The sequence below is a fragment of the Pedobacter agri genome (assembly GCF_032678665.1).
Classification (GTDB): domain Bacteria; phylum Bacteroidota; class Bacteroidia; order Sphingobacteriales; family Sphingobacteriaceae; genus Pedobacter; species Pedobacter agri_A.
The window spans coordinates 56,745-172,087 of the sequence record NZ_JAVTSH010000001.1 but is presented as its reverse complement, the minus strand read 5'-3'; the positions used below and the strand labels follow the sequence as shown (position 1 = coordinate 172,087).

111 protein-coding genes and 2 tRNA genes (1 of these 113 only partly in view) are annotated in these 115,343 nt (G+C 37.4%); 67 read left to right on the top strand and 46 right to left on the bottom strand.

What is annotated here, in order from left to right; all coding sequences use genetic code 11:
* Nucleotides 1-17 precede the first annotated feature (17 nt).
* On the top strand, nucleotides 18-377 hold the full coding sequence (locus R2Q70_RS00870) for a DUF2809 domain-containing protein (RefSeq protein WP_316805803.1): 360 nt from the start codon (nucleotides 18-20) through the stop codon (nucleotides 375-377).
* Nucleotides 378-519: 142 nt separating this feature from the next.
* On the opposite strand, the gene R2Q70_RS00865 is transcribed toward R2Q70_RS00870, so the two are convergent.
* From R2Q70_RS00865 to ileS, 4 genes are all read right to left on the bottom strand, one after another.
* A complete protein-coding gene (locus R2Q70_RS00865; RefSeq protein WP_316805802.1) occupies nucleotides 520-1,041 on the bottom strand; it encodes a DUF4269 domain-containing protein in 522 nt (173 codons plus the stop codon).
* 535 nt (nucleotides 1,042-1,576) lie between these two features.
* Nucleotides 1,577-2,179 carry a lipoprotein signal peptidase gene (locus R2Q70_RS00860; RefSeq protein ID WP_116169218.1) on the bottom strand — a complete coding sequence of 201 codons (603 nt, stop codon included), beginning with the start codon at nucleotides 2,177-2,179 and terminating at the stop codon, nucleotides 1,577-1,579.
* Nucleotides 2,179-2,562: a TraR/DksA family transcriptional regulator gene (locus tag R2Q70_RS00855; protein WP_010600357.1), complete on the bottom strand. Its 384-nt coding sequence runs from the start codon at nucleotides 2,560-2,562 to the stop codon at nucleotides 2,179-2,181. The genes R2Q70_RS00860 and R2Q70_RS00855 overlap by 1 nt, the downstream gene beginning before the upstream one ends.
* A 30-nt stretch (nucleotides 2,563-2,592) precedes the next feature.
* Nucleotides 2,593-6,003, bottom strand: coding sequence for an isoleucine--tRNA ligase (gene ileS, locus R2Q70_RS00850; RefSeq protein WP_316805801.1), 3,411 nt, complete (start codon nucleotides 6,001-6,003; stop codon nucleotides 2,593-2,595).
* A 268-nt stretch (nucleotides 6,004-6,271) separates the two neighbouring features.
* Between ileS and R2Q70_RS00845 the strand changes: the two genes are divergently transcribed.
* The gene (locus R2Q70_RS00845) at nucleotides 6,272-6,544 is read left to right on the top strand and encodes an isoleucyl-tRNA synthetase (RefSeq protein ID WP_316805800.1); all 273 of its coding nucleotides are present in this window, start codon (nucleotides 6,272-6,274) and stop codon (nucleotides 6,542-6,544) included.
* A gap of 198 nt (nucleotides 6,545-6,742) precedes the next feature.
* Here R2Q70_RS00845 and R2Q70_RS00840 read toward each other — a convergent pair whose 3' ends face one another.
* A complete protein-coding gene (locus R2Q70_RS00840; protein WP_316805799.1) occupies nucleotides 6,743-7,366 on the bottom strand; it encodes a hypothetical protein in 624 nt (207 codons plus the stop codon).
* A 65-nt stretch (nucleotides 7,367-7,431) separates the two neighbouring features.
* On the bottom strand, nucleotides 7,432-9,783 hold the full coding sequence (locus tag R2Q70_RS00835) for an efflux RND transporter permease subunit (RefSeq protein ID WP_316805798.1): 2,352 nt from the start codon (nucleotides 9,781-9,783) through the stop codon (nucleotides 7,432-7,434).
* A gap of 122 nt (nucleotides 9,784-9,905) precedes the next feature.
* Between R2Q70_RS00835 and recO the strand changes: the two genes are divergently transcribed.
* The 3 genes from recO (at nucleotide 9,906) to R2Q70_RS00820 (ending at nucleotide 10,893) form a co-directional block, all read left to right on the top strand.
* A complete protein-coding gene (gene recO, locus R2Q70_RS00830) occupies nucleotides 9,906-10,631 on the top strand; it encodes a DNA repair protein RecO (RefSeq protein WP_316805797.1) in 726 nt (241 codons plus the stop codon).
* A gap of 63 nt (nucleotides 10,632-10,694) precedes the next feature.
* A tRNA-Val gene (locus R2Q70_RS00825) sits at nucleotides 10,695-10,769 on the top strand.
* A gap of 49 nt (nucleotides 10,770-10,818) precedes the next feature.
* A tRNA-Val gene (locus R2Q70_RS00820) sits at nucleotides 10,819-10,893 on the top strand.
* Between the two features lie 150 nt (nucleotides 10,894-11,043).
* On the opposite strand, the gene R2Q70_RS00815 is transcribed toward R2Q70_RS00820, so the two are convergent.
* Entirely contained in the window at nucleotides 11,044-11,547 is a 504-nt protein-coding gene (locus tag R2Q70_RS00815; protein WP_316805796.1) for a cupin domain-containing protein, read from the bottom strand.
* A gap of 125 nt (nucleotides 11,548-11,672) precedes the next feature.
* Between R2Q70_RS00815 and R2Q70_RS00810 the strand changes: the two genes are divergently transcribed.
* The 3 genes from R2Q70_RS00810 (at nucleotide 11,673) to R2Q70_RS00800 (ending at nucleotide 14,217) form a co-directional block, all read left to right on the top strand.
* Entirely contained in the window at nucleotides 11,673-12,584 is a 912-nt protein-coding gene (locus R2Q70_RS00810; RefSeq protein WP_316805795.1) for a hypothetical protein, read from the top strand.
* A gap of 37 nt (nucleotides 12,585-12,621) precedes the next feature.
* Complete coding sequence (locus R2Q70_RS00805) at nucleotides 12,622-13,248, top strand: class I SAM-dependent methyltransferase (RefSeq protein WP_316805794.1); 627 nt, start codon at nucleotides 12,622-12,624, stop codon at nucleotides 13,246-13,248.
* Nucleotides 13,249-13,320: 72 nt separating this feature from the next.
* Nucleotides 13,321-14,217: an NAD(P)/FAD-dependent oxidoreductase gene (locus tag R2Q70_RS00800; RefSeq protein ID WP_316805793.1), complete on the top strand. Its 897-nt coding sequence runs from the start codon at nucleotides 13,321-13,323 to the stop codon at nucleotides 14,215-14,217.
* Between the two features lie 14 nt (nucleotides 14,218-14,231).
* Here the strand turns inward: R2Q70_RS00800 and R2Q70_RS00795 are convergent, their stop codons facing one another.
* Together R2Q70_RS00795 and R2Q70_RS00790 are read right to left on the bottom strand one after the other, a co-directional pair.
* Entirely contained in the window at nucleotides 14,232-14,396 is a 165-nt protein-coding gene (locus R2Q70_RS00795; protein ID WP_316805792.1) for a hypothetical protein, read from the bottom strand.
* A gap of 207 nt (nucleotides 14,397-14,603) precedes the next feature.
* Nucleotides 14,604-16,055 carry an amino acid permease gene (locus tag R2Q70_RS00790; RefSeq protein WP_316805791.1) on the bottom strand — a complete coding sequence of 484 codons (1,452 nt, stop codon included), beginning with the start codon at nucleotides 16,053-16,055 and terminating at the stop codon, nucleotides 14,604-14,606.
* 408 nt (nucleotides 16,056-16,463) lie between these two features.
* On the opposite strand from R2Q70_RS00790, the gene R2Q70_RS00785 reads away from it, so the two are divergent.
* The 4 genes from R2Q70_RS00785 (at nucleotide 16,464) to R2Q70_RS00770 (ending at nucleotide 21,768) form a co-directional block, all read left to right on the top strand.
* On the top strand, nucleotides 16,464-16,799 hold the full coding sequence (locus tag R2Q70_RS00785; protein WP_116169228.1) for a PadR family transcriptional regulator: 336 nt from the start codon (nucleotides 16,464-16,466) through the stop codon (nucleotides 16,797-16,799).
* A gap of 13 nt (nucleotides 16,800-16,812) precedes the next feature.
* On the top strand, nucleotides 16,813-18,567 hold the full coding sequence (locus R2Q70_RS00780; protein WP_316805790.1) for a PspC domain-containing protein: 1,755 nt from the start codon (nucleotides 16,813-16,815) through the stop codon (nucleotides 18,565-18,567).
* Nucleotides 18,568-18,685: 118 nt separating this feature from the next.
* Nucleotides 18,686-21,136, top strand: coding sequence for an outer membrane beta-barrel family protein (locus tag R2Q70_RS00775; protein ID WP_316805789.1), 2,451 nt, complete (start codon nucleotides 18,686-18,688; stop codon nucleotides 21,134-21,136).
* 266 nt (nucleotides 21,137-21,402) lie between these two features.
* On the top strand, nucleotides 21,403-21,768 hold the full coding sequence (locus R2Q70_RS00770; RefSeq protein ID WP_316805788.1) for a hypothetical protein: 366 nt from the start codon (nucleotides 21,403-21,405) through the stop codon (nucleotides 21,766-21,768).
* Nucleotides 21,769-21,827: 59 nt separating this feature from the next.
* Here R2Q70_RS00770 and R2Q70_RS00765 read toward each other — a convergent pair whose 3' ends face one another.
* The gene (locus R2Q70_RS00765) at nucleotides 21,828-22,511 is read right to left on the bottom strand and encodes a hypothetical protein (protein WP_316805787.1); all 684 of its coding nucleotides are present in this window, start codon (nucleotides 22,509-22,511) and stop codon (nucleotides 21,828-21,830) included.
* A 133-nt stretch (nucleotides 22,512-22,644) separates the two neighbouring features.
* Between R2Q70_RS00765 and R2Q70_RS00760 the strand changes: the two genes are divergently transcribed.
* Genes R2Q70_RS00760 through R2Q70_RS00745 form a run of 4 tightly spaced genes read left to right on the top strand, consistent with a single transcriptional unit; the run spans nucleotide 22,645 to nucleotide 27,493 of the window.
* Nucleotides 22,645-23,304 (top strand): GDSL-type esterase/lipase family protein, encoded by a 660-nt coding sequence (locus R2Q70_RS00760; protein WP_316805786.1) that lies wholly within the window; start codon nucleotides 22,645-22,647, stop codon nucleotides 23,302-23,304.
* Nucleotides 23,305-23,360: 56 nt separating this feature from the next.
* On the top strand, nucleotides 23,361-25,685 hold the full coding sequence (locus R2Q70_RS00755) for a TonB-dependent receptor (protein WP_316805785.1): 2,325 nt from the start codon (nucleotides 23,361-23,363) through the stop codon (nucleotides 25,683-25,685).
* 4 nt (nucleotides 25,686-25,689) lie between these two features.
* A complete protein-coding gene (locus R2Q70_RS00750) occupies nucleotides 25,690-26,493 on the top strand; it encodes a DUF4249 domain-containing protein (RefSeq protein WP_316805784.1) in 804 nt (267 codons plus the stop codon).
* A 40-nt stretch (nucleotides 26,494-26,533) separates the two neighbouring features.
* The gene (locus tag R2Q70_RS00745; protein WP_316805783.1) at nucleotides 26,534-27,493 is read left to right on the top strand and encodes a D-glycerate dehydrogenase; all 960 of its coding nucleotides are present in this window, start codon (nucleotides 26,534-26,536) and stop codon (nucleotides 27,491-27,493) included.
* A gap of 576 nt (nucleotides 27,494-28,069) precedes the next feature.
* Here the strand turns inward: R2Q70_RS00745 and R2Q70_RS00740 are convergent.
* The 6 genes from R2Q70_RS00740 to mutL form a co-directional block, all read right to left on the bottom strand.
* Nucleotides 28,070-30,796 (bottom strand): carboxypeptidase regulatory-like domain-containing protein, encoded by a 2,727-nt coding sequence (locus R2Q70_RS00740; RefSeq protein ID WP_316805782.1) that lies wholly within the window; start codon nucleotides 30,794-30,796, stop codon nucleotides 28,070-28,072.
* Between the two features lie 172 nt (nucleotides 30,797-30,968).
* Nucleotides 30,969-31,601, bottom strand: a complete 633-nt coding sequence (locus R2Q70_RS00735) for an NAD(P)H-dependent oxidoreductase (protein WP_316805781.1) — start codon at nucleotides 31,599-31,601, stop codon at nucleotides 30,969-30,971.
* 172 nt (nucleotides 31,602-31,773) lie between these two features.
* Complete coding sequence (locus tag R2Q70_RS00730; protein ID WP_316805780.1) at nucleotides 31,774-32,880, bottom strand: endonuclease/exonuclease/phosphatase family protein; 1,107 nt, start codon at nucleotides 32,878-32,880, stop codon at nucleotides 31,774-31,776.
* Nucleotides 32,880-33,734, bottom strand: a complete 855-nt coding sequence (locus R2Q70_RS00725) for a rhomboid family intramembrane serine protease (protein ID WP_316805779.1) — start codon at nucleotides 33,732-33,734, stop codon at nucleotides 32,880-32,882. The genes R2Q70_RS00730 and R2Q70_RS00725 overlap by 1 nt, the downstream gene beginning before the upstream one ends.
* Nucleotides 33,727-34,440 (bottom strand): rhomboid family intramembrane serine protease, encoded by a 714-nt coding sequence (locus tag R2Q70_RS00720; protein WP_316805778.1) that lies wholly within the window; start codon nucleotides 34,438-34,440, stop codon nucleotides 33,727-33,729. Before R2Q70_RS00720 ends, R2Q70_RS00725 begins: the two co-directional genes overlap by 8 nt.
* Nucleotides 34,441-34,557: 117 nt before the next feature.
* Nucleotides 34,558-36,393 carry a DNA mismatch repair endonuclease MutL gene (mutL, locus tag R2Q70_RS00715; RefSeq protein ID WP_316805777.1) on the bottom strand — a complete coding sequence of 612 codons (1,836 nt, stop codon included), beginning with the start codon at nucleotides 36,391-36,393 and terminating at the stop codon, nucleotides 34,558-34,560.
* 328 nt (nucleotides 36,394-36,721) lie between these two features.
* On the opposite strand from mutL, the gene R2Q70_RS00710 reads away from it, so the two are divergent.
* The gene (locus R2Q70_RS00710) at nucleotides 36,722-38,356 is read left to right on the top strand and encodes an amidohydrolase (protein WP_316805776.1); all 1,635 of its coding nucleotides are present in this window, start codon (nucleotides 36,722-36,724) and stop codon (nucleotides 38,354-38,356) included.
* Nucleotides 38,343-40,160, top strand: coding sequence for a serine hydrolase domain-containing protein (locus tag R2Q70_RS00705; protein ID WP_316805775.1), 1,818 nt, complete (start codon nucleotides 38,343-38,345; stop codon nucleotides 40,158-40,160). Before R2Q70_RS00710 ends, R2Q70_RS00705 begins: the two co-directional genes overlap by 14 nt.
* Nucleotides 40,161-40,206: 46 nt before the next feature.
* Here R2Q70_RS00705 and R2Q70_RS00700 read toward each other — a convergent pair whose 3' ends face one another.
* From R2Q70_RS00700 to R2Q70_RS00680, 5 genes are all read right to left on the bottom strand, one after another.
* Nucleotides 40,207-40,809, bottom strand: a complete 603-nt coding sequence (locus R2Q70_RS00700; RefSeq protein ID WP_316805774.1) for a hypothetical protein — start codon at nucleotides 40,807-40,809, stop codon at nucleotides 40,207-40,209.
* Between the two features lie 90 nt (nucleotides 40,810-40,899).
* On the bottom strand, nucleotides 40,900-41,619 hold the full coding sequence (locus R2Q70_RS00695) for a sterol desaturase family protein (RefSeq protein ID WP_316805773.1): 720 nt from the start codon (nucleotides 41,617-41,619) through the stop codon (nucleotides 40,900-40,902).
* A gap of 67 nt (nucleotides 41,620-41,686) precedes the next feature.
* Nucleotides 41,687-42,280, bottom strand: coding sequence for a Crp/Fnr family transcriptional regulator (locus R2Q70_RS00690; protein ID WP_316805772.1), 594 nt, complete (start codon nucleotides 42,278-42,280; stop codon nucleotides 41,687-41,689).
* Nucleotides 42,281-42,292: 12 nt separating this feature from the next.
* Entirely contained in the window at nucleotides 42,293-43,135 is an 843-nt protein-coding gene (locus R2Q70_RS00685; RefSeq protein ID WP_316805771.1) for a DUF6929 family protein, read from the bottom strand.
* A 120-nt stretch (nucleotides 43,136-43,255) separates the two neighbouring features.
* The gene (locus R2Q70_RS00680; RefSeq protein ID WP_316805770.1) at nucleotides 43,256-44,218 is read right to left on the bottom strand and encodes an isopenicillin N synthase family dioxygenase; all 963 of its coding nucleotides are present in this window, start codon (nucleotides 44,216-44,218) and stop codon (nucleotides 43,256-43,258) included.
* Between the two features lie 247 nt (nucleotides 44,219-44,465).
* On the opposite strand from R2Q70_RS00680, the gene msrA reads away from it, so the two are divergent.
* The 5 genes from msrA (at nucleotide 44,466) to R2Q70_RS00655 (ending at nucleotide 50,074) form a co-directional block, all read left to right on the top strand.
* The gene (gene msrA / locus R2Q70_RS00675) at nucleotides 44,466-45,065 is read left to right on the top strand and encodes a peptide-methionine (S)-S-oxide reductase MsrA (RefSeq protein WP_316805769.1); all 600 of its coding nucleotides are present in this window, start codon (nucleotides 44,466-44,468) and stop codon (nucleotides 45,063-45,065) included.
* Between the two features lie 470 nt (nucleotides 45,066-45,535).
* A complete protein-coding gene (gene cysS, locus R2Q70_RS00670; protein WP_316805768.1) occupies nucleotides 45,536-46,996 on the top strand; it encodes a cysteine--tRNA ligase in 1,461 nt (486 codons plus the stop codon).
* A gap of 102 nt (nucleotides 46,997-47,098) precedes the next feature.
* Nucleotides 47,099-48,079 (top strand): M28 family peptidase, encoded by a 981-nt coding sequence (locus R2Q70_RS00665; protein WP_316805767.1) that lies wholly within the window; start codon nucleotides 47,099-47,101, stop codon nucleotides 48,077-48,079.
* 80 nt (nucleotides 48,080-48,159) lie between these two features.
* Nucleotides 48,160-49,017 (top strand): nuclear transport factor 2 family protein, encoded by an 858-nt coding sequence (locus R2Q70_RS00660; protein WP_316805766.1) that lies wholly within the window; start codon nucleotides 48,160-48,162, stop codon nucleotides 49,015-49,017.
* A gap of 172 nt (nucleotides 49,018-49,189) precedes the next feature.
* On the top strand, nucleotides 49,190-50,074 hold the full coding sequence (locus tag R2Q70_RS00655; RefSeq protein WP_316805765.1) for a glycerophosphodiester phosphodiesterase family protein: 885 nt from the start codon (nucleotides 49,190-49,192) through the stop codon (nucleotides 50,072-50,074).
* Between the two features lie 63 nt (nucleotides 50,075-50,137).
* On the opposite strand, the gene R2Q70_RS00650 is transcribed toward R2Q70_RS00655, so the two are convergent.
* From R2Q70_RS00650 to R2Q70_RS00605, 10 genes are all read right to left on the bottom strand, one after another.
* Nucleotides 50,138-50,338 (bottom strand): hypothetical protein, encoded by a 201-nt coding sequence (locus R2Q70_RS00650; protein WP_147302501.1) that lies wholly within the window; start codon nucleotides 50,336-50,338, stop codon nucleotides 50,138-50,140.
* 119 nt (nucleotides 50,339-50,457) lie between these two features.
* Complete coding sequence (locus tag R2Q70_RS00645) at nucleotides 50,458-50,979, bottom strand: hypothetical protein (protein WP_316805764.1); 522 nt, start codon at nucleotides 50,977-50,979, stop codon at nucleotides 50,458-50,460.
* Nucleotides 50,980-51,729: 750 nt separating this feature from the next.
* Nucleotides 51,730-52,317, bottom strand: coding sequence for a class I SAM-dependent methyltransferase (locus R2Q70_RS00640; protein ID WP_316805763.1), 588 nt, complete (start codon nucleotides 52,315-52,317; stop codon nucleotides 51,730-51,732).
* Between the two features lie 4 nt (nucleotides 52,318-52,321).
* Nucleotides 52,322-52,810 carry a DinB family protein gene (locus R2Q70_RS00635; protein ID WP_316805762.1) on the bottom strand — a complete coding sequence of 163 codons (489 nt, stop codon included), beginning with the start codon at nucleotides 52,808-52,810 and terminating at the stop codon, nucleotides 52,322-52,324.
* Nucleotides 52,811-53,209: 399 nt separating this feature from the next.
* A complete protein-coding gene (locus R2Q70_RS00630; RefSeq protein ID WP_316805761.1) occupies nucleotides 53,210-53,788 on the bottom strand; it encodes a YdeI/OmpD-associated family protein in 579 nt (192 codons plus the stop codon).
* Between the two features lie 6 nt (nucleotides 53,789-53,794).
* Complete coding sequence (locus R2Q70_RS00625) at nucleotides 53,795-54,247, bottom strand: DUF1569 domain-containing protein (RefSeq protein ID WP_316805760.1); 453 nt, start codon at nucleotides 54,245-54,247, stop codon at nucleotides 53,795-53,797.
* Between the two features lie 73 nt (nucleotides 54,248-54,320).
* Entirely contained in the window at nucleotides 54,321-55,010 is a 690-nt protein-coding gene (locus tag R2Q70_RS00620) for a YafY family protein (RefSeq protein WP_316805759.1), read from the bottom strand.
* A gap of 53 nt (nucleotides 55,011-55,063) precedes the next feature.
* Nucleotides 55,064-56,026, bottom strand: coding sequence for a MoxR family ATPase (locus R2Q70_RS00615; protein ID WP_316805758.1), 963 nt, complete (start codon nucleotides 56,024-56,026; stop codon nucleotides 55,064-55,066).
* Between the two features lie 5 nt (nucleotides 56,027-56,031).
* Nucleotides 56,032-57,399, bottom strand: a complete 1,368-nt coding sequence (locus R2Q70_RS00610; RefSeq protein ID WP_316805757.1) for a peptidylprolyl isomerase — start codon at nucleotides 57,397-57,399, stop codon at nucleotides 56,032-56,034.
* Between the two features lie 50 nt (nucleotides 57,400-57,449).
* Complete coding sequence (locus tag R2Q70_RS00605) at nucleotides 57,450-58,019, bottom strand: hypothetical protein (RefSeq protein WP_316805756.1); 570 nt, start codon at nucleotides 58,017-58,019, stop codon at nucleotides 57,450-57,452.
* 122 nt (nucleotides 58,020-58,141) lie between these two features.
* On the opposite strand from R2Q70_RS00605, the gene R2Q70_RS00600 reads away from it, so the two are divergent.
* Nucleotides 58,142-58,795: a hypothetical protein gene (locus R2Q70_RS00600; protein ID WP_316805755.1), complete on the top strand. Its 654-nt coding sequence runs from the start codon at nucleotides 58,142-58,144 to the stop codon at nucleotides 58,793-58,795.
* A 95-nt stretch (nucleotides 58,796-58,890) separates the two neighbouring features.
* On the top strand, nucleotides 58,891-59,466 hold the full coding sequence (locus R2Q70_RS00595; protein ID WP_316805754.1) for a non-canonical purine NTP diphosphatase: 576 nt from the start codon (nucleotides 58,891-58,893) through the stop codon (nucleotides 59,464-59,466).
* Nucleotides 59,467-59,538: 72 nt separating this feature from the next.
* Here the strand turns inward: R2Q70_RS00595 and R2Q70_RS00590 are convergent, their stop codons facing one another.
* Nucleotides 59,539-61,860 carry an OstA-like protein gene (locus tag R2Q70_RS00590; protein WP_316805753.1) on the bottom strand — a complete coding sequence of 774 codons (2,322 nt, stop codon included), beginning with the start codon at nucleotides 61,858-61,860 and terminating at the stop codon, nucleotides 59,539-59,541.
* 65 nt (nucleotides 61,861-61,925) lie between these two features.
* On the opposite strand from R2Q70_RS00590, the gene tilS reads away from it, so the two are divergent.
* The 5 genes from tilS to R2Q70_RS00565 all read left to right on the top strand — a co-directional run bounded on the left by tilS (nucleotide 61,926) and on the right by R2Q70_RS00565 (nucleotide 66,463).
* Entirely contained in the window at nucleotides 61,926-63,257 is a 1,332-nt protein-coding gene (gene tilS, locus R2Q70_RS00585; protein WP_316805752.1) for a tRNA lysidine(34) synthetase TilS, read from the top strand.
* Nucleotides 63,258-63,746, top strand: a complete 489-nt coding sequence (locus R2Q70_RS00580) for a hypothetical protein (protein WP_029280011.1) — start codon at nucleotides 63,258-63,260, stop codon at nucleotides 63,744-63,746. It begins immediately after the preceding gene.
* A gap of 132 nt (nucleotides 63,747-63,878) precedes the next feature.
* A complete protein-coding gene (locus R2Q70_RS00575) occupies nucleotides 63,879-64,343 on the top strand; it encodes a hypothetical protein (protein WP_316805751.1) in 465 nt (154 codons plus the stop codon).
* A gap of 347 nt (nucleotides 64,344-64,690) precedes the next feature.
* On the top strand, nucleotides 64,691-65,833 hold the full coding sequence (gene bshA, locus R2Q70_RS00570) for an N-acetyl-alpha-D-glucosaminyl L-malate synthase BshA (protein ID WP_316805750.1): 1,143 nt from the start codon (nucleotides 64,691-64,693) through the stop codon (nucleotides 65,831-65,833).
* A gap of 183 nt (nucleotides 65,834-66,016) precedes the next feature.
* Nucleotides 66,017-66,463 (top strand): KTSC domain-containing protein, encoded by a 447-nt coding sequence (locus tag R2Q70_RS00565; RefSeq protein ID WP_316805749.1) that lies wholly within the window; start codon nucleotides 66,017-66,019, stop codon nucleotides 66,461-66,463.
* A gap of 149 nt (nucleotides 66,464-66,612) precedes the next feature.
* Here the strand turns inward: R2Q70_RS00565 and R2Q70_RS00560 are convergent, their stop codons facing one another.
* The 3 genes from R2Q70_RS00560 to R2Q70_RS00550 all read right to left on the bottom strand — a co-directional run bounded on the left by R2Q70_RS00560 (nucleotide 66,613) and on the right by R2Q70_RS00550 (nucleotide 70,415).
* Nucleotides 66,613-66,906, bottom strand: coding sequence for a GIY-YIG nuclease family protein (locus tag R2Q70_RS00560; RefSeq protein ID WP_316805748.1), 294 nt, complete (start codon nucleotides 66,904-66,906; stop codon nucleotides 66,613-66,615).
* 768 nt (nucleotides 66,907-67,674) lie between these two features.
* On the bottom strand, nucleotides 67,675-68,784 hold the full coding sequence (locus R2Q70_RS00555; RefSeq protein WP_316805747.1) for a lactonase family protein: 1,110 nt from the start codon (nucleotides 68,782-68,784) through the stop codon (nucleotides 67,675-67,677).
* Between the two features lie 113 nt (nucleotides 68,785-68,897).
* Nucleotides 68,898-70,415, bottom strand: a complete 1,518-nt coding sequence (locus R2Q70_RS00550) for a pseudouridine synthase (RefSeq protein ID WP_316805746.1) — start codon at nucleotides 70,413-70,415, stop codon at nucleotides 68,898-68,900.
* A gap of 265 nt (nucleotides 70,416-70,680) precedes the next feature.
* Here R2Q70_RS00550 and R2Q70_RS00545 point away from each other — a divergent pair, with 265 nt between their 5' ends.
* Nucleotides 70,681-71,463: a lytic transglycosylase domain-containing protein gene (locus R2Q70_RS00545; RefSeq protein WP_316805745.1), complete on the top strand. Its 783-nt coding sequence runs from the start codon at nucleotides 70,681-70,683 to the stop codon at nucleotides 71,461-71,463.
* A gap of 299 nt (nucleotides 71,464-71,762) precedes the next feature.
* Complete coding sequence (locus R2Q70_RS00540) at nucleotides 71,763-72,806, top strand: ferredoxin--NADP reductase (protein ID WP_316805744.1); 1,044 nt, start codon at nucleotides 71,763-71,765, stop codon at nucleotides 72,804-72,806.
* Nucleotides 72,807-72,847: 41 nt separating this feature from the next.
* Here the strand turns inward: R2Q70_RS00540 and R2Q70_RS21865 are convergent, their stop codons facing one another.
* The 4 genes from R2Q70_RS21865 to R2Q70_RS00525 form a co-directional block, all read right to left on the bottom strand.
* Nucleotides 72,848-73,015 (bottom strand): hypothetical protein, encoded by a 168-nt coding sequence (locus R2Q70_RS21865; RefSeq protein WP_410478351.1) that lies wholly within the window; start codon nucleotides 73,013-73,015, stop codon nucleotides 72,848-72,850.
* Between the two features lie 11 nt (nucleotides 73,016-73,026).
* Nucleotides 73,027-73,245: a PIN domain-containing protein gene (locus R2Q70_RS00535; protein ID WP_316805743.1), complete on the bottom strand. Its 219-nt coding sequence runs from the start codon at nucleotides 73,243-73,245 to the stop codon at nucleotides 73,027-73,029.
* Between the two features lie 11 nt (nucleotides 73,246-73,256).
* Nucleotides 73,257-73,505, bottom strand: a complete 249-nt coding sequence (locus R2Q70_RS00530; protein ID WP_316805742.1) for a DUF6364 family protein — start codon at nucleotides 73,503-73,505, stop codon at nucleotides 73,257-73,259.
* Nucleotides 73,506-73,646: 141 nt separating this feature from the next.
* The gene (locus tag R2Q70_RS00525) at nucleotides 73,647-74,018 is read right to left on the bottom strand and encodes a hypothetical protein (protein WP_316805741.1); all 372 of its coding nucleotides are present in this window, start codon (nucleotides 74,016-74,018) and stop codon (nucleotides 73,647-73,649) included.
* A 274-nt stretch (nucleotides 74,019-74,292) separates the two neighbouring features.
* On the opposite strand from R2Q70_RS00525, the gene R2Q70_RS00520 reads away from it, so the two are divergent.
* The 6 genes from R2Q70_RS00520 (at nucleotide 74,293) to R2Q70_RS00495 (ending at nucleotide 83,766) form a co-directional block, all read left to right on the top strand.
* The gene (locus tag R2Q70_RS00520; protein ID WP_316805740.1) at nucleotides 74,293-75,252 is read left to right on the top strand and encodes a hypothetical protein; all 960 of its coding nucleotides are present in this window, start codon (nucleotides 74,293-74,295) and stop codon (nucleotides 75,250-75,252) included.
* A 112-nt stretch (nucleotides 75,253-75,364) separates the two neighbouring features.
* Entirely contained in the window at nucleotides 75,365-78,292 is a 2,928-nt protein-coding gene (gene uvrA / locus R2Q70_RS00515) for an excinuclease ABC subunit UvrA (RefSeq protein WP_316805739.1), read from the top strand.
* 66 nt (nucleotides 78,293-78,358) lie between these two features.
* Nucleotides 78,359-79,126 (top strand): TatD family hydrolase, encoded by a 768-nt coding sequence (locus R2Q70_RS00510; RefSeq protein ID WP_316805738.1) that lies wholly within the window; start codon nucleotides 78,359-78,361, stop codon nucleotides 79,124-79,126.
* 528 nt (nucleotides 79,127-79,654) lie between these two features.
* Nucleotides 79,655-80,674 (top strand): type I asparaginase, encoded by a 1,020-nt coding sequence (locus R2Q70_RS00505; protein ID WP_316805737.1) that lies wholly within the window; start codon nucleotides 79,655-79,657, stop codon nucleotides 80,672-80,674.
* A gap of 505 nt (nucleotides 80,675-81,179) precedes the next feature.
* On the top strand, nucleotides 81,180-82,592 hold the full coding sequence (locus R2Q70_RS00500) for an MBL fold metallo-hydrolase (RefSeq protein ID WP_316805736.1): 1,413 nt from the start codon (nucleotides 81,180-81,182) through the stop codon (nucleotides 82,590-82,592).
* A 262-nt stretch (nucleotides 82,593-82,854) separates the two neighbouring features.
* Entirely contained in the window at nucleotides 82,855-83,766 is a 912-nt protein-coding gene (locus R2Q70_RS00495; protein WP_410478350.1) for a YpdA family putative bacillithiol disulfide reductase, read from the top strand.
* Nucleotides 83,767-83,812: 46 nt separating this feature from the next.
* Here the strand turns inward: R2Q70_RS00495 and R2Q70_RS00490 are convergent, their stop codons facing one another.
* Together R2Q70_RS00490 and R2Q70_RS00485 are read right to left on the bottom strand one after the other, a co-directional pair.
* On the bottom strand, nucleotides 83,813-84,364 hold the full coding sequence (locus tag R2Q70_RS00490) for a hypothetical protein (protein ID WP_316805734.1): 552 nt from the start codon (nucleotides 84,362-84,364) through the stop codon (nucleotides 83,813-83,815).
* Entirely contained in the window at nucleotides 84,365-85,360 is a 996-nt protein-coding gene (locus tag R2Q70_RS00485) for an alpha/beta hydrolase (protein ID WP_316805733.1), read from the bottom strand. It abuts the gene before it with no gap.
* A gap of 303 nt (nucleotides 85,361-85,663) precedes the next feature.
* Here R2Q70_RS00485 and R2Q70_RS00480 point away from each other — a divergent pair, with 303 nt between their 5' ends.
* The 3 genes from R2Q70_RS00480 to R2Q70_RS00470 all read left to right on the top strand — a co-directional run bounded on the left by R2Q70_RS00480 (nucleotide 85,664) and on the right by R2Q70_RS00470 (nucleotide 89,594).
* Complete coding sequence (locus R2Q70_RS00480; protein WP_316806259.1) at nucleotides 85,664-86,635, top strand: polyprenyl synthetase family protein; 972 nt, start codon at nucleotides 85,664-85,666, stop codon at nucleotides 86,633-86,635.
* Nucleotides 86,635-87,681 carry a TerC family protein gene (locus R2Q70_RS00475; RefSeq protein ID WP_316805732.1) on the top strand — a complete coding sequence of 349 codons (1,047 nt, stop codon included), beginning with the start codon at nucleotides 86,635-86,637 and terminating at the stop codon, nucleotides 87,679-87,681. The genes R2Q70_RS00480 and R2Q70_RS00475 overlap by 1 nt, the downstream gene beginning before the upstream one ends.
* 464 nt (nucleotides 87,682-88,145) lie before the next feature.
* On the top strand, nucleotides 88,146-89,594 hold the full coding sequence (locus R2Q70_RS00470; protein ID WP_316805731.1) for a M20/M25/M40 family metallo-hydrolase: 1,449 nt from the start codon (nucleotides 88,146-88,148) through the stop codon (nucleotides 89,592-89,594).
* A gap of 140 nt (nucleotides 89,595-89,734) precedes the next feature.
* Here R2Q70_RS00470 and R2Q70_RS00465 read toward each other — a convergent pair whose 3' ends face one another.
* Complete coding sequence (locus R2Q70_RS00465; protein ID WP_316805730.1) at nucleotides 89,735-90,163, bottom strand: CBS domain-containing protein; 429 nt, start codon at nucleotides 90,161-90,163, stop codon at nucleotides 89,735-89,737.
* Between the two features lie 317 nt (nucleotides 90,164-90,480).
* On the opposite strand from R2Q70_RS00465, the gene ahcY reads away from it, so the two are divergent.
* The 8 genes from ahcY to R2Q70_RS00425 all read left to right on the top strand — a co-directional run bounded on the left by ahcY (nucleotide 90,481) and on the right by R2Q70_RS00425 (nucleotide 99,843).
* Nucleotides 90,481-91,797, top strand: a complete 1,317-nt coding sequence (gene ahcY, locus R2Q70_RS00460; protein WP_316805729.1) for an adenosylhomocysteinase — start codon at nucleotides 90,481-90,483, stop codon at nucleotides 91,795-91,797.
* Nucleotides 91,798-92,119: 322 nt separating this feature from the next.
* Entirely contained in the window at nucleotides 92,120-92,455 is a 336-nt protein-coding gene (locus R2Q70_RS00455) for a DUF6370 family protein (protein ID WP_316805728.1), read from the top strand.
* 165 nt (nucleotides 92,456-92,620) lie between these two features.
* Complete coding sequence (locus R2Q70_RS00450) at nucleotides 92,621-95,434, top strand: TonB-dependent receptor (RefSeq protein WP_316805727.1); 2,814 nt, start codon at nucleotides 92,621-92,623, stop codon at nucleotides 95,432-95,434.
* 464 nt (nucleotides 95,435-95,898) lie between these two features.
* Nucleotides 95,899-96,312 (top strand): 30S ribosomal protein S12, encoded by a 414-nt coding sequence (gene rpsL, locus R2Q70_RS00445; RefSeq protein ID WP_010599925.1) that lies wholly within the window; start codon nucleotides 95,899-95,901, stop codon nucleotides 96,310-96,312.
* A gap of 17 nt (nucleotides 96,313-96,329) precedes the next feature.
* Entirely contained in the window at nucleotides 96,330-96,797 is a 468-nt protein-coding gene (gene rpsG, locus R2Q70_RS00440; protein WP_029278632.1) for a 30S ribosomal protein S7, read from the top strand.
* Between the two features lie 133 nt (nucleotides 96,798-96,930).
* The gene (fusA, locus tag R2Q70_RS00435) at nucleotides 96,931-99,045 is read left to right on the top strand and encodes an elongation factor G (RefSeq protein ID WP_010599923.1); all 2,115 of its coding nucleotides are present in this window, start codon (nucleotides 96,931-96,933) and stop codon (nucleotides 99,043-99,045) included.
* A gap of 146 nt (nucleotides 99,046-99,191) precedes the next feature.
* Nucleotides 99,192-99,497, top strand: coding sequence for a 30S ribosomal protein S10 (gene rpsJ, locus R2Q70_RS00430; protein WP_008244591.1), 306 nt, complete (start codon nucleotides 99,192-99,194; stop codon nucleotides 99,495-99,497).
* Nucleotides 99,498-99,597: 100 nt separating this feature from the next.
* On the top strand, nucleotides 99,598-99,843 hold the full coding sequence (locus tag R2Q70_RS00425) for a hypothetical protein (protein ID WP_316805726.1): 246 nt from the start codon (nucleotides 99,598-99,600) through the stop codon (nucleotides 99,841-99,843).
* A gap of 2 nt (nucleotides 99,844-99,845) precedes the next feature.
* Here the strand turns inward: R2Q70_RS00425 and R2Q70_RS00420 are convergent, their stop codons facing one another.
* Nucleotides 99,846-100,505, bottom strand: a complete 660-nt coding sequence (locus R2Q70_RS00420) for a response regulator transcription factor (protein WP_316805725.1) — start codon at nucleotides 100,503-100,505, stop codon at nucleotides 99,846-99,848.
* 352 nt (nucleotides 100,506-100,857) lie between these two features.
* Between R2Q70_RS00420 and R2Q70_RS00415 the strand changes: the two genes are divergently transcribed.
* A complete protein-coding gene (locus R2Q70_RS00415) occupies nucleotides 100,858-101,136 on the top strand; it encodes a hypothetical protein (protein ID WP_316805724.1) in 279 nt (92 codons plus the stop codon).
* Nucleotides 101,137-101,397: 261 nt separating this feature from the next.
* Here R2Q70_RS00415 and R2Q70_RS00410 read toward each other — a convergent pair whose 3' ends face one another.
* Together R2Q70_RS00410 and R2Q70_RS00405 are read right to left on the bottom strand one after the other, a co-directional pair.
* Nucleotides 101,398-101,592 carry a hypothetical protein gene (locus R2Q70_RS00410; protein WP_316805723.1) on the bottom strand — a complete coding sequence of 65 codons (195 nt, stop codon included), beginning with the start codon at nucleotides 101,590-101,592 and terminating at the stop codon, nucleotides 101,398-101,400.
* A gap of 13 nt (nucleotides 101,593-101,605) precedes the next feature.
* Nucleotides 101,606-101,977 carry a hypothetical protein gene (locus R2Q70_RS00405; protein ID WP_316805722.1) on the bottom strand — a complete coding sequence of 124 codons (372 nt, stop codon included), beginning with the start codon at nucleotides 101,975-101,977 and terminating at the stop codon, nucleotides 101,606-101,608.
* 120 nt (nucleotides 101,978-102,097) lie between these two features.
* Here R2Q70_RS00405 and dgt point away from each other — a divergent pair, with 120 nt between their 5' ends.
* The 4 genes from dgt to R2Q70_RS00385 all read left to right on the top strand — a co-directional run bounded on the left by dgt (nucleotide 102,098) and on the right by R2Q70_RS00385 (nucleotide 107,293).
* On the top strand, nucleotides 102,098-103,441 hold the full coding sequence (gene dgt, locus R2Q70_RS00400; RefSeq protein ID WP_316805721.1) for a dGTP triphosphohydrolase: 1,344 nt from the start codon (nucleotides 102,098-102,100) through the stop codon (nucleotides 103,439-103,441).
* A 271-nt stretch (nucleotides 103,442-103,712) separates the two neighbouring features.
* On the top strand, nucleotides 103,713-105,890 hold the full coding sequence (locus tag R2Q70_RS00395) for a hypothetical protein (RefSeq protein ID WP_316805720.1): 2,178 nt from the start codon (nucleotides 103,713-103,715) through the stop codon (nucleotides 105,888-105,890).
* A gap of 4 nt (nucleotides 105,891-105,894) precedes the next feature.
* Nucleotides 105,895-106,398, top strand: a complete 504-nt coding sequence (locus R2Q70_RS00390) for a gliding motility-associated C-terminal domain-containing protein (protein WP_316805719.1) — start codon at nucleotides 105,895-105,897, stop codon at nucleotides 106,396-106,398.
* Between the two features lie 4 nt (nucleotides 106,399-106,402).
* Nucleotides 106,403-107,293 carry a PorP/SprF family type IX secretion system membrane protein gene (locus R2Q70_RS00385; protein WP_316805718.1) on the top strand — a complete coding sequence of 297 codons (891 nt, stop codon included), beginning with the start codon at nucleotides 106,403-106,405 and terminating at the stop codon, nucleotides 107,291-107,293.
* 42 nt (nucleotides 107,294-107,335) lie between these two features.
* Here the strand turns inward: R2Q70_RS00385 and R2Q70_RS00380 are convergent, their stop codons facing one another.
* Nucleotides 107,336-107,947, bottom strand: a complete 612-nt coding sequence (locus R2Q70_RS00380; protein ID WP_316805717.1) for a hypothetical protein — start codon at nucleotides 107,945-107,947, stop codon at nucleotides 107,336-107,338.
* A 173-nt stretch (nucleotides 107,948-108,120) separates the two neighbouring features.
* Here R2Q70_RS00380 and R2Q70_RS00375 point away from each other — a divergent pair, with 173 nt between their 5' ends.
* The 13 genes from R2Q70_RS00375 to rpsC all read left to right on the top strand — a co-directional run.
* The gene (locus R2Q70_RS00375) at nucleotides 108,121-109,377 is read left to right on the top strand and encodes a prephenate dehydrogenase (RefSeq protein WP_316805716.1); all 1,257 of its coding nucleotides are present in this window, start codon (nucleotides 108,121-108,123) and stop codon (nucleotides 109,375-109,377) included.
* A 7-nt stretch (nucleotides 109,378-109,384) separates the two neighbouring features.
* Nucleotides 109,385-109,978, top strand: coding sequence for a hypothetical protein (locus tag R2Q70_RS00370; protein ID WP_316805715.1), 594 nt, complete (start codon nucleotides 109,385-109,387; stop codon nucleotides 109,976-109,978).
* A gap of 73 nt (nucleotides 109,979-110,051) precedes the next feature.
* Nucleotides 110,052-110,303, top strand: a complete 252-nt coding sequence (locus tag R2Q70_RS00365; protein ID WP_316805714.1) for a hypothetical protein — start codon at nucleotides 110,052-110,054, stop codon at nucleotides 110,301-110,303.
* Nucleotides 110,293-110,625: a type II toxin-antitoxin system RelE/ParE family toxin gene (locus tag R2Q70_RS00360; RefSeq protein WP_316805713.1), complete on the top strand. Its 333-nt coding sequence runs from the start codon at nucleotides 110,293-110,295 to the stop codon at nucleotides 110,623-110,625. The genes R2Q70_RS00365 and R2Q70_RS00360 overlap by 11 nt, the downstream gene beginning before the upstream one ends.
* Before the next feature lie 128 nt (nucleotides 110,626-110,753).
* Nucleotides 110,754-111,587, top strand: coding sequence for a sulfite exporter TauE/SafE family protein (locus tag R2Q70_RS00355; protein WP_124911044.1), 834 nt, complete (start codon nucleotides 110,754-110,756; stop codon nucleotides 111,585-111,587).
* Nucleotides 111,587-111,982: a DUF1634 domain-containing protein gene (locus tag R2Q70_RS00350; protein WP_316805712.1), complete on the top strand. Its 396-nt coding sequence runs from the start codon at nucleotides 111,587-111,589 to the stop codon at nucleotides 111,980-111,982. The genes R2Q70_RS00355 and R2Q70_RS00350 overlap by 1 nt, the downstream gene beginning before the upstream one ends.
* 173 nt (nucleotides 111,983-112,155) lie before the next feature.
* Nucleotides 112,156-112,773: a 50S ribosomal protein L3 gene (rplC, locus tag R2Q70_RS00345; RefSeq protein WP_010599910.1), complete on the top strand. Its 618-nt coding sequence runs from the start codon at nucleotides 112,156-112,158 to the stop codon at nucleotides 112,771-112,773.
* 4 nt (nucleotides 112,774-112,777) lie between these two features.
* On the top strand, nucleotides 112,778-113,407 hold the full coding sequence (rplD, locus tag R2Q70_RS00340; protein WP_010599909.1) for a 50S ribosomal protein L4: 630 nt from the start codon (nucleotides 112,778-112,780) through the stop codon (nucleotides 113,405-113,407).
* Between the two features lies 1 nt (nucleotide 113,408).
* Nucleotides 113,409-113,699 (top strand): 50S ribosomal protein L23, encoded by a 291-nt coding sequence (gene rplW, locus R2Q70_RS00335; RefSeq protein WP_010599908.1) that lies wholly within the window; start codon nucleotides 113,409-113,411, stop codon nucleotides 113,697-113,699.
* A gap of 20 nt (nucleotides 113,700-113,719) precedes the next feature.
* Entirely contained in the window at nucleotides 113,720-114,544 is an 825-nt protein-coding gene (gene rplB / locus R2Q70_RS00330; RefSeq protein ID WP_010599907.1) for a 50S ribosomal protein L2, read from the top strand.
* On the top strand, nucleotides 114,544-114,810 hold the full coding sequence (gene rpsS / locus R2Q70_RS00325; RefSeq protein ID WP_010599906.1) for a 30S ribosomal protein S19: 267 nt from the start codon (nucleotides 114,544-114,546) through the stop codon (nucleotides 114,808-114,810). The genes rplB and rpsS overlap by 1 nt, the downstream gene beginning before the upstream one ends.
* A gap of 7 nt (nucleotides 114,811-114,817) precedes the next feature.
* A complete protein-coding gene (gene rplV, locus R2Q70_RS00320; RefSeq protein WP_056848529.1) occupies nucleotides 114,818-115,177 on the top strand; it encodes a 50S ribosomal protein L22 in 360 nt (119 codons plus the stop codon).
* A 9-nt stretch (nucleotides 115,178-115,186) separates the two neighbouring features.
* Nucleotides 115,187-115,343 carry the beginning of a 30S ribosomal protein S3 gene (gene rpsC / locus R2Q70_RS00315; protein WP_010599904.1) on the top strand. The gene runs 689 nt beyond the window's last position, so only the first 157 of its 846 coding nucleotides appear in the window; its start codon is at nucleotides 115,187-115,189; its stop codon lies beyond the right edge, outside the window.

Genomic DNA, 115,343 nt, shown 5'->3' with positions numbered 1-115,343 from the left:
AATGACGATATTCAAAAATGAAATTAACGTTCAACTTAAAGTTTCTCTTCATTTTCATTACGATTTTTATTGCAGAAATCTTAATCGCAAAGTATTTGAATGATGCTTTTATTCGCCCGTTTGGTGGCGATGTTTTGGTTGTGGTTTTAATTTATGCTTTCCTGCGGATATTCTTAAAAACGAATTATAAAAAGCTAGCCTTGGGTGTGCTAATTTTTTCCTTTATAATTGAATTTCTGCAGGCTTTGCGTTATGTAAACTGGTTAGGTTTACAGGATAGTAAGTTTTGGAGTATTGTATTAGGCACTTACTTTTCTGTTTATGATTTGCTGGCTTATTTTGTTGGTTATTTGATTTGTCTGTTGTTTAGGGATTGATTTGAGTAGTTATTTGTCATTCTGAGGAACGAAGAATCTGTGTTGTCGGTTGCAGATACTTCGTGCCTCAGTATGACAGGATATTCAAGGTTGCTGCAATTAACGAACTTAATTTTTATTAATCATTTAAATTACGAAAAATCTACACCTTCAAAAGTTCTTCGTAAGCATCGCCCTCTAATCCCAGCAACTTTGCAAAAGCTGGCTCGGTTTTAAAACCTTGTTTTTTTAATTCAATAACCTGTAGCCTGAATTCCTCGCCTTTTTCCAATAGTATTCTATGCTCAATAAGCATGTGACGGTAGGCATTTTGTTGTTGTGTTGGGATGTTTTGTCCGAATATTTCGATTTCAAAATCTTCGATCAAGAAGTTAGATTTTACAGCATGGAAGTTTTGGTTCTTAGAAATTACAAAACCTTTTTCATTTTGAAAATGATTTTTTAAGGTAGTTATAAATTCTTCTTCGTCATTCACATCACAGATGATGTCCAAATCGCTGTTTTCTATAGCGATGTTGATGGGAATAGTGCCAACCAAAATGGGAGCAAAGCGATTAAGCTTTTCTAAAACATTATTTTCCGTTAAAACCTGATAAGCTTTCTTTTGCCGTTCATTCCCGTTTTTTAGGTAAAATATATTGAGGAAGTTTGGATTTGGCGCCATACGATTTTTGTTTCTTGCAGTATCCAAAGTTAATAAACCCGATAGTATGAATGCCAATGCGTTTCAACTCTTTCGTTGTTTTTTAGCAAAAAGATAGTTGACAAGCAGGCCTCATTGGCAGTAAGGATAGCGGGAAGAAACTTTGTTTTGAGTAGAGGATTTGCTTTTCAAAAACTTCTCCCAGTTAAAGGCAGCATTATTTTATCTGTATAGTAAATCCCTCTCCTCGAAGAGCGAAACAGAGTTTTTGCTGCAAACCAATGTTTCTTTAACATGCGATTTGTATAAACTGTTGACGTTCTTCGACAAGCTCAGAATGACATTTTGCATTTATGAATGTGCAGTATTATTTAATCCCTCTCTTTCAGGAGCGGGAGTGCATTAGCCTTTTCTAAATCACAACCGTGAACAAGTAGAGGTTAAAATAAAAAATCCCATTTCCGTTAAGAAATGGGATTTTGAACGTCGGTCTGAATTTATTTCAGCGTCTTTATTAAGTGAGATGCTGAAACGAGTTCAGCATGACGAATTTTAATTAATCTTCCACAATCTCGCTATTGATGCTTACATCGTCTTTTACATCTTCTTTAAAATAGTTCTTCTGGAAGATTAAGATCAAGATCACACCAACAGAAATCGCAGCATCTGCAAGGTTAAAAACCGGTCTGAAGAATATAAATTCATCTCCTCCCCAAATCGGAATCCAGCTTGGGAAATGCCCTTCGGCAATTGGAAAATAAAACATATCAACTACACGACCATGAAACCAGGTTTCATAGCCATAAATTTTGCCATAGAATACCGAATCAATAATGTTTCCAAGCGCACCAGAAAAGATTAAAGCTACATTTAAGATTAAGCCACGATGATATTTATGCTTAATCAGGTAGTGTAATCCATAGCCTATTCCGCCAACTGCCGCAATGCGGAATAATGACAATGCTAATTTTCCAAATTCTCCACCAAACTCCATCCCGAAAGCCATTCCATTATTTTCGGTAAAATGGATGATGAACCATTTACCAATAATATTGAATTCCTGACCAAGGTACATGTTGGTTTTAACCCAGGTTTTAATCAGCTGGTCGGCCAATAAAACCAAAAAGATAATAATTAAAGGTTTTGTATAGCCTTTCATTAACTCTGCTTTAATTTAGCTTCCATGCTTAAAGTAGCGTGAGGAACCGCACGTAAACGTTCTTTTTGGATCAATTTGCCTGTTTCACGACAAATACCATAGGTTTTGTTTTCGATACGAACCAAAGCGTTTTCCAGGTTATCAATGAATTTTTTCTGACGGGCAGCCAATTGATTGATTTGCTCTTTCTCCATGGTTGCCGAACCATCTTCTAAAGTTTTGTAAGCTCCCGAAGTATCTTCTGTGCCATTTGCGTTAGGGTTACTTAACGATGATGTTAATGCGTTAAGTTCTTCTTTCGCCATGCGTAATTTATCTTGAATTAATTCTTTAAATTCTTGAAGTTCACTGTCTGAGTAGCGTGTTTTGTTACTGTTTTCCATGTTTTTAATTTAGTTTTCTAATATATGGATTTATATTTTAGTTACTGAAATGCTTAACTCAACATCATCAATGGTGATTTTGTTTGCATCTGTTACAGTATCTGTTAATTCTAACTCCTCTGCTAAAATTTCTGCGCAAATGTATGCCTTGTTTTTAGCAACTGCAGTGGCAACAAGATTATCATTTTGTAAACTAACCTTTATCTTGTCGGTTACTTCAAAGTTTAATTCCTTGCGCAAATTTTGTATCCGGTTTACCAGTTCGCGGGAGATTCCTTCTTGTTTCAGTTCTTCAGAAATCGTTACATCCAATGCCACAGTTAAACTACCTAAGTTAGTAACCTGCCATCCCGGAATATCTTCGGCAATAATTTCAACATCTGATAATTGAACATCGTAATTGATACTTTCACCAAGTTTTGGATCCGTTGAAATACTTATTTGACCTTCTTTTTCTAACTCAAAAATGTTCTCCTGAGTAAAGTTATTAATCGCATCAGCGACGGCTTTCATACTTTTGCCAACCTTTGCGCCTAAAACCTTAAAGTTAGGTTTTACCTTTTTCTTCACGATGCCCTGCGTATCGGTAATAAACTCGATATGCTTAATGTTTGTTTCTGATAAGATGTAATCGGCTACTTTGCCAATTTTCTGCTCGAAATCGCCATTTAAAGATGGAATTAAGATTTTTTCTAAGGGCTGACGGACATTGATGCTAGATTTTTTACGCAACGATAATACCATCGAAGAAATATCCTGAGCGTAAACCATACGTTCGTTCAAATCTGTGTCGATTAGGCTTTCGTCGGCCGCCGTCCATAAAGTTAAATGAACAGATTGTTCCGCATTTTTATCATTCACACTTAAATTTCTATATAACCAATCAGCAAAGAAAGGCGCAACAGGGCTCATCAGCTGTGCTAAAGTTTCTAAGCAAGTATAAAGCGTTTCGTAAGCAGCACGTTTATCATCAGTCATTTCACCTTTCCAGAAACGGCGGCGACTTAACCTGATGTACCAGTTGCTTAAATGCTCATCAACAAAAGCTTGAATGGCACGAGTTGCTTTAGTTGGCTCGTATGCATTGTAAGCCTCATCAACTTCGTTAATTAAGTTCTGCAATAACGATAAAATCCAACGGTCTAATTCGGTTCTATCCGCAACATTGCTTAAGTTGTTTTTATCAATTTCGAACTTATCAATATTAGCATATAAAGCAAAGAAAGCATAAGTATTGTAAAGTGTTCCGAAGAATTTACGACGCACTTCTTCAATTCCGTCGATGTCAAATTTGAGGTTATCCCAAGGATTGGCATTTGAAATCATGTACCAGCGAGTGGCATCGGCACCATATTTATTAATGGTTTGAAAAGGATCGGCAGCGTTGCCTAAACGTTTAGACATTTTCTGCCCATTTTTATCCAACACCAATCCATTCGAAACCACGTTTTTGTAAGCGATCTTATCAAAAACTAAAGTAGAAATGGCATGCAGAGTATAAAACCATCCACGGGTTTGGTCTACACCTTCGGCAATAAAATCTGCCGGGAAATCCTCATTTCCATCAATACTTTCTTTGTTTTCGAAAGGGTAGTGCCACTGTGCATAAGGCATGGCGCCAGAATCGAACCAAACATCAATTAAATCGCTTTCGCGGACCATTGGTTTGCCTGACGGCGAAACCAAAACGATCTGGTCAACTACATTTTTATGCAAGTCGATTAAATCATAGTTCTCTTCAGACATGTTGCCAATTTCAAATCCTTTGAATGGATTCTCTTTCTGGAAACCTGCTGCTATAGATTTTTCGATCGCATGGTATAGTTCCTCAACAGAACCAATTAAAACTTCTTCTTTTTTATCTTCCGTTCTCCAGATAGGTAGAGGAATACCCCAATATCTCGAACGCGATAGATTCCAATCGTTTGCGTTTTTTAACCAGTTACCAAAACGGCCTTCTCCCGTAGATTTTGGCTTCCAGTTAATGGTTTCATTCAGGTCGAACATTCTGTCTTTAACCTCTGTAACCTTAATGAACCATGAATCTAATGGATAGTATAAAAGCGGCTCATCAGTTCTCCAGCTGTGCGGATAACTGTGAACGTATTTCTCTACTTTAAAAGCCTTGTTTTCTTCTTTTAATAAGATCGCGATTTCAACATCAACTGATTTCTCAGGTGCTTCGCCAGCATTATAATATTCATTTTTAACATATTTGCCCGCGAACGGACCAACATGTTTGGTGAATTTCCCTTGTAAATCTACCAGTGGAACAAGAATATCGTTGTCATCCAGTACCAACATAGGTGGAATTTCAGGAACTGCTTCTTTCGCAACTTTAGCATCATCTGCACCAAAAGTTGGAGCGGTGTGTACAATACCGGTACCATCTTCAGTAGTTACAAAATCTCCAGAAATTACGCGGAAAGCATTTTCTGGATTGTTGTATGGTAAAGCGTAAGTTAAAAGTTGCTCGTATTTAATGCCAACCAATTCAGTTCCTTTGCATTCTGCAAGAATTTGGTAAGGGATTTTCTTATCGCCAGCCTTAAAATTTGTAAAGTCTTCAGCTTCATTACTTTCAAAGAAAGTTTTGCTGAACTGCTTTGCAACCAGGTTTTTAGCCAAAATAACATTCGTTGGCAAAAACGTATACTGGTTAAAAGTTTTTACTAAAACATAATCAATTTTTGGCCCAACAGTTAAAGCGGTATTCGATGGTAAAGTCCATGGAGTTGTGGTCCAGGCCATCAAATAAATCTCGCCGAAACCTTGTAGAAATGCCGGTAACGTATCAGCTAAAGCCTTAAACTGCGCAACAATTGTCGTATCGGTAACATCGCGGTAGGCACCAGGTTGGTTTACCTCGTGCGAGCTTAAACCTGTTCCTGCCTTCGGCGAATAGGGTTGTATAGTATAACCTTTATAAATTAGTCCTTTCTCGTAGATCTGTTTTAAAAGCCACCAAACCGATTCCATATATTTCGATTTGTAAGTGATGTATGGATCGTCCATATCAACCCAATAGCCCATTTTCTCAGTTAAATCGTTCCATACATCAGTGTAACGCATTACTGTTTTTTTACAGGCTTCGTTGTAATCTTCAATAGAGATGGTTTTACCAATATCTTCCTTGGTAATACCCAATTCTTTTTCAGTACCAAGCTCTACAGGCAGGCCATGGGTATCCCAGCCGGCTTTACGTTTAACCTGATAACCCTTAATTGTTTTGTAGCGGCAAAAAATATCTTTAATAGCACGAGCCATTACGTGGTGAATCCCCGGCATACCATTGGCAGACGGTGGTCCTTCGTAAAAAGTAAACGGATTAGATTTCGGGCGTGAAGAAATGCTCTTTTCAAAGATGTTTTCTTCTTTCCAAAAATCCAGTATTTCTTGCCCTATTTTGGCAAGGTCTAATTGTTTAAATTCGTTATACATCAATCAAGTACCTCAAAAAATTAAGGTTGCAAAGTTAAAATTTTTCGCTCAAATTCGGTAGTTTTGATGTAAATACTTTTGGGGTGAAATTATTTAATATCGGACTTTCGTTGATGATTTTGGCTGTGATTGCGCTTCCAATTGTGGCTGTTACAAATCCTGTAAACCGGGATTTTATGTTGTATGCATTTTATTTCTGTGGCTTACTCGAACTAATTGGACTCATCTTTGTTTTAGTTCATATTGTTAAACTTAAACGAATGAACCCATGATCAAGTTACTCAAATTACAAAAAGCCGTTTTGGTGCTTATACTTGGCGTGCTTTCGTTTATCGCTTATCGAATTTTATCTGCCTATGAAGTAAGTTGGGCCAGATATCTGCAAATCCTTGCGGGCGTATTGGTAATGGTTGGTGCACTGTGGATGTTGTATCCAATTCTTTTTGCAAAGAATGATGGTGACGGTAAAGCAGAAATTGTTACTGATCCTACAATTCCTGTTCCAGTAGACGAAGAGGATGAAAAGCCCGCGAAGGAGTAGATTGGCTTGTTGTTCGATTACGAGCTTATATCTTCTTAAATGCCTAACGTGGTTTAAATAATTTTTTGAAAAGCAAAACCTGCATTTCATTTTAACATTCGTCCTGCTGTTCGCTTTACTCGCTCAATGAAAAATTTCGCTCGTGCACGCTGCCATCAGGTTTAGATAACCACATTTAGAATAAGAAACTATTTAAACCTATAAGGTTTTTAAAACCTTATAGGTTGGAAAATCAAAATCTGAAAATTTTTCTTTTTTGTGAAATGTTACAAACTCTTCAATGCCACCGAACCAATCAAAAACAGCATTTCTTTCTAATTTTGTGTTTTTATTTTTTGAAATTATTGAATTATAAGATGAATAACTCCAATCATTTGGAGATTTGCAAAACTGATGATGCACTGGATTTTGATGGATATAGTTGATTAACTTGACAAAACAAGATTCATCATTAATTTGCACTCTTTTTGTAAAGTCTAAAAATAGTGCTCCTTTTCTGTTGTTTTGCTTGTTAAACGCTTTGGCATAAGCATTTAAAAAATTGCTCAGTTTTTGCATTACAAATTTGTGAAAATCGAAATCTGCGAGATTGTTCTCAGCTAACGCTCTTATTACCCTTTCATTTCTGATTTGTATTAAAATATGAAAATGATTTGGCATTAAACAATAACAAAATGTTTTAGCGATAGGAGTTAGGTAGCTATCGAATTTGTTAAGAAAGAAAATGTAATTTTCATGTTTCGAAAAGAGGTTCTCTTTTCCAACAGCATGATTAAAGATGTGATAAAAATTGTCGGGATGAAATTTATCTAAATATTTCATGGCAATTTTTTTCTTAAAGATAATATAATTAATCTAAAAGGTTTTAAAAACCTTATAGGTTTGATTTAGTGATCAAAATCTCCTGCGTTTCTAGCCGATTCTTCATCAGAAACCATCTTCCTAACTTTCTTTTCATCTAACCACAATACTAAAGCTGGTAATAAAGTTAGGTTGAAAATCAAGGCGACAAATAAAGTTATTGAAAGGAGTAGGCCTAGAATAACTGTTCCGCCGAAAGTTGAGGCGGTAAAAATTCCAAAGCCAAAGAATAAAATTAAAGCAATGTGCGTCATGCTTACCCCAGTTTCGGTAATGGTATCTGTTATTACTTTCGGTACGCTAAAATTTGTCAGGTTTAACTCTTGTTGGTATCGGGTAAGAAAGTATATGGTTTGGTCAGACGCCAATCCGAAAGCAATAGTAAAAATTAAAATGGTTGATGGTTTTAAGGAGATGCCAAAATAACCCATAATTCCAGCTGTAATAATTAAAGGAACAATGTTCGGCAGTAGGGAAATGAACATAATACCCAAACTTTTGAATTGAGCCAGGCGAAGAAGCGAGATCAGCACAATTGCCAGTCCAATACTTTCAAACAGGTGTTTGAGCATGTAATCCGTTCCTTTTGAAAAAATGATGCTGGAGCCAGTTAGCTCTACATCAAATTTATCCGGAGGTAAAATGCTGTCGATGCGGGGTTTTAGTTCAGCCATAATTGCATCTAGCCGTTTCGAGCCCACATCGGCCATCTGAAAGCTTATTCTTGTGCTTTGATTGCCTTTACTCACAAAATTAGTTAACAAACTTGCATTGCCTTTTCCACCGCTTGCGATGTAGGCCAGGATGAAGTTTTTCTCCATATTATCTGGCAAACGGAAAAATGTTGAGTCATTATTGTAGAATGCCTGAGTAGCATACTTTAAGCCCATGTTCACCGAAATCGAGCGTGAAAATTCAGGATAAGCCGCAATCATCTTTTCCATTTTCTCCATTCGCTTTAGGTTAGTCAGGTTGAAAACACCATTCTTTTTCCTGGTATCTACGCTCACTTCTAAAGGCAAAATCCCTTCGAAATTTTTCTCAAAGAATTTTAGGTCTGCCAGAATCGTTGAGCTTTTAGGCAAGTCATCAACTACATAACCATTTACATTAATTTTCATTACGCCAATAAAGGCAATAATGGAAATGATGATTGTTCCAATATAAATCAGACTGCTTTTCTGCTGAACAAGGTGATTGGTTTTAACCAATAACTTGTGCAGAAAACCTTCTTCCAAATGTGTTTGTGCTTTCAGTTTAGGAGCAGGCAGGTAACTGAAAATAATTGGGATTAAACACAGACACATTAACCAGGTAATCATCACGTTTATTGAAGCTACGCTACCAAACTGCATCAATAATTCGCTGCCTGTGAAATATAAAACGCCAAAACCTATAGCTGCAGTAATGTTTGCGATCAATGTAGTTACAGCAATTCTTTCAATCGTAACGCTTAAAGCCCTTTGTTTATCGCCATCTTTCCGAAGTTCATTTTGATATTTATTGAGCAGCAAAATACTGTTAGGGATACCAATAATTACAATAAGCGGTGGAATCAATCCGGTTAAAATGGTCAGTTCATAGCCGAACAAAACCAGTGTGCCAATACTCCAGATTACGCCCATCACTACCACCAGGATTGGGTAAAACACTGCAGAAAACTTCCTGAAAAATATCAATAAAATAAGTGCTGAAACTAGGATTGATAAGCCTAAAAACAGAACGAATTCGTTGCTAACCAGTTTACTTACCGCAGTACGGATGTAGGGCAGACCAGAGATATGAACTTGTATTTTTGTTTGTTCCTGAAAGGCTTTCGCTTTCTCCTCAATCCGCTTTAAAATTGGATTTCGTTCAGCGGAGTTTAGAATTTTTGTGTCGAAGGTAATGGCCATCAAAGTGGCATTTTGTTTATTGTAAACTAAGCCTTCAAAAAATGGCGTGTTAAATAATGTGCTTTTAATAGAATCCATTTCAGCATCCGTTTTCACTAAGCCATTTGGAATGGCCTTTAATACAAACTTTTGCTCAACGGTATCCTTTTCAAGTTGGAAAATCCGACCGGAAGATAAGACAGCCTTTATTCCTTTTAGTTTTTGAATTTCATTAGATAACTGAACCCACTTGTTATAAATATCTTTCTTGAAAATATCAGGTGATTGTATACCAACAACCATCACGCTTCCATCCTCACCAAAAGTTTTTTTGAAGTTATTATATTTTACAAAGGCGCTGTCGGTTACAGGCAGGATTTTGCTTCCGGTATAAGAAAGTTTGACATTTTTGGCTTGATAAGCCATGAAAACTGTACCAAGTACGAAAAATATAATTATCGCAATACGGTTCTGAAGAATAAACCTCGATAGCTTAACCCACATGTGTTGTCTAGTTTTAATGATAATGATAAGGGCAAAACTACTCTTATTTATAAATTGACGTACTTTTTTGGTCAATTTATTTTGCACAAATAACATACTTTTGGAAAAAATGTTTTAGCTACATGTTGTACAAAGTCAAGGGGATTGTTTTGAAAACCACTAATTACAGCGAAAGCAGTGTAATTGTTCAGGTACTTACCGATAAATTCGGGATGCAATCTTACCTGATCAATGGTGTAAAGAAGCCAAAAGCAAAGATTAAGATGAATATGTTGCAATCGCTGCATCTTTTAGATATGGTGGTTTACCATAAAGCAAACACAAATATCCAGAGGGTATCGGAAGTTCGTCAGACACCGGTTTTCAAAAGTATTCCGTATGATATGGTTAAAACCAGCATTGTTATTTTTTTGAATGAAGTGCTTTACAAAAGTATCCGACAGCAATCGGCAGATGATAGTTTGTTTGATTATATTTTTAATGCTATTGCCTGGTTTGATGAAACTGAAGAACTTAATCCGAATTTTCACCTTTCATTTTTGCTTAAACTCACCCGTTTTTTAGGATTTTCTCCGAATGAAAAAAGAAGAACAGATCAAAACTACTTCGATTTACAGGAAGGAGAGTTCGTTTCAAGAGTTCCAATTCATTCCAACTATCTTCAGTTAGAAGATGCATTAGGCTTTATTTTGCTTTTTAAAACACCGCTTGAGAAAATTTCTGAAATAAAAATGAGTAACGTACAAAGGCGTTTCTTGTTAGATAAGATATTGGTTTTCTATACCTTACATACAGCTTCATTTGGCGAAGTTCAATCGCACAAAATATTAGAAGCTTTGTTGAGCTGAAAAAAAATAAAAAAGATTTGCGAAACAAGATTATAGCGCTATATTTGCATTCCCAAAAGGAAAGGGAAATTAGCTCAGCTGGTTCAGAGCACCTCGTTTACACCGAGGGGGTCGGGGGTTCGAACCCCTCATTTCCCACATCACTTTCAAGGATTTGAAAGATTACAAAATTAAAGCCTTTAACAAAGGGAAATTAGCTCAGCTGGTTCAGAGCACCTCGTTTACACCGAGGGGGTCGGGGGTTCGAACCCCTCATTTCCCACACTAAGCCTTTCAGGAAACTGAGAGGCTTTTTTTGTTTAAAAGAAATTAGCTCAGCTGGTTCGTCGCATCCCGACATTTCGTCGGGAGGGTTGGGGGTTCGAACCCCACATTTCCCACACTAAGCCTTTCAGGAAACTGAGAGGCTTTTTTATTTCTTAAAGTAATCTGCCGGATAAAACTTCTGTCCATACTTCTCTCCAACTTCACTGATCTTAGCTAAGGTTTCTTCATTAATCTCAGGTGTTGGCAAAAATGTATTGGTTTCAACTGGTGTTCCGATTTCTTCAAACATTTCTTCCATACCAGCAGGAGTAACGATGCAAATCATGTGCGCAAGATTTTTCTTCAAGTTTTTAAACTGATGAATCATGCCTCCCTTTGGAATATTCACAAATGAACCTTTCTTCGCTGTATAGGTTCCTTCTTCACTCGTAAATTCAATTTCCCCATCTAAAATGTAAAATGCTTCCTGAATATCTGAATGTGAATGAGGACCAGGTCCACCTAAAGAAGGAACAAGCATGTCAATTACCGCATATTCATTATTGGTATGCTTGCCGGAGATAATCGTTTTGTAGTTATTTCCTGCAACTGAAACAGTTTTGCCATCTTCTGTATTAACAGTGGTAAGCTTGTTAAATAAATTTTCCATCTCTATCGTTTTGTATTAAGCTAACATTTCAATTCTCCACTTGTTTGATTGTTATTAATTTACGCTGTATTTAAATAATATATCCGAAATTGGCACTTATATTTTATGTGGCATACCTCAAGTAAATGGATAAAATAATTAGGTTTATATTTTTTGGAAATTACTTTGTGGGGATTCTTGCAGTGGCTTTAACCCTGGAAGCGACTTTTCAGCTGCGTTTGCCATTTAATTCATTTAATTATTATTTATTACTTTTTTTAGCGCCAACGATCTATTACACTTACGCCTATAATAAAGTATCTACTCAGCCGTCGGCTTCAAACCCTAGAACGCAGTGGTATTTTAAACACAAAAAACTTATCAATTGGAGTCAAAGTATATTATTTACAGTTTGTACTTCGTTGATTGTTAACCTACTTTATGATAATTTTGATAACCTATTAAAGCTCCCAGTCAGCTATTGGGCTGCCATTATAGTGATTATGGTTGCGGCATTGTTATATTATGGTTTATTGCCCAAATCTTTTTTAAAATTTAACCTGCGCAGTACAGGCTGGCTAAAAGCTTTTGTAATCGGTTTTGTCTGGGCGTGCTGCGCAAATGTGCTGCCGCTAATCATGCTCAAAATTGAAACCGGTGTAGGTTATCATGATTCCGTTTTATGGACCTGGCTATTCATTAAAAACTGGATGTTTTGCACCGTAAATGCAATAATTTTCGACATTAAAGATTATCCAACTGATGCCAACAAGCATCTGAGAACTTTTGTAGTACGTTACGGATTAAGAAAAACCATTTTCCAGATTCTCATTCCCTTATTAGTGATTGGATTATTTTCACTTGGAATTTTTGCATATTACAAGGGTTTCGGCCTACCGCAGGTAATGTGTAACGTTTTACCGTTTGTTGTAACCATTTACGTAGCCTATTCTATGCACCGAAGAAAAAACATTCTCTACTATCTAATGGTAATTGATGGACTAATTTTATTTAAAGCCATTTGTGGCATCATAGGGATGCAATTTGTAATTAACTAGCAGCTCTATCAGAAATTTTTCAGTTACTCCAGCAATCTTGATTAATAACTACGATAAAATAGCCAAACATTATGATTCCCTTAGCCGTTTGGTATTTGGGAAATCGCAGGTTGCTGCTCAGGTTAATCAGCTCAATAACATCAAGGAAAATAGTGCTATCCTGATTGTTGGTGGAGGTACAGGCTGGATTTTGGAAGAAATAGCAAAACTTCATCCTTCAGGATTAAAAATTACCTATGTGGAAATTTCTGCTCAAATGCTGGCGCTTTCTAAAACTAGAAATTGTGGCAAAAACGAATTTTTGTTTATTCATTCAAGCATTGAAGACTTCAGTCTAGAGGATCATTTCGATATTATTTTAACACCATTTTTATTCGATAATTTTTCTGTAGAAAGATGTAGAATAGTTTTTCAAAAATTGAGCTACAGGCTAAATAAAGGTGGTTTATGGTTTCTTGTTGATTTCACCATTCAAGCTAAAAGCGGAAAGTGGTGGAAAAAACTTTTCTTGAAGGTGATGTATAAATTCTTTGGCTTGATTAGTAATGTTGAGGCAAATAATTTGGTGGATATGTTGCCATATTTCAATGATGCAAATTATAAACTAATTGAAGAGCGAAGCTATTATGGGCAATTTATTAAGGCGATGATCTATCAAAAATAAAATTACATTTATTTAATGCAACAATATTGCATTTAAAATATTTTTGATCATTTTTGTTCCAAAGAACTTAATATGGATTTTGATGTAATTATAATTGGCGGAAGTTACGCCGGATTATCAGCAGCTTTAGCTTTAGGTAGGGCCAAAAGAAACATACTAATTGTTGATGCTGGTAAACCTTGTAACAGGCAAACCCCACATGCTCATAATTTTTTAACTCATGACGGAGATGCGCCAGCAAAAATTTCAGCTGCGGCAAAAGCGGAGGTACTTAAATACCCAACAGTTAAATTTATTGATGGAACGGTGAATGCTGCAAATAAAACAGCAGAGGGTTTCAGTGTGATGATAAATGAATCGCTTAGTTATTCAGCCAGAAAGCTGTTGGTGGCAACTGGTTTGAAAGATGTATTTCCGAATATTAAAGGCTTTGCCGAATGCTGGGGCATAACGGTTATTCATTGCCCATATTGCCACGGTTATGAAGTAAGTGGGGAAAAAATTGCACTGCTGATGAACGGTGATATCGCTTTTGAAATGGCTAAAAACTTAAATCACTGGAATAAAGATTTAACACTTTTAACCAACGGTAAATCGCATTTAACAGCTGAACAAACTGAGAAGTTAAAGTCCAAATCAATTGAAATTATCGAAACAGAAATCAAAGAAATAGCGCATGCTAATGGCAAATTAACTAATGTTATTTTCGCTGATGGAACAAAATTAAACTTAAAAGCGATATATGCTAAAGCGGATGTGGAGCAACATGTTGATTTTCATGATCAACTTGGATTTGAGCTTACTGAGTTTAAAACGATAAAAGTAGACGGGCAGCAGCAAACAACCGTTAAGGGCGTTTATGCCGCAGGAGATTGTACAACCTTAATGAGGTCGTTATCGGTAATTACAGCGGCGGGAACAATGGCTGCTGTGATGATGAACAAAGAAATGATTTCAGAAGATTTTTGAAGAATCATTACAAACTAAAATAAAATTGCAGCTATAATGGTTGCGATAAACATGGTAGCAATTACAATTCTATCAGCGTTGATCCATTGTGCTCTTGTTAGTGGAGCAGCAACTTTTTTAATGGTTTCTGATTTTTGTCGGCTAAGCCTGAAAACTGAGTTGTCTAATTTAATAATCATAGGAAAATGTTTTATAGGTTAATTTTCCTAATTCAAATCATGAGCCAAAAACTTAAATGAAGCTGGAATTGTGGATAACTTATAAATTTTTGTTAAATACCTGATAATTATTTGCTTATAAAACCAAAAAAATGTCAAAATATTGAAAATCAGGCTGTATAGAATTCGACACAGCCTGATCTTCAAAAATTATTGTTGTATGGCTTTTTAACCGGCATTTTCAGACTCATTTGTTTTGAGTTTGCTATGTTTCTTTCCATAGAAAAAGTAAATGGCTAAGCCAATTGCCAGCCACACTACTAAACGGATCCAGGTATCGGCAGGTAAAAATACCATCATGCCCACACAAGTTAAAATACCTAGAATAGGGATCAATGGAACCCAGGGCACTCTGAATGGACGTTTAGCATCCGGATCGGTTTTTCGTAGAATTAAGATGCCCACACACACCATTAGGAACGCTAACAAGGTTCCGATGCTTGTCATTTCACCCACTACATTCATCGGAACAAAAGCTGCGAAAAGTGCAATGAAAATGCAGAGAATAATGTTTGATTTCCAGGGCGTTTTAAATTTCGAGTGCACATCAGAGAACATTTTTGGTAATAAGCCATCTTTACTAATGGAATAAAACATTCGCGATTGCGCCATTAAATCGATCAGAATTACAGAGGTGTAACCAATTAAAATCGCTAAAATAATGGCCTGGCTCAACCATCCGTATGGTGTTTTTTCAATTGCGATGGCAACTGGTGCGCCACTATTTGCAAATTCTTTATAGTTGGCTAAACCCGTCATTACATGGCCAAACAGACCAAACAAAACGGTACAAACTAAGAGTGATCCAATAATTCCGATAGGTAAATCCCGGCCAGGGTTTTTGGTTTCCTGAGCGGATGCAGCTACGGCATCAAAGCCAATGAATACAAAGAAAACCAAACCGGCTCCTCGCAAAATTCCACTCCAGCCAAACTGCCCAAAAGTACCAGTGTTTTCTGGAATATATGGATGATAATTTGCCGGGTCGATGTATTGCCAACCAAGTGCGATGAAAATCAAAACCACGCCTACTTTTAAAAATACGATAATTCCGTTTACAATTGCAGAGCCTTTTGTTCCACGGATTAAAATAGCTGTCATTAAAACCACCACCAATGCAGCAGGGATATTAATAATTCCATTTACGGTTGAACCATCTGCTAATTTTGCTGTTTCGAAAGGAGAGAGCGTAAGTTGTGGCGGTAAATAGATGCCTAAACTTCCTAGAAAACGGGTTAAATATTGCGACCAGCTAATGGCTACTGTAGCGCAACCTACCGAGTATTCCAGAACCAAATCCCAGCCAATAATCCAGGCGAAAAGTTCGCCCATGGTAGCGTAAGAGTAGGTATAGGCACTACCCGCAACGGGTATCATCGAAGCAAACTCGGCATAACATAATGCTGCAAACCCACAGCCTAATGCCGCAATTACAAATGATAAGGTTACCGCTGGTCCTGAATGATTGGCCGCCGCCAGGCCTGTAATGGAAAATAATCCGGCACCGAGGGTTAAACCAACGCCAATTAGTATCAAATTGATCGGTCCTAAGGTTCTTTTGAGCGTTCCCTCGCCGCTTTCGTTTGCTTCAGCAACAATGCTGGCAATTGATTTTTTCATGAATGAAGAGATAATGTTGCAAAATTATCAAAATATATTAAACCTACCTTATTTGTAGTGATTTGTTTAATGTATTTATACTTTTCTACTGATTAAATATTAAGTTAATAAGATCTCCCGAAGAATCATTTTTATAGTTACACAAGCCCCTCTACTTAAACCCGATAAAGCCAGATAGCTCCCGATTTTCCTTCAAAAATCGGGACTATGGGCGATAGCGGGACTACTGAAACTGAAGCATTTCTGCCGTTGATTTCCAAAAAATATAAGAAAATGTAGTCATAATAAATAGCGTAAAAATTTCATAATAAAATTAATTATCTGATTAATAGCGTATTATGGAACAATTTTCATTTTGTTTAGTACTATGTATTGCATAGTACAATATAAAACATATATCTTTGTATTATGATAGCAGAAAATACGCAAACACAAATGCGGAAGGGAATTCTGGAGTACTGTGTTTTATCAATCATCTCACGTGGCGAAATTTACGCCTCGGATATTATTGCTGAATTAAGGTCGGCAAAGCTGTTGGTGGTTGAGGGCACACTATATCCATTATTAACCAGGCTTAAAAACAATGGTTTGTTAAGCTACAACTGGGTAGAATCTACCTCAGGCCCGCCCCGTAAATATTATACCTTAACCGAAGTTGGAAAGGATATTTTATCTCAATTAGATCAAACCTGGCAAGAATTGGCTTATGCTGTAGGTGTTTCACAAGAAGGAGCCAAATCATAATTTAAAAAAGGAAATGGAAAAGACCATCATCATAAATATAGGAAACACGATTATTCACATTGAAGAAAGTGCCTACGAACTCTTAAAAGTTTATTTAAACGAAGTAAAACAACATTTTGTTAATCACGCTGACGATTTAGAGATTGTAACCGACATCGAAAACCGCATCGCAGAATTATTAACTGAACAACTTGAAGCACAAAAGAAACAAGTGGTTGATGCAAATGATGTAAACCTGGTTATTGCGCAAATGGGTCGAGTTCAGGATTTCGACGGTGTTGAAGAGAGTGAAGAAGAGCCTGTGTTGAATAGCAATTACCAGTTTCATGCGGAGAAAAAATTGTACCGCGACATGGACGACCGTGTAATTGCAGGGGTTTGCGCTGGCATTGCGCACTACATTAATACTGAAGCGAAATGGATTCGTTTGGCTGCTTTGCTTTCAGTGTTTTTAGGCGGCGCCGGCTTTTTGGTTTATGCTATCCTTTGGATAATCATGCCTAAAGCTAAATCACGTATCGAAAGAATGGAGATGAAAGGTGAACCTGCAAATTTGCAAGGTTTTCAAAAGAATTTGGACGAAGAGCTGCTGGCTGTAAAGCAAGGTTTGGCTATCGCTGGCAAGCATACAGGATCTATTTTTGGACAGATTGGAATTTTCATAGGTGAATTTTTCGAATGGCTTGGTCGTTTCATTTCAGGAACCGGGAAGGTAATTTTTAAAGTGGTTGCAGGTTTTATCGTGTTGTTTGGCATACTGTTTTTACTCTCATTAATTGTAGGCTTTGCAGCATTTCAAGGATTCTGGGATTCGAGTGTGTACGAGTATTTCCCTTTTTCGATCATTAATGAAGGTAACCGCGGCGTAATTTTATTTAGTGCATTTATCGTATGTTTTGTTCCGGTTTTGGCCCTGGTATTATTTTCCATTCGCTTTGCTTTCAACAAGCAGGCCATTAACAAAACAATATCTTTTCCATTATTGATTATATGGTTAGCAGGTGTGGCAACGGCTGGTTATCATGCTGCAAAAATTTCATCGGAGTTTAAACAACATGCAGAGCTTACGCAAAGCAATGACCTAAAATCGTATAAAACCTATATTATTGATATCGACAGAAGTAAATATTTTAGTAAAGAAGATAGCGTTAAGTACAATATTGATGCAAATAGCCGCCGGCAGATTGTGACAGATGATTTTGATAATGGTCCGTTTGTGGCGCCAAATAATATCCGAATCAATATCGAAAAAAGTGAAAATAACTTCAGCCGCTTAATTCAGAAGTATGAATCGCAAGGCAAAACTTTCCAAAGTGCCCTTCAAAATGCACAAAATATCGATTATAAATATGTGGTAAAAGATTCTGCAATTGTTTTTAGTCCACGTTTTCAGTTAAGAAAAGGCACCATTTGGAGGAACCAGGAAGTAAGGCTTAATTTGGAAGTTCCGGTGGGAACCAGATTGATTTTTAAAGAAGATGCGTACCGTTACATTAACAACTGGGGAACCTGGGACTGCGCTGATAAAGAAGGCGACAATAATGGTTATACCACCTGGATTATGACTGAAGAAGGTATAAAGTGTCTGGCTCAACTAAAAGAAGAAGCTTTAAACAAGAAAAAACTCCAGGACGAGTTACGTAAACTGGAGCTGATGAGAAGGACTAAGCCAGTTGATACGCTTAGCCAGGATTCTATTTTGAACAGAATTAAAGAAGTTAAGGAAGAGTTAGGCATTACACCAGAAGAGAATAACGACAATCAATAAAGAAATTACCTCGAAGCCTTTTCCATTGCGTTTTGATGTTGAGAAATCAATATCTAAATAGGCAGGCTACGCTGAAAAAAACAGCGAAGAGAAAAGAATGAGTTAAAAGAAAAAAATCATGAAAAAGTTTTTAGTGCTCATGGCATGCCTAATGGTGTGTGGGGTTTCCTTTGCCCAAAATCTTTATAAAATTACAGGGAAAATTGTTGATGAAAAGGCTGTACCTGTGCCATTTGCAATCGTTAGGGTACTGAATTTTCCAGATACCAGCCTGGTAAAAAGTGTTTCGTCAAATCAGGATGGTTTATATGAAATCAATCAGCTAAAATCCGGCAATTACCTGTTATCGATTTCAGTAGTGGGCTACAAGGCCAAGAAAACGGAACGATTTACTTTGAATGCAGATCTGAAAATGTCCGACATCGACATCGAAAGTTTAACGAAACAGTTAAAAGAGGTGAGTATTTCTGGCAAGAAACCTTTTATTGAGCATCAGATTGATAAAACTGTACTGAATGTTGAAAACAGCATCACAGCAACCGGTGGAACAGCGCTTGAAGTTTTGGAAAAAGCACCAGGCGTACAAATCGATCGGCAAAGTGACCAGATCAAGCTGAATAATAAGTCTGGCGTGTTGGTGATGATTGATGGTAAAACCAACTTTTTGTCGGGTGCTGATGTGACGGCCTTATTAAGTAATATGAGTGCAGAGCAAATTTCTACCATTGAATTGATCACCAATCCATCCTCAAAATATGATGCAGCCGGAAATGCAGGGATTATCAATATCAAATTAAAACGAAACAAAGCCTATGGTACAAACGGAACAGTTTCTTTTAATGGCGGCCAGGGAATAATGCCAAATTCGCCAACGGATCTGTATCGCGGTGGCGTTAACCTGAACCTAAATCATCGTGAAGGCAAATGGAATATTTTTGGTAATGGTGCGATGGCCAGAAAATCGAATTTTAATAATACCTACCTCAACCGAACCACTTTATCAAATGGATTGGCCAGTTATTTAACCCAAAATTTTGACAGGCAAAATAAGGGTGTTGGTTTTCAGGGAAAGCTTGGTGCTGATTATTACGCTTCGGAGAAAACCGTTTTCGGAGTGATGTTAGATGCAAATACGGTTAAAACGAAATTGACTAATTTTAGTAATACCAACATCAGTGCGGTTCAGAACGGAGCAACTAATTTGACTTCGATTTTGCAGGATGCCTTTTCTACTTCGCCAGTGGGTAATTTGACGGCGAATTTCAACATTAAACACGATTTTGATAAGGATGGAAAGAGTTTAACATTTGATGTGGATTATTCGGGCTTTAGCAATGAGAAGCAAGAAAATTTTCTGGCGAATTATTTGAATGCTTCTGGTAACGCAACCAACCAAACCAGTTTACGAAACACTACAGATGCTGAAATTAATGTTTATGCAGCCAAAACAGATTTAACACTTCCACTTTCCAAAACCATGAAAATTGAAACGGGTTTAAAGAGCAGTTATGTGGTTACCAATAATGATTTTCTTTCTGAACAATTTTTATCTGGTGTTTGGCAAAATGACTTTGGGAAATCCAACTATTTCGTATACAAAGAAAACATTAATGCCGCCTATGCCAATTTTTCGAAAGAGTGGAAAGTATGGCAAATTCAGCTCGGTTTAAGGGCAGAGCACACACATTCGAATGGAAATTCGGTTACAGATCATAAAGAGGTTGACCGGAATTATCTGTCGCTTTTCCCAACGGCATTCCTGAATCAGAAAATCAGTAAAAATCATAATATTCGTTATTCATACAGCAGGAGGGTCGACCGACCGAATTATCAGCAGCTTAATCCATTTGTTTTTTATATGGACCCATTGGCTGTAGATCAGGGAAATCCATATTTAAAACCTCAATTTACTGATAATTTCGAGGTCAATTATAGTTACAAACAGGCTTCGTTATCATTGGGCTATTCTGACACCCGTGATATGATTACCCAGATTAGTCAGCAAAATGATGCAACCAGGGTAATAAGCGTTATTCGTCAAAACTTAGGTCGCTTCCAGAATTTTTCAGCTGGTATTTATGTACCCATTAAAATTGCAAAATGGTGGAATTTGCAAAATAATGCCAGCATTTATTACAGTAAATTCGAAGATGGAAATTTGGAAGGTGCAGCTTACAGCGCAGGAAAAGCTGCTGTAAATTTATATAGCTCGAGCGCTTTTACATTGCCACAGAATTTTTCGGTAGAAATAAATTTCTGGTTAAATACACCTCGAGTGTCGGGAGTGGAGCGGACAACAGTGACCCAGTATGCCATCAATGCAGGGATTCAGAAAAGCATGCTTAACAAAAAACTTAAGTTAAGATTAAACATGGATGATATTTTCTTAACGAATTATTGGGCAGGAAGCCTGATTTATCAGAATGTGAACATGAACGTGACGAACCGATACACCAGCCGACGGGCCAATTTCAATATCAGTTATAGTTTTGGAAATCAGAACGTGAAATCTGCAAGATCAAGAAATACGGCAACGGATGATATTAAAAACCGGGCTGGAGGCAACTAGTTTAGAGGGTGAGTTGTAGTTGCGAGCGCAAGCTGCGTAAAAGAATGTACATGCGCTTAAGCGGCCAGTTATTTTTCCGATGTCTTGTAATTCTGGTATTTATGAATTGATAAATTATTGGATTAAACACTCTGCCGTTTGGACACCCCTCCAAAAGACGGGAATTACCCCTGAAATTTTATGGTTGAGTTTTTATAGAAAAATCAGTACAAAAATTAACTATGCACAATTAACCAATTACAACAATTAACCTTAATAAATATTATATGAAAACGATATTATACGGAATGGTGATTTTTCTGGCTTCACTAAGTTATGGCTGCAAAAACGGTCATAATAATTTATCATTAAATACCATCGATACCAAAACCGAGTACAAGTTTATAGCGGAATACGACGAAGATAAAACTGATAAATTGGAAAAATATTTAGATAGCGCATTAAATAACGAATTGCCACTTGACCAAAATATTGATCTGTTTGTGAATTTAAACGGCACAGAAAAGTTTAATCTGAAAGCGCAAAAAGGTAAATTGGAAATTCTTTTTGATAAGCGAAACAGTTCGTTGGCTGGATATATGAAAGTTAAAAAACTTGCACAGGGTATTCAAAAGAAGCTTATGGAGAAGTAGGATGCCAAATTTGCCCCACGAATAAAGAAAATCGCAAAATTATTAGAATTAAAAAATTGCTATTTGCACTTTTCATTTAGTGCATTTGTATATTCAGTTGTGATTGGTTTTCCTCCCAACTTCTTGCATTCAAGATAGTGTTTTTTAGCATTGGTACAATCATCTATTAAATAATAACAAACCGACATTTTAAAAAGGGTATTTTGATTTTTTGGATCGATATTGTGTGACTGATTAAATAGCTTAATTGCAGCATTAATGTTTTCTCTTTTACCACTTTTCATGTACATTGTCATGAAAATTGTAGCTTTATCGGTAATGATATTAGAACTTTTTGGGTTTATTTTTAATCCCTCTTCATACTGTACTAATGCATTGTCGAAATCTCCCAATGTAGAATATACACCGCCAAAGCCCCAAAAAACATTCTCGTTATTTGGGTCTAAAATCCAAGCCTGATTGAATCGAAACATGGCCGTTTTTGGGTCGTTTTTGTACAAATAATTAAATCCGAGTTTAATTAATAGTTCAGAAGCTTTTCTATGGGTACCAGCTTGTGCCAGGTAATCCTTAACTAAAATTTCATCAGCTTTTTGTTGTTCTTCAGTTTTGGGTTGATTTCCATATTTTGGTAAAAGTCTTATATCTTGTTTTGCAGCTTCCTGCCATTGTATATAAGGCGTTTTTTGCGCAAACACAGGATAGGTAAGTATGGAAAGAATTATTAACAGGGCGTACTTCATATTTAATTTTTTTCAAAGTAACATATTGTTCTTGATTATTATGAGCTTGTAAATGGAATATCAGTCACAGCCTTTTTATAGAAAGTTCTTTCAATGATGCTTATCTTGCAAAATTCAAATTAAAACAATGAGCATGAAAAAAATATTTCTATCCTTTTTATTTTCCCAACTAATACTTTTATCCGCGTTTGCGCAATCGAAACCAAACTTTTTGGATGATGTACAAACCATCAAAAAATATGATAAGATGTTTCAGCCGCCAGTTAACCCGGTGTTATTTGTGGGCAGTTCATCGATAAGAAAGTGGGATGATTTGACACAGGTTTTTGCAAAATATAATGCTTTAAACAGAGGAATTGGTGGTGCAGTAACCAATGATATTACTTACTACTTAAACGACATTGTTTTCCCTTACAATCCACGTCAAATTGTGCTTTATGTTGGCGAGAATGATCTTCCAGATCCGAAGACTACAGCAGATAGCGTATTAAATAGAACCATTAAATTGTTTAATTCCATCAGGGCGAAACTGCCAAATGTGCCAATCGTTTATATTTCCATAAAACCAAGCCCGAGCAGGGATCAGTTTAGGGATAAGGCGGTCGCATCAAATGCACTAATTAAAGATTTTCTATCTAAACAACTTAACACCAAATTTATAGATGTTTTTAAGTTAATGCTGACTAAAGATGGAAAAAACCGCCCGGAACTGTTTGTTGGAGATATGTTGCATATGAATGCTGCGGGTTATGCCATTTGGAAAAAGGCAGTAGAAAAACATTTGATAAAATGATAGCGCTTTCAAATTTGTACCTTTGAAAACCATCTTAAAAATCAGATCAGTTTAGCATGTCGATAAAACAATATTTGCTCATTCTCCTTTTTTTCATTTCCAGCTCCACATTATTCGCTCAAAATAAATTTACATTAAGTGGTACCATTCGCGATGGGAGTTCAGGCGAAACGCTTATTGGGGCCACAATTAAACTATCGGGGCCAAGCTCTGCCGGAACACAAACCAACAATTACGGTTACTTTGCATTAACTCAACCCGAAGGGAATTACACCGTAACCATCAGTTACACGGGTTTTATTCCGGTTACGAAAAACATCAATCTTAACAAGGATACAAAGCTGAATGAAGAACTAAAGGTAGGGAACGATCTGGGTGGAATTGTAATCCGTGCCAACAACCGTAAAAATGAAAATGTTAAAAGTGCGCAAATGGGTTTGGAGCGGATTGACATGAAAGCTTTGAATTCCATTCCGGTTTTGTTGGGAGAGAAAGATATTTTAAAAACCATTCAGCTTTTGCCTGGTGTAAAATCGGGTGGGGAAGGAAATACTGGTTTTTACGTTCGCGGTGGTGCTGCTGATCAGAATTTGATCATTTTAGATGAAGCTGTGGTTTACAATTCATCACACTTACTAGGTTTTTTCTCTACTTTTAATGCCGATGCCATCAAAGATGTGAGTCTGTACAAAGGAGGAATGCCGGCACAATACGGCGGTCGTTTATCATCGGTTTTGGATGTGAAGATGGATGATGGAAACAACAAAGAATTCAAATTTCAAGGCGGCATTGGCTTAATTGCTTCTCGCCTAAAAGCCGAAGGACCAATTGTAAAGGATAAGGGTTCGTTTATGGTTAGTTTTAGAAGAACTTACATTGATTTATTTCTGCAGGCATCGCCAGATTCATCAATCAACGGAAGCACGCTAAATTTTTACGATATCAATGCGAAAGCCAATTACAAAATAAACGACAAAAACACCATCTACATTTCTGGTTATTTTGGTAAGGATAATATTGGTGTAAAGGATCTTTTTGAAAATAACTGGGGGAATGTAACGACAACTTTTCGTTTGAATCATATTTTTAATGATCGACTGTTTTCAAACACCTCCTTAATTTACAACAATTATAACTACACAGTAAGGTTGCTGAATGATGTAACCAATTTCAAAGCGACATCCTTAGTCCGCGATTTTAATTTTAAGGAAGATTTCCAGTATTTCAGCAATAAACACACCTTGAGGTTTGGCCTTAATGCCACCCATCACCGCATCTCGCCAATTGATATTACCACTTCGCAAGAATCGCAGGTTAATCCGTTAATGCAGGAAAAACGATATGGATTGGAAACGGCAGTTTACGTTTCTGATGAATGGGCTGTAAATGAAAAGCTGAATTTTCTGTATGGTGCGAGATTAGCTGCATTTTCGCTTTTGGGTCCGGGGAATTTTGGAAGTTATGATGCAGATGGAAATGTTTTGTCATCAGAAAAAGTAACCAGCGGGAAATTTTACAAAAATTACCTCAATTTGGAGCCACGTTTTTCGGTAAGTTATCTATTTGATGAAGAAAATTCAGTAAAAGCATCATACAATAGGAATACACAAAACATTCATATTCTAACCAATGCCACGTCAAGCTCACCAACAGATCAGTATGTATTGAGCAGCAACAACATTAAACCAGAAATTGCCGATCAGGTGGCAGCAGGTTATTTCCGAAATTTCAATGAGAATAATTATGAATTTTCTGGTGAGGTTTATTACAAATGGATGCAAAACCAAATTGATTACCGCGATGCTGCTGAACTTTTGGGTAATGCGAATGTAGAATCGGAACTTTTATACGGAACGGGCAGGGCCTACGGGTTAGAGCTGTTTTTCAAAAAGAAGTTTGGTAAATTAAATGGATGGGTAGGTTATACATTATCCAAAACAGAAAGAAAATTTGCTGAGTTGAACAATGGAAATTATTTCCCGGCAAGGCAAGATCGAACGCATGATGTATCATTTGTAGGGATTTATAATTTAAACAAACGCTGGACTTTTTCATCGAGCTTGATTTACAGCACCGGAAACGCTGTAACTTATCCGGCAGGAAAATATATTGTTGGCGGGCAAACGGTTTATTATTATACCCAAAGAAATGCAGGAAGAATGCCTTACAATATGCGCCTTGATTTAAGTGCTACGCTTGAAGGGAAAAATAAAGGTAAATTTCAGTCGAGCTGGAACTTTGGTGTATACAATGCTTTGGGTAGAAAAAATCCTTACTCAATAGAATTTATCAATGATCCTAACGATCCAAGTAAAACAGTTGCCGAACAAACCTCACTATTTGGAATCATTCCTTCAGTAACCTGGAATTTTAAATTTTAATGCCATGAAGAAGTTCATCATATATATCGCAGTAATCAGTTTATGTTTTACCTCTTGCAAGAAAATCATTGAGGTAGATACCAGTAATGCCGAGCCACAAATTGTAATTGAAGGAAAAATCACCGATCAGGCAGGTGGTGCATCCGTAATCATTAGCAAAACGGTAGGTTATGATGAAAGTGGCATATATCCGAAAGTTTCAGGGGCGACGGTTGTAGTTACGGATCCTAGTAATGGCATGGTAGTTACCTTTTTCGAGCAAAGTCCAGGTGTTTATTCGCAAGCGTTAAAGGGAATTCCCGGCCATACTTATAATTTGAGTGTTAAGGTAGATGGAAAAACTTATACCGCTAGCTCAACCATGCCGAAGCCTGTAAAACTCGATTCTATTGGCGTAGTAACGAATTCGTTTTTTGGCAATGAAAGAAAAACAGCAGCTGCTTTTCTGGTTGATCCTGCAAACGAAACCAATTTTTACCATTTCAACTTATATGTTAATAATGTGTTTTCGAAAAGAATTTACGTTAATAACGACCGGTTAACCAACGGAAATAAATTGCGCATTCAGTTATATTATGAATCGAACGATGATGATGACGATGGTTTGAAAACAGGTGATGCACTTATCGTTGAGATGAAAGGTATAGATTCTAATATATTCGACTATTGGTATACCTTGAGCCAGCAATCGGGGCGTGGGCCAAACCAGGGCACAACGCCTGCAAATCCTCCATCAAATATTTCAAACGGTGCGTTGGGTTACTTTAGTGCGCACACCTATCAAAGGCAGTCGATTACGGTAAAATAACATTTGCAAAACCCGCATGCTTTTTAGCTGTTAACCTTAAATGAAAGTATTTATTAGCGGTAACATTGCTCCGGTTGCTTTACAGCGGCTGGAAGAAAACAATATTTCCATTACCCAATGGAATGAAGATCGACAAATTACAGCAGAGGAGCTGATTGAAGCTTGTAAAGACCAGGATGGCTTTGTAAGTGTAGGTCCGAATAAAATTAATGCCGATTTTTTGAATGCCAGTAAGCACCTAAAGGTAATTGCCCTGCATTCTGTAGGTTTTGATCAGGTTGATGTTGAAGTAGCCAAGAAATTAAATATTCCGGTTGGAAATACACCGGGTGTTTTAAGCGCTGCAACTGCAAATACGGCATTTCTGCTGATGCTGGCAGTTTCAAGAAAAGCCTTTTTTGGGTATAAAAAAATTATTGACGGTAACTGGGTAAAATATGAGCCTGCCCAAGAGTTAGGAATTGAACTGAATGGCAAAACGCTTGGCGTATTTGGCTTAGGGAAAATCGGGCTGGAGATGGCAAAAAAATGTAAAGCGGCCTACAATATGAATGTGGTTTACCACAATCGTTCAAGAAATGAGGTTGCTGAAAAGGAAATAGATGCTGCTTATGTTTCATTTGATGAACTTTTAGCGCAAAGCGATGTGCTAACTGTGCATACGGCACTTACTTCTGAAACCAAAGAGAAATTCTCAATGGAAGTTTTTAAGAAGATGAAATCCAATGCTATTTTTATTAATACTGCAAGAGGTGGCATTCACAATGAGCAGGATTTAACCCAGGCATTAGAGGAAAAAATAATTTGGGGAGCTGGGTTAGATGTAACCAATCCTGAGCCTATGGATAAAAATAATCCGTTATTGTTTATGGAGAGTGTGGCAGTTTTACCGCATATTGGTTCGGCAACGGAAGAAACCCGGGAAGCGATGGCTGGATTGATTGTTGAAAATATTCTGGCCGGATTAAAAGGCGAAAAAATTCCGTATCCGATTTATTAACCGATTATTGATGGTTGAGACTATTGTTGGTCGAGATTTGCAATCTATAGTTGGTCGAGATTTACAATCTCGACCTTGGAACCGTGGATTTGAAATCCACATGTAGGTGCCAATTTTTTAGTATTTTTTTACAGGAAGACCCTGAAATAAATTCAGGGTGACGTGAGTTCTAACAGAGTTGGTCGAGATTTGCAATCCATAGTTGGTCGAGATGTGCAATCTCGACCTTTGTACCGTGGATTTAGAATCGACAAGTAGGTGCCAATTTGTTTTAGTACTTTCTTACAAGAAAGACCCTGAAATAAATTCAGGGTGACGTGAGTCCTAACAAAGTTGGTCGAGATTTGCAATCTATTGTTGGTCGAGATTTGCAATCTCGACCTTAGAGCCGTGGATTTACAATCCACAAGTAGGTGCCAATTTGTTTAGTACTTTTTACAGGAAAGATCTTGAAATAAATTCAGGCTGACTTGAGTCCTAACAAAGTTGGTCGAGATTTGCAATCTATAGTTGGTCGAGATTTGCAATCTCGACCTTAGAGCCGTGGATTTTTAATCCACAGTAAAAACCTCAATTTTATTTTACCAAATATCTCAATACCGATCGACCTAGATTGCCATTGCCATCAATCCCCTCAATAATCACTTTGTACTGTCCTTTTCCATCAGCATTGTAAAACTCAAATGATGAATTTCCGGTGGCATCGGTAATAATTTTCGGATTCCAGTAGATCGTTGTGCGCAAATCATTTCTATTCATGTTTGCCGGTACATCATAACGTGGAGAATAAAATTCCCTTTCTTTATTATAACCCTGGGGTGAAAACGTTAGCTCATAGCTTTTAGGTAACATGTCTAAAAGTTGGGCTTTCGATATTTTTTGGCCTTTCGGCGCTTTCTTCTGGTTAATCACAATCACCCCGTTTACATTATTGGCTCTATTCACTAAACCCAGTTGGTCTCTTAAGAATATTTCGATAGATTCGATTTCATTTGCGTTTAAGGTGTTAATCTGATTTACATCCACATTCATCCCATTAATAAAAACGCCCATGGGTATTCTGTTTCCCTGGTTATAATCTCTGCTTACATAAAAATTATTATCCATAAAAGTTACACCAGGCATTAAAGTTTGTAAGCAGTTAATCAGTAAGTTACAGCCTTGTAATCTATCGCCAGTAATTTCATGATCTGCTATCTGGCTTAAGCCACTTAACGCCGGATAATCTTTATGGCTAACTTTAGGAATGGTTGCTGCTTTAATGGTTACATCTTTAAGCGTGTGCAGGTAAGCGTATTGCCTTTTACTATTATCTAAGTAAGTAGTGAGGGCACTGTCGATATTGACAACCTCTTCTGCTGCACTAAAATTTCTGGTTAATGCTGGTACCGGCGATCCGTTTAAGCTAATGGCCATCGCCTTATAGTTTACATTGTATTTTGCAGAAACTGTAACTTTCGATGAATCGTTTAATACCAGGTTTTGCACTTTGAAGTTACCAACCGGGTCTGTAGTAATTTGTGTATTGAAGCGTTTATCAGGTATAGTTACTAAAAGTGTTCCCTTTCTAACCGGGATACCATTGGTCATTCTTAACACACCCGATAATTCAATTCCCTGTTCTGGTAAAAATGTAATTTTTGGCAAGCCTCCACCTAAAATATCAGTGTACTTAAAACTGCGATAACCCTGTGTTAGGAGAAGCACATCTAAATCTGCATTTTTTTTGGCGTCTGGTGCATTGAAATAATAGTTTGGTTTTTCGATATAACCTTTCAAATCACTGCTCAGTAGTAGTCCTGTTAAAATGGTTGTTGCGCCATCTTCACTGGATGGAACTTTACTCTCGTCGATTACCGAAACAGAAAACGTTCCTTCAACCGGGGCGCCATCTTTTTTAGCGGTTAGGTTAACTTTTACTTTTTTCTTGATTCCAGATGTCGGCGTAGGGGTAGATAGCGCCAGGTTTAGTGTGTTTTTATTCTGTACAAAAACCAAACGTTCGCTTAAAGGTTTACCTGCATCGGTAAATAACGTAAACTGGGCGATACCCATCGGGAATTTAGATTTTGGAATCGTGGTGCTGTATTCTTTAGTTGATAATGCCGTTTGGGCACCATAGCAGATTACACCTTTACTTTGTGCCACCAAATAAAGTTTTTTAGTGCGGTTTTGATCATAAAATGCATCGTTGGAAATAATTTTTACGAGTACATTTTCTGCATTACTATTATCAATGCTAACGGTTACTCCAGATGCTTTAACCTCAGGCAAATTGTAGCTTCCTGTAGTGCCATCTGAATAGGTAACGTTGGCCTTGTAAGTTTTACCACTTTCTGCAAGCAAGTTAAAACTTCCCATACCTAAATGTTGCGACGTAAAAGTAGCTACTTGTTTACCATCATTATCGGTAACTGTTCCTTTTGAATTGATGCCCAAGCCATCACTTTTAATGGCTTTAAAAGCTACCTTATTGGTTAAACCCGCAATCAGGGTTCCGCCTTCAGGAAAAAGTTGAAAATCTTTGCTAACAATGGCGTTGTTTAACGGAAAATTATTATAAACGATATCTTTTTCAGTGGTATTTAAAGAGGTTATCAGTTCACCTTTTTTCAATTGGTATTCGGCCTTCTGGTTTGCCGACATTGCGATGGTTAGATAACCATTTGCATCGGTTGTGCCACGTCCTTTGGCAATTACGGTAAAACTCGTAACTACCTGCCAGCTCACGTTTCTGTTAGCATAGGGTTTATTATTGGCATCCTTAAACTGCACGCGGGCATCGATTTTTTCCAATTTATCAGTCGACGTGTTTTTGTAAGTGATGTGGGTTTTTACTTCCTTATCAATGGCTTCACCAACGAAAAATGTTTTATTAAAATAACTTGGATCTTCAAAATTCATCATCCACAAGGTGTAAGCACGAATATGATAATTACCTTGTTTGTAGTTGACCTGATCTAAAGGGAAACTTCCGTTTGCTACGCCACCAGTAATGGGTAGTTTTAGGGTTTGAATCAGCGAATCTTTTTGATTGATCACATCAACATATACAATTTTGCTTAAGCCTGATAAAAAATTTTGATTTTCGGTAACGTAAGCCTTAAACCAAACGGTATCTGCTATGGCATAATAAGGTTTATCAAAATGAAGGTATATTTTTTCAGTAGGGTAATCGTTCAAAACTTTATTGGTTTTCGCGATTAAGGTGTTTATACTAACGGTATCGGTTTGTGCCGACGAAGATAAATTTAGTAATGATAGAATGGAGAGTATTAAAAACGATAATCTAAAAATCTTCATGAATTGGAAATTAAATACTAATGGGTAAATATATCCAATTAAAAATAGAGCGCCTAAATTGTAACAATGTTTAACATTTTTTTACAAAAGGAAATTACTTTTTTAAATGATGGCACAAAAAAAGCGGGCTACTTGACGTAACCCGCTGATGATATTTTAAGATTTGAAATTCTTATTTGTATTCAATTACAAATTCGTTTAAGGGCTTGCGTACCTTTTTAAGGTTAACCAACCAGTCTCCGGCTTCATCTCTGTAACCTAATGGCAATAACGTAACGCTCTTTAAGTGCTTTTCTCCCAAACCCAATAATTCATCAAGTTGAGGAGCATTAAAACCTTCCATCGGGGTGGCATCCACTTTCAGTGACGCAGCTTCTGCAAGTGCAATACCAAAGGCAATATATGCCTGTTTAGCCGCATGGTTGAAGTTTTCTTCTGCTGATCTTGACAGAATCATGCCTTTCAACTGGTTTTTGTAATCATCAGTAGTATCTAAAGGTAAACCACGTTCTGTATTCATCCTGTTGAAAACCGCATCTATTCCTTCTTCAGTATAATTTTCTTGCGCAGCAAAAACCAATAAGTGAGAAGAATCGATCACTTGAGATTGGTTGAATGCAATCGGTGCAATTTTTTCTTTCAACTCCTGATTAGTGATCACAATTATTTTGAATGGCTGTAAACCAGACGAAGTTGGAGCCAACGAAGCGGCTTTTATAATTTGATCAACCTTTTCTTGTTCTACCGGTTGACCATTCATTTTTTTTACGGCATAACGCCAATTTAGTGCATCTATTAAACTCATGGGATTATTCAATTTTTATGAGCCAAATATCAGTATAACTATTTTTTGTATTGTTGATGTATGGTAAGAAAATTGGAGATTAGGGAATAGGAAAATGGGTAATGGGAATGGAGAATAGGAGATGGAAAATAGTTAGTTGGAAAGAAAAAAGTGGGGAAGAGGGAAATTGATTTTATGGGGTAAATTTCAGGTCGCTTCTAACAGGGAAGTGATCAGACAATTTAGCCGCAGTGATGTTATAATTTAGTACTTCCAGTTCTTTCGAAGTAAGAATATAATCAATTTGAAAATTAGGGAACTTACCGTTATAGGTTTTACCCATGCCTGAACCCTTTTTTATAAATGCATTATTTAAATTTTCGGCAATTTGCGTAACCACATAAGAGGCTGGTGTATCATTAAAGTCGCCGGCAATTAGATAAGGCGTTTTACATGAAGCCATTTCTTTTTTCATCAGGTCAACCTGGCCGCTACGTTTTAAAAATGCACTTTTAAGCATCCTTAAAATACGTTTCGAAGGTTGCAGCTGGGTATTCATTTCTTTCACCTTATCAAGGTATTCGTAATCCTGCTTTTCAAATGAGATAGATTGAAAGTGCACATTATACACCCTTAAAGTTTTCCCTTTAACGTTTAAATCGGCATAAATACTCATGTTTCCGTTAAAGCCATCAACAAAAGGAATTTTACCACTATTGATGATTGGATATTTGGAAAATATGGCTAAGCCGTAAGCTTCATAATCGTTTTTATTGGTGGGCACAAAATAAAAATGTTTGAGCTTCAAAGCCGTTTTTAAGCTATCAATGATGTCGAAATTACCTTTGTAGCGGGTGTAAAATTCCTGAAAACAAATAATGTCAGGATTTTCATCCTTAACTACCTTAAGCATTTTATCTTTTACCGATTCATCATTTTCGCCACCGTAAAGTTTAAAGGTATGCACATTATAAGTCATCATCCTAATGCTATTCTCTACCTTCTCTGCCCCACCTTTATCCCCGCCAAAAGCAAATGTGGCTTTTAAGGTTTTTAAGCCAAACATTATAATGATAACACTTGCAATGGCGAAAATCCATTTTTTGCTGATGCACCACCAGGCTAAAAATACAATGTGAAAAAACAATACGTATGGATAAGCTAAGCCAAAGAAAGCAATAAGGGCATGTTTGCGGGGATCCATATTGCCTGCAACTGTACCGAGTATTAATGCTATAGCCAACAGAATTGCAATGGGCAATAACAGTTTATCCAAGAAATTGTATTTCTTTTTTGCCATTAATCTTTGCTTGCTTTAAAAAGTTTTTCTTTTTCTGTTGCTGATAACTTATCATAACCAGAGGAAGATATCTTGTCTAAAATGGCATCAATTTCCTGTTGAGAAACATCATTGAAAACCGGTTTTTTAGGGATAGGTTTTTCATGTTTTACCACCCGTAATTTAGGTTTGCGTTCAAAAATCTTGCTCCAGTCGCTGCCTTTTTGTAAACTTTTGATAAAGATAAAACCCAGTAATGCACCGCCAATATGTGCTAAATTTCCTCCTGCATTTGCAGATGATAAGCCTAAAAATGAAATGAGAAAGTAGGCAATGGCAACCCATTTAATTTTAACTTCGCCAAATAGCATTAATACAATGCTGTAGTTAGGTACTAATGTAGCAGTGGCCACAATTATTGCCATTACGGCTGCCGAAGAACCGATAACCGTTTGACCAATTAAACCGCCGTTAAAAACCGGAATAAGGTTTAAGCCAGCGATATAGATAAGTGCACCAACCAAACCTCCGGCTAGATAAACAAAATGAAACTGTCGGCTCTTCAAAAAATTCATAAAAATGTTGCCGAACCAAAACAGCCCCAACATGTTAAAAAGCAAATGAAGAAATCCTTCGTGAAAAAACATGTAGGTTATTATGGTGTAGAAACGCGTTGGTAATGATTCAATTCTGGCAGGTACACCAAAATAATCCCTTACCCAATCACTCATCATAAAATCTGTTTTTCCTAAAAAGAGAATTACAGCAATAATAGAAGTTACTAAAAAGATGATCACATTTAACCCGATATATAGGAACAGCGGATTACCTGATTGAAAAATTTTAAATTTTAAATCTCTAACCGTATTATTCATAGTAAGTATAAAAGTTTGTGTTTTTATCCTTCCAGATTTTAACTAAAATAAAGCCAATTAATGCACCACCAAGGTGAGCGTAGTGGGCTACTGAATCGCCTTCAAATTGTTTTACACCCAAAAATAATTCCAGTAAAATATAAAAGGGCATAATGTACTTTGCTTTTACAGGAACAGGGATAAACATAATATACAGCTCGGCATTCGGATATAGCATACCAAAGGCAACCAATAAACCAAATACGGCTCCGGAAGCCCCTAACATTGGCCCATAATATATGCTAGACAGTAGCTCGGCCTGCTCTCTGCTTTTAGGTATGTAATTGGTAATATCTGTAATAATGTGCCCAACGCTTTGATATACTTCGAATGATTGAACTGCCCATTGTAAGGCCAAAGCACCTAATCCAGTAATAAAATAAAAAAATAGAAATTTTTTGCCTCCCCATTTATTCTCCAAAATACTGCCAAAACTGTAGAGTGCAAACATGTTGAAAATGATGTGAAAGTAATTTACCGGGCTGTGCATAAACATGTAACTAAACACTTGCCATATTTTAAAATCCGGAGAAGCATAAAAATAGACAGCAAACCACTCTACAAAAGGGTAGGAGTTATTTGCATTAAATACCAACGTTGCTACAAAAAATAAAATATTAATTATTAGTAGGTTTTTAACTATTGGTGGGATATGTATGTTATTCATTTAATTTTTGTTGTCTGTAATCAGGTTTTTATTCCTCGTTATTTGCTCCTTACTCTTTGTTCCTTGTTCCTTGTTCCTTACTCTTTACTCCTTGCTCTTTACTCCTCGCTTCTTACTCTACTTCTCAAACTTTTTATCCAATTCTCCTAAGGTAATGGTTTGGATTATTGGTTTGCCGCTTACACTAAAATTTGGTGTTTTGCAGGCGAAAAGTTCATCAATTAAAGTATTCATTTCCTCCTGTGCTAAAGCGGTGCCTGCTTTTATTGCACTGTTTTTAGCCAGTGTTCTGGCTAAGCTATCACGCTTAGTTAACTTCAGTTCTTGCTGAGAGTTTTTAAAACCTTCAATTAATTGTTCAAATAACTGTGTTTCGTTGATGTTGCTGCTACCCAGATCGACCGGAACACCTTCTACAACCAACGTATTTTTTCCAAATTCACGTACATCGAAACCTAAACTTTTTATATCATCCAGTAAACTTTTTGCCAGTTCAAAATCATTGGCGTTTAGGGTGATGGTTTGCGGAAATAAGCTTTGTTGCGATGCCCCTTTGCGATCATCTAAATGTACAAGAAATCGCTCATAAAGAATACGTTCATGTGCCATTTGTTGATCGATCACCATTAAGCCCGATTTGATTTGTGAAACGATGTAGCGATTGTGCAACTGCATGTATTGCTTCTGTTTCGTTTCTAAAATTGTCTCATCTGCATAAAAAGTGGTTTGTTCTACAACTGGTTGTTCGACAATTTCGTAAAGCGAGCCCCAATTTTTAGCACTCGGTTTGGCTTCATAATTTCTTGGCGATGAGGCATAACCTGATGTCGAACTGCTGTCGCTGGCAAAGGGATTAAAATCGGGATTAAAATTGATGCTTGGTGGAACAATATCCTCAACCGCTTTTTGCGTGATCATATTGCTAAAACCAGTTTCCTGATCAAAATCTAAAGTAGGTGAAATATTATACCTGCCGATGGAACGTTTTACCGCCGATTTCATAATCGCATAAATAGATTTCTCATCTAAGTACTTAATTTCCGTTTTGGTGGGATGAACGTTTACATCGATTTTCGATGGATCGATTTCGATAAACAACACATAAAGCGGGTAACTGTCATCAGGCAAAAGATCGTCGAATGCCGAACTCACCGCATGGTTAAGGTATGGGTCTTTTATGAAACGATTGTTTACAAAAAAGAATTGTTCGCCACGTGTTTTCTTGGCGAAAGCTGGCTTGCCAATATATCCTTTTAGGTTAATGATGGTCGTTTCTTCTTCAACTGGCACCAAACGTTCATTGTAATTGTTGCCAAAGAGATGTACAATACGTTGTTTTAAATTGCCTTTTGGAAGATTGAAAATCTCGGTACCATCATGATGCAGACTAAAAAACACACCTGGATGAGCCAAAGCCACCCGCTGAAATTCATCGATAATATGACGCATTTCTACCGGATTGCTTTTTAGAAAGTTCCGGCGGGCAGGCGTATTAAAAAACAGGTTTTTAATGGCAATCTGCGTTCCGGCAGGTGTGGCTACTGGTTCCTGAGCAGTTACCACAGCACCTTCAATGGAAATGCAGGTTCCGATTTCGTCTTCATGCCTGCGGGTTTTCATCTCTACTTGCGAAATTGCGGCGATGGAAGCCATGGCTTCACCACGAAAACCCATGGTGCGAATGGCGAACAAATCTTCGGCCTTTTTAACTTTCGAAGTAGCATGGCGTTCAAAGCACATTCGGGCATCGGTAACGCTCATTCCGCAGCCATTGTCTATAATCTGAATCAATGCTTTTCCAGCATCCTTTATCACCAGTTGAATTTTATCTGCGCCCGCATCAATTGAATTTTCTAGTAATTCTTTTACCGCAGAAGCAGGTCGTTGAACAACTTCTCCGGCAGCAATTTGATTGGCAACAGCATCAGGCAATAAGTGAATAATATCAGTCATGTATTAGGGCAAAGTGAATGTGCTAAATTATGTAAAATAAGCTTAAGGCTGACGATTTGTTTAAAACTCAACATGTAAATGACTTGGCGGTTTTGCCGTACGTTGGCAGCAGGAAGTGTGGAAAGGGGATGCAATCTCACTCGTTAAGCTGGTTTCTTTGGTTAGTATAATAACTTAACAACGTGAAAAAATTGCGGGCGACTGCCTAAACTGCTGCTTCATCGTCCATTTATCTTAAAGATTTAAAATGAAGTTCAGAAAATAGACGGCTTGTGCGTCATCTTGATTTTACAATCGCAAATGATTTCAATTTTCTATCTTTAACAGTATGAAATCCCTTTTATACATCCCATTGTTTGTTGCTTTATTTTCCTCTTGTGTTAAAAAAGAACAAGCCGACCTAATTGTTTACAATGCAGTTGTTTATACTGTTAACAATAGCTTCGATACCGTTGAGGCCTTTGCGGTAAAAAACGGAAAAATCCTGGCCACTGGCTCATCAAAAGATATTCAGGCAGAATATGAAGCCAAAGATGAGATTAATGCTGATGGAAAATCAGTTTACCCTGGTTTTATTGATGCACATGCACATTTTTTTGGCTACGGGCAAAGCTTGCAAACTGCTGACTTGCGTGAAACAAAATCATGGGGAGAGGTTTTAAAGCGACTGACCGATTTTGCAAAAACACATCCTGATGGATGGTTAATTGGCAACGGCTGGGATCAAAACGATTGGGATAATAAAGCTTTCCCAACAAATGAAAAATTAACCCAACTGTTTCCTAACCGGCCAGTGCTATTGAACAGAATTGATGGTCATGCTGCGGTGGTTAACCAAAAAGCTTTTGATGCCGCTGGAATAAAAGGCGAGCAAACACTGGTCGGTGGAGATATGCTCACCCAAAACGGAAAATTAACAGGCGTTTTAATTGATAATGCCGTGGGGTTGGTGGATCGCAAAATTCCATCGCCCGATGCAAAATTGGCAGAGAAAATTTTTACCGATGCACAGACAAATTGCTTTGCTGCCGGGTTAACCACCATTGACGATTGTGGCTTACCATTTCAGGCGGTAGATTTTATTGAAAAATTGCAGAAGGAAAATAAGTTAAAAATGCGTTTGTATGTGATGTTAGCCGATGAACAGCAAAATTATGACTATTTGTTTAAACGTGGGGCAATTAAAACCGATCGGCTGAATGTGCGTTCATTTAAGGTTTATGCCGATGGCGCATTGGGATCACGTGGTGCTTGCTTGTTGTATCCTTATAGTGATATGCCAACTAAAAGTGGTTTTTTATTAAGCACTCAGAAACATTTTGAAGCAGTGGCAGAAAAAATTGCAGCACATAATTTTCAAATGTGTACCCATGCCATAGGCGATTCGGCCAATCGCGTAATGCTTAATATCTACAATAAAGTGCTCAAAGGGAAAAACGATAAACGCTGGAGAATTGAACATGCACAGGTGGTAAACCCAGATGATTTCAGTCTGTTCGGGAAAGCCAATGTGATCCCATCTGTACAACCCACGCATGCCACTTCTGATATGTATTGGGCAGGGGAAAGGTTAGGCAAAAACAGGGTAAAAGATGCCTATGCCTATAAACAATTGTTAAAGCAAAACGGATGGATTCCGTTGGGGACAGATTTTCCGGTGGAAAACATTAATCCATTATTAACGTTTTATGCTGCAACAGTGAGGGCAGATGCAAAAGGCTTTCCGAAAGGAGGTTTTCAGATGGAAAATGCCCTAACGCCTGAAGAGGCATTGAGGGGAATGACCATTTGGGCTGCAAAAGCTAATTTTGAGGAAAATGAAAAAGGAAGTTTAGAAAAAGGAAAATTTGCCGATTTTGTGATCCTTGATCATGATATTTTGAAGTCGACACCTCAAAATATCTTAAAAACCAAAGTTTTAAAAACCTATTTGAACGGAGAAAAAGTATATGAAGCGAAATAGATTATTCATTCTGGCAGCAGCTAGTTTCTTTAATATTTTATGTTTAATGGCTTGTGCCCAGGAGCATGCAAACAACGAGAAAAAACTATCTATAGCCAATAGCATTAGCCAAAGCACCATCTTGCTGAATAATCAGGATGATATAGTTCCCTTAAAATCGCTGGATAAAAAAAATATTGCTTCGGTTAATTTAGGCTTTTCTTATAGTTTGATTTTTGATAGTCTGGCCAATAAGTACGATAAAGTGACCTCATTTTCTGCAGCATTATACAAAGACAGTGTAAACCTGAACAATCTTGAAGATGATTTGAAGTATTACAATACGGTTTTAATTTCTATTGATGATCAAAATTCGAATAATGCGAAGTACATTAATTTTATCAACAGCATTTCGAAAACAAAAGATGTGATTGTAGCGCTTTTTGGCAATGGGACGGCACTAAAATCATTTGATTTATTGCAGTCGCCAGTAATCTGGACCGCTCAGAATACCGCGGATGCCGCAGCCATTGTACCTCAGTATATTTTTGGTGGTATCGCGGCTGAAAATAAACTAACCAAAGCGTTTTCAGCAAAATACACTGTTGGATCAGGTTTTACAACCACTAAAACCCGTTTAAAATATACCGTTCCAGAAGATGCCGGCGTTAATTCCAATAACCTGAAAGAGATTGATGCGATAGCGGCAGAAACCATCCGTGAAAAAGCATCGCCAGGTTTAGTGGTTTTAGTGGCGAAAGATGGTAAAGTGATATTTAATAAAGCTTACGGTACGCATACTTATGATACAAATCTTCCAGATAAAGTAACTGACATTTTTGACCTGGCTTCGGTAACGAAAGTAACAGCCACCACACCTTCGGTGATGCGTTTATTCGAAGAAGGTAAGTTAAAGTTAGATACCAATATCGGGGCATATATTCCTAAAGCCCGCACCACGCCCATGAACAATATCAATGTTCGGGAGGTGATGTTGCATCAGGCAGGTTTCATCCCTTATATTCCTTTCCATAATTATGTAAAAGCGGGCGATTATAGTGTTGATTCTACAGTAGCTTTCCCGACTAAAGTTGCCGATGGTTACTACATTAAAAAAGATTTTTTTAGAGATTTTATGTGGCCAAAAATGCTCAATGCACCGATCAAAACCCGTGGGCAGTATGTATATAGCGACATCAGTATGTACGTGATGAAAGATATTGTAGAGCACATTAGCGAAGAGCCATTGAACCAATACACTTACGAGAATTTTTACAAACCCTTAGGAATGCAAACCGCAGGATTTTTACCGCGAAACCGCTTCAGCAGAGATCAAATTATTCCAACGGAACAAGATACTTATTTCAGAAAAACACTTTTGGTGGGTTATGTTCATGATCAGGGTGCAGCTTTAGCCGGTGGCATTTCCGGTCATGCGGGTTTATTTTCAAGCGCAAATGATTTAGCCATTATTTATCAAATGCTTTTAAACCGTGGTACGTATGGCGGAACGCAGTATTTCAAGCCAGAAACGGTTGATATGTTTACTTCAAAACAATCAAACATAAGTCGCCGTGGTTTAGGTTTCGATCGCTGGGATCCGGACAGCACAAAACATTATCCATCAAATCTGGCATCGCCACAAACTTATGGCCACACAGGTTATACAGGTACCTGCGTGTGGGTCGATCCATCAAGGGGTTTAGTTTATGTTTTCCTTTCCAATCGGGTTAATCCAACTGTTAGCGATAAGCTCGGAAACTTAAAAATCAGGGGCAGGATTCAGGATGTGATCAATAAAGCAATCGACGAATCGAAGAAATAATGTTCGTAACGATAAAAGTCCTCTTCCTCGAGGACTTTTATTGTTTTTACTCGTCATCTAACAAAGTGATGCAATCGGCAGCAAGGTTTTTAACTCTAACATCAAAATTCTTTAATGCTTCATTATTTTTTGAAGTTTGGTAGAGGTAAGTAATGATGCCTTTGGTTGAATCATCAGGGTCGCAGGCATAAGATTTTTCTAAATATGCGGCCGTTTTGGTGCTGAGTTTTTTGTAATCTTCTACCATTTTGCCGTAAATCACCACGTTCTTCGCATCTACGGCAGCGTTCATTTTTAAAATCATTGCCTGGCAATCTTTGAAATAATGGTTACCTAGCGCCAGGTATGGAACATAATAACCAGGCGTTAATTTAATGCTTTTTTCATAATATGGCACAGCGGCTGCCATCTGGTCGTTCTCTTCATAAAGCCTTGCTAAATGATAAGTTACGCTGGCCAATTGCTTTTGATTTAATTCATCAGCTCTTTTAATAAGCTCTTCAGCCATTTGAATTGCTTTAGGTTTTTGGGTGTCTGTCATTCTAATTTGCAGAAAGTCCCAATAAACATCTTTAATGCTTTTCGTTTGCGAGAAAGAGATGTGATAGGCCGATAAAAGGATAAAAAGAGTTAAGAAGCGTTTTCTCATGAATTTAAATTTTGGCTGAAGATAGTAATATGCTGCTAGAATTTTAGCTTGGTTGGCAAAGATATCAACTTATAGAAAAACTAAAGGATTTTAACTTTTGTGTACATCTTTAAATTTGATCATATCGAATAACCTTTGTTCTTTTTCATTGTCAAATCCACATGTGCTTTTAAATTCTTTTGGATTTTCGTAAGTGCCAAAAAGCATATCCCACCAAACAATATCGCTGTAGTTATTGCTGTGTTTTTCATATTGATGATGGATACGATGCATCTCCGGTCGCTGGAAAATATAGCCAATCCATTGCGGCGTTTTCACATTGGTATGATAGAAAAACTCACCTAATGCGGTGCATAAAGTATAAATTGCTCCAGCTTCAGGGTTTAAGCCTAATAGAGTATAAACCAACAGACTCCCAATAATGGAATTAACAGTCATTTCTAAGGGGTGTTTATAAAACGATGTAATTACCTCCAAACGTTGCGGACTGTGATGAATTTGATGAAATCCTAACCATAAAAAATCAACTGTATGCCTCCAGCGATGCCACCAGTAAAAAATGAATGTAGCAATGAAATAGGCAATAACTCCTCCGAGCCAGTTGGGTACAAATTGAGATAACTCAAACACAGACACTGAAGAAAACCATTTCTCCCAGGTGAAGCCTGCTAAAACCACAATGCTGAGTTGGATGAAATTGACGCCCAGAACCCTGATCGTCCATGTAGAAACGTTTGGTAATTTCCAACCTGGTTTAATTCTTTCAAGAAGAAAGCAAAAACCGAATACAATAAAAATAATGACTAACATAGATTTGAAATTTGTTTATCAAATCTATTAGCTGTTGTTTGGCTGGCTTTTGACAAAAGTCAAAAAATTATTTTTGCTTTCTAATTCTGCTTAAGGTTTCTTGAGAAATCCCTAAATAAGAGGCGATGTGGCCTAAGGAAACCCGTTGAAAAAGTTGGGGATTGCGATCCAATAAGTTTTGATACCGTTCTTTGGCGCTTAACATCCGCAATTCATTCGCTTGTATTTCATTACGCATGTGATAAAATTCCGTTAACTTCCTTCCAGAAAAGTTGAATTCCATATATTGCAAGTATAACTCATCCAGTTTATCTCTTTTCACAGCGATGAGTGTACAGTCTTCTAAAGTTTCAATATATTCGAAACTAGGCTTGCCAGTGTAAAAGCTGTAAACTGAAATTAAAAGCTCGTTTTCAAACAAAAACCAGGTATTTGTTTCTTTGCCCTCTTTATTAAGGTAGAATATCCTGGCTGCTCCACTTACAATAAAATAGATGGTATTGCTTCTTTCACCAACACTTAAAAGCTTCACTTTTTTGCCAACCTTAATAATTTCGCTATTGGCGATGATGGCTGTTTTAATTTCTTCTTTTAAGGGGTAGAGGTTATTAAAAAGGCTGAACAGATTTTCGTAATTTGAAGCACGCAAGTGATCGACCATAAATTTTTGCTATTAAATTGATAACGCTAATTTATAGATCACCGTTTTTAATTCTGCTGTATCCCGGTCTTCGCAAAGCAAAAATTCTACTCCCGAATTGGTTTCCTGGTATAATGAAATTCCTTCAAATTTATGGGATCCCGAAATTCGATGTGAAAAATTAAGTTTTAGCGATTTCAAATCAATACTGCCAATAAAACTGCCTAAAATTTCACCATCTGCATAAGTAGATTTGGTATCTTCTGCCGTTGAGATGAAAAATATGGCGTTGTTCACCATTACAGCATCTGTAAATGTTGATTCAACATGGTTAATGTTGGGTAATCTAAATGGCTTAAACTCGATTTTTGTCGCATTCGCCAAATCTGCATTAAATATCTGGAACAATCCGTTCTTGCCATCACTTCCATTTCCCCGGTTAAATAATATCCAATGTTCGCCAGTAAAAACAGCTCCTTCAATATTTAAATTGTCATCATCAACATTAGCGATAGCCTTCATTTTACGATAAGTTTCCGTTAAATCTTTGAGCACAATCCGCCCTGATTTTGGTTCAAATGCAATTAACGAATTTCTTTTTGCAGTAGATCCTGAACCCAGCATATAAAACTGATCGGCATATTGGCAAAGCACTTCAAAATCTGGCTTTTGCACTTTAGGAATGTTTTCGAGGCTTTGAAATTTATCGCCAGATAAAATCTGGATTTTTCTTAGCTTGTTGTTTTTCAGATGGTATTCATTTAAAAATCCGCTATTGTCGCCAATAATGTAAAGTAAATTTGGCTGGTAGATCATTCCTGAAGCAGAACCAATGCCTTGAATTTCTCTGAATATTTCCAAATGGACTGAATGCATAATTTAAAGTAACAAAAAAAGCATCGATTTAATCGATTCTTTTCTATTTCAAATCTGGACTATGGTTTCTGACTCAGAACTTCCGACTCAAGACTTCTGACTCAGGACTTCCACCTCCAACTATTTTTTCAATCCAATTTCTCTTAATCTTTCGTCCAAATATTCACCTGCAGTCATATCGCTATAGGCTTTTGGATGTTCGGCATCAATGGTTGAAGGCAAACTCGTCAAGTCCATATCGCTGCGTGGATGAAGGAAAAATGGAACTGAAAAACGTGAGGTTTTCATGAGTTCACGAGGTGGGTTCACCACCCTGTGCGTAGTTGATTTTAATTTGTTGTTGGTTAAACGTTGCAACATATCGCCAACATTTACAACGATATCAGTATGGTGTGCTTTAATTGGCAACCATTCATTGCTGCGGGTTAAAACTTCTAAACCATCGGCACTGGCACCAATTAATAAAGTAATCAGGTTAATGTCTTCATGTGCACCGGCACGAACGGCATCATCAGGAATCAATTCCGGATTTTCAATAGGGAAGTAGTGAATTCCCCTCAAAATTGAATTTCCATTGTGTACATGTTTATCAAAATAATCAACAGGCAATTCTAAATAAGTTGCAATGGCACGTAATAAATGCGTTCCGTTTTCCTGTAATTTTTTGTAGATGTCGCCTGTAACTTTGTTAAATTCTGGTAACTCTTCCAAAACTTCGTTATCAGGATACTCGTCTTTCACTGGGTCGCCATCGGTAACTTCCTGGCCGATTTGCCAGAATTCTTTTAAATCGGGTGTTTTGGCACCTTTAGCGGTTTCCTTACCTGCACTGGTGTAGCCGCGTTGACCAGCCAGTTCCGGTTTTTCGTATTTCCGTTTGGTTTCTACCGGAAGTGAAAAAGCTGCTTTGATGTTTTCATAAAGCTTATCAATTAATTCCTGACTTAAACCATGGTTGGTAATGGTTACAAAACCCGAATCGTTGAAGGCTCTGCCCAATTCATCAGAAAATTTTTTACGTTCTTCTTCAGTTCCATTGATGTAAGAACCCAAATCCAAACAAGGAATATACGGTGTAGACATAATTTTATTTTTAATGTTGTACGAATTTAAAAAAGAATTGTTAATAAGTATGGATGGACGAGATATTATGGCTTTAAAAAATTAATAAACAGTATTTTAAGTTATTAACATAAACAAAGAAATTTATGAAATGTTAGGTTTGTCATGTAAAATCCATTATTGGTTGAATGGAAACTAGGATAAGTTTTATTTCGTAATATAGATACTGAGTTTGAGAGGTCTCGCTCATAAATTCAACACACACAACATGAAACGAATAATTTTAATTTTATTGTCGGTTTTAGCATTAAACCAGGCACAGGCGCAAGGCAAAAAAACAGAAAAGGCAACTTTTGGTATGGGTTGTTTTTGGTGTACGGAAGCCATTTTTCAACGATTGAAAGGAGTAACGGCAGTAAAATCTGGTTATGAAGGAGGGCGTTTAGCCAATCCAATTTACGAAGAGGTTTGCACAGGGGCCACTGGTCATGCAGAAGTTTTGGAAATTACTTACAATCCAATGGTAATTTCTTATGATGAATTACTGGAAGTTTTTTGGAAAAGCCATGATCCAACAACTTTAAACCGCCAGGGTGCAGATTCAGGAACACAATATAGATCAGTAGTTTTTTATCACAATGCAGAACAAAAAGCTTTGGCTGATAAATATAAAGCGGAGCTGAACAAAACCAATGCGTTTGGAAAACCAGTGGTTACGGCTGTTGAAGCTGCAAAACCTTTTTATGTAGCGGAGAACTATCATCAGAATTATTACTTGAAAAATGGTAGTGAGCCTTATTGCAGAGCGGTCATTTTACCAAAAATGCAAAAGCTTGAAAAGATTTTTAAAGCGAAGCTGAAGAATTAGTATTCGCATATTGCTAAAAGGCTATTCTTTTTTCGTTTAGAAGCATAGTTATTAGTGCTTTTGCAAATCGGAGATTGCCACAAACATACCGATTGAAGGATCGGAGATGTTTTCGCAATGACGTTAAGGGTAGGGAAGTCACGTATTACCAATACACTCGTCATTGCGAGAAACGATTTTTCATCGTTTCGTGGCCATCTCACAACAGCTTTTTTTTACAGAATACGAATCTAGTTTTGCATTTTTCTTTTCATGGCTCAAAACTTTGTTTAATAAACCGTATTGAAGCGATATCCCCCGATTTTTTCTTCATCGGGGATTTAGCGAAAAGACGGGCTGCATTTTCCGATTTGCACTTCAGCACCTTTCCAAATCCTTATTTTAATTTACAAATTGTCAATTAAGCGCCCGGGCAATTAAACAATGAAGCATTTCTGAAACTTTACGTTGGTAAATATTACATTTGCAGTATGAATACTGGCTTACAGCTTTATAATACGCTTTCACGCAAAAAAGAAATTTTTCAACCGCTAAACGCAGCCCATGTGGGGATGTATGTTTGTGGTCCTACCGTATATAGCGATGTGCATTTAGGCAACTGTCGCACTTTTATCTCTTTCGATTTAATTTTTAGATACCTGAAATATTTAGGTTTTAAGGTGCGTTATGTGCGCAACATTACCGATGCCGGCCATTTGGAAGGCGATCGTGATGAGGGCGATGACAAGTTTGCGAAACGTGCTAAACTGGAGCAACTGGAGCCAATGGAAATTGTACAAAAATACACTTTGGGGTTCCACGATGTACTGCGGATGTTTAATACATTGCCGCCAAGCATTGAGCCAACTGCTACCGGGCATATTATTGAGCAAATTGAGATGATTAAAGTAATCATTGCCAATGGTTACGGATATGAGGTGGATGGAAACGTTTATTTCGATGTAGAGAAATATAGTAAAGAATATAATTACACGATTTTAACCAATCGTAACCTTGAAGATATGTTAAATAACACCCGTGAATTGGGTGGCCAGGATGAAAAACGCGGCAGATTAGATTTTGCGCTTTGGATTAAAGCAAAACCTGAAACTTTGATGCAGTGGCAATCGCCCTGGGGCATGGGTTTTCCAGGCTGGCATATCGAATGTTCGGCCATGAGCGCTAAATATTTGGGTGATGAATTTGATATTCATGGCGGCGGAATGGATTTGGCGGCAACACACCATACCAATGAAATTGCCCAATCGGAAGCTTGCAGCCACAAACAGCCTGCCCGTTATTGGATGCATACCAATATGCTTACGGTAAACGGAACGCGTATGTCGAAATCTGCAGGAAATGGTTTTCTTCCTTTAGAATTATTTACAGGTGCGCATCCACTTCTGAAAAAGGGTTATAGCCCGATGACGGTTAAGTTCTTTATGTTGCAGGCACATTACAGAAGTACTTTAGATTTTTCTAACGATGCACTTGATGCTTCCGAAAAAGGTTTCCGCAGGTTAATGGCGGCAGCAGGATTACTGGATAAACTGACCGTTTCTGAGCAAAACGATTTCGATATTGATGCATTGAAAGAGAAATGTATCGCTGCAATGAACGACGATTTTAACAGTCCGATTTTGATTGCAGAACTGTTTGAAGCAGTAAGGATTATCAATACGGTTTATGATGGTAAAGCAAAAATCTCTGCTGAATCATTAGAAAAATTGAAAGCGTTGATCAATGATTTTGTTTTTGATATCCTGGGTTTAAAAGATGAGGATGCAGGTAGCAATGATTTGAATGGTGTTTTGGAAATGGTGATCGATTTGCGTACCGAAGCTAAGGCCAACAAAGATTATGCTACATCAGATAAAATTAGAATCGGCTTACAGGAGTTAGGCATCCAGTTAAAAGATAGTAAAGAAGGAACTACCTGGAGTAAGGCTTAAGCTCATTGAGCGTCTGTATTCGAGCGTCTTGGTTTTATCATCACTGTATTAATTGCTGATTTTGATTAAGGCGTAGGTTAGTTTTTAACTGAAATTTTAAAAATGAATAAACACATTTTATTCCTGTCTCTAATCTTATTATTGGGATTTCAGGCTTGTAAAAATAAATCCAACCAAACGACGGAAAATGACGGAGATGCTGTTGTTAAATTAGTATCGCCGGCGTTTAATGCGGACAGTGCTTATCAATATGTGAAAGCTCAGGTTGATTTCGGACCGCGAATTCCTGGTACGGCTGCCCATCAAAAGTGTGCTGATTATCTGGTTTTGAAATTGAAGTCGTTCGGTGCGGATGTAAAAATTCAGGGTGAAAAAACCCAAACTTATGATGGAAAAACATTCCCGCTCAAAAATATTTTGGCCAGTTTTAATCCTGAAATTAAAACCCGTGTGTTAATTAGTGCGCATTGGGATGCCCGACCGTTTTCAGATCAGGATGCTGATCCTGTCAATCAAACTAAAGCATTTGATGCGGCAAACGATGGTGGGAGTGGGGTAGGTGTAATTTTGGAAATGGCTCGCCAGATTCAGCAAAAGGCTCCAAATGTAGGGATTGATTTTGTGCTGTGGGATTTGGAAGATTATGGTAAATCTAATGATGAAACGCCAAATGAAACCACCTGGTGTTTAGGGTCACAGTTTTGGGCTAAAAACGCCATTGCAACAGGTTACAAAGCTGCTTACGGCATCAATCTGGATATGGTTGGCGGTGGAAATGCCCAATTTACACAAGATGAGATTTCCCGTCAGTCGGCACCCGAGGTAGTTAATCGGGTATGGGATATTGGAAACGAAATTGGCTATGCCTCTTATTTTGTCCGTATTCCAAGTGGAAATATTGTTGATGATCATTTCTGGATGAATAAAGCGGGTGTGCCGTCAATCGATATCCTGCATTATAATGATAACAGTGGCTTCTATATCAACTGGCATACACAATTGGATAACCTGGCCAACATTGATAAAAATACGTTAAAAGCAGTTGGACAAACCGTACTCGAAACCATCTATAGGGAAAAATAAAATGTGTAATTGTTAATTACTTTTAAAAGCACAACCTTCAAAAAATTTTATATTCGCCAAACATATATCTATAACTCATAATGAAACACTTATTTTCTACTGCAATATTATCTCTTTTGGCCATTGGTGCATTTGCACAGAAGAATGACGGAACTACAAAATCGCTGGTAAACGCAGAAAAAGACTTCGCAAAAGCTATTGCAAAAAACGGAGATAAAGAATCTTACCTTGAATATTCATTAGCAAGTGCTTTGGTTTTCAGACCAAATCCGGTAAATGTAAAAACGTTCTATAATGCACAAAGCAAAGGTGAAAATGCAGTAAGCTGGGAGCCAAACCTGGCAAAAGTTTCCCGTAGCGGAGATTTGGGTTTCACCACTGGTCCTTATACGCTTGATGGCGCAAAAAAGAAATACGGACAATATTTGTCTATCTGGAAAGCAGAAAATGGCAAATGGAAGTTAGCGATAGATGTTGCTACCTCAAGCAACAAACCTTTAGATAAGGTAATGCCGAAATTTGTAGAACCTAAAGATCATGTTGCCCCAAAATTCTTAAACGAAAAAGAACTTAAAGCAGGCAAAGATATTATTACCACAACTGAAAAAACGCTTAACACGTTGCTTAAAACTCATGGAATTGCGGCTTTTGGTGGTTTCTTAACTGAAGATGCCCGTTTGCTGTTTCCTGGCAATGAAGCCATCAATGGTAAAGGTAAAATCATCTCGTTTTACAATGGCATGATTAGTAAAATTAACTTGAAAACTACTGGTGTAGATAAAGCAATTGGAAGTGATTTAGCTTATACTTATGGTGTAGCCACTATTGATTATAAAGCTGATTTACGCGAAAGCTTTAATTATGTTTTTGTTTACGAGAAAGCTGCTGATGCAAGCTGGAACCTAATTGTTCAGGCATTTGTACCTGCTGATCGATAGATTAATAATGTGAATTGAAAAGGGCTCTCTCAAAAAAGAAAGCCCTTTTTTATTGCGGTAATTTTGCTTAAGCAATTTCGGGTTTATTTCGCCCGCCGGTTTGAATGTTAAAATATGCATTGTTTTTGTGCTACAAAAAATATCAGAATTAATCATTTTGCGTTTTATGTTTATGAATAAAAAATTACATCTCTTAGTTGCGCTACTATTAATCTTCATACAAGTTTCTGCCCAAAAGAAAAAGTTTGATATACAGGGTAAAGCCGGTGCCCGTGGCATTATGCCCGAAAATACTGTCGAAGGAATGCTTAAGGCTTTAGATTTAGGCGTTACAACCCTGGAAATGGATGCTGTGATCTCAAAAGATAAGAAGGTGGTTTTATCACAAGAGCCTTACTTTAACAATGAAATTTCTTTAATGCCCAACGGAAAACCCATTTCTCTGAAAGACCAAAAGAAATATAACATTTACAAAATGGATTATGATGAGGTTAAAAAGTTCGATGTGGGGAGTAAAGTTCACAGTCGTTTTCCTGGTCAGGTTAAATTTAAAGCTTACAAACCTTTGCTTGAAGAAACGATTGATGCAGCAGAGGCTTATGTAAAAGATAAGAAACTATCGAAGCCGGTGTATAGCATTGAAACCAAAACCATTAAAAATGGCGATAATGATTTTCATCCGGAACCTGCTGAATTTGTGGAATTGATTATGGAAATCGTAAACGCAAAAAAGATTTCGAAACGTGTAATTATCCAGTCTTTTGATATGCGGACATTGCAATACCTGAATGAAAAATATCCTAAAATACAAACTTCGCTGTTGATTGATGAGAAAGAGCCTTTTGAAGATTATATCGATAAATTGGGATTCAAACCATCCATTTACAGTCCGTATTCGGTTCTGGTTGGAAAAGGATTGGTTGATCGCTGCCACGCCATGGGCATTAAAATTATCCCATGGACAGTAAATAGCCTGAAAGATATTAAGTATTTTATGAGTTTAGGTGTAGATGGTGTGATTACCGATTTTCCAAACCTGATGGGGCAATTAAAATAAATTGAAACATAAAAAAAGCGTTCTAATTAGTTTTAGAACGCTTTGTTATGTTTTGTAATCAGCTTAGTGATGCGATGATTCTGCTTCTTCAGCTTTTGAATGTGGTTTCTCTGTTTCGTGGTGACCTGAACCTTCTGGTGCGTGAACAAAGATTGGTCTAGTGAAAGCCACAAGAAGAATTAAAACAATAATCCAAGCTGTTAATGGTAATGCCCAAATGCCTTTTGTTTGCTGAACTGGTGCGTGTGAATCGTGAGCTGACATGTTAAATATTTTTATTTTGAAAATTATGCGTTGTAATTGCGATAAAGATAAGAACTATTTTAAAATTAACGTACGGATTTGTTATTCTTTAACGGCTAAGGCAGATAATGTTTTGACCCTTATCCTTGCAAATTATAAATCATTGCCTTTGCGCTTTCTATTTTGTTTTTAATGCGATTTTGATGTTCCTGAAGTTGGCTTTGTTCATCCAAAGCCGCATTAAACTGTTCAGCCTTTTTAAAATAATACCTCGCTTTTTCATATTGCTGTTGTTGCTCTGCATTCAATCCTAAATCTTGGTAAATGTGTGCCACACAAACACCCGCAGTATTTAATGCCTTTTCCGCAATTTGATCTATAAGTTTATTCATCTTTAAAGTGATGACCAATTTCAGATAAGGTTCCCAAACATCCGGAAATTCTGGTTCAAGCTCAGTACATCTTTTAAAATAGTAACCAGCTGTTTTATAATCCTTAAAGTGATGATAATGTAGGTTCCCAATTTGAAAATATGCTCTCGCATATTCCTCATCGAAAGCAATAATTTCTTTAAAATATTGATGTGCTTTAGGCAATTCGCCCCAATGCAATTCTTCAATGGCCTGCAGATATTTTTCCTCTACAGTTGTATAAATGTCCATAATGGATATGTTTTCGTAAGCAAGCGCTTACTAATTGAATAATTTTTTGATTTTGTAATACGATTTTTTAGGGTTTTGAGACCACTAAATCTTTACGGATTGGAACTTGAAATCATACGAATACCCAAGCCCCTAATGCCAAAAGACAGGCAAAGGTTTGTTGTTGAGGTATGTAGTTGACGTAGCATTTCTGTAAATTATGTTACAAAGATATTTATTTTGACAGATTTACAAAATATTTGATTGATTATGCTGATGTGACATGGGCAAGGTAAACGATGCAATAACTCAGCATGCAGACTGCGCTATTGTAATTTGGCATTGTAAAAATATTTTGCGGTTGTTGGTTTGTATTTATTTTTTTAGCAGCAATTAGCCAGCAAACAAAGGAAATGCCTATGTCAAAAAAATCAAATCTGCCATTTGTAAATTGAAACAGTTGAGAAAATTCCAGGCCAATAGCATACATTAGTGGAATGTAAACGCAATGGATTCTCTTATTAAAAAGCATTAAATAAAATTCCTTTGAGGTTAATGTGATGCTGAATACCCATAATCCCTCAGGTAGTGAATAAATGATATGTTTGTTAAGTGGCAGGGATGATCTGATTATTGTTTTCAAATCTTCATATTCGGTAACCGAAACAAATTGAATGATGATCTGGTTGATCAATGTTTTGTCGGTTCTGTAGAAAACATAAATAAAAAGGCTAAATAAAAGGGAGAAGATAATATACCAGTAATGTTTTCTCAAGGCTTTTTATAAATTAAAATTTTAAAGTAGGATAATGGCTGTAGCTTAATCTCTCGTTCCAGTTCAAAACAGCGAATGGTTTCGAAATCTTCCATGAAAAATAAAGATTTCAAATGAAAAATACCAGAAAACAAATTAAACAACCGATCTAATTTCCCCAAAATATTATTCGGGGTAAAATGGTTTAAGATGAGTAATTTGCCATTAGGTTTGAGTACCCTCAAGCATTCTGATAATAGTTTTTCGGGTTGATCGGCAACAGCAATGACGTGAGATAGCACAACATAATCAAACCTCGCGTCGGCAAATTCAAGGTGTTCGCCATTCATTTGATGCAAACTAATTCGACTAGGTGCATTTTTTCGGGCAAGCTTCAACATCGCATCCGATAGCTCTATTCCGGTGATCTGATGAGTTTTATAAGCACTAAAATGTGAGCCATTTCCAACACCAATTTCCAGTAGGTTTCCATCGGGTAATTGATTGATTTCTTTGAAAAACCTGTTCTTCTGGGGTTTTAGAAATACATCAACCAAAGGATACAGCACTGCAAATCTGTTATAAAATTTTGTTTGGGCACTCAAAACGCTAGTTGTTAAATTGAATTAATGCATTTTCAATCTGGCGCCTATGCCTTAAAATATGAACAATTGCGTGTTCCATCATTTGTTCTACATCATATTGTTGGCCCCATTTCGCGTTTATTTTTTTTGAAGAATCAAGTTCTTCCAAAGGAATATATGGGTTTTGAATGAAAACGTTTTCAGCATAGCTGATGGCTTCATTCAATCTGGAAATGTATAAATCTACATGATTATATTGTATTTTCAATGGCCTTTCCGTTTCCAAACCAATCGAGTTTTCAATGTAAACGGCATAACTGAAAATGGATGAGGTTACATGGGTTAAAATCGTTTGAATTGAAATACAATCTGGATTGGCGCTTTTTGGCACAATCGTTTTAACGAGTATAGCTGAGTTAATTGGTTTAATCACCTCAATTAAATCATTTAATGCCTTTTTATATTCGTCCATCAATGCGGCAAATGCCCCGGAAAGTTTTTCATTATTTACCATCGAGTAAATTTAATCGCTTTTGGTTAAATAGAAATTAATTAGTCAGATCTATAATTGCGATCGCCAATGGTAAATAGGTTAGCAAAAGTATATTTATGAAATCTTTTCGATTTTGCCCACGATTAATAAATATTAAAATCAGAAATATCAATGTTGTAAGCAACATGGCAAAGAGCATCAAAATGACCAAAAAACCGTTTGCAGCGCCACAACTTCCTCGTGGGTATTCAGCAACCCTGTGGAAAAAGCTAAAGCAAAAAATCCAAAGCGCAAAATAAGGCGACAAACTGATGAGCGAAATTTTCTGCCTTTTAACGAAGTCAAAGTTACTTATTAAAGTTTTCATGAATAAATGATATTTGCAAACTTTAATACTTTAATTTGTTTTTGGTAACCCAATTAGAATTGTTTAGGTTTTAACTTTTGGCTGGCCAGTTCAACAACATCTGTAATTCTTTTGGCTTTGGTTTCCGGGCGTTTAGCAAAAGCGATCCATTGCAGAATGGCTTTCCTAATTGATCTACTCAAACTCATAAAAAATACTTTTGCCTCTGGTTTCCTGCTGAATTCGGATTCCAAATCATCGGGTATAAATAGTTCTTCCACTTCATCCAAAATCGTCCATGAGCCATTTTCTTTTGCCTTAGCAATACTTTTATAACCGGATTCAGTCATCAGTCCGGCCTCAATTACTGTTGAAACTTTTGCTTTATTTATTTTAGACCAGGTACTTTTTACTTTTCTTTTCGTGAAAAATTGAATATAGCGTTCATGATCCATTGATTTTCTGATACCGTCAATCCATCCAAAACATAAAGCTTCGTCAACAGCTTCGCTCCATGATATTGTTGGAACATTGGCGCTCTTTTTATACTGAACAAGCCAGACAGCTTGTTTAGAAATATGATTTTCTGTTAACCATAATCTCCACGCTTGTCGGCTTGTCGGATAGAAAGTTTCAATTTCTTCACTTATCATAGCTTTTTAGGCATTGAATTGTCTCAAATGATGATCAAAATGTTTCCACTGCATGGTTGCCCATTCTGTTGGTGTAAGTTTACCAAAAAAAGCGTGAATATTGGTGGTGCATTTTTCCGGGCCTCCCTCCGCAAATTGTTTAACTTGTTTGATTACTTTAGCTTTTTCCTCCTCGAAATCAGGATTGCCATTAATGATATAACTTTGATCCGTAGCGGAATTTTTAGGAAAAGGTTTTTCGCCAAAAAAAGTAGGTTTTAATAATTTGCCGAAGAGCCTTGCAACTAGTCCAACTCTTTCAGATGAAGTGATGCCCATCGCCGTTTCTAAAGAAGCATTGCAATGCGCCAGCATTTGGTTGACATTCATTTTGCCCCACTGTTTTGGTGCATCGGGAGATAATTTTTCCAGTCTGGATAGGATTTGAGCGGTATCGCTTGGATTAAAAAGATTGTTCATTTCTTGATGATTTACGTTTATACTGCAAAGTTAAAACGCCTATTGACAGCCCTGTGTCAGGGGTGTAAATCAATTAGGAAAATTTATCAAAAAATTGTTGTAAAGTGAGTGGGTGGGGACTGAATTTTTCGTTTAGCACCTCGAGTTTCTGAATACGATCTAGACGGAAATATCTGAATTCTTTACGTAACCGGCACCACGCCACCAGCAACCAGTTTTGAGTGCTTAACAAAGCAAACGGTTCTATGAACCTGCTAGATGATTTCCCATTTTCATTAACGTATTTTACCTCAACCAAACGAAAATTTGTAAGTGCGAACTGTAAATCAGATAAGTTGTTGCTGCTGCGTTCATTGTTGAAGTTTTCCGCAAACCTGGTGCGCTCGGTAAGCAGATTGGCCTTATCTTTCTGGCTATGCTTTAACACCGCTTTTATTTTTTCTATAGCTTCGGCGTAATCCTTTATAAAAGAAGTGTCTTTATTTTTTAGGACCAGTTGTTCGGCAAGAATAAGTGCATTGGCCTGGTTTTCGGTAAACATAATGGGCGGGATTCGGTATCCTTCCATTAATGAATATCCTTTGCCATCTTCCATCAAAATCGGTACGCCAGCCTTTTCTAAGGCTTTAATGTCACGATAGATGGTTCTGATACTCACGCCAAATTTGCTTGCCAACTCTGGCGCAGTTAAAAGCCTTTTCGTTTGAAATTGCGTTACAATAGCAGTTAATCTGGAAAGGCGTTTGGTATCGTGATCAGGCATTACCTAAATTTAGCCAATTGTATTAATCTTAACCAAAAAGAATTGAATATGGATTATAACAAATCTTTAATGATCTTTTCGATCGATAATCCTTCGGCCTCAGCACGGTAATTTCTAACGATACGGTGGCGAAGAATAGGTTCGGCAACCGCCTGCACATCTTCAATATCAGGTGCATATTTACCTGAAATGGCAGCATGGCATTTTGCGCCCAATACTAAGAACTGTGAAGCCCTTGGTCCGGCACCCCAACTGATGTATTTGTTTACCGCATCTGTTGCAAACTCACTGTTCGGACGAGTTTTTGAAGCCAGTTTAACGGCATATTCTAAAACATTATCCGTTACCGGGATGTCACGAATCAGCTTTTGGAAAAACTGAATATCATCTGCATGAATAATTTTTTCGAGCTGGATGGTTTTATTGCTCGTTGTGTTTTTTACAATATTCAATTCATCTGCAAATGCAGGATAATTCAATTGAATGTTGAACATGAAACGATCTAATTGTGCCTCAGGTAAAGGGTAAGTTCCTTCCTGCTCAATCGGATTTTGTGTAGCCAAAACGAAAAAAGGTTTTGGTAGGGTATGGGTTAATCCGGCTGCGGTAACCGATTTCTCTTGCATGGCTTCTAAAAGCGCAGCTTGGGTTTTTGGAGGCGTACGGTTAATCTCGTCAGCCAAAATAATGTTTGAAAAAACAGGCCCTTTAATAAACTTAAAATGCCTGTCTTCTCCTAATATTTCAGCACCGATAATGTCGCTTGGCATTAAATCGGGTGTAAATTGAATCCGGTTGAAATCTAAATCTAAAACCGAAGCAACAGTTTGAACGAGTAGCGTTTTTGCCAATCCTGGTACGCCAACCAGCAAACAATGTCCGTTGCTAAAAATGGCGATTAAAACGGATTTAATGATATCATCTTGTCCAACTACAACCTTACCAATTTCGGTTTTAATTTTATTAAAGGTAAGGTGTAAGGCATCAACGGCTTCTACTTCGTTTTTATACTGCATTCGTACTATTTTGAGGCTGTGGCGGCTTTAGTCCAAATTTTTAACTCATCGCAGGTATTAAATTCGTCATCGATTTTAATATAAGTGCTCTCACGACGTTTTTCAAACCATTCGCTTAAAGTACGATTTATTTTATCACTTTGAGCTGCGTCTCTGATTTTTGGAAAATCCTGAGCCATATTTGCTTTATGTGGTGGTATTTTCGACTTTAAATAAAGCAAACGATAACCTTGTTTTCCATCAGCAGCAGTATATAAATCTGGTTTAGAAATGCCACCAATTTTCATGGTATCAATGACTAAAAATACAGCTGGATCTAATTTATCAATTGGAATAAAAGTAGTTCTGGCCTGAACGTTTTCTGCGTTCAACATCATACCACCATTATATTTAGACTCTTTATTATCTGAATAAATGTTTGCAGCAGCAGCGAATGATAATTTATTAGCGATTACCCTATTATAAACGCTGTCAGCATGAAGTTTTAAACGCGTTAAACTTTCTGGAGTTGTTGCTGGTCTGATTAAAATATGACGGGCGTGAACCTGTTCGCCACGGCGCTCAATTACCTGGAGGATGTGGAAACCAAATTCAGTTTCAAATACCGGCGAAATTTCACCTGCCTTAAGTTTAAAAGCCCAGGCTGTAAATTCTTTTGCCATCATGCTTCTGTCGAAGAAACCTAAATCTCCACCATCTGCAGATGATCCCGGATCTTCAGAATAAGTTTTTGCTAAAACGCCGAAATCATCACCACCTTTAATTCTCAAACGTAAAGCTTCAATTTTATCGCGGAACCTTTGTTTCTCTGCTCTTGATAATTTTGGATCTAGTATAATCTCTCCAACTTCAACCTCGGTGTTAAACTCAGGAATACTATCGCCTAACGATTTGAAGTATTTTTCAACTTCCATCGGTGTTACGTTAATGTTTTCGGTGATTTTAGCCTGCATCTTTTGAGCGATTAAACCATCTTTAATGGTTGGTCTCATCTCATCTTTGTATTGCAAAACCGATTTATTTAAAAACTGCTCTAAGCGTTCCTGTCCACCGGCACGCTGCATCATCGAACGCATACGTTTATCAACCTCATCATCAACCTGTCCGTCTTCAACCATTACAGAGTCGATTTCAGCTTGTTGTTTTAATAGTTTTTGTGTTAAGGTATTTTGTAAAATTCTGCACTTGATACTTTCATTAGGTGGGTTTCCCTGGTAAAGATATTGCGTGTATTCCTGGTTCAAATCTGAAAGCAGGATAATGTTATTACCTACCACAGCAGCAACTTTATCGATGTTATGTTTTCCTGGTTGGGCATAACTGTTTAAAAATAAGCAAATTAATGCTGTTGCTGCTAAAAAAAACTTCTTCATTCTATTTATTATATTTTGCAAATTTAATACTAATTTATGATCAATGCGCTTTACTGTTTGGCGAGTTTTCTTAACTCATTTTCATTGATTTTAATCTGGTGTTTTTGTCTAAGCCCGTTAAGCCAGCTTTCTTCAAGGCTTTGCTGATAATCTGCAATAACCTGACCTCTGATTTCACTTAAGGGTTTATTGTAATTACTTTGGTTTTTATTGTAAAACGCATTTATCGCCTGCTCATCTTCTTGTGCCTTGTTCCAGATTTTTTGTTCCGAAACATTAAACATCAATACACCTTCCCGGTATTCATTAAGCAAAAAATCCTGATCCTTATGAGTCGTGTTTGCTTTTTTATGTTGTATCAACGCGGTTTCATAAGTTTTCACTTCTTCCTGGTAAACGGGATTTTTATCTAAGCCCATTTCTCTGGCATCTAAAACCTTTAGCTTAAAATTAATGTATAGATTTAAATAGTTTTGTAAATTGGCGTAATCAGCATTCACATTTCCATTGTGACTCTTTTTATATGCCCATAAAAATTCTTTGGCACTTATTGATTTACCGTTAATTACGGCTACGTTTTGTGCAAACGACCAACCGAAGATACAACTGAAAATAAACAAGCAACAAGCTTTTTTTAAGCAGAGCACTCTATAAATTTTAAGGGATAAAAGTAACAATTAGCGGCGCTATTATAAGATATTTAACTAATTTTAACAGAAATTATTATCCGGCAAAAATACGAATGGAAAACCAGGTTACCAACAATGCGAATGCTTTACGTTTATTTTTTACTGAGGATGTTTTTTTGGTGAAGGATGAAATGGTTGAAATAGCTGCTGTTGATAGCAAAAATGCCGTTTCAGCCAACTTTTCTGCTGAAGATCACGTAGTTCAGCAAAGTGTTTTACAACCAAAAGTTGAGTCAATCATGGTTGATAAAGCCGAAGAAGCAGCTAAAAGTTACGTTCCGAGTGTAGAAATTCCTCCCGTTGTGGCTGAACCTAAGGCTCCTAAAAGCTTTAAATTCTTGGGCGGAAATAAAAAATCGGTTTTGATTTTAGTAAACGATCAGCTTAATGATGTGAGTACCGAACAGGGGAGAGATTTGCTTAGAAAAATTGTGAAGGCAGTAGATCTTGGTACACCTGATTTTGCAATCGTAAATTATGCCCAATACCAGGGAACAGATTATCTGGAATTTCATGAGTTTTTCAAACCAGTTATTATGCTTTCCTTCGGAGTAGAAATCACCGATTTGAAGTTAGATCTGGTATGGCAAAATGAAATTATTAACCATGGCCATACAAAAATCATCTTCGCACCAAATCTGCATCAGTTGGATAGCGATATAACAGCCAAAAAATTATTGTGGAGTAACCTGCAGAAAATTAAATAACGGTTTTATACAGTATCAAGATCTGATATCAGGTATCAAGATAGTGAGTACATCATCCATTTTCCATCATCCATATTTTTCTAACATCGTCCATCATGAAAAAACTTGTTTTCGCTACGAATAATCAGCATAAAACCGAAGAAATACGTTTGGCACTTTCCGGGCAATATGAGGTGCTTAACCTTCAGGATATCGGTTGTGATGTCGACATTCCTGAAACTGCTGATACGTTTGAAGGCAATGCAAGTATAAAAAGTAAATATGTTGTAGAAAACTTTAAGTTAGACTGTTTTGCTGACGATAGCGGTTTGGAGGTAGAGGCCTTGAATAACGAACCTGGTGTTTATTCAGCCAGGTACAGCGGGGGTAGAGATAGTTTGGAAAATATCCAACTGGTTTTACGAAAGCTAGAAGGAAAACTGAACCGGAAGGCAAGATTTAAAACTGTAATCTCTTTGATGTTAAATGGAGAAAATCATATTTTCGAAGGCGTTATTAACGGGGTAATCAGAACAGCATTATCAGGGTCAAAAGGATTTGGATATGACCCGATTTTCCAGCCAGAGGGATACGATGTCACCTTCGCAGAAATGGATATGGCTGAAAAAAACAAGATCAGCCACAGGGCAATTGCCTTAAGAAAAATGATTGAGTTTTTGAGTAAATCATAATCGTCATTGCGAGGTACGAAGCAATCTTATTTAGTAATTCAGTGCGAAAGCCTTAATCCCAGGGATTTAAAACTACAATTTCTTAATTTCTTTTTTCAAAGAATCCGCCTTAGGTAAAATCGGTTTAATACCAAAATTTACGGTATCTAAAGGACTAGCCAAAGGCACATTTTTATTCAGGTTTAAGTTAACCTTTCCAGTCGTGCTCACTTGTTTTTTGGCAGTTGTAATTCCTGATGTATTTTTAGTAGCGATACCAGATTTTCCGGCTATAACATTTTTGGCGGGCGGTGTTTTAGGCTTTGCTTTTGGTTTGGCTTTACCAGCTGACCCCACAGCATCTTTTTTTGTCTTCGGTCTTTCTTTTGGTTTCCATGAAAATCCTTTCAGCACATTATCTTTTGCTACTTTATTTTCCGGGTTAAGCGCACCTTCAACGCCCTTTATGTAAATAATATCCTCAATATCATTTTCATTATCCTGGAAAATAAACTTGATCCTGCTACTCAACGTTTGGTTCATTTCTTTATAAACCTTCGTGCTGTCATCCTGAGTGTAGTAAATGCTTTCGGCATTACCATCTACATACATGGTTTTAAGCTTGCCATTTCTGAAAAATCCCGTCATCAGCCTGCCTTTGATCTGATTAAATCGTAAAGAATCTTTAGGCGTGTTAACTAAAAACGCATTTTTAACGGCTTGAAGATTATTAAGCTTTTTGTTTTTGAACTGAACATAAATGGTATCGGCAATTTGTTGAGAACCTTCTGACCAAATGATTGGATTTACGTAACAACGTAAGGTAGAATCGGCACTGGTATAAAATAAGCTATCGGTTTTTGCCTGGATATTTGTCTTGAAAATTTTTACCCCATGGTAGGCCTTAATAATCCGGGCCTGTACCGTATCTGCTGGATTAAATTTCGCGGTATCATTTTTTAAACCGGGTTTTAAACCAAGCAAAGATTTATCTTTTGCAACATTCTTAACCATGGTCTTTGCCAAAGTATCTACTTTTGATGGCTTGATATTTTTTAATGCCTTACCGGCTTTGGCAGTTAGTGCTTCGGCTGAACTGTCTGTTTTTAAATTGGGTAATTTTTTTACAATAGAATCAGCCTTTAACTTTATTGCATTTTGAGTGCTATCAACCTTTACCTTTGGAGGTAATTTGCTCAGTGAATCAACATTTAAGCTATCGAAATCCTTCTCCAGAAACTGACTTTTAGTGTCTGTGGTTTTTGGTTCATCCTTCGCTTTGTTTTTAGCTTTTCTATCGTTTTTAGATTTAGGCTCAGCTTTTTTATCAACAGGAGAGCTAGTAGTTGATGATGGTCTTTCCGGACTTTCCTTAGTCTCTTTCGTTCCGCCCTCTTCCTCATCATCTTCGCCTATTTCGTTATCGGCTTTGACAGATATCTTTGGGATCAGTTTCAAAGATTTTTGCAAAACCATTTGAGTTTCCAAAGTATCGGCACCCATCCATAAGCTATCCGGGCGCTTCTTGCCCTTCACCAAAACCGAATCTTCGGTGCCAATTCCTAAATATGCATTCCGGGTTACCAATGTACGTTGATCAGCTTTATAGTAATAACCCAAATCGCCGAACATCTTCATTTTATCCTTGGTATCTGAAAATACGATATTTTTAACGGCCTTACCGTAACCAATCTTCCCAAAATAATACAGACTATCGCCTCTTAAAGATCTTGTACCTTGCGTATACAGATTTTTCTTTCCGAAATAAGCATCTTCAGTCATGGTATTATAGGCACCATTCTCCGTATACAAATTATCGTCTTTACCTTTAATATTCGTCGGGCCATAAAAATAAGTCCATTTAGTTTGCGTATTGTAACGCAAAGTGTCTGATTTTATAGTTACCTGAGGCGTAACGACCACTACATTATACCTAAAATAAGCATCGCTACTCGTGCTAAAATAATAGCCATTTTTACTGGTAAGCGTAACACTCTCATTTACAATTTTCCCACCACTGGTATAAGTGCCAATTTTACTCAGCGTATTATAATCTAATATGTTGGTGGTTAGCGTTGATGTAGGATCTTTCATCACAACATTTCCCGTTAAATGGGCATGTTTTTTATTTCCATCATACTCCAGTTGATCAGAATAGATATCAGTTGTTAACTGATTGATGTGTACATTTTTAAATGCTTCAAAATAATTTCTCTTACTGTAAAACACAGCGCTATCACAGGTTAAGGTGGCATTATCTTGCTGGAAGACGGGATTGTTTAACAGTGTTTTATTTTCTTTAGTGATTACAAAAATCTTTGAAAAAGAAACAATTTTAATCTTCGTGGCCTGTTGTTGGCCGAAAAGAAATACCGGGAAAAATATGGAGAATAAAAAGACAAATAGTTTTTGCACTTTACAAAGTTAGTTTTTTGTTCCGAACGTTCGGAATACCAGTTAAAATTAAATATTTTTGGTGGATGTTACCCGTAAAACAATTTCAGGATTTTATAGCGCAGCACCAGCTGTTTGCTCGGGGTAACAAAATTCTTTTAGCCGTTAGCGGGGGAAAAGATTCGGTATTGATGTTGCATTTGTTTAAAGCAATAGGCGTTAATATTGGTGTAGCACATTGTAATTTCAACTTACGTGGCGATGAGGCACAGCGTGACGAACTTTTTGTGAAAATGCTGGCCACCAGTCTTGATCTTCCATTTTACATAACGCATTTCGATACAAAAAAATATGCCTCCGAAAATAAAATTTCAACCCAAATGGCAGCCCGCGATTTACGCTACAAATGGTTTGAAGAAATTAGGTTAGCAGAGGGATTCGATTATGTTGCATTGGCGCATCATCAAAATGATGGGGTAGAAACTGTGCTCATCAACCTAACCAGAGGTACAGGGATTAGTGGTTTACATGGCATTTTGCCCAAGCGAAACCACTTGATTAGGCCATTGTTGTTTTTAAACCGGCGGGAAATTGACGAGGTCGTTCATCAAATGAATTTCGATTTCGTGGAAGATAGTTCAAACTTGAGTGCAAACTATACCCGAAATAAAATCAGGTTGAAAGTGATTCCACATCTGCAAGAAATTAATCCGCATTTAGAAAAAACTTTTGCAGAAAATGCTGCCCGTTTTGCTGATATTGAAGTGCTTGTAAACCTTCATATTCAAGCGCTTTCTGAAAAAATGCTAGACCATCGCAGTGATGGTATTTATATTGCTTTGGATGAAATTTCGAAACTAAATCCGCAGAAGCTTTTGTTATTTGAGTTACTGAAGCCTTACGGATTTACTGAAAGCATTATTCAGGAGATTCTGAATCATTTGCATTCATCCACCGGAACACATTTTTTTAGCTCCAGCCATCAGGCTATTATTAACAGGGAACACCTGGTAATTGCCGCAAAAAATAGTAGTGAAATAGCTAATCAGTTTATTCATCCATCAACTACAAATGTTTTGGTTGGAGCAGAAACACTTAACCTTTCCTTTTCAACAGCAATAGCCTTCGAAAGTAACCCCAAAAAGGCTTTTGTGAATGCAGATAAATTAATTTTTCCTTTAGTACTAAGGCATTGGCAAAATGGAGACAAATTTATCCCTTTGGGAATGCGGCAACTTAAAAAAATCAGCGACTTTTTTATTGATGAAAAAGTGCCGTTACATTTGAAGACGACCACGCCGATTCTAGTAAACGGAAATGGCGATATCGTTTGGGTGGCAGGTATGCGTCAGGATAATAGATATAAATTAACCGCTGCAACGAAAAAAGTTGCTATATTCGAGCTCAAAAATTTGTAAGTGGAAAGCAAATACGCCTATATCGAAAAACAATACATCGGTCGTGATTATGTTCGCATTTTCATCAGGTTGATTATGGCTGCATTTTGTTTTGCGGCTTATGTTTACGAACGCGATCGCGATAACACACAAGATTTATTTTTAGTGGTTGGTTTTGGAATTATCGGGGTTTCCATGCTATTGCTTTTTTTAATTCAATACAAGATTGTGGTTGAGAATGGCAGCATGATTTTAGATGGCCTGTGGACAACAAAACGTGTAAAAATTGATTTGAATAGCATTGTTGATGTAAGAAAGGCAACTTACAGCCGTTATTTTTTTAACAACCCGGTTTACAATCTTCATACCAAAGGAACCATTCGGTTTTACTCTTCAGGAAAAGATGCCGTTGTACTTACCGATCGTGATGGCTTAGAATATTTCATTGGTACCCAAAGGCCAAATGAGCTTTTCCTGGTGATTAAAGAGGAAATGAGAAATTTAAAATAACTTTCGGGTAATTTTTTTCTCAAATATCACCGCTTTAAAATCTTTATTTTTTTTATTATCCCTTAACTGACGCTTTGAAGCGTGTTTTGTGCATTGGGCATTTTTATTGATTTGATGTTAGCTATGGTGATCATGAAAAAAATAATATTTGCTTGTGTGCTTGTTGTCGGTTCTTTTTCGGCAATGGCTCAAACTTATAGTCCGAAAGTTTCAAAAGATTCTTTAGGTATTTTAACAGGAAAAGTCGATGTGCTAAAAATGCACATGAAAGTTTTAGAGCTTAAGATTAAGGAAGCAGAAGAAGAAACAAACGTGGAAAAGCTGAGACTAAAACTTTTAGAAGTTAAAGGCAATGCAAAAGTATCTGCTGATAAGGCAAGCCGAAACATTGATAAAACTGATGCTGGTTCATCTGTCGACTTAAAAAATATGGCTAAGTTGTCTAAAAAGGCAAAAAGTGATTCAGATGAATCGCAAAAGGCTTTAAGTCGCTATAACAAGCAAATTTCGAAAGTAGAAGATATTCGTACGCAAATACAAGGAGAAGAACGAAAACTGGGATACAAAAAACCCCAGTTGGTTTACGATTATAAATGATAAAGATCTTGGTCTCGGTTTGAATTACGCCCCAGCGATGGGGCGTTTTTTTGTTGGGAAGTTTTTTTAGATTCAGGTGGTAATGCTTATGTAAATCATTGTGCACTACACTTGCTACTGTTTTACTTAGGTGAACTTTTCGATTTTAAACCTGACAGCAGCGGCAGCCCCGAATTTTTTCAATGAGGGCTACAGCGAATGGCAGGACTTTCCGAGCCGAAGAATTACAGCAATTGCTTTTCGAATGGTTATTTGTAAATGATAAACGGGGATTTTTATTGCAATTGGCTTACACGTATTTTAGATATAAATGGGCTACATTTGTACCAATAACAACGCATTTATAAATGAAGATAGGAATTGTTTGCTACCCCACCTTTGGCGGTAGTGGAGTGGTTGCAACAGAGCTCGGAAAAGCACTTGCAAACGAGGGCCATCAAGTTCACTTTATCACTTACAGTCAGCCAGCCCGGCTCGATTTCTTTTCGGCAAACCTGTTTTACCACGAGGTTTCGGTAAGAGATTATCCGCTTTTTGATTACGCACCTTACGAATCGGCATTGGCCAGCAAGTTAGTAGATGTGGTTCGGTTTGAAAAGCTAGATGTTTTACATGTACATTACGCTATTCCTCATGCCTCGGCAGCATTTATGGCGAAACAAATTTTGGCTAGCTACGGCATTCATATACCTGTTGTTACAACACTGCATGGTACTGATATTACCTTGGTTGGTAAAGATCCAACCTATAAACCTGTTGTTACCTTCTCTATTAATCAGAGTGATGGGGTAACAACCGTTTCTGAAGATTTGAAAGAAGATACCTACAGTCACTTCGAGATTACCAAAGAAATTAAGGTTATCCCAAACTTTATCGATTTTAGTCGTTTTAGTTTGCAGGCGAAAGATCACTTTAAAAAAGCAATTGCGCCCAATAATGAACGCATATTGATACATACATCGAACTTTAGAAAAGTTAAGCGTACTGCTGATGTGATTCGGATTTTTGAAAAAGTACAAGCGGTAATCCCATCGAAACTTTTAATGGTAGGCGATGGGCCAGAACGTGCTTACGATGAGCAGCTTTGCCGCTCTTTGGGTATTGGCGATCATGTTCGGTTTTTAGGCAAGCAGGATGCTGTTGAAGAAATTCTTTCAGTTTCTGATTTATTCCTGATGCCATCTGAATCGGAAAGTTTCGGTTTGGCCGCATTGGAAGCCATGGCCTGCAAAGTTCCGGCAATTACATCAAATGCTGGTGGTTTACCGGAGTTGAATATTGACGATTTTTGTGGTTACATGTGTGATGTTGGTGATATCGACGATATGGCGAATAAAGCAATCACGATTTTAACCAATGATGAAACACTGAAGTATTTTAAAGAAAATGCCTTTAAAAGAGCTCAGGATTTTGATTTGAAGAAAATACTGCCTTCATATATCGACTATTATAAAGAAGTGATTGAAAATTCGCTGCAGGTAAAATATTAATGTTCGACTAAGGGACTTTGAAAAAAGCATTTTAGAAATGCATTTAAAGCACTTAGCTTACAATTTCATAATAAAAGAAACTTTCTCAAAATCAAACGATTATAAATCGTATCTTTGCGCCTTTAAATTCAGCGGTTATTAAGAAAATAATGATTTGCTGAAACAAAAAAGAGGTTAGCACAAATGAAAAGAATAGTTGATTATAGAAAGCTTTTAAACGTAGATAAAGAAGCTGAGTTAAAAGAGCTTAAGTCGGTATACCGTACCTTGATGAAAGATTGTCACCCAGACAAATTTCAGCAGGAAGAAGAAAAGTTAGATGCAGAAGCGAGAAGTAAAGAAATTATTGAAGCTTACCACTTTTTAGTGAGTATTGCCCCTGAAACCCGTGAGCAAAATATCGAAACTTATACGCAGACCATTACCTTATCTAATATTCAGGATTTTGAATACAAGCAACAAGTATTGAACATTCAGTTTTATGACGGTAGTGCTTATGAGTATTTTGATGTGCCTAAAGCAATTTATGTGAAACTGGTTAATGCCGACTCTCCAGGTCGTTTTGCCCGCAGACATATTTTTAGTGAATATCCTTACCGCAATGTGGCGAAAGTTGCAGAGCCAGCATAAAATTAAAGAAAAAGACTTGCCAAATGGCAGGTCTTTTTTTGTTGAGTTCCTGAAACAAGTTCAGGATGACGATCGTTCGTGTACGGGCATTTTCGGCATTGAACCCCGGCCAGTACGTCCTGCTGAATTTATTTCAGCATCTTTTTCTGTTATTCAAGTGTGCTGAAAAGATCTTTCCATTCTGGATTGTTATCATTTATCAAATTAATTTTCCATGATCGTCTCCAATTTTTCAATTGTTTTTCTTTTGCAATAGCTTCATCAATAGATGGAAATTGTTCAAAGTATACGAGTTTATTACAGTTGTATTTTGCGCTGAACGATTGAGGATATTTCTTTTCTTTATGTTCGATTATTCTCGAAAAAAGATTAGAAGTAACACCAATGTATAATACGGTGTGATTTGAATTTGTTAAGATGTAAACGCATCCTCCACGTTCCATTTTTCAAGATTTTACTAAAGATAACAAATTTACAGATTAAGCACGGAATTGTAACTAGGCCTGCGGATAAGTTCCTGAAACAAGTTCAGGATGACGACCGTTTGTGTATGGGCGTTTTAGGCATTGAACCCCACCAGTACGTCCTGCTGAATTTATTTCAGCATCTTTAAAGCAGGTTTTTCTTACTATTAAGTTCCTGAAACAAGTTCAGGATGACGACCGTTTGTGTATGGGCGTTTTAGGCATTGAACCCCACCAGTACGTCCTGCTGAATTTATTTCAGCATCTTTAAAGCAGGTTTTTCTTGCTATTAAGTTCCTGAAACAAGTTCAGGATGACGATCGTTCGTGTATGAGCGTTTTAGACATTGAGCCCCGGCCAGTACGTCCTGCTGAATTTATTTCAGCATCTTTAATGTGAGATTTTCTTATCACTAAGTTCCTGAAACAAGTTCAGGATGACGATCGTTCACGTATGAGCGTGTTAGGCATTGAACCCCACCAGTATCTCTTGCTGAATTTATTTCAGCATCTTTAATGTGAGATTTTCTTATCACTAAGTTCCTGAAACAAGTTCAGGATGACGACCGTTTGTGTATGGGCGTTTTAGGCATTGAACCCCACCAGTACGTCCTGCTGAATTTATTTCAGCATCTTTAAAGCAGGTTTTTCTTGCTATTAAGTTCCTGAAACAAGTTCAGGATGACGATTTTTCGTGTATGGCGTTTTAAGCTCTGTTTCCATATTAATAATTTTCAACGTTCGAGTATTAGTTAAATACTAAACAAACCGGTGCGCCTACATCGATTTTTTTCCCACTATCAGTTAATTTCCCTGTGGTTTTGTTTCGGTTGAAAATGATAACATCGTTGGTATACTGGTGGCCGACCAGCACATATTTACCACTGGGATCAATTGTAAAGTTTCGTGGTCCTTTGCCTAAGGTGCTTACGGTTTCAATCAGTTTTAATTTACCTGCCGGAAGAATGGCAAATGTTGAAATGCTATTCGCATCACCACGGTTGGTTTCGTAAAGGAATTTTCCATCTGCAGACACATGAATATCTGCAGCATCTATTTTGCCGGTAAAATCTTTTGTCGTGGTAGCTATTTCCTGAATTTTGGTTAAACCGCCATTAGCATAACTAAAAACAGTAATGCTTCCGTTAAATTCATGTACTAAATAAGCATTTTTACCATTCGGACTAAAAGTAATATGCCTTGGACCAGTACCTGCGTTGGTTTTTAGTGCCTTTTTAGCAGTAAGGGTTTTATCTTTGCCTGTGGGGTTGTAATTGTAAATATAGATTTGGTCTTCTCCCAGATCATTCACGATTAAATATTTATGATCAGGAGTAAATTTCACCATGTGTACATGTGCGCTTTCCTGCCTGCCTTTCGGATCAATGCTTTTGCCAGTGTGTTTAATCACTTGCAAGGCTTCACTTAATGAGCCATCAGCCTGGCGGGCAAATACGGCCAAACTTCCCCCAGAATAGTTCGCAACAATTACATTCTTAGCATCAGCTGTAACAAAACAAGGGTCAGCACCATGGCTATCCACTTTGTTTAAAAAAGTTAATATACCTGTTTTTTCTTCGTATTTAAAAGCACTAACCGTACTTGTATTGCCTGTTTCATTTACCGCATAAACAAATTTGTGATCAGGAGAAAGGGTTAAATAGCTTGGGTTTGCCGTTCCTTTGGTAACGTGCTTTAAGCTAGCTTCTGCATTGTTGGTATTGAAATTATAGGTGTAGATACCTTCACTTTTTCCAGGAGCTGTATAAGTTCCAATTAAGAGATTATAATTAGTTTTTTGCGCAAAGGCGATGGGAGATATTAATGTCATTAATAGTATAGCGATGTTTTTTTTCATTTTACGTTCTTGTTTAAACAAATATGAGAAAAAATGTTTTGGGTTAATCCATTTTAAAGTGGATGATAAAACACATTGCAATAAAAAAGGCAACCTTTCGATTGCCTTGAATATTATTTAATTAAGTGTTTAATTTGGATTAACTCATGATCTTCCAGGTATCTCCATCTTCCACGAGGTAAATCTTTTTTAGTCAGATTGCCATAAACTACGCGATCTAATTTTTCAACGCTGTAACCTAAATGTTCGAAAATACGACGAACAATTCTGTTTTTACCACTGTGAATTTGGATGCCGATTTCTTTTTTAGTTCCACCTGCAACATAAGAAATGTTATCTGGTTTAATCAAACCATCTTCCAGTTCCAAACCAAAAGCAATTTTGTTTAAATCACCTTGTGATAAAGCTTTATCTAACTCTACGTTGTAAATTTTAGTGATGCCGTTTTTTGGGTGTGATAGTTTATCAGCCAAATCGCCATCATTAGTCATTAATAATAAACCTGTTGTATTGCGATCTAAACGACCTACAGGATAAATACGCTCACGACTTGCTTTATCAACCAACTGCATTACTGTACGACGTTCCTGAGGATCATCGGTTGTAGTGATGTAATCTTTAGGTTTGTTAAGTAGCACGTAAACTTTTTTCTCACGTTTAAGTAGCTCGCCGTTGTAACGAACTAAATCTTTAGCTGGGTCTACTTTATGGCCTAATTCTGTAACCGCTTCGCCGTTTACGGTAACTACACCAGCAGCAATTAATTCATCGGCTTTACGGCGAGAGCAAATACCTGCGTTTGAAATATATCTATTAAGGCGAATTAAGCCTTTATCTTCATTTGTTTTACGGGCAGGGGCGATAACAGTTCTTTCCGGACGGTTGAACTCTGTGTCTCTTGGCTGCGCTTCTTCGCGTTTTCTAAACGGACGAGAATCGCCTTCTCTGGCTTCCCTAGGTTTTACATCTCTTGAACTTCCAGCACTTGGTCTAAATCCATCAGATTTTCCTTTTGATTTAAAATCCTTGTATCCACCTTCTCTAGGCTTAAAGTCTCTCGATCCGCCGTCTTTTGATTTGAAATCACGTTCACCGGTTCTTGGTTTGTAATCTCTTGATCCACCTTCTCTGGGTTTGAAATCACGGTCGCCAGTTCTCGGTTTAAAATCTCTCGAATCTCCATCCTTAGATTTGAAATCGCGTTCTCCTGTTCTTGGTTTATAATCTCTTGCACCACCTTCTCTTGATTTAAAATCTCGATCTCCTGTTCTAGTGTTTCTTGGTCTTTGATCTTTGTTTCTTGCTCCTTGGTCGTTATTCGAATCTTTCGATTTGAATTCACGATCGCCAAATTTGAAGCTTTGAGATTCCGCATCTTTCGATTTGAAATCGCGTCCGCCTGATCTTGGTTTGAAATCTTTTTTGTCTCCGAAAGATTTTGATTTGAAATCTTTGCTTTCTGAACTTCTAGGTCTGAAGTTGTCTTTTGAATCGGATGATTTTTTGAATTTGTTGTCTCTATCGTCTGATTTTCTTCTGTCAGACCCGGCATCATTACTTCTGCCTTCTGTTCTTCGGTTGCCCGATTTGGACTTGTCATCCCGACTGTTCCTGTTGTTTTTATTTATCATGATACGCTTTTAACCGCATCCTAAAATGCGGGCTGCAAATTTAGGAAAAATTGATGAACAATACAATTGTTAGGAGGCGAAAATTTATGTCAAAAAATAGCCTCTAAAATAGAAAAAATCGTCCGAAAATCAAAATTTAAAATCCACGTTTAAAGCACTTTAAGGGCTAATTTTTTGTGGTTTTCGTGTAACTATTTGATAATGTGCTTATTATTTTTTAGCTTTGCCGACGTTTTTATATAAGTTCACCAAAAAAAGGAGGAAGATGTTAAAGAAACACAGCGTACCATTTGCGGTAGTGGCAACACTATTTCTTTTGGCAAAAGTGTTCACTTACCAAATGCCCTTAGTACCAAAAAGTCTTTTAAAAGAAGCAAAATTAAACACTACAATAACAACAACTGATAGCGTAAAAGTTGAGGAGGTAAAGAAGCCTCAATCCTTAATGGCTCAGTTAAATTTCGCGGATGAAACCTTGCCATTGGGCGATAACAAGGTAGAGAGAAAAATGAAAAAAATTCTTGCCGCACACACTTTCCAGAGTATGCAAACAAATGTATTGCATCAAAAAGCAGCAAAATGGTTTCCTGTTATCGAACCCATTCTTGAAGCTTACGGAATTCCAAACGATTTCAAGTATTTGGCATTAGTTGAATCAGGAACGGCAATGGGGGTTTCGCCTAAAGGTGCAGCAGGAATTTGGCAATTTATGCCAGGTACAGCCCGTACTTACGGCTTAAGGGTAAATGGTAAAGTTGATGAACGCTATAATTTGCGAAAATCAACCATCGCAGCCTGCAAATACATTAAAGAAATGTATAGAGGCTTAGAAAGCTGGACCCTTGTAGCTGCAGCTTATAACGTGGGCGATGGTCGCTTGCGTAAGCAAATCAATAATCAAAATCAGGATAATTATTACAAAATGAGGTTAAACCGCGAAACCGGTGGCTACGTTTATAAAGTAATTTCTATGAAACAGATTATGGAACATCCGAAACGTTACGGATACAAAAAAGAGCGTGTATTATTGGCCTACAACGGCGAATAACATAATTAAGGTAAAAACAAAGCATTTGGTAAGGCGTCCCGATTTTATAACGGGACGCTTTTTTTATTTTCAAGCTGTTTACCTTGATTAAGGGATTACACTGATTTAATGTATTTAACCAAACATTTTTTGTGGCTTTTGGCTTTAGTCATCCAGCTTTTCTTTTAAACTTTTCATCTCCAGACTCTAGAATCCGGACTTCAGACTTCAGACTCCCGACTCCTGACTTCGGACTCCCGACTTTTTTCTCTATTTGTTCCTCATCATTGTTCCTTTATCTTTGATCTTTATTCTTCACTATGTTCAAACTGCGCATCAATAAAATCATAAATCAGCCCGGCGATAATATTACTTTTCAATTTGAAGATATTGATGGCAATTATCCTAGTTACTTGGCAGGACAGTTTATTTCATTAATTTTTGAAGGCAAAAACCGTGAAGTACGCCGCTCGTATTCTTTTAACAGTTCTCCGGATGTAAACGAACCTTTAGCCATTACAGTAAAAAGAGTGGAAAATGGGGAAATCTCCAGATTTCTGCACCATAAAACGTCGGTAAACGATGTGTTGATAGCGCAGGAACCACAAGGACTTTTCAGTTATCTTCCGGATGAACATTTAGAAAGAGATCTTTTTCTTTTTGCAGCAGGAGTAGGCATCACTCCGCTTTTCTCAATTTTAAAAACAGCACTGGTTCGCGAGAAAAACTCATTGGTTACCTTAATATATAGTAACCGATCAAAAGAGGAAGCGCTATTTTACGATGAACTGAACGAATGGCACCGAAAATATCCTGAAAGATTAAAAATCATCTGGGTTTTTAGCAATAGTAAAAACCTCATGACTGCCCGTTTAAATAAATTTTACATAGAGAAGTTGCTCAAAGAACATTTGCATTTCGAAAGAGAAAGCGCCTTGTTTTATACCTGCGGTCCGATAATTTACATGGATTTATGTAGAATTACTTTACTTGGTATGGGCTTCGATATTCAACAAATTAAAAGGGAAACATTTGTTTTGCCTGAAGATGAAGTTGATGAAGATGACAGCTCAGAAAAAGTGGTTGATAAAAATACCTATTCTGTTATTTTAAATTTTCACGGTACAAGTTACAATCTTGATATTCCATGGCCGAAACGCATTCTAGATGTGGCGCTTGAAAATAAAATTAAACTTCCTTACAGTTGTCGAGGTGGCGTTTGCAGTACTTGCGTAGCCAACTGTACCAAAGGTAATGTAAGGATGGATTATAATGAAGTGCTAACAGATGATGAGATTGAAAAGGGAAGGGTATTGGTTTGTACAGGGCGGCCTACAGAAAACGGAACAACGATTGAATGGTAGGATATGATGTCGATGCTTTGTTCGTCTTAAAATTTCAACTGTTACAGCATTTGACTAATATATTCATCAGCAGTCATAATCGGAATGATGGATTGTTTAAAATCCTTTCCATTCCGCGTAATAATGATCGAGCATTCAGCCTGCAAAGCGGCGAAATATTGAACTGCATCTTCAAAATCTTTGAAATTTGAATTTAATCCTTTTTCGATTATTTCTTCGTCTACACTACAAATCCTCCAATGATTTTAAATTTTCTGAGTTTACTTAAAACAGATGCTGAAGATTCGAATTTATTTAAAACATATTCAACAGTTGTAAAAGAGAGCGGGGAGGCAACTAATGTGATTTTCTTTTGATCGGCTAGGGTAGCCACTTTAGCAATGGCATCGTAAAATGGAATTCGTTGTCCTAGCAAGTCTAGTATTACATTAGTATCCAAGAAAATTTTAGTCATTTGTATTTTTGATCTAAGTAATCGTTACGCTCTTTTTTATAATCTAAATCCGCTGGAATTTGAATGCCTGACGAAAGACTTTTAACAAAAGGAGAAATTTCCAATCCATTGTTTAGCTCGCCTGAAGTTAAAGAGTTGAAATAATTTTCAACTAATCTAGATAAGCTTAATTTTTGCTTAGATGCGTAGTTTTTAGCCTTTTCAATGATTTCCTGATCTAGCTTTAATGTGAGTTTAGTATCCATATTATTTCTTGTACGTACAAATATATAAAATTTGAACGTAAATATTTTGTGAGAACCAAAAAGTAGTTTTCGCGATTAATTTGTACCGGGCATCCTACAGAAAACGGAACGACTATTGGATGGTAGAGTGTCTTTTGATTTTTATGGTAGTAGTAAAAATCTCCAGCCGTTCCAGTATTGATTGTAATAATAATTGAATTCTTTGCGCTCGGTATCTTGATCTAGCCCTTTTGAAGTGAGGTAATGGTTGTATGAGCTTTCATTCTCGAACGTTTTGATTCCTTTTGATTTCAGATCAAAAACAAAATAAGAAGTCTTTTTATCCTTTGAGAATTTATCTAATGTACCATAAACGAAATCGTCAGTCAAAACAAACTTATCTATGTTATAGGTATTGCTTTCATCATCTATAAAAATATAAGCATGAGAATCGATCGCTCTCAACTCATTATGATGCGAAATCGGAATTCTATAACTATCACCGAGTCCGTGGCTTCCGTAATAACTGAACATAAAAGTGAATAAAATAACCGAAATCATTGCCCAACTCATAAACCAAGCAAGGGCTTTATTTATAGAGGAAAATAATCGATTAACAAATTTGTTCTTATTAACAATGAACCTTAGTAAGAAATAAAGGGTTGTTGTATATATGGCACTTAAGATAGAAATCTTGAATAGCACGAAAACAAGATGAATTAATGGCACATGATAAAGGTTAATGGTGAGCGTTTGTATATTTTGCTAATCTACAAAACCAAGCACCATCTTGCAACGTTTATTTGCTATGATGAAAATGCGGCTTTCTCTTATTATAACATTATTTAGTCTTCAACTATTCGCTCAAGATTCCCTCATCATCAAAAGAGAATATGCCAATAAACAATACGTAAATCTATATAAAGAAAATTCAGATTTTGCCTATACATCGCCTTATGGAGAATTGGGTGCGCCATCAAAATATGTAATCAATGGTCGCTTGACTACTACTTATATGTTGTTGGGCAGTTACAAATCTCCAGTTGCATTTTCGATTATTCCCGATTTTACAGTTAGGGTGAGGGATGAGTTTTCTGCCGGGGTTCGTACACCAAGCTATCGTTTGGGTTTTGCAGCCTATGCCCGTTTAAATAAGAGTCCAGAAAATTACAAATATGCTGAACTGGCTTTTACGCATCATTCTAATGGGCAAGATCAGGAGGCGCTCAATCAAGATGGCTCGGTAAATACATTAACAGGCAATTTCAATGCGAATTATCTTACGGCATCTTATCGTTTTGGTCACCGCACACCCACCAGCATTAACGAAAGTTTTTACTCCTTTAATCACCGCTTAGGATTACAATGGTATAAGTTTTTTAGATATGAGCCTGCATTAGATCTGGGTTTTGGCTTTACGAGGGTGCTTTACAATTTTTCACTTCGTAAATACGATCAAATTGAACGAAATGCCAGAAGCAAGCCGAAAGTTAAAACCGAAAAAGAAACCTGGCGTTTAAATACAGAGGTTTCCTATGCAGTAAATAAAATTCCTGCGAAGAATTTAGCGAATCTTCAGAAGCGTTTAAATGCTGAAATCAACTTTAACTACAGTTTCCCATTTATGAATAATGTGTTTTTAATGGCTGCGGTTGGATATTATGGTGAAGATAATTACAACATTTATTTTCAGGATCGTTATGGCTATTTGCGTTTTGGTTTGTCATCTGGTTTCCTTAGAAATCGAAGTCGACATTATGACAATTAATCCTTAATACAGATTGGTTTAGACTTTCTTTTTGATAAAATTTTTAGCATTTTTGCGGATTGAAATTTGATCTATTCAAAGGCCTGATTTCCACCCAACTTTTTAATAAAATATGAGCAATAAATCTATCGACCTCGGCGAGCAAAAAGATGTAGAAGTATACGGTGCGAGGGTACATAATTTAAAAAATATTGATGTCAGTTTTCCTCGCAACCAATTGGTTGTAATCACTGGTTTAAGTGGTAGCGGGAAATCATCATTGGCTTTTGATACCATTTATGCTGAAGGGCAGCGTCGCTACATGGAAACATTTAGCGCTTATAGCCGGCAGTTTATGGGTGGCATGGAACGCCCTGATGTAGATAAGGTTTCGGGTTTAAGTCCGGTTATTGCCATTGAGCAAAAAACCACCAGCAAAAACCCTCGCTCTACGGTTGGTACCATCACCGAGATTTACGATTTCATGCGTTTGCTTTATGCCCGCGTGGCCGATGCCTACTCGTATAATACGGGTGAGAAGATGGAGCGCATGAGCGAAGATCAGATTTTGCAGAATATTTTTAACAAGTTTGATGGGTTAGCGGTAAATATCCTGGCGCCGGTGGTAAAAGGTAGAAAAGGGCATTATCGTGAACTTTTTGAGCAAATCCGTAAGCAAGGTTATGTAAAAGTTCGTGTTGATGGAGAAATCAAAGATATCACGGCCAAAATGCAGGTCGATCGTTATAAAATCCACGATATTGAAGTGGTGATTGATCGCTTAATTGTTGATGGAAAGGATAAAAAACGCCTTTTGGATTCCGTTCAAACGGCCATGAAAATGGGTAAGGGCGTAATTAAAATCAGTGATAAAGATAACAATGTTGCGCATTTCAGTAAGTTTTTAATGTGCCCAACAACGGGGATTTCTTATGATGAACCTCAACCAAACAGCTTTTCGTTTAACTCGCCTTATGGCGCTTGCGAACGTTGTGATGGTTTGGGTTATATTTTTGTGGTAGATAAGGAATCGGTTATGCCGAATCCTAAATTGAATATTCTAAATGGTGGATTGGCGCCACTTGGTGAATACCGCGATACCTGGATGTTTCAGGTGTTAAAATCTTTGGCGAAGAAATATGCTTTCTCGCTATCAACTCCGATTGAAAAGCTAAGTGATGAAGTAATCAATATCATTTTGAATGGCTCTCCTGATTTAATCAAGGTTGAGGTAGAGTACAATAAATGGAACGTTCAGAATTACAACATTACGTTTGATGGTATCATCAAAATGCTCGAAGAGCAGAATGAAAAGCGAAGCGAATCAGCATCTGATGATATGGATGCTTTCCGTAAACTGAAAACTTGTCCGGAGTGCCATGGAGCCCGTTTAAAAAAAGAAAGTTTACACTTCAAAGTTGATGGTAAGAATATTTTTGATCTTGCCTCAATGGATATCAATAATCTTCATGCCTGGTTTGAGCATGTTGATGATCGCCTTTCTGATCGCCAAAACATCATTGCAAAAGAAATTTTAAAAGAGATAAAAGCCAGAATTGGTTTCTTAACCGATGTAGGTTTAACTTATTTAACACTAGATCGTACTGCCCGTACACTCTCAGGTGGTGAGGCACAACGCATCCGCCTGGCTACACAAATTGGTTCGCAGTTAATGAATGTGATGTACATTTTGGATGAGCCAAGTATTGGTTTGCACCAACGCGATAACGAAAGATTGATCAATGCTTTGAAAAATCTTCGTGATTTAGGCAATACCGTACTGGTTGTGGAGCATGATAAAGACATGATTTTGGAGGCCGATTGGGTAATTGATGTCGGTCCTGGAGCAGGTATCCACGGCGGAACTGTTGTTGCCGAAGGAACGGCGAAAGATATTCTGAAATCGAAAACTTTGACAGCTGCCTATTTGAATGGTGATAAAAAAATCGAAACGCCAAAAGTTCGCAGAAAAGGTAATGGCCATAAATTATCCATTACAAAAGCTACAGGACATAATTTAAAGGAAGTTTCAATCGATTTTCCTCTGGGTAAGTTTATTGCAGTAACAGGCGTTTCGGGTTCAGGTAAATCGAGTTTAATTACCGAGACCTTATATCCGATTTTAAATCATCACTTTTTCAGGGCGAAGAAAACACCACTCCCTTACGAAAAAATAACAGGATTAAAAGAGATAGATAAAGTAATTGAAATTGATCAGGCACCAATCGGAAGAACGCCACGATCTAATCCATCAACTTATACCGGTGTTTTCTCTGATATCAGAAACTTGTTTGTGCAGTTGCCAGAGGCAAAAATTCGTGGCTACAAACCTGGTCGTTTTTCTTTCAATGTAAAAGGTGGAAGATGCGAAACCTGTCAGGGTGCGGGTTTGAAAGTGATCGAAATGAATTTCTTGCCTGATGTTCAGGTGCCCTGTGAAGAATGCGGCGGCAGAAGATATAACCGTGAAACGCTGGAAGTTCGTTTCCGTGGAAAATCCATCAGCGATGTATTGGATATGAGTATTGAGGATGCTTGTGTTTTCTTTGAAAATATTCCGATTATTTATAGAAAAATCAAAACGCTTAAAGATGTTGGTTTGGGTTATATCACCTTAGGTCAATCATCAGTTACCCTTTCAGGTGGAGAGGCGCAAAGAGTTAAACTTGCGACTGAACTATCGAAAAAAGATACTGGTAAAACTTTCTATATTTTAGATGAGCCAACAACCGGATTGCACTTTGAGGATATTAATGTGCTGTTGGGTGTATTACAAGAGCTTGTTGAAAAAGGCAATACAATTTTAGTAATTGAACATAACTTGGATGTGGTTAAGGTTGCAGACTGGGTAATCGATTTAGGTGAAGAGGGCGGAGCCGGAGGCGGAAGAATTCTTTTTGAAGGCACACCTGAAGGATTAATTCAGAATCCAATTAGCTTAACAGGAAAGTTTTTGAAGAAGGAAATGGATTGGGAATTGGCCAATCAGTCAGTAGTTGATAATCCAAAGTCCGAAGTCAAAAAAGCAAAAGTCACCAAAAAAGTTAAACAGAAAGATTAGACTATCGTCATTGTTAGCAATGACGGCAGTCGAAAAATTTGCATTTCACATCATACATCATCAAAAATGATTTTTACCGATACCCACACCCATTTATATTACGAGCAAGATGCCGAAAAGCAAGCACAATTAATGGAACGTTGTTTTGAGAACGATGTTAACCGGTTGTTTTTGCCTAATGTTGATGTGAAATCGATTGCAATGATTGATGAGCTGGTAGCTAAGTATCCGGAGAATTGTTTTGCAATGGCCGGACTTCATCCCTGCGATGTGAAAGAAGATTATCTTGCTCTATTAGATGAAATTTACAAAAGCATTTCCGCTAGAAAAATTTATGCTATCGGCGAAATAGGAATTGATTTATACTGGGATAAAACCACTTTAGCCATTCAGCAAGATGCTTTTCGTAAGCAAATTGCCTGGGCAAAAGATTTGGGTTTGCCTATCGTCATTCATTGTCGTGAGGCTTTCGATGAAGTATTTGAAGTATTGGAAAGCGAACGTGATGAAAAACTTAGAGGTATATTTCATTGCTTCACCGGAAATTTGGCTCAAGCCAAGCAAGCGATCGACCTGAATTTTTATTTAGGTATTGGTGGAGTAGTTACTTATAAGAAAGCCGGATTAGATTTAGTTTTATCAGATATTCCCCTTGATAAACTCGTTCTGGAAACTGATTCACCTTATTTAGCGCCTGTTCCTTTTCGTGGTAAGCCAAACGAAAGTAGTTACCTTATTTATATCGCACAAAAACTAGCAGAGATTTATGGTGTTTCGGTAGAAGAAATAGCGGATGTAACTACTGAAAATTCCAAAAAAGTATTTGGGGTTTAAGTTATTGTGGTTTTCTCGCGGATGAAGCAGATTTTCAATAATTGCCTCGTTCTGCTGTCCCGAAGCTTCGGGATCAGTTTTTTTGATAGGTTATTAAGATCCTGAAATAAATTCAGGATGACGACCGTTCGTGTTAGTTGTTCATACAGATAGCTCAGTCTGACCCACTTCGCCCTGCTGTCTCGAATTCTCCGGATCAGTTTTTTAATAGGTTATTAAGATCCTGAAATAAATTCAGGATGACGACCGTTCGTGTTAGTTGTTCATGTGTATTGTTCACAAATATAGCTCAACCTGACCCATTTCATCCTGCTGTCCCGAATTCTCGGGATCAGATCTATTGAATAGATATTAACAATTTATATGCGTTTGCTTAACAGTTATAATCACTGTTTCGTTTTTTTGCTCTCTATATTATCAATTTCATAATTTAAGCGTCTTGGTATGTTAAATAATTATCAATATTAAAATTATCCCAAATCATTTATATTTTTTTGCTTTCTTTGCGTTGAGCAACCAACCAACCAAATGACCAAGATCCTTATAATTTATACCGGTGGCACCATCGGTATGGTTAACGACCCCAGCAATGGAATGTTAATTCCTTTTGACTTTGAGCAGATTAAACAAAATGTTCCGGAATTAAGCCGTTTAGATTATGAGTTGGATGTTCATTCTTTCAATCCGGTTCTGGATTCATCAAACATGGATCCTGAAATTTGGAAAACCTTAGCCGAGTTAATCCGCGACCATTATGATCAATATGATGGTTTCGTTATTCTTCATGGCTCCGATACCATGGCCTTTACGGCCTCAGCATTAAGTTTTATGTTGGAGAATTTAGGTAAAGCCGTAGTTTTAACAGGTTCGCAGTTGCCAATCGGCGAAATCAGAACAGATGCAAAAGAGAATTTAATTACCGCTTTGGAAATTGCCGCAACAAAAGAAAATGGTAAATCACTGTTTCCTGAGGTTTGTATATATTTTGATGCTCAATTATTCAGGGGAAACCGGTCTATTAAATACAATAGCGAAAAATTTGAAGCTTTTAGATCGCCAAACTATCCGGTATTGGCCGAAGCAGGTGTGCATTTACAGTTTAATACCAACTATGTAATGAAAGCGCCTGAAGGCGAGTTAACCCTGCATACCAATTTCAATTCAAACATTGGGGTTTTGAAATTGTATCCGGGAATTACTCCGCAAGCGGTTTCAGCGATCACAGATTCAAAAGTTGATGCCATTATTTTAGAAACTTTCGGATCTGGCAACACCACAACTGCCCAATGGTTCTTAGATAGTCTTCGCCAGGCGATATTAAGTGGTAAAATTATTCTTGATATCTCTCAATGTAAAAAAGGTTCAGTTCAATTAGGGCGCTATGAAACCAGTCGCGAGCTGTTAAAAATGGGGATTATTAGTGGCTACGATGTAACTTTTGAGGCTGCGGTTACTAAGTTAATGTATGTTTTAGGACTCAACCTGCCTTTAGAACAAAGTCGTAAGTTGATGGATGAATCGCTTCGTGGAGAATTAACAAAGGATTAATTTTTCGGAAAGCAATTGCAGTAGCATTTTTTAACGTTCTTCCTGCTATACGTTCAATCTTTTTCTGAATGGCAGCACTAACCTGATTGATTTTACAACAAAAAAGGATTTCACTGCTATCAGGTTTAATCACACAGAAACTGCTTTCTACGCATAGCTAAACAACCGTTCGGCAATAAACCAGACAGTAACGTAAATCCTTTTAATTAGTACCAACTTCTAATTACCACGTTCTCAACGGCGATGGAATAAAACACGCTAATAACTTGCTGCAGCCATTTATTAAAAGATTGTAGTGAATGGCGGGACTGCTGGAGCCATATTATTGAAACGATAGTTTTCAGAAAATTAAAAGGATTGTTACCGTGTATTAATAAGTAAAACTTATGCAATTATGACTACAATCATTTCGGTTTTTATTAATTAGCGCTATTTTTGTGTTTAAAAGTAAAAGGTATAGGGTTAAGGTTCTCAGATCTCAAATCTCGATTCTCAAATCTAAAATATGAAAATAGAACAAATTTATACTGGTTGTTTAGCAGAAGCTGCTTATTATATCGAAAGTAATGGAGAAGCAGCGATCATAGATCCACTTAGAGAAGTTGGTACTTATTTAAAGAAAGCTGAAAAAGCTGGCGCAACAATCAAATATATTTTTGAAACACATTTTCATGCCGATTTCGTTTCTGGCCATGTAGATCTGGCGGAAAAATCGGGTGCGACGATAATCTATGGTCCAACAGCGAAAACCGAATTTGAATCGCACATTGCCAAAGATAAAGAGCAGTTCAAAATAGGCAATCTTACCATCACTGCGTTGCACACGCCCGGACATACACTGGAATCAACAACGTATTTACTAACTGATGAAAATGGAAAAGACCATTGCATTTTCAGTGGCGATACACTTTTTATAGGTGATGTGGGCAGACCGGATTTAGCCCAAAAAGGAAATTTAACCATGGAAGATTTAGCAGGAATGCTTTACGATTCCTTGAATGAGAAAATAAAACCTTTGGCAGATGATGTAATTGTTTACCCGGCTCATGGTGCAGGATCTGCTTGTGGAAAGAGCATGAGTAAAGAAACTTTTGATACCTTAGGGCATCAAAAGCAAGTAAATTATGCACTAAAAGCACAAACCAAAGAACAATTTATTGCTGAAGTAACGGATGGTATCATGCCGCCGCCACAGTATTTTGCTAAAAATGCCGCCATGAATAAAGGCGGCGTGGATAGTATTGATGATGTTTACGAAAAAGGGTTGAATGCTTTAACGCCTCAGGCTTTTGAAGATACTGCAAACCAAACGGGAGCGATTCTGCTTGATACACGAGATCCCCAGCTTTTTGCAAAAGGATTTATCCCAAATTCCATCAATATTGGCTTAAACGGGCAGTTTGCACCATGGGTAGGAGCCCTGATTACTGATTTGCAACAACCAATCCTGTTAATTACAGATGAAGGCAAGGAACAAGAAAGCATTACCCGGTTGACCAGGGTCGGTTACGATCATACCATTGGTTATTTGGATGGAGGCTTTCAACGCTGGACGGATGCTGGAAAGGAAATTGATACCATTGACACCATTTCTGCTGACGCTTTTGAGCAAGCTGTTCAGGAAAATGCAATCACTGCCCTGGATGTTCGCAAACCAGGCGAATATGAATCAGAACATTTGGAATTTACCTTAAGCAGACCATTAGATTTTATTGATGACTGGATGGGAGAAATCGATCCAAAAGCAACTTATTACATTCATTGTGCAGGTGGTTACCGATCAATGATTGCAGCCTCGATTTTAAAATCTCGTGGGGTAGAAAATGTGATTGATGTTGCCGGAGGTTATGGCGCTATTAAAAATACAGGTTTAAAAAGAACTGATTTTGCCTGCCCGAGTAAGGCGATGAAGGTTTAGTTTGAAATAGAAATAGAAAATGGGGAATAGAAAATAGAAAACGCATATTGGAAATGAATATATTTCATTTGATGCGCTGATTAGAAGATCAGGTCTATCACCTATTCTATAATTTCTATCTTCTAATTCCAAATCCGCAATTTCCATATAATACAAACTTAATCTATTCCCAATTACCCAATCTCTATTATCACTTAAATAAGCAAAATTGAGAAAATCCCATCATTACGATATCATCATTATTGGCGCTGGTCCGATCGGGATGGCTTGTGCAATCGAAGCAAAAAAAGCCAATCTAAGCTATCTCATTATAGAAAAGGGCGCTTTGGTAAACAGCTTATTCAACTATCCTGTTTTCATGACTTTCTTCTCTACCTCCCAAAAACTGGAAATTGGTGGTGTGCCTTTTGTTACAATTAGTCCGAAGCCAAATCGTAATGAAGCAGTTGAGTATTATCGCCGGGTGGCCGAAAAATTTGATTTGAATATCAATCTTTTTGAGCGGGTAATCGAAGTTAAGAAGAACGAGTCTGATATTTTCGAAGTAGAAACTGCAAAAGCAAATTATACCAGTGGAAATGTAATCGTAGCAACCGGTTTTTATGATGTTCCATTATTAATGAATGTTCCGGGTGAGGATTTGCCAAAAGTTACACATTATTATAAAGATCCGCATTTATATGCCTTTCAAAATGTGCTGGTAGTGGGCGCAAATAACTCCGGTGTGGATGCAGCTTTGGAAACTTATCGTAAAGGCGCAAATGTTACCATGCTTATACGTAGTGAAGAATTAGGTCCACATGTAAAATATTGGGTGCGGCCTGATATAGAGAATAGAATTAAAGAAGGTGCAATTACCGCTCATTTCCATTCTCAGTTACTCGAAATCCGAGAAGGCGAGGTTGATATTCAAACGCCTGAAGGAATTAAAACCATTCCAAATGATTTTGTGATAGCCATGACAGGTTACCAGCCAGATTTTTCAATGCTGAGGAAGTTCGGAATAGATTTGCCGGAAAGTTTATGTCCGGTTTATAACGAAGAAACGATGGAAACAAATGTAAAAGGTTTGTATTTGGCGGGCGTAGTATGCGGTGGGTTAGATACGCATAAGCTTTTCATTGAAAATTCCAGAGTACATGCGGAGATGATCGTAAAAAATATTGTAGGATAATGATACAATCAGGCTGACAAAATTAGTAGGGATTTTAAATACGCATTCAAAGTACAGATTTATCTCTTTGCCACTTACCCCAACCGTAACCCAGTTTGATTAGCAATGACGCTATAATCACCTGAATAAGTATCCCCAAATATTCCAGGATCGTATAAAGTGACACAGTGCTTTCAGGCGCTGGTTTTTTTAAATTTGGTAAGGGCGGGTTCACTTTCCAACCCTTGGCGGTTGATTCATTTTGATTTTGCATATTGAAAGCTGCTTCCATTACTTTAAATGATGAAACAGCTTGGCCAATGCGGGTAAGTGCAACAATAAATAACAGCCCCAAAATTATGGTTATTAAATTTTGTGTTTTTCTGCTGAATTTTATTCGAAACTCTTTAATGTAATAGATTAAAAAACCAACAATAATGAATAACGTAATGTATACTGGTATTGAAGGGGTAACAAAATAAGTATCATGAAGGTTGATACTGAGGTTTTGTTGGAAGGCCTCTTTTCCAAACATTAATGCAAGTATTAATGCAGTAATAAACGCCGACAACAGGAGCCAGCCAAATTCAATTAATAGCGGTTTAACTTTAGTCATCATTTATAATACAGGAACTTTTAAAACATTGCCGACAAAATTATCAATGGCAGTTTCTACACTGGGTAAATCTTTTGAAGTAATGTATGAACCTAAAACGTGGTTTCCTGCATTTGGAATGGCTATTTTTCTTTTTAAATCTTCCGGAGTGCCTAATTCATCGAACATCTTTAGCATGGCATCAACACGAACAACCGGATCTTGCTCCAATTCATTTTTATAATAATAGAGCATTAAAACAGGTTGTTTCACTTTTTCGAAAACAGATTTCTGCATGGTGCTTTCTACAAATTCCTGCAATTCTACCAATGATTCAATGCGGTAATTGGTATACCAGTATTTTTTATATTCTTCGGTTCTGCCATCAACTTTTCGTTCGTCACTGCCTAAAACGGTACGGGCAATTTGCAAACCCCATGGATCGTTTAACAGCCAGGCGTTTTTATCATTAATGGCTACATTTGGAGAAAGCAGGATTAAGCTATTAATTTCCGGATATGTGGCGGCTAATTTCAAAGCCGCAGTGCCTCCTGTTGATGTACCTACCAGAATTACCTTTTTACCCAACTTTTTACCAATGGCATAAGCCAGTTTACTGCTTTCCCACAATCGGTCGGCAGTAAAAAATTGCATCGGGGCAATGGTATCCACACCATGATCAGCCAATCGGGCTAAATACAAATTGGCGTGGAGTGCTTTTGCCAGATTCTGATGGATTGGATTTCCTTCGGTTTTTGATGCAGAGAAACCATGTAAATAAACTACCGCATATTCTGTTTGTTGCTTAAGTATTGGGTCGGCCCAAATAATTTCTGCTTCGTTTTCTGGTTTAATTTTGTTTAAACTTTCAATATTTTGTACATAACCATCCAAATCTTGTAAATCAGGAACTTTTACTAACGCTGCATCGTATAATGGTTTTTTTGGTTTCGGACCAAGGAAATAACTCACAACTAGTAATGCAGAAATTCCAATTAAGACTTTGTAACGCTTTTTCATTTTAAAAACAAACCTGCTTTAAATGTAAACTTTTGAATGATATAAAAAAGAATATTTCTGCATTGCGGTTTTGAATTTGAGGGGTTTTTACTTGCAGCAAACATTGTTACTAAACCTGATAGAAGCGGGCATACCCGATTCTTTGCCAAACAATCGGCACTGACTTACACGGGTATAAAGCGAAGAGCAGGACTGCAGAAATAGGGATTGCTTCCTTTCATTTCCAAAACCCTAATAATGACATTAAGCATTACCTTTTTATGGGAAATTAAGTTAAGTTTGCAGTCAAAATTTTTCGACTTAATGCCGGGAATCGATCAGATAAAAAAACCTATAGCAGCCGATATTAAAGCGTTTGAAAAAACCTTTAAAGAATCTATGCACAGCGATGCGCCATTGCTGGATAGGATTACCCATTATATTGTAAAGCAAAAGGGCAAGCAAATGCGGCCAATGTTCGTATTCTTTGCTGCGAAATTGTGCGGTGGAATTACCGAATCTACCCATCGTGGGGCAGCATTGGTAGAGCTTTTGCATACCGCAACCCTGGTGCATGATGATGTGGTAGACAATGCCTACGAACGTCGTGGGTTTTTCTCCATCAATGCGTTATGGAAAAATAAAATTGCTGTTTTGGTAGGCGATTATTTATTGGCTAAAGGTTTATTGCTTTCGGTAAACAATAACGAACATCGATTGTTACAGATAGTATCTGAGGCCGTGAAACAGATGAGTGAGGGCGAGCTGCTGCAAGTAGAAAAGGTACGTAAAATGGATATTTCTGAGGATTTATATTTTGATGTGATCCGCCAGAAAACAGCTTCATTAATTGCTTCTTGTTGTGCTGCGGGTGCGGCATCGGCCGGAGCCAGTGATGAAACCATTGAACAGATGCGCCTGTTCGGAGAGAAAGTGGGTATCGCCTTTCAAATTAAGGATGATACTTTTGATTTCGGAACAGATGATGTGGGTAAGCCCTTAGGTATAGACATTAAAGAAAAGAAAGTAACCTTACCTTTAATTTATGCGTTGAATAAGGCAGAAAAACCTGAACGGAAAAAGATCATCAACCTGGTTAAAAATCATCAGGATGATCCGGTTAAGATTCAGCAGATTATTGATTTTGTAAATGCACAACAAGGCGTTTATTATGCCAACCAGAAAATGCTGGAGTACCAGAACGCCGCATTTGATATTTTGCATCAATTTGAGGCCGGAGAGGCAAGAACCGGTCTTGAACAATTAGTACTTTATACTACCGAACGTAAAAAATAATGAGCAGCGAATTACTCTTCAGTTTAGGTTTCCTTTTATTTATTGTACTTATTTTGGCCTTAGATTTAGGCCTTTTTAGTAAAAAAGAACATGTAATTAGCTTAAAGCAAGCTGGTATTATGAGTGTGATCATGATCGGACTTGCACTCGGTTTTTACTTCCTGCTACTTACCGAAGGCCACCAACTGCATGGAATAAGAGATTTTGCCCACCTGCAAGAAATCGTAACCAACCACCAGCATCACATCAAACTTATTCCTGATGACTTTGAGGCCAGTTTGGCGGTATACCGACAGAATTTAGGCCTGGAGTTTTTAACAGGTTATGTCATTGAATATGCGCTTTCGGTAGATAATATCTTTGTGATCGTACTTATTTTCTCTGCCTTTGCTGTTGAAGAGAAATATTACCACCGTGTATTGTTCTGGGGTATTTTGGGCGCTATCATTATGCGTTTCATTTTCATTTTTGTTGGTGCGGCCCTAATTGCAAAATTTGCCTGGATTCTTTACATCTTCGGTGCTTTCCTTGTTTTTACAGGAGTAAAAATGTTTTTCAGTAAAGAAGAAGAAAAAATCGATCCTGAAAACCACCCGGTGGTGAAGTGGGCTTCGAAAATATTTTCAATTCATCCAAAATATGAGGGCAAAAATTTCTTCGTAACCATCAACCATAAAAGGTATGTAACGCCGTTGTTTCTGGTTTTATTAATTGTAGAATTTACCGATTTGCTTTTCGCAGTCGATTCCATTCCTGCCATCTTTGCGGTAACAAAAGATCCATACATTGTATTTTTCTCCAATATTTTCGCCATCATGGGCTTACGTTCCATGTTCTTTTTACTGGTAAATATTATTCACAAATTCCATTACTTAAAAACAGGCCTTGCCGTTTTATTGGCGTTTATCGGTGTGAAAATGTTGGGGCATACTTATCTCGAAAAAATTGGTTTCACAACAGAGCATTCGCTGATTGTGATCTTAAGTATTTTGGTCATTAGTATTGTCGCATCACTTGTTTTTCCGAAAAAAGTAGCGCATCAATAAAGGATTTTAAGCACTTAAAACAGGTAAGAACATCTTGGCTTGTGGTTTTTTGTTAATTCTTTTTATGAAAGGATTTGGAAAGCAAAAACAGTAATTTATTTTAATGTTCGTCCTGCTTTTCGTTTCAATCTTTTTGCTCAATGGCTGTCATGCTGAGGCACGAAGCATCTGTTTCATCGGCTGCAGATGCTTCGTACCTCAGCATAACAGGTAATTAAAGTTTCTGCAAACAAAAAGTATTTCCACTACAATCACGTTTATAAACTTAAGCTGGTTGTACTTCGGTCGCTTTGAATTTCTCTCGCAGATAATGCAAGTTTTCGGGGAATTTGAATTATTAAATCGGCGGCTATCACCTTAAATCTGTGGGAATATCTATACATCGCAAAGCAAAATAAACGTTACAGCTTAATTGCTCAATGTAATTTTTGTATTTTCAGCAATTAATTCAGTAACCAAAACCCATGAAATACTTCTTTTCCATCGCACTTATTTGCTTTGTGCTTTTCGCTAATGCGCAAGATCAATTTGGCAATGTTTTCTCCAAAATTAATGCTGATGTTCAGCAGCATTCCAAAGCCTATCAAACGCTTAAACATGAAACCGAAACCATCGGTCACCGTTTAACAGGATCAGCAAATGGTGTAAAGGCAGAACAGTATGCTTATGATTTGCTTAAATCTTATGGCTGTGAGGTAAAGTTTCAACCATTTGAAGTGGAAAGCTGGGCAAGAAAAACAGTTGATGTGGAAATTGGCACCGATCAAAATAGTTTAACCAAAATAAAAGCAGTTACACTTGCACACTCACCAGTTAGCGCAAACATCACCGGCGATATCGTTGATGCCGGCAACGGATTGGAGGTTGATTATCAAGCCAATCCTGCAAAATTTAAAGGCAAAATTGCTTTAATCTATTTGGGCGTTTTGCCTGGCTCAGCAGCTGGGACAAAATCACTGCACCGCTCAGAAAAAACAGCTATTGCGACCAAATACGGTGCAATTGGTGTAATCATCATCAATACGGTAAAAAATGGTGTATTGTTAACCGGAACAGCGTCGGTTACAGGTAAGCTGATTCCAATCCCAGCAGTTTGTATCGGTTTGGAAGATGGAATGGCGCTTAAAGAAAGATTGAAAAGTCAGGTGCAAATGGCACATATCGCCATGACTAATTTTTCGGGCTTAATTAAAGCCAGAAATGTGGTAGCTACCTTTAAAGGAGCTGAATTGCCTAAAGATAAAATCGTTGTCGGTGGCCATTTAGATAGCTGGGATTTATCTACAGGAGCAATTGATAATGGAATCGGTTCATTTGCAGTGATGGACATGGCCCGAACTTTCAAAAAATTGAATTTGAAAACTAAACGCACTGTTGAGTTTGTGTTATTCATGGGCGAGGAGCAGGGTTTGTTAGGTTCTAAAGCCTATATCAATCAGGCTAAAAAGGATAAAAATCTAGATCAGGTGAAGTTTATGCTAAATTACGACATGACCAATGATCCGAAAGGTTTTTCTACTTCGAGAGCTGAAATGAAAGAATTGTTTACCGCCTGGGGTGCCGATATTGTAAAAATAGACACCGGATTTAAGAATTTATTTAACGCTGGGGCAGGTTTGCATAGCGATCATCAGCCTTTCATGTTAGAAGGTATCCCCACAGGTGGGGGAGCCGGGGGTAAATTGCCAAATAACTCTGGCCCGTTTTATCACTCAGATGGAGATTCATTTAAATTGGTTGATGAACAAGGCTTAAAAAATACCGTTCGTTATAGCGCCATGCTTACTTACGCTTTGGCCAACACACCAAAAATTCCGGTAGGTGTGCAAAATGAAGAAGAATTAAAGATCTTTTTGGAATCGCAAAATTTAAAAGAGCCGTTAACCATTGCCGGCGAATGGCGTTGGAAATAGTTTTACATTAAAATACCTTACCTCATTTAACCCGTCATTTCGACTGAAGCAGTGAAATCTTTTTTAGACTTTGTTTATCGAAATGACGGGTTTTTAACTTTTTACTTTTAACTTTCTACTTTAAACTTTCCACTTAATCCCTACCCACTTATATAGCTTTCCAGCTGGGAAATTGTTTGTTTCTGATCAGCAATTATAAACTTCACCATATCGCCGATCGATAACATCCCTCTTACTTCTTCATTCACTACAATAGGCAAATGGCGAATGTGTTTCTCGGTCATCAATTCCATACAATAATCAATCGAATCGCTTAAGGTGATGGTGATCGGATTTGGCGTCATCACTTCGTTTATTAATGTATCTTTCGACGACTTGCCCTGAAGAATGATTTTCCTGGCATAATCACGTTCAGTAAAAATTCCCGAAAGCCTTTCGTCCTTCATTACCAGTACAGCACTGATGTTTTTATCAGTCATTACTTTCAAGGCATCCAAAACAGAGATGGTTTCAGGCACTGCGATAATTCTTGCCTGCTTGGTATCTAACAAGTGTTTAACAGTTTTCATAATTGGTTTATTTGGTTAACTGAATTTAATAAATAATAAGCTAAAAATCAAAGCTTGTGGTGTGTTGATACTCGGTTTTACAGAAGTGATGCAGGTATTGTAAACTTAAGCCGACAGAAATGGCCACCTCCGGTTTTTTTATCGGAGCTACAGTGAATTGCAGGATTGAACCAACCGAAGAAATGCTGAATATACCTTTCAAAAATGCTAGTATCTACACTTACTATTTTACACTCTGTAAACCAGCCTGTCATTTAATTATTTGGCTTTCACAAAGCTATGCCGTAACTTTGCAGCACATTTAAAACAAATAAAATATGTCATCAGTAGAGACAACTTATATCCCTTACAAAGTTAAGGACATTTCACTGGCAGATTGGGGCCGTAAAGAAATCGAATTAGCCGAAGCAGAAATGCCAGGTTTAATGAGTTTACGTAAAGAATTTGGTCCAACACAACCGTTAAAAGGTGCTCGTATTGCAGGTTGTCTGCACATGACTATCCAAACGGCTGTTTTAATCGAAACATTAGTGGCTTTAGGTGCTGAAGTTACCTGGTCGTCATGTAATATTTTCTCCACTCAAGATCATGCTGCTGCTGCTATTGCTGCCGCTGGTATTCAGGTTTACGCTTGGAAAGGCCTAAGCGAAGAAGAGTTCGACTGGTGTATTGAACAAACTTTACACTTCGGTCCGGAGCAACAACCATTAAACATGATTTTGGATGATGGTGGTGATTTAACGAACATGGTTTTCGATAAATATCCTGAGTTAATTGCTGCAATTAAAGGTTTATCAGAAGAAACTACTACTGGTGTACACCGTTTATACGAAAGAATGAAAAACGGAACATTGCACTTACCTGCAATTAACGTTAACGATTCTGTAACCAAATCTAAATTCGATAACAAATACGGATGCCGTGAATCATTGGTTGATGCCATTCGTCGTGCAACTGATGTAATGATGGCTGGTAAAGTTGCTGTTGTTTGCGGTTATGGCGATGTGGGTAAAGGTTCTGCAGAATCTTTAAGCTCACAAGGTGTACGTGTAATCGTTACTGAAATTGATCCAATTTGTGCTTTACAAGCTGCAATGGAAGGTTACGAAGTTAAAAAGTTCGCTACTGCGGTTAAAGAAGCAGATATTATCGTAACTACAACTGGTAACCGTGATATCGTTCGTGGCGAGCATTTCTTAACCATGAAAGATAAAGCGATCGTTTGTAACATTGGTCACTTCGATAACGAAATCGATGTTGCCTGGTTAAACGCTAACTATGGTTCAACTAAAGTTGAAATTAAACCACAGGTAGATAAATATACCATTGAAGGTAAAGACATTATTTTATTAGCCGAAGGCCGTTTGGTAAACTTAGGTTGTGCAACTGGCCACCCAAGTTTTGTAATGAGTAACTCATTCACCAACCAAACCTTAGCACAATTGGAGCTTTGGACGAACACAGATAAATACGAAAACAAAGTTTATGTTTTACCTAAGTATTTAGATGAGAAAGTTGCTCGTTTACACTTAGAAAAAATCGGTGTAGAGTTGGATGTTTTAGATCAACACCAGGCTGATTACATTGGCGTACCGGTAGAAGGTCCGTTTAAATCAGACGAATATCGTTACTAAAAAAGTCGGAAGTTCTATGTCGGAAGTCCGAGGCTAAATATCGAAAGGGATGTGCAATTTGCATATCCCTTTTTTATTTTGATTGTCATCTTCACCCTGTCGAAAGATTTAAACTTCCTTGCTTGCGGTGTTTCCGTGGCAAAAATATTTTGAAAACGTTGCCGCAGTAATTCTTCGGCAATTTCAGTCTGTGCCAAAGGTCATACTTCGGAGCTATACACTTTATCCCAAGAAATTCGTGAGGTTCGTTTCCATCAGTTTATTTTACAAAGTCTTGAAGTTCTTTTGCCAGTCAAAACCTACATTTGAGAAAAAATATAGAATGAAAAACCTCGCCATTATTTTGCTTTTTTCAGCTTTTGCATTTACTGGCAAAGCACAAACTGCATCTAAAAAATCAGCGGCCGATCAGGAAATTACAAAACAGGTTGTAGATATCGCCTGTGGCGAATGCCAGTTTAAAATGAAGGGCAAAAGCTGTGATTTAGCAATAAGAATTGATGGTAAGGCTTACTTTGTTGATGGTAAAAATATCGATGATTTTGGCGATGCGCATGGAAAACACGGCTTCTGTAATGCCGTAAGTAAAGCAGAGGTTTCGGGTAAAATTGTAAACAACCGATTTAAAGCTAAAGATATAAGACTGTTGCAACAGTAGATTAAGCAGCAATAAATATGAGCCTTTCAATTCATTTTGAGAGGCTTTTTTATTTTTCGAAAAAAAATATACTTTTTCATTGTCACACTTTAGTTTTTCTTGTGTCTTATAGTTGAATTGAGCAAAACAACTCAAATCCAGACAAACAAAAACGAAATTTCAGATATGAGAACCTATTTATTGATATTGCTGTGTATTTTATCTACGAAAGTCTTCGCACAAGAGGGTATGCAACTTACTGGAAAAATTATTGACGAGAAGACAAACCAACCGATGGAATATGTTGGTGTAATCTTATCAGGTAAAATCGATTCTACAAAAAAAGTGGGTGTGGTAAGCGATAAAGCCGGCTTGTTCTTTTTCAGTGGTTTGGCAAGTGGAGATTATGCCATCAGAATCTCGGCAATGGGTTATAATCCAATTCTGAAAAGTGTAAGCATCAAAGGAAAAAACCTGGATTTAGGAACCATAAAAATGAAAGAAGATGCCATTGCGCTAAAAGACGTTTCTGTAGCTGGACGATATGCATCTGCAACCATTAAAAAAGATACGGTAGAATTTAATGCCGACGCGTATAAAACACAGCCCAATGCAGCAGTTGAGGATTTATTAAAAAAACTACCAGGTGTAACCATTGCTAAAGATGGCAGTATTATGGTTCAGGGGCAAAAGGTAACCCGCTTAACTGTTGATGGAAAAGATTTCTTTGGCACGGATCCGAAAACAGCTACCAAAAATCTTCCTGCTGAGGTGATTGCCAAGGTGCAGTTAATTGATAGTAAAACTTTAGAGGCTAAAGCAACGGGCATTGATGATGGTCAACGGGAAAAGGTGTTGAATCTAACCATAAAAGAAGATAAGAAGAATGGCTGGTTTGGTAATGCCAATTTATCAGGCGGAACTACTGATCGCTATAGTGGTTATTTGAGCGCCAATCATTTTACCAAAAAGATGCAGTTTGCGGTTTTGGGGATGAGCAATAATGTTAGTAATGCCAGTTTTCAATATGAAGATTTAAACAGCTTTACCGGTGGAAATATTGGTAATCTTTTTGCTCCACCGGGAGGCGGTGGCTTTTCTATTAATGTAAATAATGGTCGTACAACCATTGGTGGTTCTGGTGTGTTTGACAACAGTGCCATTGGCGAAGTAACAACACACAGTGGTGGATTGAATTTTAGCAACAGTTGGGGTGACAAAGATAAACTGACCTTGAGCAGCAGCTATTTCACTTATTTTAGCAAAGGTTTGGGTAACCGGTTTTCAAATGTGCAGGATATCAATCAGGATGACGTACTGAGAACCGATGAAATTTCAAATCGAAATTCTGATAATCAAGCGCACCGTTTTAATTTCAAGGTAGAATATCATCCAGATTCGTTAACGGATATAACTTTACGCTCTAATGCTATCCTGAATTATACAACAAATATCAATAACCGGAATTTTAATACAGCTTTTGATCTATCAGGGAAAATTAATGAGGGTAACCAATTTCTGGATCAGCGGAATTCTACCCCTTCATTTTTTGGAGAACTTTCGGCAACACGGCGTTTAAAAAAGGGATCTATCATTATTGGTTTAAATGGATCGCAAAATACTTTCAATTCAAACTGGCTGAATAAATCACTAATCAGTAATTACAGTAGTGGTGTAGTTGATATTACAGATTTGAATCAACAGGCAGAACAGGAAAATAAATCTCAGAATTACAGTGTTGCAGTCAATTACATCAGGCCAATTATTGATAAAAAACTGAACAGCAATATTGCCTACATCCGTAATGAGGGTAAAGTAGAAGCTGAACAATTGACGTTAAGTTATAATCCTTTAACTAACACTTACGATGCTGTAGTTCCTGATTTTTCAAATACGCTTGAAAACCATACATGGACGCAAACCGCCAGATTGGGATTGATTTATAACCGCACCGAGTGGACTTATAATTTCGGCTTAGGATTCCAGGAAACAGGTTTAGATGCTGCTACATTTAGCAGTACAGGAATAAATACCAACAATATAGATAAGAAATATTACAACATTTTGCCGCGGTTAAATATTAGTTTTAGAAATAAAAATAAGCATACACTACAGCTTAACTATAATGCAAACGTGAATTTGCCATCGGTAAACGATTTACAGCCCGTTCAAAATAATAGTAATCCGCTTTATCAACGTATAGGTAATCCTGATCTGGAGGCTAGAAAAAGCCATCGCATGTCTGTTAACTTTAATACCTTCAGCGCTGATAACAATAAATACTGGAATGGTTACTTTTTGGTTAACTATGCTTTGGATGATGTGGGGAATAACATTAACTATATTGATGGCGTACAGTTTGTGAAACCTGTAAATGTTGATGGGAATTATTATATTAATGCAGGCACATTTTTTGGCCAGCCAACTAAATTGAAAGGGATGCGGATGGGCTATGGTATGAATTTATCAATGTCACACAATTCTTCATTTATCAATAATGAAAAAAATGTTACCAAACGGTATAATATTGGTCCAAATGCTAATCTCAGCTATGATATTGATGACAAATTAAATGCTGGAATTTATCTTGGTGTGCAATATAGTAAAGTAAATAACTCGCAGCCAGGTGCTCTTGATAATAAATACTTCAATTTTTATAACAGTGTAAGTTTAAGCTACGAGTTTATCAAAAACACCAGGATTAATGCAGAATTGAATCATAACGGAGCAGCAGGCAGGGCCGATGGATTTAATAATAATGTTTTTTTGCTGAATACTGGCTTGGAGCAATATTTTATGGAGCGTAGAATCACTTTAGCCCTGAAAGGATTTGATATTTTGAATCAGAATACCAACATTGACCGAACGGTAAATGGGAGTAGGATAGAGGACATCCGATTTAATACCATCACGAGATATTTCTATGTTTCTTTAAACTATAAGATTACCAAGGTAGGTGCTAAAAGCGAAAGAAGTAACCCGAGAAGTACGGTGAACTAATAGGTGTTTGTTTCTGGAAGACTTAGCCATCTAAACCCGATATACGCGGAAATTTTTGTCATGCTGAGCTTGTCGAGGCACAAAAATTGAAGCATTAGCGGGACTGAACCTGGGAAAAGAACTGCTGTAATTGCTTTTCAAAAAAAAATAAACCGATTAAGATGTTGAAATAAATTCAGCATGACGAGCCTATGTAGATTTTCCTACAGGTTGATGTCTCACCAACCGGATACTAATAGCTTATCAATTGAGATGCTGAAATAAATTCAGCATAACGAGAATGCTACTTTAAATACAACTCCTTAATTTTCAACTTAAAACTAATTACTTAAACTGTAAAACTTTTTCTCCTAACCCCTTGATTTATAAAAAGAATTGTTCTACTTTTGCAGTCCGTTTTATGGGCTATCTGCAAGGATGCCGGGGGAGCGGTAAATTTTTAATAGAAAACATAAAAAAGCACAATGCCAACTATTCAACAATTAGTTAGAAAAGGTAGAGTAGCACTGGAGTTCAAGAGTAAGTCTCCAGCGTTGGACAGCTGTCCACAGCGAAGAGGTGTATGTACACGTGTGTACACCACTACCCCTAAAAAACCAAACTCAGCAATGCGTAAAGTAGCCCGTGTTCGTTTAACGAACGGTAAAGAGGTGAATGCTTACATTCCTGGGGAAGGTCACAACTTACAAGAGCACTCAATCGTTTTGATTCGTGGTGGTCGTGTTAAAGATTTACCAGGTGTACGTTACCACATTATCCGTGGTGCATTAGATACATCAGGCGTTGCTGGTCGTAACCAACGTCGTTCGAAATATGGTACTAAACGTCCTAAACCAGGTCAAGCTGCTGCTGCACCTGCTAAAGGAAAGAAAAAATAATCGGGAGGAAATAAGAAATGAGAAAGTCAAAACCAAAAAAGAGAATTATTCTTCCTGATCCAAAATTTAATGATGTTCAGGTAACTCGTTTTGTGAACAATATGATGTACGATGGAAAAAAATCTATCGCTTACTCTATTTTCTATGATGCTGTTGAAATTGCTGAGAAAAAAGCAGGTGAAAACGGTTTAGAGATATTTAAACGTGCTTTAACTAACATTATGCCAGCTGTAGAGGTTAAATCTCGCCGTGTTGGTGGTGCTAACTTCCAGGTTCCAACTGAGGTTAGACCAGAACGTAAAACCGCTTTAGGTATGAAATGGTTAATTTTATACGCTCGTAAACGTGGTGAAAAAACGATGAAAGAGAAATTAGCTGGCGAAATCGTTGCTGCTGCTAAAGGTGAAGGTGCTGCTGTTAAGAAGAAAGAAGATACGCATAAAATGGCTGAGGCTAACAAAGCGTTCTCTCACTTCCGTTTCTAGTAGTTTATTTACAAATTAGTAAGATTACACAGATTTAATTAGAAGATTATACTGATTAGATAAATTACACCGATTTGTTGTTTTAACATAATCGGTGTAATCATTTAAAATCAGATAAATCAAAAAAAATATAATGGCAAGAGATTTAAAATTTACAAGAAATATCGGAATCGCGGCTCACATTGATGCGGGTAAAACTACAACAACTGAGCGTATCCTTTATTATGCTGGTGTAAGTCACAAAATTGGTGAGGTGCACGAAGGTGCTGCAACAATGGACTGGATGGCACAAGAGCAAGAGCGTGGTATTACCATTACTTCTGCTGCTACAACTGTTGGTTGGAAATACAGAAATCAGAATTATCATATTAACATTATCGATACACCAGGACACGTGGATTTTACCGTTGAGGTAAACCGTTCGTTACGTGTATTAGATGGTTTGGTATTCTTATTCTCTGCTGTTGATGGTGTTGAGCCTCAATCAGAAACCAACTGGCGTTTGGCTAACAACTACAATGTAGCACGTATCGGTTTCGTTAACAAAATGGACCGTTCTGGAGCTGACTTCTTGAAAGTTGTTAAACAAGTTAAAGATATGTTAGGTTCTAATGCAGTTCCATTGCAATTGCCTATCGGTTCTGAAGATAACTTTAAAGGTGTGGTTGATTTGATCAACAACCGTGGTATTGTTTGGAATGAGCATGATAAAGGTATGACCTTTACTGAAGTGCCAATTCCTGATGATATGTTAGATGAGGTTGCTGAATGGAGAGAGAAATTATTAGAATCTGTAGCTGATTATGATGAGACATTGATGGAAAAATTTTTCGATGATCCAAACTCAATCACTGAGCGTGAAATTTTAGACGCTTTACGTGCTGCGGTATTAGATGCTAAAATTGTTCCTATGGTTTGTGGTTCATCTTTTAAAAACAAAGGTGTACAAACCATGCTTGATTATGTAATGGAATTATTGCCTTCTCCTTTAGATTCTGAAGGTGTTGTTGGTACTAACCCAAATACAGATCAGGAAGTTTTATTGAAACCATCAGAAAGCGAGCCGTTTGCAGCATTAGCATTTAAAATTGCAACTGACCCATTCGTAGGTCGTTTATGCTTCATCCGCGTTTATTCAGGTAACTTAGAAGCTGGTTCATACGTTTACAATACGCGTTCAAACAATAAAGAGCGTATTTCTCGTATCTTCCAAATGCATGCTAACAAGCAAAACCCAATTCCTAACGTAGGAGCTGGTGATATTGCTGCGGTAGTAGGCTTTAAAGATATCAAAACTGGTGATACACTTTGTGATGAGAAAAACCCAATCGTTCTTGAATCGATGGTATTCCCTGAGCCAGTTATCGGTTTAGCTATTGAGCCTAAAACTCAGGCTGACGTTGATAAATTAGGTATGGGCTTATCTAAATTAGCTGAAGAAGATCCTACATTCAGGGTACAAACAGATCAGGAAACTGGTCAAACTGTAATCTCAGGTATGGGTGAGCTTCACTTAGATATCTTGATCGATCGTTTAAAACGTGAGTTTAAAGTAGAAGTTAACCAAGGTGCGCCACAAGTAGCTTACAAAGAGGCAATCTTCGGTTCTACTCAACACCGTGAAACATACAAAAAACAATCAGGTGGTCGTGGTAAATTCGCAGATATCCAGGTTGTAATTTCTCCAATCGATTCTGACTTCGAAAAAGGTGGTTTACAATTCGTAAACGAAATTACAGGTGGTTCAATTCCACGTGAGTTTATCCCTTCAGTAGAGAAAGGTTTTGCTTCGGCAATGGCGAACGGTGTGTTAGCAGGTTATCCGCTTCCTGATATGAAAGTACGTTTGATTGATGGTTCATTCCACGCAGTCGATTCAGATGCTTTATCATTCGAGCTTGCTGCCCGTATGGCATATCGTGAGGCTTTACCTAAATGTAAGCCAACTTTGATGGAACCAATCATGAAAATCGAAATCTTAACCCCTGAAGAAAACATGGGTGATGTGATCGGTGATATGAACCGTCGTCGTGGTCAATTATTAGGTATGGATACCCGTAACGGATCTCAGGTAATTAAAGCAACTGTGCCTCTTTCTGAAATGTTTGGTTATGTAACACAGTTACGTACAATCACTTCAGGTCGTGCAACTTCAACAATGGAATTTGACCACTATGAAGCAGCACCTAAAAACGTACAGGACGAAGTAATCGCTAAATCTAAAGGTAGAATTAAGTCTGAAGACTAAGTAAGATCAAGGAATAAGGAGCAAGGATAAAAGACGTAATGTTTAGGCATCATATCTTTAATCCTTGTTCCTTCATCCTTAATCAAGAAGATAAATCCGATTTCTGTTGTTAATAGCTCTAACAGGAAATCATAATTAAAAATAAGATGAGCCAAAGAATCAGAATTAAATTAAAATCTTACGATTACAACTTAGTAGATAAATCTGCTGAGAAAATCGTAAAAACTGTTAAGCCTACGGGTGCAGTTGTAAGTGGTCCAATTCCACTTCCTACAGAGAAAAAAATCTTTACTGTATTACGTTCTCCACACGTAAACAAAAAAGCTAGAGAGCAGTTCCAATTATGCGCTTACAAACGTTTGTTGGATATTTATAGCTCTAACTCTAAAACAGTTGATGCTTTAATGAAACTTGAATTACCTAGCGGTGTTGAGGTTGAAATCAAAGTTTAATTGATTTTAAATCGAATTGAAAAAGGTCTTGATACAAATCAGGGCCTTTTTTTGTTTAAACTGTTTTGAAACAAAACTTGCTTCATCGGGTTTAATCAATATGAAAAAGCCCATCAAAAAAGAAGAGAGTTTACCTGTCGAAGGTCAGGACTTTGCTGATCCTAAAGAGGAATTAAACGAGAAGCCTTCATCACATGGCGAAGTGGGAAATCAAAAAGGAAGCGATTTTTCTGAACTAGAAGAAAGCCGAATGGAACATCCTCCAAAACATAGAGATGAGAATGGGTCAAGCAAAGATGATCTTGATACTTCTACAGCTAGTAATCAGAGTAAAGGGGTGAAATAAAACTAGTCAATTATTCCGTTTCTAACCACGAAATTGATCAATGACGCAGTATTTTTCTTGCCTGTTTTGTCTAGCAAGTTTTGCCGGTTGCCTTCAATAGTGCATTTGCTGGTAAAAAGCTTATCAGCAATTTCGCCATTGGTATAACCTTCGGCAATTAATGATAGTATTTCAAGTTCTCTTTTTGAAAGCTGGATGTTCGCTTTCAGATTTTTTGAATTTAAAATAAACCTGCCCTGTAAATGATTAAGTAATTTCAACCCAATCGCAGTGCAAAGATGCTTGTAGCCAGCGGCTAACTGTTCGATGGCAAAAACCACCTCTGCTATGTTAACATTCTTTAATAAGTAGCCCTGAGCACCTGCGCTAAAAGATGAGATAATAAATTCCTCCTGATCAGCAGTGGTAAGGATCAGTATTTTTATTGTTGGGTAGTTTAATTTCAATAATTCAGTGAGTGCTATCCCGTCCATTTCTGGCATAGCAATATCAGTTAGGATAACATCTGGTGCTATTCCACTTTGTAAAAGTCTAAGTACTTCTAAGCCATTTGCAGCCTGGGCAACAATCTCTATATTTTCTTTTTTTTCAAGTAACGAAATTACACCATTTCGTACAATTGCATGGTTATCAGCGATTAATACTTTTATCGGGATTTTCAAATTTTCAATTATTAAACTATTGCGTCAAAACCAAATATCGAAATAAATAAATGGTAGAAAATATGTGTTAATACTCAAAATAGGCGTATTAATACTCTTTTTGGCGACATCATAAAGAAGGCTTTATTTTGAAACGTAATTGATGAGTTAAATGGGAATGAACGTGTTTCTTCAGCATGGTTTTCAGCTGGTTGATACATCACATCTAAATACCATTCTTTAATCAAAAATCGGCTAAAAGCGACAGTGATAATACCGTTTTATCAGGCTTTAAATGTTAAATAATTTGTAAAATATTTAAACCTTCTCTTGTTAAAAATTGTTATTGAAATAAGTGTTTAAATCAAAAGCGATGAATAAGGAAGACAATAGTAAAGACGAAGGTCAGCAAGGGAAAAAGACTGAACAAAATATTGAGTGGGATAATGGCGAAGTTACCTACGGACATAGCATTGCCCACTCCGAGTTTAGACGTAAAAACATGCCCGCCGAAGAACATGTTGCAAAGGCTGAGGAAGGCAACGATACTAAAACTATTCCTGAGTTAAAAAATGCAAACTTGAGTCAGGGAGAAGATATTGGAAACAGAAATAGTACTGACGAAAAAGGCGTAGGTGGCAAGGATTTATAAATAGGGATTGTATGAAAATAATCCCTATTTAGAAGTTATGTACTTTCCGGTAGATGGAATAGTGTCAAAAATCAACAGCAAATAAGCGCTATCAGAACTGGTTTAGCTCCGATAATTAGTTTAGCCAATAAAGGTAAAGTTGGTGCTGCGAATCTTGATTAGGCTGCAAAAATGATAACTTCCGAGCTAAATCCAAATGAAATTTTAAGATAACTATTGATATATATCAAAATCAGTTGTCTAAATAAATCTTCTCGCTTGTCAGTATAGTTGTGTGGTTTGCTGATAGTCTAATTTTACTTTTTCTTTGTAATCCCTCACTTTTCCAAACAAGTCATTTAGGTGATGATTAAAATCAGCTATTTTGGACTTACCATCCTGTGATCTTTTTCTTGTAACGTATTGAAGGCCATAAACTGTTACGGCTCCCAATACTACATATTTTAAAAGTCCCATTGTTTTATTTTGTTTAAATACCATTGTTTAGTACATCATCTTCGTCACGCTGTTTTATCGGCTGATCGAAATCTTTTGACGAACTACCTGTCCCGCTTGCTGCACTCTCAACAGTTGGATTTTTATCTTCACTATTGTAGGCATCATCACTCAATGAATCTTTCCCTTGCGTACCAGTATTATCAAGTCCATCCTTTGCAACTATATTTCCCTCATTAAAACCATGTGCATTCTTCTCGGCAACAGTTTCCTGCCCAAAACTAGTTACTACATTTCCATCATTGCCTTTTTCATATTCTTTCTGAACATCCGATTTACTATCATCCTTTCCTTCTCCTACGTAACCCTCAGTATGTTCTTTCTTATTATAGATATTTGTTTTCATAATTCAGATTTTAATAAAAAACAGATCAGGTAAGAAATGGTTTGACCTCATTTTCTCGAATTATTAAATATGATTTTCTCCTTTTGATTAACTTGCGCCAAATTTTTAATATTTCAATAAATGGAGTGGAAACATTTGCTTTCAAATAAACGATTTGGTCAGGAAAGCTGGACAGGCGATCGGGATAAGGCTCGGTCTGACTTTCAAAGGGATTATGACCGGTTAATTTTTTCTTCACCTTTCAGGCGCCTTCAAAATAAAACACAAGTGTTTCCATTGCCTGGAAGTGTTTTTGTTCATAATCGTTTAACACATAGTTTAGAAGTTGCAAGTGTTGCCCGTTCAATGGCGAACATTTTTTTAAATAATGTTGAGGATAAAAATCCTGATTTGATCAAAAGTGTTCCACTAATTAGTGAGGTTGGGAATATTGTTGCGGCGGCCTCCTTGGCACATGATTTAGGGAACCCGGCTTTCGGGCATTCAGGAGAAGCGGCTATTTCGAGATATTTTACCGATGGCGATGGCAGGATTTATAAGAATGAGATGAATGACTCGCAGTGGCACGATTTGATAAATTTTGAAGGAAACGCCAACGCGATCAGGATTTTAACACATCCGCTTAAAGGTAAAGGAAATGATGCTTACGCACTTACTTATTCTACATTAGCTTCCATAGCCAAGTATCCCTGTGCTTCCATTGCCGGAAAACAAAAGGGACTGCTTCACCGTAAGAAATATGGTTTTTTTCAATCAGAAGAAGAAACGTTTAAAAAAATTGCAAACGAACTCCATCTCGAAAAAGAAGAAAATGAATACCTGATTTATAAACGTCATCCACTCGTATACCTCGTAGAGGCGGCTGATGATATCTGTTACAGCATCATCGATCTTGAAGATGCACACCGTTTAAAAATCTTATCATACGAGGAAGTGAAAAATTATCTTTTACCTTTTGCCAACTCCAACACGATTGAAAAAAGGCTCAAGGACGATTATGAAGATGATGATGCAAAAATTGGCTTATTAAGGGCAAAAGCGATTAACACTTTAACCAACATTTGTGCAGGCATATTTTACCGAGAGCAGGAAAGTCTTTTAGATGGCAATTTAAACAGCAGTCTTACCGATTTAATCCCCGAGCCATATCTCACCGCCTGGAAAGCAATAGAGAAAGTTTCTGTGGAACGCATTTATAATTTTTCATCGGTTATCCAAAAGGAAGTTGCCGGCTACAAAATTATGGCCGGATTACTTGAGGAATTTGTTCCTGCATTAATTAACAACAATACGCACTACTACAAAAAGTTGGTTAAGCTTATTCCAAAACAATACCATACTGATTTGACTGATATTTATTCAAGGACACAGAGTGTGTTAGATTTTGTTTCTGGTATGACTGATCTTTACGCTGTTGATTTGTATCGCAATATCAAGGGCATATCTTTTCCTTCAGAAACCTAATGTTATTTCGAACGTATTTTTAGTTATACATAAATACAATCTGTTTAATACAAGATTATGTCTTTATATCGGCTAAAATAAGCTATTGATGTAAAAAAATAATTTTTAAATTTATACAAATATTTGATTATCAAATTATTAAATAAATTCGAGTATTATAAAAAAGTCATTTGTGTAAATCGATTACCAAGGGATATACTAATTATTAGATTTGAGAGTTAAGGCATGCTTAACTTGCGCATGCCTTGCTGATTAGATCATATCCCTATTTATGAAAAAAACTTTACTTACTGCTTTGCTGGGCTTCTGCCTGGCATTTGCTGTAAGAGCACAAGCTCCACAGCAATTTAATTATCAAGGTGCAGCCCGGAACTCAAATGGTAGTCCCATTGCTAACAAAAACATCTCTTTAAGAATAAGCATTCTCGATGCCTCCATTACTGGTACTACACAATACTCAGAAGTGAGAAGCGTAACTACATCTGTTCATGGATTGTACGCGATAAGTATCGGCAGCACAGGCGCAAACTCAAGTACCGGTTCCATTTCAGCGGTAACCTGGGGTTCAGGCATAAAATTTGTTAAGGTTGAGATTGATCCAGATAATGGTTCGAACTTCAGTTTGGCTGGAACAGCCCAATTACTAAGTGTTCCTTATGCATTATACGCAGCGAATGGTCCAACGGGTCCTGCCGGGGCACAAGGTCCTGCCGGCCAAGCGGGAGCAGCAGGAAATCAGGGTATTGCTGGTGTTAAGGGCGATAAAGGGGATAAGGGAGACACAGGGCCAGCCGGACCATCTACCGGTGCAGCTGGTGGTGATCTGACCGGAAGCTATCCAAATCCTACCGTCGCAAATTTTCAGGGCAAAACGCTATCTGCTTCGGCACCACAAAATAATCAGGTATTGCTTTTTGATGGAACAGCCTGGAAACCTGTAACCTTGGATGTTAACCAGCTTGCCGGCGCAAAAGCAATTACATCTACCGACCTAAGCATTAGCACCAATGGTTCAACCGCTGTTTTGAAGGATGTAGTTATTGATATTAACGCTGGTGCGGTAACGACCATTAAACTTGCAGACGGAGCTGTAACCACACCAAAAGTTGCAGATGCAGCAATAACCTCAATAAAAATTGGGAATAAGGAGGTCAAAAATGTCAACATAGCAGATGCAGCCGTGAATACCCTGCAATTAACAGATGGTTCAGTAACTACTCCAAAACTGGCAGATGCTGCTGTAACTTCAGTTAAGATTGGAAATAAGCAGGTAAAAAATGTAAACATTGATGATTCAGCTGTTAATACATTGCAACTGGCCGATGGCTCGGTGACTACACCGAAATTAGCCGATGCTTCAGTAACCATTGCTAAGTTAACAACTGCCGGGGTGAGTGATGCAAATAAAGTTTATGCAACTAATGCGGTAACCGGCAAGCCAGAACTGATCAGTTTTACGGCGCTTACCAACGCAAATGCCTGGTCTTTAAAAGGTAATTCGGGTAATGTAGATCAAAGCAGCAACTTCCTTGGGAACACAGATGACATTGCCATTAATTTTTTAATCAATGGGCAAAAATCCGGTCGGTTAGGAACATCTTCCGATACCAACATTTCCTACGGATATAAAACTTTAACAACCAATATTACTGGGTTTTTCAATAGTGCTTTTGGTAAAGAAGCATTGTCTGTAAACATTTCAGGTTACGAGAACAGTGCATTCGGACATTTGGTGATGCAGCGAAGTTTCAGTGGTATTCATAACAGTGGTTTCGGTTCCCAGGCATTATTGTCTAATACTGTAGGTTCGAACAATACAGCTATTGGTACACATGGCTTAATGGCGAACAGCACTGGTATAGCCAATACGGCAGTTGGAAGTTTGGCATTGGAAGCAAACAATGGGAATAGCAATACAGCACTTGGTTTTTCTGCAGGGAATAAAAATAATGGAAGTGGCAATATTTTTCTCGGAAACAATGCTGGAAGTACATTAACCAATGTCAGCAACAATTTGATAGTGGCCAACTCCAGTACAATTTATCCGTTGCTGTCTGGAAGTTTATCCGCTGATGGAGGTGCTTTAACCATTAATAACTCATCAGCCGCTACATCTACCGCTTATGCGCCAAGTGGTTCAAGCACTTTAAATGTTAACGGTTCCGTTTCAGCAAGCATTCTTACCCATACATCGGCAACAGCGCTTACGTTAGATGCCTCACATTATACTGTACGGATTAAAAATGCGGGTTTGGCACTTGCCATCAATTTACCTGCAGCAGCCAGTTGTAAGGGGAGAATTTATGTAGTTGTTAAGGCGGCATCATCGGGTAACATCACCTTCAATAATGCCATTTTATTAAATGATGATACAACTACCACAACGATGACCGGTGCCAAAACCTACACCCTTCAGAGCGATGGTACAACATGGATATCTTTAAATTAAGCATATGAAAAATACTTTTTACCTGTTATTATTCTGCTGTCTGCTTTTTTTTAAGAAAGATGTTGTGGCACAAGATTTACCATTCACCGTAAACACTGCAGGTGCCTATGGAAAAATCAATAACCAATTGTATGATTTTAGTATCGGCGAAATGGTGCTGGTGCAAACGTTTCAGGCCAATAGCACTACACTAACCCAGGGATTTTTACAGCCGTTGATACTGATGCAGGCCATTGCCGATATCGCGGTTGTGAACAATATTCTTACTCCGAATGGGGATGGGAAAAACGATTTCTTCTTTATCAAAGGATTAGAAAAATATCCGGCTAACAAGCTAACTATTTTCGATCGGGGAGGACGTACCATCTTTTCAACTTTTAATTACCAGAATGATTGGGACGGATACCTCAACGGCCGGCCGCTTATGGAAGATACCTATTATTACATTCTTGATTTAGGTGTGGATGGAACTGTTAAAGGTTTTATATCCATACTGTATAAAAAATAACAGCATGAGAAAGATGAGATTTTGCTTATGTGGCTTGCTGTTGTTTTCCGTTACAGCAGCTTTTAGTCAGTTAAACCCAATGGGTAGCATTTATTACCAAAACCAATTTTTAGCAAATCCGGCAATGGCTGGTGTAGAAGATGGACTTACACTAAATGGTGCTTTCAAAACGCAATGGGTAGGGGTAGATGGTGCGCCCAAAATACAATATTTAACCGCAGATTATGGTTTGAAGAATAATAAAGTAGGTTTGGGCGCATTGCTTTACAGCGAAACTGCAGGTGCAATTAGCCGGTTTAGGGCAACTGTAAGCTATGCCTATCACATTCCGTTAAATAATGCCAACAATTTTATTGATTTCGGCTTATCAGCAGGCATCATGAATGAATATGTGAATATAGGAAAGGTGAAAGGAGATTTAACTGATGAGGTACTGAATAGTTTTAACGAGCGCCAGCTTTATCTCGATGGTGATTTTGGTATCGCCTACCGGATGGATAAACTGACCGTACAAGGAACTTTGCCAAATTTAAAAAGGTTTTTCAAACGAGATATATTAAGGAACGTTGTCGATAGATCTATATATTTTATCGCAGCAGGCTATAAATTTACTACTGATAAAGTGCTGAACAGCATTGAACCTAAATTGGTTTATCGGGGCGTTCAGAACTATGATGGCATTTTCGATGCCGGGGTAAACCTTCAGTTTTTAGAAAATAAGCTAATGTTGAATGGCATTTACCATAGCACCAATAGTTTCACTGGCGGTTTCGGTGCCAATTATAGAAATCAATTTGCCCTTCTATTTCAATACACCACCAATACTGCTCAAATGAAAAATTACAGTAACGGTGAATTTGAAATTGGTTTAAGGTACAATTTCAAAAACCCATAACAATAAGAAAGCCATCTCTCATCGAAATGGCTTTCCTGTTATTTATCTGCCTCTGGCATCATCCCACTTGTTTCTTTCATCTTGCAGTTCCCTGGCCAGTTTCATCTCTTTATCTTTTGCCTTCACTTTGTGTGCCTGAAACTCATCAGCAACTTCCTGATAGAGCTGGGTTCGATAGGTAGCTTCCTTTCTGTATTTTCCGGATTGAAAAATAACGATCGCTAATCCAGCCGCTAACACAATAATAATTACCCAAACGATTGTATTATATGTTCCTTTATTAAAAGATATGCCTAAAAACTTAATTTCATTCACAGATGCCGTCGCATCGGCTAAAGAACTTTCTTTGCCAGTAACTTCACCCTTTAAAGTAGAGATGTTTTGTGCTTGTGATTTAATTTCTTGCCTGGCCTCCTGAAGCTGTTTGCGCTCTTTTCTCAAAGTATCATTCACACTTTTCCACAAACCTGTCAATCTTGATGGATTAATCAGCTTTGCACCATAAAGGCTTTTTGATTTTTTTAACATAAACTGATACTGTCCGTTCAAAGATGGGTCAGTATTTTTCGTAGTGTCTGGTAAAACCTGGCCAAACGCCACATTTAAAAATAGCATAGCGCCTAAAAAAAATAAGGTGTGTTTAATTTTTTGCATAGTTTAAATATTGATGTCAAAATGTAAAACTACATTTTTATCTATTTCTTATTCAATAAATTTTAGCTAATCATAAAAAAATGATAGATAAAAATATATTTCACGAACATGTTAAATAACAAAATTATCTAAGTTTTATTATGATTTAATTCATGATAGATTACATTTGTTTCATGCAAATAGGAATTATCGGTTTAGGCGATATGGGCAAATTGTATGCACTGTCGTTTTTAAATGCAGGTTATAAAGTATGTGGGGCTGATATGCCTTTACGCTTTTCAGATTTAAAAAATGAGCTGGAGCCAAAAGGAATTGAGGTGTTGGTTGATGGACATGAGGTTGCCCGGAAATCAGATTTTATTATCTATTGTGTTGAAGCAGAGAAAATAGATGATGTGGTGGCTACTTTTGCCCGTTCGACAAAATTTGGAGCGATCGTATCCGGACAAACCTCGGTAAAACATCCGGAAATTGCCGCATTTGAGAAACATCTTCCAGAGGATACTCAAATTGTCACCTGCCATTCGTTGCATGGGCCGGCTTTTAGTCCTGAAGGGCAAACGTTGGTTGTGGTTCGTCACCGTGCTACAGATGAGGTATACGCCAGAGCACTTGAGGTTTACAAATCATTGAAATCGAATATCATCGAGATGGATGATTACCGGGAGCACGACCGCATTGTGGCTGATACGCAGGCCGTAACACACATGGGTTTTGAAAGCATGGGTTCGGCATGGAAAAATGCTGGTTTCTTCCCCTGGGATAATCCTGCTTATGCCGGTGGAATCGATAATGTAAAGATTTTAACCACATTGAGGATTTTCAGTTACAAATCTCACATCTATGCGGGTTTAGCAATTTTAAATCCTTATGCACAAAAGCAGGTAAAATATTATGCCCAGGCAGAATCAGAGCTGTACAAGTTGATGATCTGTGAAAATGAAACCGAATTTAGGGAAAAAATTTATGCTGCCCGCGATTTTGTGTTTCATGAAAGCAGAACACTTTTGCTTTTAGATGATAACATTATGAAAGAATTTAGTCTTTCTGATGCCGAACATAAACAGAAACCAAATTCTCATTTAAGTTTATTAAGCATGGTTTATGCCTGGTATAAAATGGGCGTAAATCCGTACGATAACTTGATTTGTCAAACACCACCTTTTAAATTGAGATTGGGTATTGCCGAATATCTCTTCAAAAATGAAGGAATGCTTGAGGAATCAATTCATACTGCTTTGTATGATAAATCCATCCGGGGCGATGATTTGGAGTTTCACACAGCAGTGCATGAATGGGCATCAATTATAGGTTACGGAGATCTGAAAGGTTACAAAGAACATTTTGAAGCCGCTAAGTCGTTTTTTGCTAACCGATTAAATGATGGCAGGGATTTAAGCGCCGAGATGATTAGAAGGTTAGGGAAGTAACGCGACCATGAAAGTGCTTTTGAATAAACCTGAATTAATTTTACAACTTCAAAATTTGTTAAAGGATATTGATTATTTATGTAGCGAATATGATGAAGGCAATACATTGATTACAAATGCTATAGCTGAAAAAATAGCATTGATCTTCTATTCAGAAGAGTCGAAATCAATAATAGCGCAACTAAAGTTAAGTCATTTTCAGCTTTTTTGTACTTCTGAGACTTATGATTTTAAAAGCCTTACTAATTTTATAGGTTTATTAACGCTTAAGCACCAGCCAGGCAAGGGGTGGGGATATTTTTCTAAATTAGATTATCCACTTTTAACAAAGGTAGCTCAAGAAAACTGGTGGAACAGTAAAAAAGTGATTGTCGATTCAAGCGGAACTGCCTATTCCAGAGCCAAAGTGGTTAAAGTATTGGCTGGAATATCTACGATCAATTTGGATACTTCGGGTTGGAAATTGAAGGATGCAGATGGTAATTTATCTACGATCAATCCGTTACCAGAAACGGTTAGGCAAATTGCTTATGAACTATTGGGAAGTTTTAAGGGTATCGATTTAGGTCAGGAGTCTAAACTACATTACAATAGAAAGTAATTACGCCTCTGGTTTGAAATGCCAATACTAAACGTTATCATGAATTTAATGATAAATTTTTAACTTTGTTATTATGACTACTTTAACTGTAAATATCAATAATAAAAAGACTGAAAAAGCCGTGAAAGCAGTTTTGGACGCCTTGGGTTTGAGTTACGCTGAAGATAAAAAAGGTAAAGTTACTCAGGAGCCATTGAATAAAGCTGAACAAGCGATGTACAATCGTCTTAAAAATTCATTTGAGCAAATCAAGTTGCATCAGGAAGGAAAGATTAAACTGAAGTCTATTGAAGAACTTTTGTCTGAATTAGAAGATGAAATTTGATGTTGTTCCAACCGAAGATTTTGGTAAAGAATTAAAACAGATTGCTAAAAAGCATCGTGGCATTCTTTCAGATGTAGCTAAATTATCAAATGAAATTAAAGAAAATCCGAACTTAGGTGTTCACCTTGGGCAAAATGTTTATAAAATTCGTTTAGCCATTTCTGGAACAAGTAAAGGAAAATCAGGAGGAGCGAGGGTAATTACCTATGTTTTAATCGACAACAAAACAGTATTTCTAGCTGAAATTTATTTAAAGAGCGAATACGATTCCGTTAATGCTGATAAGGTGATTCAAAAACTGAGGGAAGCAGGTGTAATTTAGAATCCTGTATTTCCTCAATCATGCTAAGTTAGCGTAATCAAAAATCTTTTTCCCCATATAATATATAGACTTTATTTTATTCGCTAAATCCTTCGTTTAGCCAAAATGTGTGCCTTATATTTGCCCGCATGTCGGTATTGCTTTTTACCATTATCGTTTTATTGGGTGCTTTTTTAGCAGGTTTATTAGGTTCGCTAACGGGTTTGGGGGGCGGTGTAATTATTATTCCGTTATTAACATTGGCACTTGGTGTCGATATTCATTATGCCATTGGTGCATCCATTGTTTCTGTAATTGCCACGTCGTCTGGCTCAGCAGCAGCTTATGTTAAAGAAGGCATCACCAACATTCGAATTGGTATGTTTCTGGAAATCGCTACAACGGTTGGTGCCATCTGTGGTGCAATTGTAGCAGTATATCTTAATGCAAACTACATTGCGATCATCTTTGGTTGTATCCTGATTTTTTCTGCAATCATGACTTTGAAGAAAAAAGTTGACCATACCACTCTGGATGATACTGATAAATGGGCGAAATTCTTCAAATTAAACAGTAGCTATCCTGATAAAGGTGTGGATCATCCTTATGCAGTAAAAAATGTTCCGGGGGGCTTTGTAATGATGCTTTTTGCAGGAACACTTTCTGGTTTGTTGGGAATTGGAAGCGGAGCGTTGAAAGTTATCGCAATGGATAATATCATGCGTTTGCCCTTTAAAGTATCTACAACTACCAGCAACTTTATGATGGGCGTTACGGCAGCAGCAAGTGCGGTGGTTTATCTGCACCGCGGGCAAATTGACCCGGGAATTGCCATGCCTGTTTGCATTGGTGTTTTAACAGGAGCCTCGGTTGGGGCAAAGGTTTTATTGCGCACCAAAACCGATAAGTTAAAAATTGTATTTGCCGTGGTGGTTACGTTTTTGGCATTGCAAATGATTTATAAAGGAATAAGCGGATTGTAATGGGCACAGCAAAAAAAGAAAATATTAACGATAAGGATATTCAGGTTGTACTGGGTACACTTTTACGTACGGGTGTAATTATTTCAATGAGTATTGTTTTAATCGGCGGTATAGTTTTCCTTATTCACAATAAAGGCGTTATTACTGATTATAAAGTTTTCAAACCCGAGCTTTCCAAGTTCTCATCTATTGCGGCAATTTTTAGAGGGCTGTCTACCTTTCACGGCGATGCCATTGTTCAGTTCGGCATCCTGATGCTGATATTTACCCCAATTGCCAGGATTGTATTCGCAATTTTTAGCTTTTTCCTGGAGCGAGATTACCTTTATGTATTGATTGGTTTTATCATCTTAGCGATCATAACCATCAGTTTAAATGGAGGATTGGCACATTAATCCAGTAATTAATCTTAAACTCCATCATATCAGCAATTTATTTGAAAAAATATTTTGCTAACTATTTGAAAATTAATAATTCTTATCTATCTTTGCCGTCCCTTTCGGGGGATTGTACAACCACCTTGAACGAAGCCCTACTGCTTCGATGGGTGTTAAAAAGAAAAGATAAAATGTCAGGAATTATTGGAAAAAAAGTAGGAATGACCAGTATCTTTGATGCCGAAGGAAGAAACATTCCTTGTACGGTAATCGAGGCTGGGCCTTGTGTAGTTACACAAGTAAAGACCGAAGAAGTAGATGGTTATTCATCAATCCAGTTGGGTTACGATGAGAAAAAAGAGAAAAACACAACTCAACCATTGAAAGGCCATTTCGCGAAAGCAAACACAACTCCGAAACGCAAACTTGTTGAATTCGATTCGTTTACTACTTCACTTAGCTTAGGTGATGTTGTAACCGTTGATGCATTCGCAGAAGGCGATTTTGTTGATGTTGTAGGTACCTCAAAAGGTAAAGGTTTTCAAGGTGTTGTAAAACGCCACGGATTTGCCGGTGTTGGTATGCAGACTCACGGTCAGCATAACCGTTTACGTGCCCCAGGTTCATTGGGAGCATCATCATTCCCTTCACGTGTATTCAAAGGAATGCGCATGGCAGGAAGAACAGGTGGAGACAGGGTAAAAATTCAGAACTTACAAGTTTTGAAAGTTTATGCTGAGCAAAACTTATTAGTAGTTAGTGGTTCCATTCCAGGAGCTAAAGGTTCTTACGTAATCTTAGACAAGTAATCAGATGGAAGTTAAAGTATTAAACATTTCAGGTAAAGAAACAGGTGCCAAGGTGCAACTTCCTGAATCGGTATTTGGTATCGAGCCTAACGACCACGCGATTTATTTAGATGTTAAACAGTATTTGGCTAACCAACGTCAAGGTACTCACAAATCTAAACAACGTAATGAGATTGCTGGTTCAACTCGTAAACTATACAAACAAAAAGGTACAGGTGGTGCCCGTGCTGGTAGCATTAAATCTCCGTTATTTAACGGTGGTGGTCGTGTTTTCGGTCCTCAACCACGTGATTATAGCTTTAAATTGAACAAGAAATTAAAATCATTAGCACGTAAATCTGCTTTAGCTTATAAAGCGAAAGATAACAGCGTGGTAGTTTTAGAAGATTTCAACTTCGATACAGCTAAAACTAAAAACTATACAAGTTTATTGGCTGCGTTAAACGTAGGTACTCAAAAAACTTTATTGGTTTTACCTGCACAAAATAATAATATCTATTTATCAAGCAGAAACGTTCAGAAAACTAAAGTAATCTCAGCAGCAGATTTAAATACTTATGATGTATTAAACGCTGGTGTGCTTGTGTTAACTGCAGATTCTGTTAAAACTTTGGAGGAGGCATTTGCCAAGTAATATGGAAATTTTAAAAAAACCAATATTAACCGAAAAAGCTTCAGCTTTAACTGAGAAATCTAACCGTTTCACATTCGCTGTTAGCCACAAGGCTAACAAAATCCAAATCAAAGCTGCTATTGAGAAATTGTACGGTGTAACCATCGTTGCAGTTAACACAATGGTTGTTGATGGAAAAGCGAAGTCTCGTTACACTAAAGCAGGTTTTGTTTCTGGCCGTAGCCCGAAATTCAAAAAAGCAATCGTAACGTTAAAAGACGGCGAAACAATAGATTATTACGCAACTCTTTAATTTAATAATTAATTATAACTATGGGCTTAAGAAAATTTAAACCAGTTACTCCAGGTACCCGCTTCAGAGTTGGTGCTAGTTTTACGGAGATTACAGCAACCAAGCCCGAAAAATCATTGGTTGTATCATCAAAAAAGTCTGGTGGACGTAACAACACAGGTAAAATGACTATGCGCTACATGGGTGGTGGTCATAAAAAATCATATCGTTTAATCGATTTCAAACGCGATAAATTCGATATTCCTGCTACAGTTGCAACTGTAGAATACGATCCAAACCGTACTGCCCGCATCGCATTATTACATTATGCAGATGGCGAGAAGCGTTATATCATTGCTCCGGAAGGTTTGCAAGTAGGTTCGGTAATCTTATCGGGCGATACTGCAGCACCAGAAGTAGGTAACACTTTAAAATTATCGAACATTCCATTAGGTTCTATCATCCACAACGTGGAGATTCACCCTGGAAAAGGAGCACAATTGGCTCGTAGTGCAGGTGCTTACGCACAATTAGCTGCCCGCGATGGTAAATATGCTACTTTAAAAATGCCTTCAGGCGAAACCCGTTTAATCTTGACTACTTGTCTTGCTACCATCGGTGCAGTATCTAACTCAGATCACGCAAACGAAGTATTAGGTAAAGCTGGTCGTAAACGTTGGTTGGGCCGTCGTCCGAGAACTAGACCGGTAGCGATGAACCCAGTAGATCACCCAATGGGTGGTGGTGAAGGTAGATCATCAGGTGGTCACCCACGTTCAAGAAATGGTGTTTTAGCTAAAGGCTTTAAAACCAGAGAACTTAAAAAATATTCTAATCGTTACATCATAGAGAGAAGGAAGAAATAATGGCTCGTTCGATAAAAAAAGGACCTTATATTGACCATAACGTAGAGAAAAAAGTAAACTCTATGAATGATTCAGGCAAAAAGTCTGTAATCAAAACTTGGTCTCGCAGATCAATGATATCACCAGATTTCGTGAATCATACATTTGCTGTACACAACGGAAATAAATTTATCCCTGTGTACGTTACAGAAAACATGGTTGGTCACAAGTTGGGAGAATTTGCTCCAACCAGAACATTCAGAGGACACGCTGAAAAGAAAAAATAATTAGACAATGGAAGCAATAGCAAAATTAAACAATTGTCCAACCTCACCGCGTAAGATGCGTTTGGTTGTAGATCTTATCAGAGGTGAACGTGTAGAAAAAGCATTAAGTGTTTTAAAGTTTACCAATAAAGAAGCAGCAATAAGAGTTGAGAAATTATTATTATCTGCAATCAACAACTGGGAAGCTAAAAATGGCAAAACTTCTGATGGAAGCGAGTTATTTGTTAAAACAATTATGGTAGATGGTGGCCGTCAACTTAAACGTTTACGTCCGGCACCTCAAGGTCGTGGATATAGAATTCGCAAGCGTTCAAACCACGTTACACTGATTGTAGATAGTAAAAGTACAGAAACAACTCAAAACTAATTTTAGGAAATGGGACAAAAAGCAAATCCAATAGGTAACAGGTTAGGTATCATCAAAGGATGGGATTCTAACTGGTTCGGTGGCAACAACTACTCCGATAAATTAGTTGAAGATGAGAAAATAAGAAAATACCTTTCTGCTCGTATCGCTAAAGGTGGTGTTGCTA

Bases quoted from the DNA above. Each gene is read 5' to 3' on its own strand.
- R2Q70_RS00870 (WP_316805803.1), top strand. From the start codon at position 18: ATGAAATTAACGTTCAACTTAAAGTTTCTCTTCATTTTCATTACGATT.
- R2Q70_RS00865 (WP_316805802.1), bottom strand. From the start codon at position 1,041: ATGGCGCCAAATCCAAACTTCCTCAATATATTTTACCTAAAAAACGGG.
- R2Q70_RS00860 (WP_116169218.1), bottom strand. From the start codon at position 2,179: ATGAAAGGCTATACAAAACCTTTAATTATTATCTTTTTGGTTTTATTG.
- R2Q70_RS00855 (WP_010600357.1), bottom strand. From the start codon at position 2,562: ATGGAAAACAGTAACAAAACACGCTACTCAGACAGTGAACTTCAAGAA.
- ileS (WP_316805801.1), bottom strand. From the start codon at position 6,003: ATGTATAACGAATTTAAACAATTAGACCTTGCCAAAATAGGGCAAGAA.
- R2Q70_RS00845 (WP_316805800.1), top strand. From the start codon at position 6,272: ATGATCAAGTTACTCAAATTACAAAAAGCCGTTTTGGTGCTTATACTT.
- R2Q70_RS00840 (WP_316805799.1), bottom strand. From the start codon at position 7,366: ATGAAATATTTAGATAAATTTCATCCCGACAATTTTTATCACATCTTT.
- R2Q70_RS00835 (WP_316805798.1), bottom strand. From the start codon at position 9,783: ATGTGGGTTAAGCTATCGAGGTTTATTCTTCAGAACCGTATTGCGATA.
- recO (WP_316805797.1), top strand. From the start codon at position 9,906: ATGTTGTACAAAGTCAAGGGGATTGTTTTGAAAACCACTAATTACAGC.
- R2Q70_RS00815 (WP_316805796.1), bottom strand. From the start codon at position 11,547: ATGGAAAATTTATTTAACAAGCTTACCACTGTTAATACAGAAGATGGC.
- R2Q70_RS00810 (WP_316805795.1), top strand. From the start codon at position 11,673: ATGGATAAAATAATTAGGTTTATATTTTTTGGAAATTACTTTGTGGGG.
- R2Q70_RS00800 (WP_316805793.1), top strand. From the start codon at position 13,321: ATGGATTTTGATGTAATTATAATTGGCGGAAGTTACGCCGGATTATCA.
- R2Q70_RS00795 (WP_316805792.1), bottom strand. From the start codon at position 14,396: ATGATTATTAAATTAGACAACTCAGTTTTCAGGCTTAGCCGACAAAAA.
- R2Q70_RS00790 (WP_316805791.1), bottom strand. From the start codon at position 16,055: ATGAAAAAATCAATTGCCAGCATTGTTGCTGAAGCAAACGAAAGCGGC.
- R2Q70_RS00785 (WP_116169228.1), top strand. From the start codon at position 16,464: ATGATAGCAGAAAATACGCAAACACAAATGCGGAAGGGAATTCTGGAG.
- R2Q70_RS00780 (WP_316805790.1), top strand. From the start codon at position 16,813: ATGGAAAAGACCATCATCATAAATATAGGAAACACGATTATTCACATT.
- R2Q70_RS00775 (WP_316805789.1), top strand. From the start codon at position 18,686: ATGAAAAAGTTTTTAGTGCTCATGGCATGCCTAATGGTGTGTGGGGTT.
- R2Q70_RS00770 (WP_316805788.1), top strand. From the start codon at position 21,403: ATGAAAACGATATTATACGGAATGGTGATTTTTCTGGCTTCACTAAGT.
- R2Q70_RS00765 (WP_316805787.1), bottom strand. From the start codon at position 22,511: ATGAAGTACGCCCTGTTAATAATTCTTTCCATACTTACCTATCCTGTG.
- R2Q70_RS00760 (WP_316805786.1), top strand. From the start codon at position 22,645: ATGAAAAAAATATTTCTATCCTTTTTATTTTCCCAACTAATACTTTTA.
- R2Q70_RS00755 (WP_316805785.1), top strand. From the start codon at position 23,361: ATGTCGATAAAACAATATTTGCTCATTCTCCTTTTTTTCATTTCCAGC.
- R2Q70_RS00750 (WP_316805784.1), top strand. From the start codon at position 25,690: ATGAAGAAGTTCATCATATATATCGCAGTAATCAGTTTATGTTTTACC.
- R2Q70_RS00745 (WP_316805783.1), top strand. From the start codon at position 26,534: ATGAAAGTATTTATTAGCGGTAACATTGCTCCGGTTGCTTTACAGCGG.
- R2Q70_RS00740 (WP_316805782.1), bottom strand. From the start codon at position 30,796: ATGAAGATTTTTAGATTATCGTTTTTAATACTCTCCATTCTATCATTA.
- R2Q70_RS00735 (WP_316805781.1), bottom strand. From the start codon at position 31,601: ATGAGTTTAATAGATGCACTAAATTGGCGTTATGCCGTAAAAAAAATG.
- R2Q70_RS00730 (WP_316805780.1), bottom strand. From the start codon at position 32,880: ATGGCAAAAAAGAAATACAATTTCTTGGATAAACTGTTATTGCCCATT.
- R2Q70_RS00725 (WP_316805779.1), bottom strand. From the start codon at position 33,734: ATGAATAATACGGTTAGAGATTTAAAATTTAAAATTTTTCAATCAGGT.
- R2Q70_RS00720 (WP_316805778.1), bottom strand. From the start codon at position 34,440: ATGAATAACATACATATCCCACCAATAGTTAAAAACCTACTAATAATT.
- mutL (WP_316805777.1), bottom strand. From the start codon at position 36,393: ATGACTGATATTATTCACTTATTGCCTGATGCTGTTGCCAATCAAATT.
- R2Q70_RS00710 (WP_316805776.1), top strand. From the start codon at position 36,722: ATGAAATCCCTTTTATACATCCCATTGTTTGTTGCTTTATTTTCCTCT.
- R2Q70_RS00705 (WP_316805775.1), top strand. From the start codon at position 38,343: ATGAAGCGAAATAGATTATTCATTCTGGCAGCAGCTAGTTTCTTTAAT.
- R2Q70_RS00700 (WP_316805774.1), bottom strand. From the start codon at position 40,809: ATGAGAAAACGCTTCTTAACTCTTTTTATCCTTTTATCGGCCTATCAC.
- R2Q70_RS00695 (WP_316805773.1), bottom strand. From the start codon at position 41,619: ATGTTAGTCATTATTTTTATTGTATTCGGTTTTTGCTTTCTTCTTGAA.
- R2Q70_RS00690 (WP_316805772.1), bottom strand. From the start codon at position 42,280: ATGGTCGATCACTTGCGTGCTTCAAATTACGAAAATCTGTTCAGCCTT.
- R2Q70_RS00685 (WP_316805771.1), bottom strand. From the start codon at position 43,135: ATGCATTCAGTCCATTTGGAAATATTCAGAGAAATTCAAGGCATTGGT.
- R2Q70_RS00680 (WP_316805770.1), bottom strand. From the start codon at position 44,218: ATGTCTACACCGTATATTCCTTGTTTGGATTTGGGTTCTTACATCAAT.
- msrA (WP_316805769.1), top strand. From the start codon at position 44,466: ATGAAACGAATAATTTTAATTTTATTGTCGGTTTTAGCATTAAACCAG.
- cysS (WP_316805768.1), top strand. From the start codon at position 45,536: ATGAATACTGGCTTACAGCTTTATAATACGCTTTCACGCAAAAAAGAA.
- R2Q70_RS00665 (WP_316805767.1), top strand. From the start codon at position 47,099: ATGAATAAACACATTTTATTCCTGTCTCTAATCTTATTATTGGGATTT.
- R2Q70_RS00660 (WP_316805766.1), top strand. From the start codon at position 48,160: ATGAAACACTTATTTTCTACTGCAATATTATCTCTTTTGGCCATTGGT.
- R2Q70_RS00655 (WP_316805765.1), top strand. From the start codon at position 49,190: ATGAATAAAAAATTACATCTCTTAGTTGCGCTACTATTAATCTTCATA.
- R2Q70_RS00650 (WP_147302501.1), bottom strand. From the start codon at position 50,338: ATGTCAGCTCACGATTCACACGCACCAGTTCAGCAAACAAAAGGCATT.
- R2Q70_RS00645 (WP_316805764.1), bottom strand. From the start codon at position 50,979: ATGGACATTTATACAACTGTAGAGGAAAAATATCTGCAGGCCATTGAA.
- R2Q70_RS00635 (WP_316805762.1), bottom strand. From the start codon at position 52,810: ATGGTAAATAATGAAAAACTTTCCGGGGCATTTGCCGCATTGATGGAC.
- R2Q70_RS00630 (WP_316805761.1), bottom strand. From the start codon at position 53,788: ATGATAAGTGAAGAAATTGAAACTTTCTATCCGACAAGCCGACAAGCG.
- R2Q70_RS00625 (WP_316805760.1), bottom strand. From the start codon at position 54,247: ATGAACAATCTTTTTAATCCAAGCGATACCGCTCAAATCCTATCCAGA.
- R2Q70_RS00620 (WP_316805759.1), bottom strand. From the start codon at position 55,010: ATGCCTGATCACGATACCAAACGCCTTTCCAGATTAACTGCTATTGTA.
- R2Q70_RS00615 (WP_316805758.1), bottom strand. From the start codon at position 56,026: ATGCAGTATAAAAACGAAGTAGAAGCCGTTGATGCCTTACACCTTACC.
- R2Q70_RS00610 (WP_316805757.1), bottom strand. From the start codon at position 57,399: ATGAAGAAGTTTTTTTTAGCAGCAACAGCATTAATTTGCTTATTTTTA.
- R2Q70_RS00600 (WP_316805755.1), top strand. From the start codon at position 58,142: ATGGAAAACCAGGTTACCAACAATGCGAATGCTTTACGTTTATTTTTT.
- R2Q70_RS00595 (WP_316805754.1), top strand. From the start codon at position 58,891: ATGAAAAAACTTGTTTTCGCTACGAATAATCAGCATAAAACCGAAGAA.
- tilS (WP_316805752.1), top strand. From the start codon at position 61,926: ATGTTACCCGTAAAACAATTTCAGGATTTTATAGCGCAGCACCAGCTG.
- R2Q70_RS00575 (WP_316805751.1), top strand. From the start codon at position 63,879: ATGAAAAAAATAATATTTGCTTGTGTGCTTGTTGTCGGTTCTTTTTCG.
- bshA (WP_316805750.1), top strand. From the start codon at position 64,691: ATGAAGATAGGAATTGTTTGCTACCCCACCTTTGGCGGTAGTGGAGTG.
- R2Q70_RS00565 (WP_316805749.1), top strand. From the start codon at position 66,017: ATGAAAAGAATAGTTGATTATAGAAAGCTTTTAAACGTAGATAAAGAA.
- R2Q70_RS00560 (WP_316805748.1), bottom strand. From the start codon at position 66,906: ATGGAACGTGGAGGATGCGTTTACATCTTAACAAATTCAAATCACACC.
- R2Q70_RS00555 (WP_316805747.1), bottom strand. From the start codon at position 68,784: ATGAAAAAAAACATCGCTATACTATTAATGACATTAATATCTCCCATC.
- R2Q70_RS00550 (WP_316805746.1), bottom strand. From the start codon at position 70,415: ATGATAAATAAAAACAACAGGAACAGTCGGGATGACAAGTCCAAATCG.
- R2Q70_RS00545 (WP_316805745.1), top strand. From the start codon at position 70,681: ATGTTAAAGAAACACAGCGTACCATTTGCGGTAGTGGCAACACTATTT.
- R2Q70_RS00540 (WP_316805744.1), top strand. From the start codon at position 71,763: ATGTTCAAACTGCGCATCAATAAAATCATAAATCAGCCCGGCGATAAT.
- R2Q70_RS00530 (WP_316805742.1), bottom strand. From the start codon at position 73,505: ATGGATACTAAACTCACATTAAAGCTAGATCAGGAAATCATTGAAAAG.
- R2Q70_RS00525 (WP_316805741.1), bottom strand. From the start codon at position 74,018: ATGTTCAGTTATTACGGAAGCCACGGACTCGGTGATAGTTATAGAATT.
- R2Q70_RS00520 (WP_316805740.1), top strand. From the start codon at position 74,293: ATGATGAAAATGCGGCTTTCTCTTATTATAACATTATTTAGTCTTCAA.
- uvrA (WP_316805739.1), top strand. From the start codon at position 75,365: ATGAGCAATAAATCTATCGACCTCGGCGAGCAAAAAGATGTAGAAGTA.
- R2Q70_RS00510 (WP_316805738.1), top strand. From the start codon at position 78,359: ATGATTTTTACCGATACCCACACCCATTTATATTACGAGCAAGATGCC.
- R2Q70_RS00505 (WP_316805737.1), top strand. From the start codon at position 79,655: ATGACCAAGATCCTTATAATTTATACCGGTGGCACCATCGGTATGGTT.
- R2Q70_RS00500 (WP_316805736.1), top strand. From the start codon at position 81,180: ATGAAAATAGAACAAATTTATACTGGTTGTTTAGCAGAAGCTGCTTAT.
- R2Q70_RS00495 (WP_410478350.1), top strand. From the start codon at position 82,855: ATGGCTTGTGCAATCGAAGCAAAAAAAGCCAATCTAAGCTATCTCATT.
- R2Q70_RS00490 (WP_316805734.1), bottom strand. From the start codon at position 84,364: ATGATGACTAAAGTTAAACCGCTATTAATTGAATTTGGCTGGCTCCTG.
- R2Q70_RS00485 (WP_316805733.1), bottom strand. From the start codon at position 85,360: ATGAAAAAGCGTTACAAAGTCTTAATTGGAATTTCTGCATTACTAGTT.
- R2Q70_RS00480 (WP_316806259.1), top strand. From the start codon at position 85,664: ATGCCGGGAATCGATCAGATAAAAAAACCTATAGCAGCCGATATTAAA.
- R2Q70_RS00475 (WP_316805732.1), top strand. From the start codon at position 86,635: ATGAGCAGCGAATTACTCTTCAGTTTAGGTTTCCTTTTATTTATTGTA.
- R2Q70_RS00470 (WP_316805731.1), top strand. From the start codon at position 88,146: ATGAAATACTTCTTTTCCATCGCACTTATTTGCTTTGTGCTTTTCGCT.
- R2Q70_RS00465 (WP_316805730.1), bottom strand. From the start codon at position 90,163: ATGAAAACTGTTAAACACTTGTTAGATACCAAGCAGGCAAGAATTATC.
- ahcY (WP_316805729.1), top strand. From the start codon at position 90,481: ATGTCATCAGTAGAGACAACTTATATCCCTTACAAAGTTAAGGACATT.
- R2Q70_RS00455 (WP_316805728.1), top strand. From the start codon at position 92,120: ATGAAAAACCTCGCCATTATTTTGCTTTTTTCAGCTTTTGCATTTACT.
- R2Q70_RS00450 (WP_316805727.1), top strand. From the start codon at position 92,621: ATGAGAACCTATTTATTGATATTGCTGTGTATTTTATCTACGAAAGTC.
- rpsL (WP_010599925.1), top strand. From the start codon at position 95,899: ATGCCAACTATTCAACAATTAGTTAGAAAAGGTAGAGTAGCACTGGAG.
- rpsG (WP_029278632.1), top strand. From the start codon at position 96,330: ATGAGAAAGTCAAAACCAAAAAAGAGAATTATTCTTCCTGATCCAAAA.
- fusA (WP_010599923.1), top strand. From the start codon at position 96,931: ATGGCAAGAGATTTAAAATTTACAAGAAATATCGGAATCGCGGCTCAC.
- rpsJ (WP_008244591.1), top strand. From the start codon at position 99,192: ATGAGCCAAAGAATCAGAATTAAATTAAAATCTTACGATTACAACTTA.
- R2Q70_RS00425 (WP_316805726.1), top strand. From the start codon at position 99,598: ATGAAAAAGCCCATCAAAAAAGAAGAGAGTTTACCTGTCGAAGGTCAG.
- R2Q70_RS00415 (WP_316805724.1), top strand. From the start codon at position 100,858: ATGAATAAGGAAGACAATAGTAAAGACGAAGGTCAGCAAGGGAAAAAG.
- R2Q70_RS00410 (WP_316805723.1), bottom strand. From the start codon at position 101,592: ATGGGACTTTTAAAATATGTAGTATTGGGAGCCGTAACAGTTTATGGC.
- R2Q70_RS00405 (WP_316805722.1), bottom strand. From the start codon at position 101,977: ATGAAAACAAATATCTATAATAAGAAAGAACATACTGAGGGTTACGTA.
- dgt (WP_316805721.1), top strand. From the start codon at position 102,098: ATGGAGTGGAAACATTTGCTTTCAAATAAACGATTTGGTCAGGAAAGC.
- R2Q70_RS00395 (WP_316805720.1), top strand. From the start codon at position 103,713: ATGAAAAAAACTTTACTTACTGCTTTGCTGGGCTTCTGCCTGGCATTT.
- R2Q70_RS00390 (WP_316805719.1), top strand. From the start codon at position 105,895: ATGAAAAATACTTTTTACCTGTTATTATTCTGCTGTCTGCTTTTTTTT.
- R2Q70_RS00385 (WP_316805718.1), top strand. From the start codon at position 106,403: ATGAGAAAGATGAGATTTTGCTTATGTGGCTTGCTGTTGTTTTCCGTT.
- R2Q70_RS00380 (WP_316805717.1), bottom strand. From the start codon at position 107,947: ATGCAAAAAATTAAACACACCTTATTTTTTTTAGGCGCTATGCTATTT.
- R2Q70_RS00375 (WP_316805716.1), top strand. From the start codon at position 108,121: ATGCAAATAGGAATTATCGGTTTAGGCGATATGGGCAAATTGTATGCA.
- R2Q70_RS00370 (WP_316805715.1), top strand. From the start codon at position 109,385: ATGAAAGTGCTTTTGAATAAACCTGAATTAATTTTACAACTTCAAAAT.
- R2Q70_RS00365 (WP_316805714.1), top strand. From the start codon at position 110,052: ATGACTACTTTAACTGTAAATATCAATAATAAAAAGACTGAAAAAGCC.
- R2Q70_RS00360 (WP_316805713.1), top strand. From the start codon at position 110,293: ATGAAATTTGATGTTGTTCCAACCGAAGATTTTGGTAAAGAATTAAAA.
- R2Q70_RS00355 (WP_124911044.1), top strand. From the start codon at position 110,754: ATGTCGGTATTGCTTTTTACCATTATCGTTTTATTGGGTGCTTTTTTA.
- R2Q70_RS00350 (WP_316805712.1), top strand. From the start codon at position 111,587: ATGGGCACAGCAAAAAAAGAAAATATTAACGATAAGGATATTCAGGTT.
- rplC (WP_010599910.1), top strand. From the start codon at position 112,156: ATGTCAGGAATTATTGGAAAAAAAGTAGGAATGACCAGTATCTTTGAT.
- rplD (WP_010599909.1), top strand. From the start codon at position 112,778: ATGGAAGTTAAAGTATTAAACATTTCAGGTAAAGAAACAGGTGCCAAG.
- rplW (WP_010599908.1), top strand. From the start codon at position 113,409: ATGGAAATTTTAAAAAAACCAATATTAACCGAAAAAGCTTCAGCTTTA.
- rplB (WP_010599907.1), top strand. From the start codon at position 113,720: ATGGGCTTAAGAAAATTTAAACCAGTTACTCCAGGTACCCGCTTCAGA.
- rpsS (WP_010599906.1), top strand. From the start codon at position 114,544: ATGGCTCGTTCGATAAAAAAAGGACCTTATATTGACCATAACGTAGAG.
- rplV (WP_056848529.1), top strand. From the start codon at position 114,818: ATGGAAGCAATAGCAAAATTAAACAATTGTCCAACCTCACCGCGTAAG.